Here is a 102,569-nt window from a genome sequence, read left to right as displayed (position 1 = left end):
TGGAGGAAGCCCCCGCCGCCCCCGCCGCCCCCGCGCCGAAGACGCGGGGCCGCAAGAAGGCGCCGGTGGAGTAGAAGCCCGCGCCGGTCGCGGCGGATCCGTTTGACAGGACCCGCCCGGAAGCGTGACACGGCGGACGGAGCGCTCAACCTAAGAGCGTCATCTGCCGCAGCGATACACGCCGATCATGGTCTCGAAGCGCTACCCGACGTCGATCGAGGTCGCCCGCCTCGCCGGGGTCTCGCAATCGGCGGTGTCCCGCACCTTCACGCCGGGGGCGAGCGTGTCGGCCCGGACGCGCGAGAAGGTCCTGGCCGCGGCGGAGACCCTCGGCTTCCAGCCGAGCCTGATCCCCAAGATCATGCTGACCGACCGGTCCGGCCTCGTGGCCCTGGTGGTCGGCGGCCTGGAGAATGCCTTCTACGCGCGGGTCGTCCAGAGCCTCGCGGCATGCCTGCGGGAAGCCGGCAACCAGATCGTGCTGGTCCCGGTCGACAGCGATTACACCCTCGATGCCGTTGCGGCCCGCCTCGCCCAGTACCGGGTCGACGCGATCGTCAGCGCCCTGGCGGTCCTCTCCCAGGACGCCGCCGAGACGCTCTCGGCCTCACGAATCCCGGTCGTCTCGTTCAACGCTCCGGTGACGGCCGCGCGGGTCGGCTCGGTCGGCTCCGACAACGCCCTCGGCGGGCGGCAGGCCGCCCGCCTCCTGCACGCCCGCGACGTGCGCCATCCCGCTTTCGTGGCCGGTCCCGCCATCAGCCCCGCCAGCACCGAGCGGTTGACCGGCTTCCGCGAGGCCCTGCGCGAAGCCGGTAGGCCCGAGCCGCGCGTTGCCGGATCGGCCTATACCTACGAGGGCGGCGCGGAGGCGGCGACACAGCTCTGCGCCGAAGGTCCGGTCGACGGCATCTTCTGCGCCAACGATCTCTGCGCGCTCGGCACAATCGACGCCCTGCGGCGCGCGGGTCGGCGCGTGCCCGAGGATGTCCGGGTGATCGGCTACGACGACATCCCGGCGGCGGGATGGGGCGGCTATGATCTGACCAGCTTCGACCAGGACGTCCCGGCCTTGGTCGAGGCCACCCTGGCGATGCTCGACCGGATGTCCGCGACGGATGCGGCCGCGGGCGAGCGCGTCCTGATCCCGCCGCGGCTGACCGAGCGGGGCAGCACCCGGGCCTGAGCAATCCGAACAGCTCCGCGAGGGCCTCCTTGCACGCGACGCAACCGTGCGTCGCGTCTGCATCGCTATGCAAAAGCGCGATGCGGCCCATCCTTACGGCATGCTGCGCCGCACAATGCGACGCCTGTCTCCCGTTTGTAGGAGGTCGCCGTGCCCCCCTTGCCGATCCTCGCCCTCGCCGTCGCCTCGTTCGGAATCGGCACCACCGAATTCGTCATCATGGGCCTCCTGCCCGAGGTCGCCCAAAGCTTCGGCGTGACCATCCCGCAGGCGGGTTATCTCGTGTCCGGCTACGCCATGGGCGTGGTGGTGGGCGCTCCGATCGTGGCGATCGCCACCGCGCGGCTGCCCCGCAAGACGGCGCTGCTCGCCCTGATGGCGGTGTTCCTCATCGGCAATATCGGCTGCGCCCTGGCGCCGACCTACGGCCTGCTGATGGTGGCCCGCGTCGTCACCGCCTTCGCGCACGGGGCGTTCTTCGGCATCGGCGCCGTGGTGGCGCGGGATCTTGTGCCGCGCGAGAAGCGGACCCAGGCGGTCTCCCTGATGTTCGCCGGCCTGACCCTCGCCAACGTGCTCGGCGTCCCGCTCGGCACCGCCCTGGGCCAGGTCGCCGGATGGCGCTCGACCTTCTGGGCGGTGGTCGCGATCGGGGTCGCCGCCGGCCTGGCGATCCAGACCTTCGTGCCCTCCGGCCTGCCCGGCACACGCGGCGGCCTCGTGAAGGAGTTCCGGGCGCTCGGGCGCTGGCCCGTGCTCCGGCCGATGCTGATCTCCACCCTATCGTCGGTCAGCTTCTTCACGGTGTTCACCTACATCACGCCGTTTCTCACCGGCGTGACCGGGTTCTCGCCGCAGGGCGTGACCGGCGTGCTGTTCGCCGCGGGAATCGGCCTGACCGTGGGCAACCTCGCGGGCGGCCACTTCGCCGACCGAGGCCTGATGGCGACGATCATCGGCGGGTTCATCGGCATCGTGGCGGTGCTGCTGGTCCTGGCGGGGGTCGCCCATCACGCGATCCCGACCGTGGCCGTGCTGGTCCTCTGGGCAGGCCTCGCCTTCGCGCTGGTCTCGCCGCTGCAGATCTGGGTGGTCGAGGCCGCGAGCGACGCCCCGAACCTCGCCTCGACGCTGAACCAGGGCGCGTTCAACCTCGGCAACGCCACCGGCGCCTGGCTCGGCGGCACGGCCCTGACGCTGGGTGCCGGTTACGGCCAGCTGCCGCTGATCGCCGCCGCCGTCTCGATCCTCGGCCTCGGCCTGACCGTCACCGCCGTCAGTCGGACCGGCAGCCGGCTGTTCTCGGCCTCTGCGCCAGGCGCGTAGCGAACGATTCCGCGAGTCGGGCGCCCGAATCGCGGTGTCCGATCCAGCCTCTGACGCATCGTGGCCTGCAGGGTGCGCGCCCCCGGCCCGCACCGCTGTGAGGGGTCCACATCGTTATCTGTGGGATCCGCCCGGCTCCCTCACCCGTGCGGGAGAGGGGGACCCGTGCCTCATTCGGAATGAGGGTAAGGCCGGCCGCTTCGGCAGGGGCGCATTCGCCTAATCCGCCCGCACCAAGTCGCCGAGCAGGCTCGCCGCCACGGTCGCCTTCGAGACCGTCAGGCCCGAGGCGCTGATCGCGTCCACCGCGTCGCGGATGCGGACCAGCGGCGCGCCGCGGGCCTTGGTCCAAGCCTCGACCGCCTCCGGGCCGGCCCCGAGATCGGCCACCACCTCGGCGGTGAGCTTGCGGTGGGCGGCGGCGATGCCGGCGACCGCCCGCTCCAACGCGACCCGGTCGAACGTGTCGGCCACCGGCACGGTCCGGGCCGCGGCGGCGAGCTCGTCCAGCCGGAACGCGTGTTCCAGGGCGAAATGGGTCGCCGCCACCTCCTCGACCGGGCGGCCGCTGGCCTCGGCGACGCGCACGATATCCGGCGCGGAGATCAGGGCGTTGAGCGAGGCGAGCCGCCGGGCCTGCTCCCGGGCCATGCCGTGACCTTCGAGTTCCGTCGCCCGGTCGCCGATGGCGGTGAGCGCCTCGGCATCGAGCACCTTCGGCAAAGCCGCCTCGACCGCCGCGACGCCGTCGCGGTAGCGCGCCACCAGCGGGGCGAGGCCGCCGGTCAGGTCGAGGTTGCGGATGAACCAAACGATCCGGTTGGTCAGCAGGCCCTGCACCTCGGCGTAGAGGCCCAGCTGGTCCTGCCCGGACAGGCCGCCGCCCAGCCCGTCGATGGCGATGTTGAGCTCCATCAGCCCGAAGGCGTCCCGGGTGATGGCGTAGGCCTTGGCGATGGTCGCGGCATCCGCCCCGGTCCCGTCGACGAGCCGCGTGACCAGAGACGGGCCGCCCCGGTTGACGATGATGTTGGCCAGAGCCGTGGAGATGATCTCGCGGCGCAGCCTGTGGCCCTTCACGGCGTCCGGGAACTGCTCGCGCAGGGCTTTCGGGAAGTAGCGCTGCAATTCGCGGTCGAAATACGGGTCGTTCGGCACGGTGCTCGCGAGGATCGCGTCGTGGAGCGACAGCTTCGCGTAGGCGAGCAGCACCGCGTATTCCGGCCGGGTCAGCCCTTCGCCGCGGCGCATCCGCTCGGTGATCGCGGCATCGTCCGGCAGGTACTCCACCGCCCGGTCGAGCCGCCCCTCGGCCTCCAGCGCCTGCATGGTGCGCATGGCGAAGCCGGTCTCGCCGAGGCCGCCGCGCTGGGCGAGCGACAGTGCCAGGGTCTGAAGCTCGTTGTTGCGCAGGACCAGCCGCCCGACCTCGTCGGTCATGGCGGCCAGCAGCCGGTTGCGCGCATCGTAATCGAGCCGCCCGTCGCGCTCGGGGACCATCAGGGCGATCTTGATATTCACCTCGACGTCGGAGGTGTTGACGCCGGCGGAATTGTCGATCGCGTCGGTGTTGAGCCGGATGCCGGCCCGCGCCGCCTCGATGCGTCCGCGCTGGGTCAGGCCGAGATTGGCGCCCTCGCCGATCGCCTTCACCCGCAATTCCGGGCCGGTGATCCGCACGGCGTCGTTGGCGCGGTCGCCCGCATCCTCGTCGGTCTCGGTGGTGGCGCGGATATAGGTACCGATACCGCCGAACCAGAGGAGGTCGGCCGGCGCCTTCAGGATCGCCTGCATCAGCTCGGTCGGCGTCGCCTCGTCACGGTCGAAGCCGAGGGCCGCCCGGGCCTGGTCCGAGAGCGGAATGGTCTTCAGGCTGCGCGAGAACACCCCGCCGCCCTCGGAGATCAGGGACCGGTCGTAATCCGCCCAGGAGGAGCGGCCCATATCGAACAGGCGCCGGCGCTCGGCGAAGCTCTTCGCCGCGTCGGGATTGGGGTCGAGGAAGATGTCGCGATGGTCGAAGGCCGCGATCAGCCGGAGGCTCTGCGAGAGCAGCATGCCGTTGCCGAACACGTCGCCCGACATGTCGCCGACGCCCACCACGGTGATCGGGTCCGTCTGGACGTCGATGTCGATCTCGCGGAAGTGGCGCCGCACCGCCTCCCATGCGCCCCGGGCGGTGATGCCCATGCCCTTGTGGTCGTAGCCGTGGCTGCCGCCGGACGCAAAGGCGTCGCCGAGCCAGTGGCCCTTCTCCAGGGAGAGGGCGTTGGCGATGTCCGAGAAGGTGGCGGTGCCCTTGTCGGCGGCCACAACCAGGTAGGCGTCGTCGGGATCGTGCCGCACCGTGTCGGGCGGCGGGACGATCGCCTGGTCGACGATGTTGTCGGTGAGCTCGAGCAGCGTGCGGATGAAGATCCGGTAGCTCTCGGTACCCTCCTGCATCCAGGCCGCCCGGTCGGAGGCGGGCGGCAGGCGCTTGGGGAAGAAGCCGCCCTTGGCGCCCACCGGCACGATGACCGCGTTCTTGACCTGCTGCGCCTTCACCAGGCCCAGGATCTCGGTGCGGAAATCCTCCGGCCGGTCGGACCAGCGCAGGCCGCCGCGGGCGACGTAGCCGAAGCGCAGATGCACGCCCTCCACCCGGGGCGAATAGACGAAGATCTCGAAGAACGGCCGCGGCAGCGGCATCGCCGTCACCTTGGCACAGGCGAACTTGAAGCTGATCGTCTCCCGGGGGCCGCCATCCGCGGCCTTCTGGAAGAAGTTGGTCCGCACCGCCGCCTCGACCAGGTTGACGAACCGGCGCAGGATCCGGTCATCGTCCAGGCTGGTGACGTCGCCCAAGGCCTCCTCGATCAGGGAGCGGGTCTCCGCTTCCTGCGCGGCCCGGTCGCCCTCGGTCTGCGGATCGAAGCGGGTCCGGAACAGGTTGACGATCGCCCGGGCGATACCGGGATGGCGGCTCAGCGTGCCGGCCATGTAATCCTGGCCGTAGCGGATCCGCAGCTGGCGCAGATAGCGCCCGAGCGCCCGGAGCAGGGCCGCATCCCGCCAGGGGAGGGCGGCTTCCAGCACGAGTCGGTTGTAGCCGTCGGATTCCGCCGCGCCGTCGGCCAATGCCAGCATCGCCTCCTCGAGAGGCTGCTCCAGCGTGGCGAGATCGATCGCGGCGCCGCTGGCGCGCTCGAGCCGCATGTCGTGCAGCCAGATCCGGGCGGACTCGTCGAGCCCCGCCGGCCGGACCCGGTAGGTCCGCTCGTCGATGACGCGGAACCCCAGATTCTCCAGCACCGGTACCCGGTCGGACAGGGCGATGGCGGTGCCGCGGGAGAAGACCTTCAGGCGGACCTGCGCGTCGGAATCACCCGCCCGGCGCCCGAGATGCACGGCGCGCGGCCGTGCGTCGCTCAGCGCCTCGAGGATGGCGATGTCGGCGACCGCCGCGTCCGGCGGGAAATTGTCCCGGTAGGCGGCCGAGAACGCCTCGGCGTAACGCGCCGCCAGCTGGCGGGCCTGGCCGCCGTCATGGGCCTCCGCCAGGGCCGCGCCCAGGGCGTCGCCCCAGGTGCGGACCAGCGCGGCGATGCCGGCCTCCAGGGCGGCGGGGTCCTGCTCCGGCGCGCCCTCGTCGGGCAGGCCGATGATGTAGTGGGTCCGGGCCAGGGGACCTTCGGGCAGCTCCGAATAGGCCGCGCTCGGCCGGCCGCCATAGGCCTCGGCCAGATAGGCGGCGATCCGGGCGCTCACGGTCGAATCGAACCGGTCCTTCGGCACGAAGACCAGCAGCGACACGAAACGGCCGAACCGGTCCGGGCGCGACAGCACCCGGATCCGCGGCCGGTCGGCGAGGTTGGCGATCGCCAGGGTGAACCGGTACAGGCGCTCGATATCGATCTGGAACAGCTCGTCCCGCGGGTAGGTCTCCAGCACCGCCAGCAGGCTGCGCCCGGCATGGCTGGTCGGGTCGAGGCCGGCCCGCTCGGCCACCGCCTCGACCTTGCGGCGCAGCACCGGCACCTCGCGCGCCGGGCTGGTATAGGCGGCGGCCGTGAACAGGCCGACGATCCGCACCTCGCCCGAGAGCTTGCCGGTGGCCGAGAACAGCTTCACGCCGATATAGTCGAGATACGACACCCGGTGGACGCGGGACTTCGCGCTCGCCTTGGTGATGATCAGCGCCTGCGGCTCCTCCAGGAAGGCGAGGATTTCCGGCGTGTAATCCACCGGCGTCCGGCCCCGCCGCAGGGGCGTGGTGCCCGGATCGCGCAGCACACCGAGGCTCGACCCCTCGATCAGCGGATGCGCGTCGCCGGCGATGCCGTGCTGGCGCATCCCCAGCACCAGGAACTGGCCGTCCCGCAGCCAGTCCAGGAAGGCGCGCGCCTCGGCGATCTCGGCCTCCGGCAGCGGGGAGGGGGCGCGGCCGAGGCTGTCGGACAGCTCGGCGATCCGGGCCAGCATGGCATCGTGATCGTCGCTCGCCAGGGCCACGTCCCGGTAGACCTGGGCGAGGGCGTCCACCAGGCGCTCGCGGGCCTCGCCGTCGAGGCGGCCGAGATGGAGATGGATGAAGCTCTCGCGCGCCAGGCTGCCATGGGCGTCGGCGGTGGTCTCGCCGACCACGCGCACCAGCGCGCCGGACGCGTCGCGCTCGACCCCGAGAATCGGGTGGGCGACGAGATCCGGCGTCAGGCCCTGCTCGGTGAGCTCGGCCAGGGTCGAATCCAGCAGAAATGGGCGGTTGTCGTTGACGATCTCGACGATCGTCATCTCCCGGGGCCGACCGTCGCGCACCAGCGCGACGTCGCTCAGATGCACCCGGGCCGGATCGCCGGGCCTGCGCGGCTCGGACAGGAGGGCGCGCGCCCGGACCGCGAGATCGGCGACCGCATCGGCCGGGTAGGGGGCCAGATCTTCGGGGGTCACGCGCCCGAACAGGTCGCGGACGAAGCCGCCGGGCCCGCCCTGCTCGGCGACGGTCTCGGCCGCGGCCTCGATGAGCCCTGTCCGGGCCGACTTCTGTTCCGAGGATGACAACGCCGTGGCGGTTTCCAATGTCATCGCGCCTCTCACGAACCGGGAGCCTGCCGGCGCAGCGATAGCAGGGTGATCCGCCGTGTCGATGACAGGCGGCCGCAATTCCCGGTTCTCGCGTGTCGAACCGGACGAACCGTCAGGCCCGGCTTGTCCGCATCGAAATACGTGCATATACACGCATCGTGACCACGGATTCTCCGACCGAGCCCTGCACCTGCGTCGCGCTTCGCCAGGCGACCCGCGCCCTCACGGCGTCCTACGACGCGGCCCTGCGTCCGGCCGGGCTCCGGGTGACGCAATTCTCGATCCTGCGCCGCCTGGAGCGGCTCGGACCGACACCGCTGACCCGGCTGGCCGTCGAGGCGGTTCTGGAGCGGACCACCATGGCCCGCAACCTCGACCCGCTGGAGCGGCGCGGCCTCGTGAGGATCGAGCCGGGCCAGGATGCGCGCGAGCGCATCGTCGTCCTGACGGATCTCGGCCGCGAGGCCGTCGCGGCGGCGACGCCGTACTGGCGGGCGGCCCAGGCCCGGATCAACGCGCAGGTCGATCCCAAGGCCGTCGCCGCCCTGGCGGAAGCCCTCATCGCCGCCTCCTGACCGATCGTCTCGCACCCCGGAGCTTAGACATGGCCGCACCCGTCGAGACACTGCCGGCGCCGCCCGTGCCGCGCCTGCACTATGCCTGGATCGTGGTCGCGGTGACCTTCCTGGTGCTGCTGATCGGGGCGGGGGTGCGGGCGACGCCGAGCATCCTGATCGTCCCCTGGGAGCGGGAATTCGGCTGGACCGCCGCCACGATCAGCGTCGGCATCGCGCTCAACATCTTCCTGTACGGCATGATCGGGCCGTTCGCGGTGGCGATCATCGAGCGGTTCGGCCTGCGCGCCTCGGTCTGCGGCTCGCTCTTCGTATTGGCCGTGGGCACGGCCGCCACCAGCCTGATGACGGCGCCGTGGCAGATGGTGCTGCTCTGGGGCATCGTGGTCGGCTCGGGCTCCGGCATGGTCGCCAACGTCCTCGGTGCCACCGTAGCGGGCCGCTGGTTCGGCAAGCGCCGCGGCCTCGTGGTCGGGCTGCTCACCGCGAGCAGCGCGACCGGGCAGCTGATCTTCCTGCCGGCTCTGGCCTCGCTCGCGGTCGGGCAGGGCTGGCGCTCGGTGTCGCTGCTGGTCGCCGCTGTGACCCTGGCCCTGATCCCGGTGGCGGCCCTGTTGCTGCGCGACCGTCCGGCGGATCTCGGCCTGCCCCGCTACGGCGAGACGACGGTGACCCCGGCGCCCACCTTCACCGAGAATCCCGCCATCCGGGCCCTGCGCGGCCTGCGGACCGGCCTGAAATCCAAGGATTTCTGGCTCTTGTCCGGCACCTTCTTCATCTGCGGCGCCTCGACCAACGGGCTGATCGGCACCCACCTGATCCCAGCCTGCATCGATCACGGCATCGCCGAGGTGACGGCGGCGGGCCTCCTCGCGGTCATGGGCATCTGCGACCTGATCGGCACCACGGCCTCGGGCTGGCTCACCGACCGGTTCGATTCGCGCAAGCTGCTCGCCTGGTATTACGGCCTGCGCGGCCTGTCGCTGATCTTCCTGCCCTACTCGTTCGACCTGAGCTTCTACGGGCTGTCGCTGTTCGCGGTGTTCTACGGGCTCGACTGGATCGCCACCGTGCCGCCCACCGTGCAGCTCGCCGGAAAATCCTTCGGTGAGGAGAACGCCGCGCTCATGTTCGGCTGGATCGCCGCGTCCCACCAGATCGGCGCCGCCTCGGCCGCCTGGCTCGCCGGCATGGTCCGGACCGATACCGGGAGCTATCTCGGCGCCTTCGTGTCGGCCGGGCTGCTCTGCCTGGTCGCCGCCCTGATGGCGGGCTTCGTCGGGCGCAATCCCCGGGCGCCGGCCCTGCACCCGGTGCCGGCCTGAGCTGCATCGCGCAGGCGCGACGGCCATAAGCGTGCCGCGAAGGGGGCGCCTCGCTCGGGCGATCCCTTCGCAGCACGAGTGCCCATTGTGACAGTCGCGATCCGGCCCAACCCGCCGGTCCACGAGGCGCGCGCCCCGCAGACGCGCTCGGGGCCGGGCTTCACCGAGTTCGTCGCCATCATCGCGCTGATGATGGCGGTCACCGCCATCTCGATCGACAACCTGCTCCCGGCCTTCCCGGCGATCGAGACGCGGTTCTCCGTGCCCGATCCGAACCGGCTGCAGCTCCTCGTCTACGTGTTCATGGCCGGGTTCGGCGTCGCCCAGCTCGCCTACGGGCCGATCTCGGACACGTTCGGGCGCCGGAAGGTGCTGCTCACCAGCCTGGCGATCTACGTGGTCGGCTGCGGGCTCGCGATGGTGGCGCCGAGCTTCGGCTGGCTGCTGGCGGCCCGGGTCATCCAGGGTATCGGCGCGGCCGGCGGGCGCGTGCTCTCCGTGGCCATCGTGCGCGACCGCTTCGCCGGGCGCGAGATGGCGAGCGTGATGTCGCTCACCATGATGGTCTTCCTGATCGTCCCGATGATCGCCCCGGCGATCGGCGGCCTGATGCTGGCGCTGGGCTCCTGGGTCTACGTGTTCGTCTCGATGCTGGCGCTGGCCTTCTGGCTGACCGTCTGGTTCTCGCTGCGGATGCCGGAGACCCTGCATCCGGAATATCGCCGCCCGCTCTCGCTCGGGGCGACCTGGGACGCGGTGCGCACCACCGTCACGACCCGGGTCTCCATCGGCTACGCCACGGCGCTCGGCCTGCTCACCGGCTGCATCATGGGCTATGTCGGCTCGGCCCAGCAGGTGTTCGACACCGGGCTCTACCATCTCGGGCCGCTCTTCCCCCTGGCCTTCGGGCTGGTGGCCGGCGCCATGGGGGCGGCGACGCTGATCAACGCCCGGATCGTGCGGCTGCTCGGGATGCGGGCGCTGTCGCATGCCGGCATCATCGCCTTCACGCTGGTGGCGATCGCCCAGGTCGGCGTCGGCCTCGCCTATCACGGCCACCCGCCCCTGGCGGCGTTCCTGACGATCCTGGCGGTGAACCAGTTCCTGATGAGCTTCGCCCTGCCGAACTTCAACGCCCTGGCGCTGGAGCCGCTCGGGGCCATCGCGGGCACGGCCTCGTCGTTCGTCGGCTTCTACACGACGATCCTGGGGGCGTTCTCCGGCTACGTAATCGGCCAGGCCTTCGACGGGACCGTGCTGCCGGTCGGGATCGGCTACGCCGCCCTCGGGGGCCTGGCCGTCCTGGTGGTGCTCTGGACCGAGCGCGGCCGGCTGTTCCGGGGCGGGGTCGCGGGCTGAGCATCGTCCCGAAAGGTGGAGGCCGGCTTTCGGACAAAGACGATGCGCCCTTGAAAACAGCGGACTTAACCCAGCCTTCAAGAGAATCCGCCACCCTCCGGTCAGCCCTCACAGCCGACCGGATTCGACCATGATCGCCCGCGCCCAGGACGGAACCCTTCTCGCCGCGCGCCTGCTCCTGGCCGCCGCGCTGCTGCCGACCGGGATCGCCCGGGCGCTCAACGTCTCGGGCTTCGCGCTGACGCTCGCTGGCAGCGGCATGCCGTTCCCGAACGGCGTCGCCACCGCGGCCGTGGTGGTGCAGGTCTTCGGCCCGCTCGCCCTGATCCTCGGCGTGCTGCCGCGCCTGACCGGGCTGGCGCTCGCCGCCTTCGCGGCGGTGACGGCGGTGATGCTGCACGCCTTCTGGCAATTCGTCGGGCCGGCGGCGGTGGCCGAGCGGACGCTGATGCTGGCCGATCTCGGCCTGGCGGGCGGCTTCCTGATCTATGCGCTCACGGGCCCGGGCGCCTGGAGCTGGCAGGGCTGGCGTGCCGGGCAGGCGGCCGAACGTCCGGCCCCGCAGCGCGCGCCGGCCAAGGCCGCCGGCACGAGCTCGGCCGCCCGCGGTGCCGGCGCCAAGAAGGCCGGCGGACGCGCCCCGGCCCGCGCCGCAGCCTGACCGTCTCAGCTCGCCCGGGGCTTCAGCTCGGGCGTGGCCGGCGGGGTCGCGGCGACCATCCGGCGGCCGGAAATTTCGGCGCCGGCATCGGGCGTCAGCTTGCGGAAGGCCAGCACGGAGAGGGCCGACAGCACGGCGACCGCGAAGAAGGCCGGCCCGAAATCGGCGGCCTCGATCCGGGTCCGGCCATGGAGGCCGGCGGTGCCCTCCAGCGCCAGGGCCCCGAGGGTGACCCCGAGGCTCAGCGACAGCTGCTGGCAGACGCTGGCGAAGCTCGTGGCCGCGCTCATCTCCCGGGATTCGAGGTCCGCATACGCGATGGCGTTGACGCAGGTGAACTGCACCGAGCGCGAGCAGCCGCCGATGAACAGCAGCGCGATCATGATCCAGTGCGGCGTGTCGGCCGTATAGAGCCCGTTCACCGCCAGGAAGGCCGAGGCGAGCACGGCGTTCGAGACCATCACTGTGCGAAAGCCGAGGCGGCGCAGGATCTTGGGCGCCAGGGCCTTCACGAACATCGCCCCGGCCGCCGCCGCGAAGGTGATCAGCCCGGAATGCAGGGCGTCGAGCCCGAACCCGACCTGCAGCATGAGGGGCAGCAGGAACGGGATCGCCCCGGTCCCGATCCGGAACAGGCTGCCGCCGAGGATCGCGACCCGGAAGGTCGCGCGGTTCATCAGGTCGAGCCGCACGATCGGGTGGGCGACCCGCCGCGCATGGACGAAGTAGAGCGGCAGCAGCACCGCGCCCGCCGCCAGGCATCCCCAGGACACCGAGGCCGGCAGGAGGTGGCGCCCCATCGAGGCCAGCCCCAGCATCAGGGCGGCGAGGCCGGTGCCGAGCAGGAAGAAGCCGGCGATGTCGAGCGGCGGCCGCTCCGGCTCGCGGATGTCCTCGAAATAGAGGCTGGCCAGCACGATCCCGGCGCAGCCGATCGGCAGGTTGATGAAGAAGATCCAGCGCCAGTCGAACCAGGTCGTGATCAGACCGCCGAGCGGCGGCCCCATCACCGGGCCGACCAGGGCCGGGAAGGTCAGGTAGGCGAGCGCGGTCACGAGCTGCGATTTCGGAACGCTGCGCAGCACCACGAGGCGGCCCACCGGCACCATCATGGCCCCGCCCATGCCCTGGAGGAACCGCGCGGCCACGAACCACGCCAGGCCGTTGGCCGCCGCGCAGGCCAGCGACCCGATCATGAACACGATTAGCGCCGCTCGGAACACCGTGCGCGACCCGTAGCGATCGGCCATCCAGCCGCTCACCGGGATGAAGATCGCGAGGCTGACGAGATACGAGGTGAGCGCCAGCTTCAGGGCGATCGGATCCTCGCCGAGGCTCGTCGCGATGCTGGGCAGCGCCGTGGCGATCACCGTGGAATCGGTGTTCTCCATGAACAGGGCGGTCGCCACCGTCAGGGGGACGATCCAGAACGGTTTTTGGGTCGGGGCGGGCATCGGACAGCAGACGCGTAGCGCGCCGGGACGGTTGCACGGCGGGGCCGCGATCTCGCACGGTCGTGTTTCGCGCCTGTATCCGCAACGCAACAGGGGTTGCATCGTGACCGAACACCACCTTTTGTGCGGGTGGTCCAATGGCTACGTTTGCGACGAGCGGTCTTCCGGCCGTCGATACCGGCGCGGTGCCGGCCACGAGACAATCGATGCAGCCCAGTCCGAGTAAGCGCCGTTCCCTGTCGCGGATCGCCGTCGCCGTCGCGCTCCTGTCGACGGTCGCGGCCTGCGGCACCGTGCTGCTGAACGATCGCGGTTCGCTCACGCGCTACGACCGGCTGAAGGCGAGCAGCGCGGTGGCCTCGGCCTCGCGGCTCTACGTGGACCGTCCGGCTCTGGCCAAGGCCCGCACCGTGCGGATCATCCCGACGGCGTTCCACGCCGATGTCGAGGGCGCGGCGCCGCTGACGCAAGTCGAGCGCCGCCTGATCGCCAACGCCGCCGACCGGGCGCTCTGTTACGACCTGTCGCTGCGCTATGACATCGTGACCGGCCGCGACGCCGACCTGACCGTGCGTGCGCAGGTCACCCGGGTGGAGCCCACCGACCTCCTCGGCGCCGGCGCCACCATCGCGGGCTCGGCCGGCGTCACCGTCGCCTCGCAGCTCGGGCTGAGCGTCGCCGAGGGCGTCGGCCGCATCCCGATCCCGCGGATCCCGATCGGCCTCGGCAGCCTGACGGTCGAGGCCGAGGCGCTGGACCGTCGCCGCGAGCAACGCGCCGCGATGGTTTGGGGCGGGGCCGCGAACTCGTTCACCAGCCAGCCGCGCTTCTCCCGCGCCAGCGACGCCTACGACCTCGCGGGCGAGTTCGGCCAGGATTTCGGCTTCATGCTCGCCACCGGCGACGATCCGTTCAACGCCCCGAACACCCTGCCGACCTGGGACCGCATCCGGGTGACCACGCTGGGCGAGGCGCCCCTGGACCCGGATTGCGAGGCCTTCGGCCGGGCGCCGGGCATCGACGGCATCCTGGGCGACTATGTCGGCCTGCCGCCGGAATATACCGACAAGGGCGCGACCCCGGCGCCGCGCTGAGCCGCGCCGCCGTCACGAAAAAGCGGGGGAGCCATGCGCGATTTCCCCCCGCGGCGCGGCGACGGCGCATTGGCGCGGCCGCGGAGCCCATGATACTGGCACTTGCCAACCCGATCCCGCTGCGCACCCCCTCACAGCGCGGCCGTCCGAGGAAAGTTGGCACATGGCCCGAGTAGATTCCGCAACGATCATCGAGGGGTTGACCTTCGACGACGTGCTCCTGCGGCCCGCCGCCTCCTCGGTGATGCCGACCGAGGTGAATGTCGCTTCGCGGCTCACCCGCACGATCCCCCTGAACCTGCCGATCCTCGCCTCCGCGATGGACACGGTCACCGAGGCGCCGATGGCCATCGCCATGGCGGCCAACGGCGGCATGGGCGTGATCCACCGCAACCTGGAGCCGCCGGAGCAGGCCGAGCAGGTCCGGCTCGTGAAGAAATACGAGTCCGGCATGGTGATGAACCCGATCACCATCCACCCGGACGAGACCCTGGCCGACGCCTTCGAGGTGATGAAGCTCAACCGGATCTCCGGCATCCCGGTGGTCGAGCGCGGCCCCAACGGCTCCCGGGGCAAGCTGGTCGGCATCCTGACCAACCGCGACGTCCGCTTCGCCACCAACTCCGCCCAGCCGGTGGCCGAGCTGATGACCCGGGACCGGCTGATCACTGTCCGCGAGGGCGTGACCCAGGACGAGGCCAAGCGCCTGCTGCACCAGTTCCGGATTGAGAAGCTTCTGGTGGTCGACGACCATTACCGCTGCATCGGCCTGATCACCGTCAAGGACATCGAGAAGCGCGTCACCTACCCGTTCGCGGTCAAGGACGAGCAGGGCCGCCTGCGGGTCGCCGCCGCCACCACCACGGGTGACAGCGGCTTCGAGCGGGCCGAGCGCCTGATCGATGCCGGCTGCGACGTGATCGTGGTCGACACCGCCCACGGCCACTCGATCAAGGTGCTCGACGCCGTCGCCCGGGTGAAGCAGCTCTCCAACGCCGTCCAGGTGATCGCCGGCAACGTCGCCACCCGCGAGGGCGCCAAGGCCCTGATCGATGCCGGCGCGGACGCCATCAAGGTCGGCATCGGCCCGGGCTCGATCTGCACGACCCGCATCGTGGCCGGCGTCGGCGTGCCCCAGCTCACCGCCCTGATGGAGGCCGTCGAGGCCGCGGGCGAGGCCGACATCCCGGTCATTGCCGATGGCGGCATCAAGTATTCCGGCGACCTCGCCAAGGCGATCGCGGCCGGCGCCTCGGTGGCGATGCTCGGCTCGCTGCTGGCGGGCACCGACGAGGCCCCCGGCGAAGTGTTCCTGTACCAGGGCCGCTCGTACAAGTCGTACCGGGGCATGGGCTCGGTGGGCGCCATGGCCCGCGGCTCGGCCGACCGCTACTTCCAGGCCGAGGTCAACGACACCCACAAGCTCGTGCCCGAGGGCATCGAGGGCCAGGTCCCCTACAAGGGCCCGGTGGGCAACGTCCTGCACCAGCTCGCCGGCGGCCTGCGCGCCGCCATGGGCTATGTCGGCGGCGCGACCATCCCGGACTTCCAGGAGCGCGCGCAGTTCATCCGCATCACCAATGCCGGCCTGCGCGAGAGCCACGTCCACGACGTGACCATCACCCGCGAGAGCCCGAACTACCCGTCGCGGACCTGACAGGAGGTCTCATGACCGAACCGAGCTGGATATCGCTCGCACGGCACAGGCCCGTTTTCGATCTGCCGCGCGACGATCTCGGCGGCCGCTCGGACGCGGGCCTGCGTCATCGGCAGGAGGACGGCCTGAAGGAGACGAACGACCTTCAGGCCTCCGACGCCGTCGCTTTGGTCCGCACGATCAGGGCGAAAGCTCTTCGCCAGCCGCTGCCCGACAGTACACCGACGATCAGGGCCGACCGAGACGGACGATGATCGTCATCGATGCCTGCGTCGCCGTGAAGTGGTTCCTGCCGGAGCCGCAGAGCGATCTGGCGGAGGCGGTGCTGATGGAGGACGAGGTCCGGATCGCGCCCGAGCATGTGCTGGTCGAGGTCGGGAACACGCTCCTGGGCGCTCACCGGGCCAACGCGATCACGCTCGACCATGCGCGCGCGGCGATCTCGGCGTTGGAGAAGCTGATTCAGCTTCGCCCCATCCATGAGATCGCGGACGCTGCGTTGCAGATCGCCAGTGTCATCGGATGCACCCACTACGATGCGCTCTATGTCGCTGCCGCGGGCCGATGGGATGCCGCGCTCGTGACGGCGGACGCCAGACTGGTACGGCAACTACAGGCCGCGCCGTGGAACGGAGCTGTCCGCCTTCTCGGAGCTTGATCTGACGCCCACGCTCCATCACGAAACCGAACGCCGATAAACATTTCCGCTCGGAGATTTGAGATGCGCACGCTGATCGTCGGAGCCGGGGCGACCGGCGGCTATTACGGGGCGCGGCTCGCGGAATCGGGGGCCGACGTGACCTTCCTGGTCCGGCCGGCCCGTGCCGAGAAGCTGGCGGCGAACGGGCTGGTGCTGCGCTCGCCGCTCGGCGACCTGCAGCTGGCCGCCCCGCCCACCGTCACGGCCGATACGTTGGCACAGGCCGGGGCGTTCGACCTCGTGCTGCTGTCGTGCAAGGCCTACGACCTCGACAGCGCCTTCGCCGACCTGGCGCCCGCGGTGGGGCCGAAGACCGCGATCCTGCCTCTGCTCAACGGGATGTCCCATCTCGACGCGCTGGATGCCACGTTCGGTCCGGAGCGGGTGCTCGGCGGCTCCTGCGCCATCGCGGCCACCCTCGCGCCGGACGGGGCGATCCGGCACATGAGCGAGCTGTGCAGCATCACCTACGGCGAGCGGGACGGATCGCGCTCGACCCGGATCGAGGCGATCGACGACCTGATGCGCGGGCTCAAGTTCCAGGCCCGCCTCAGCGACGTGATCCTTCAGGAGATGTGGGAGAAGTGGGTGTTCCTCGCCACGCTGGCGGGGGCGACCACCCTGATGCGCGCCGCCGTCGGCGACATCGTGGCGGCGCCCGGCGGCGCGGCCTTCGTCGCCGCCCTGCACACCGAATGCACGGCGGTCGCGGCGGCGAGCGGCTTCGCGCCGCGCGGCGTGGTCGCCGAGCGGGCGCGGGCGCAGCTCACGGCCGCGGGCTCGACCTTCACCGCCTCGATGCTGCGCGACATCGAGAATGGCGGCCGGATCGAGGCCGACCACGTCATCGGCGACCTGATCGACCGCGGGCGGCGGCTCGCGCCGGAGGCGGCCTTCCCGATGCTCGAGCAGGTCTATGCCGGGCTCAAGGCCTACGAGGCCCGGCGGGCGCGGGAAGCAGCCTGAGGTTCGGCGCAGCCGCCTCGAAGGAGCCCTCCGGGGATCGCACGGCTAGCCGGAGGCCTCCTTCGAGGCCTCCGCTGCGCTCCGGTGCCTCAGGCTGAGGGCACCGGGGGGATCAGCCTGAGGTCGACGCCCGATCTCAGTAGCGGCCGGGCGGCGGCGGGGGCGGGTTGCCGTATTCGAGTTGCGTCTTGGCATCCACCGGCCGGCGCGGCGGCGGGGTGAGATCGGGGGCGGCGGCCGGGGCGCTCGCACAGGCGGCGAGGCTGGCGGCGACGAGGCCGGCAAGGATGCCGGAAAGCGTGACGCGAACGACAGAAGACATGAGCTGAGGCACTCCCGGCCATGCCCCCGGGGCGGAACGCACTGGCCCGCAGCGGGAGGATGCCATACGACACGGGCGAGCCCCGCGCCGCGGGACCGCCCACGATCCGGTCTGAACCGGGATCGTGCTGGAAGCTCGGCCGTACCGTGGCGGCATCGTGGGCCAAGCGTGGCCGTTTCGCGTCGGCCTCGACGCAGTCGAAAGGATCCGGACCCTGACCCCCGCCGCCCGTTGCTCCGCCGCCATCGAAGTCCTGACCGATATCGCGGAGCGCCGCCGCCCGGCCGCCGACGCGCTGAAGGATTGGGGCCTGGCGCACCGCTTCGCCGGGTCCGGCGACCGGGCCGGGATCGCCAGCCTGGTCTACGACGCCCTGCGCCGTCGGGCCTCCGCCGCCTGGATCATGGGTTCGGACGCGCCGCGCGCCGTGCTGATCGGCTCCCTGCGGCTGCAGCAGGGCCTCGCCGCGGCGTCCGTGGCGGCCCTGTTCTCCGGCGAGCGCTTCGCCCCGGCGCCGTTGAGCGACGACGAGCGCGCCCGCCTCGAATCCGGCACCCTGGAAGAGGCCCCGCCCGAGGTCGCGGGCGACGCCCCGGCCTTCGTCCTGCCCGAGCTGACGGCCGCGCTCGGCGACGACCTCATCCCCGAATTGAAGGCGCTGGCCCGGCGCGCGCCCCTCGACATCCGCGTCAACGCCCTGCGCGGCGGCCGCGACGACCTGATGCCGGCGCTGGAGGCTCACGGGGCCGCCCCGACCCCGCATGCCCCGATGGGCGTGCGGATCCCGATCGGCGCCGACGGCCGCGGCCCGGCGCTTCATGTCGAGGCCGAGTTCCTCGACGGCTGGTACGAGATCCAGGACGAGGGCTCGCAGCTCGCAGCCTTGCTTGCGGATCCGCAGGCCGGAGAGACGATCGTCGACCTCTGCGCCGGCGGCGGCGGCAAGACCCTGGCGCTGGCCTCCCAGACCCGCAACGGCGCGCGCCTGATCGCCACCGACGGCGATCCGCGCCGGCTCGCGCCGATCCACGACCGCCTGCGCCGGTCCGGTGCCGCGGCCGAGGTGCGCACCCCGCGCAGCGGCAAGGCTCGGGCCGATGTGCTCGAGGATCTCGACGGCACGATCGACCGGGTGCTGGTCGACGCGCCCTGCACCGGATCGGGGACCTGGCGGCGCAACCCGGATGCCAAGTGGCGGCTGCGCCCCGGCAGCCTAGCTCTGCGCGTCGCCGAGCAGAGCCAAGTGCTCGACCGGGCGGCCAAGCTGGTCCGGCCCGGCGGGCGGATCGTCTACGTCACCTGCTCGCTCCTGCCTGCGGAGAACGACGCCGCCGTGGCCGGCCTGCTGTCGCGCTGGCGCGGGCGCTTCGACGCCGTCCCGGCCGAGACGGTGCTGGCGGCGGGACCGCCGGGCCTCGCCTCGGCCGTCCGCCAGACCGCGCACGGCCTGCAGATGACGCCGCTGCGCACCGGGACCGACGGGTTCTACGTGTCCGTGATCACCCGGCGCAGCTGAGAGCGCGCCGCTCCGGAACCGCCCCCGCGCCCTGCGACGTTGGGCGAGGGATGTTTCAGGAGAGCACCATGCCCGAGCCCGTCCGTCCCGCGCCCCGAGCCCGGTCCTGAGCGACGCCCGGGACCGGTTCATGCATCTCGACCGCCGCCTGCTGCTCGCCGGCCTGAGCACGCTTCTCGGCCTGCGCACCGCCAAGTCTGAAGAAAAACCACCGGAGCCGGCGCCGCACGAGGCGATCCGCGCCCTGCCGCGCTCGCTGCCGGGAGCCGATCTCCAGGTCATCGACCTGTGGCCCGGCGAGCCGCCAGGGGGCGGCAGCGGGCCCGATTCGGATGGCTACCGCTACGTCGAGGGCGTCTCGGGCGACGTCACCCGCGTCCAGAAACCCTGCCTGCTGGCGATGCGGCCGGCCAATCCCAACGGCGCGGCGATCATCGTGGCGGCCGGGGGCGGCTACCAGTTCATCGCGCTGGGCAACGAGGGTGTGCCGGTCGGGCGCGTCCTGAACGCGGCCGGCATCACGGTCTTCCTGCTGGTCTACCGCCTGCCCGCGGAGGGTTGGGGCGCGGGCCCCGACGCGCCGCGGCAGGACGCGCAGCGGGCCCTGCGGCTGGTGCGGGCGCGGGGCGCGGAATACGGCGTCGATCCGGCCCGGGTCGGCGTGCTCGGCTTCTCCGCGGGCGGGCACCTGATGGGCGAGACCGCGGTCGGCACCGCCAACGACCTCTACGCCCCGGTGGACGAGGCCGACGCGCTACCGGTGCGACCGGTGCTCGCGGGGCTGATCTACCCGGTCATCACCATGCGCAAGCCGTTCGACCGCACCGCGACGCGCCGGATCCTGGTGGGCGACGAGGTCACCCCGTTCGAGATGAAGACTTATTCGGTGGACCTCCAGGTCGGCCCGGAGACGCCCCCGACCTTCCTGGTCCAGGCGATCGACGATCCGGTGGCGGTGGCCGACCATCCGCTGCTGATGTTCACGGCGCTCCGCAAGGCGCGGGTGCCGGCGGAGCTGCACCTGTTCGAGCGTGGCGGCCACGGGTTCGGGCTGGGCGCGCCGGGCACCCCCGCCGCCGCCTGGCCGGGCCTCTTCCTGGCCTGGATCCGGCTGCACGGTTTCCTGAACCGGTGACCTGAGGATCACTCCTCGCGCAGACGATGGAGCTTTGCCACCTTCGGGCGGCTGGTGCGGAACTGGCCGCGTTCCACCGCCACGAACACCACGACGGCGATGGCGATGATGCTGAGCCACCAGATCGCCGTCAGCCCGACCCCGAGGCAGGCCACCGTGAAGGCGGCGGCGAAGCAGCCCATCGCCCCCGGGATCAGCGCCGGGATGTCCCGGCCGCCCCGGCGGATCGAGGCGTAGAGCGCGAAGGCGGCGGCCAGCGCGCCGACGATGCCGAGCTCGTACCAGAACTCGAACAGAGCCGTGGTCGGCGCGTTCACCGGCAGCAGCCCGACGAGGCGCCCGCGCAGGGCCGTCTCGAAACCGTGGCCAGTGATGAGCCGCACCGGATCGGTGGTCACGACCTTCTGCCAGCTCTTGAGCGACAATACCGCGGGCGAGAGCGGCCCGAGCAGGGCGGCGCCGATCGGGCGGGCCAGGAACGGCAGCAGCGGCGCGACGGCCAGCAGCGCGGCCGAGATCGTCGCGGTGAGCATCACGCCGAGCTTCGGACGGTAGCTCGTCACCGCGAAGGCCAGCGTGCCGACCGCCAGGGCGGCGATCTGCGTGACGTCGGGCTGGACCGTCAGCGCCAGGGCGACCAGCAGGGCGAGGCCGAGCGCCTCGCGGTCGCGCCGCCGGGACCGGAGCCAGGCCAGAGCCGGCCAGACCAGCAGGATCAGCAGGATCAGGCCGCGGTCGAGGGCGCCGTCGTCGTCGATCCCGGGGGGCGCCAAATGGGCGCCGAACAGCCCGAGCACGATCGCCACGATCGAGCCCGCGACCACCCCCAGCGGCAGCAGATAGAGGTTGGCCGAGCGCATCCGGTCGGGCAGGGCGAAATAGCCGAGCAGGGCCAGCCCGATCGTGGCCGCGAGATTCGCCAGGCGCTCCACCGCCGGCCCGAGGAACGGCGTCCAGGTCAGCGACAGGACCGACCACAGCACCACCAGCATGCCGGCGAGGAAGGCCGGCGCGGTGAGCAGCCGGGTGACGGCCGGGCGCACCGGGCGCTGGCGCCGGTCGATCGCGCTGGCGATGATCAGCAGCACAACGGCGATGGGCGCCAGGATCACGGTCGCGCGCCGGGCGACCTGCGCCAGCACCGGCAGGATCACGAACAGCCCGAAGAAGCCGATGCGCCGCAGCAGGGCGGCGGCGTCGAGCGCCGGATCGATCGTGGTGGGGTTCGACGCGCGGGGCATCTTGCGCCTTCTGCCGGACCGAGGCGGCCGGATCACGCTCGATACGCAAGCTCCGCGCAAGCCGCTGTAGACCCTGAGCAACACTCCCGGGTCCGCGCGCGCCGAACCGGCGGCGGTTCAGGCCGTCCGGGTCGTCGTGCGGGGGCGCCGGCGCACCAGCCGCAGGCCGAGATCCGACAGGACGCGCGCGCCGCCCCAGGCGGTCAGGAACCCGATCAGGCCGGCGGCGAGGCCGTCGGCGTTGGTCGGCACAGCGGGGCTGAAGTCCCGGTAGGCGGCCTGCGCCACAGGCACGTCGGGATCGCGCAGCATCGCCACCACCTTGCCGAGCGGACTCGTCGCCGAGGTCAGGGCCTGCTGCTGGGCGCTCAGCCGGGCAAGCCGGGCGATGTCGGCCTGGGCGGCCTCGCCCCGCCGGGCGACGAGCTGGTCGGGATTGGTGCGCAGCCTGTCGACCGCGCCCTCGCGGGTCGTGCCGGAGGCCTGCGCGTCCGATTCGAGCACCGCCACCTGCCGGCGCAGCTCGTCGACCGCGCCGCCGAGCCGCTGGGCGTATTGCTGCGCGAATTCAGGGGCCTGGGCGGCAACGACGCCGCCGAGCAGGCCGAGGGCGAGGCCGAAAGTGCGGAACACGCGGAACACGTCAGACCCTCCGGTTCGAGACAGGGCGCAGCCCGAACGATGGGCTGCGGCCAAAGACCAAGACGATCAGGCCGGCAGAGTCAGCAGGCCGGCCTGGCCGTCGGCGCAGCCGAACAGCATGCGGTTCCCGCGCGCGTCCCAGGCGAGCGCCGTGATCCCGCTTCCCTGGACGGCCCGCCGCACCAGCAGCTCCGAGGCGTCGGTGAAGCGCACCAGCAGGATGCAGCCGTCCTCGTAGCCCACCGCCAGCACCGGCGCCTTTGGGTGGAACGCCACCCGCGATACCCGGGCCGGCCGCACGCCGCATTCCCGCGGCGCCTTGCCGGTGGGGCCCTCCTTGGAATCGAACGGCCAGACGATCGCCGCCTCGGCACCGCCGGTGGCGAGCCAATTGCCGTCCGACGACCACGACACCGACCGGACCTTGCCGGGATAGCCCGACATCCGCATGTGGCCGCGATCCGGCTGCAGACGCCAGCCGTGCAGGGCATTCTCCTGCATGGTCGAGACGACGAACCTGCCGTCCGGCGACCAGGTGACGTCGATATGCGAGCCCTTCCAGCTCACGACCTCGGCGGGGGTCTCGAGATTCGGGTACCAGAGGCTCACGCCGTTGTAGTGGGCGACGCCGAGCCGGTAGCCCTTCGGGGCGAAGACCAGGCCCCGGGCCGTGGAGGGGGCCGTGAAGCTCTTCTCCCGGCCCTTGCCGTCCCGGGCGACGACCGCGCGACCCGCAGACCAGGCGACGGACCCGTCCGGGTGCAGCGCCAGCGCGTCGATCCAGGCGCCGCCCTTGGCGGCGCCGAGTTCCTGCGTCGCGCCATCGGCCCGGATCTCGACCACGCGGCCATCGTCGCCGCCGGTGACCAGGCGGTCCGGACTTCCGGCCGCCACCAGGATCCCGCTGTCGGGATGGGCCGCGATGCGCGTGAAGCTATCGCCCCGCATCAGGGCGACGGTGCCGTCGCCGAGCGCCAGGGCGGGAGCCTCCTTCAGGAAATGCGCCGCGACCACGTGGGCACCCGCCTCCAGCGGGGCGACGTGGTCGGTGAGGGACGGATGGCTGACGGAACTGCTCATGGAGACTCGACCTTCGGGGTCCGCGCGCCGGCGCGCAGGACCAGGAACGCGGTGATGAGCGCGAGCACCCCGGAAACCGCTGCCGGCGCGATCAGGGCGTAGAGGGCAAACGCGTCGTAGGCCAGGGCCCCCAGCAGGGCCCCCAGCAACAGGGACAACCAGACCAGCCCGTCGCCGATCCAACCGAGCGGGTCGCCCGTGCGGGTCAGCGCCTTGGCGATCTTCTGGCCGAGGCTGAACAGGGCACCGGTGACGAAGGTGGTGCCGGCGCGAAACCCCTGCACCTGCGCCAGCACGGCGTTCTGCGCCCCCATGGCGACGGCCACGAAGAACGCGGCGAGCCCCAGCTCGGGCGTGGCCAGGCCCAGCGCCAGGCCGCCGAGGATCAGCAGCGATTCGTAGGCGAGCACCACCGGGGTGCTCCAGCGCGTCGGCACCAGGATCGCGAGCCCGCTGCCCAGGACCGAGCCGGTCAGGAAGGCCGCGATCAGGATCGCCGGCAGCAGCATCTTGTGCAGGTTCGCCTCGGCGCCGAAGACCGCGAGCTGCGTGGTGTTGCCGCTCATGAACGAGGTGTAGAGGCCGCCGAGCCGCACGAAGCCCAGCGCATCGACGTATCCGGCGAGGCCCGTGAGGAGCAGGCCGGTGCCCAGCTGCCAGGACCGGTTCACGGATCCGCCCTCCCGATGCATCCCGGTAACGCACCGTTAACCATTTCGGAGCCTCCGTTCACCTGCGCCGGGGCGGGGTTAACGGGCCGTGCACCAAGTCCGAGCAATTCGATGCAATCACGGCGAACGCCGGGGCGCAGGGGCCCGTTGCTCCTTCGATCCGGCACGGGGCTACCGCGCCCCCGCCGGGTGAGTGGGAGTTGCGTCATGATGCCGTTCGCCGCCGCCTTCGCCTGCCCGTCCATGCCCGCCCTGGACCCGGCCGCCGCGACCATCCTCGTGGTCGAGGACGAGCCGACCGTCTGCGAGCTGGCCGCCGAGGCGCTTCTCGAAGAAGGTTATCGGGTGCTCACCGCCGCGGATGCCTGGGAGGCCGAGGCGATCCTGGCACGGGAGAGCGTGGACATGCTCTTCACCGATATCGACCTCGCCCGCAACACGAACGGCCTGGCGCTGGCGCGCCGCGCCCGCAGCGTCTGCCCGGACCTGCCTGTCATCTACACGTCCGGCGGCCGTGCCTGCCTGTCGGCCGCCGACGCCGTCTCCGAATCGGTGTTCGTCCCGAAGCCGTACCGGCCCAGCCAGCTCGTCGCGCTCACGAACGACATCCTGCGCACCGCGCACCACCATCACGCCTGAACCCCACCCCCAAGGATTCCCGCCATGCGGCGCCCCCTCATCGCCACCGGTCTCGCGCTCGCCCTCGCGGCCGCCACCCTGCCGGCCCGGGCCGCGTGCGACGTGAAGGGCGCCCAGATCGAGGAGGGGATCGCCGCCAAGAAGGAACTGCAGGCGGACGCCAACGCCCAGACGGTGCGCGACCTGCGCACGCTGCGCGACGCGGCGATCGTTCTGGAGACCTACAAATTCCCGGGCGAGTGCGAGGTGCTGCTCGGCATCGCGAAGTCGCTCTTGGCCAACCCCGACAAGACGATCGTGCAGGGCGGCGACACCGACGAGGACGAGGCCGAGAGCCTGGTCGAAGCCCGCAAGCCCAAGGCCAAGGCACCGGTGGACGAGAAGACGCCGGCCGCCAAAGCGCCGGCCGCGAAGCCGGATTGAGCGGGGGTAAGCCCGCGCACCGACGATCGACGTTTGTCCCGACACCCCACCTCAGAATGAGGAAGCGGCTCGGGTTTCGGGGGGCTGCCGTCGCGGTCTGAGTTCGTCGCTCCGCGACCATCGCGCGCCGGAAAGCGCCGCTACTTCTCCTCCCCGGCGCTCGCTCCGAGCTTGGCCCGGGCCAGCGCCCGGCCCAGCTTGGCGGCGATCTGGGCGCGCAGGATGCCGGCCATCTCGATATCGACCAGCCGCCAGCTCAGGCCGCGCAGCCGCAGCCGGATCCGGGTACGCTCCGCCCGGGGGGCCTCGGGCGGGATCGGGATCACCACGGCCCGGAAGCCGCGCATCTCCAACGACGTGTAGTAGGGCAAGAGCCGGCCGGCGCTGCCGATCGCCAGGCCCTCCGGCTTGAGGTCGGCGGGGCGCTCGATGTCGAGCTTGTCGGGCCAACCGTTGTCGAGCAGGTCCATGACCGTCTCGGGCGTGACCAGGGTCTCGGCCAGCGCCAGGGCGAGGCCGTAGGCGACGTCGTTGAGGCGCTGCCGGTCGCGGGGCTCGAGCTCCAGGTCGGTGTCGGAGGCGGCCCGCACCGCCCCGGTGATCTGGCGGACCAGGGACAGACGCAGCGTCCGGAAATTCACGTGGCTCTCGATATAGGCCACGTCGTGCCGGCGCACGGCCTGCGCGAGATCGTAGAGCGACCAGAGCGGGCTCACCGTGAAGGCAAGCCACGCCAGAGCGAGTGCGAGCGGGATCGCGAGCCAGCGCACCACCGTTACGATCCCGTCCGCCGCGTCACGGCCGGCTCGTCCCGGTCTCGGCCGCCCAGCCCGCGAGGCCGGCGAACGCCTCGACCACGCGCTCGTAGACCGGGCGCTTGAACGGCACGATCAGGTCCGGCAACTCGGAGAAGCGCGCCCAGCGCCAGGCATCGAACTCGGCCTTGTGGGCGCCGCCGCCGGGGCTCAGCACGTCGATCAGATCCTCGCTGCCGAGGAAGCCGTAGGCGAACCATTTCTGGGTCTGGCCGCGATAGCGTCCCTTCCAGGCCTGCTTCATCACAGCCGGGGGCAAGTCGTAGGCGAGCCAGTCCGGGATCTCGCCGAGCAGCCGCACGGCGTCCGGCGGCACGTTGGTCTCCTCATAGAGCTCCCGGCGGGCGGCCATCTCGGGATCCTCGCCGGGATCGATGCCACCCTGGGGCATCTGCCACATATACGGGCCGGCGACGTGCTCCGGGCCGGCATCCTTGGTCCGGCGCCCGACGAAGACGCCGCCCGAAGGCGCGATCAGCGCGACGCCCACGCAGGGGCGGTAGGGCAACGCGGCGCCCGGATCAGAATCTGTGGTCATCGCCGGCGACCATAGGTCAGGCGCAAGTCGCGCGGCAACGCCGCCGGCCCGGAAAGCGCGCGGTCAATTGGCGACGCTGACCCGCTTCTCCGGCGCGCCGCGCAGGGCGACGCTCGCCGGGACCAGACGGATCCCGCGGGCGTCGAGGTCCCGGGCCCAGCGGGCGATCCGGTCGACGCTGAGCGCCGCGCCGCTGGCCGAGACCAGGGCGAAGCCGCTGGCCCGGGCGCGCGCCTCGGCCTGGGCCAGCGCGGCATCGATGGCGTCGGCGCGGGGCACCGCGTCGAGGACGAGCTCCGCCCGGGCGATCGGTGTGCGGCCCTTGTTGGCCGGCGCGGGCTTCGGGCCGGTGCCGTCGTCGAGGAAGCCGAGGCCGCGGGTGCCGATCTCGCGCAGGACCGGCTCGAAGGCCGGGTCGGCCATCATCTTGGCGCCCATGAAGTTCGCCACGCCGACATAGCCGGGGAAGCGGGCGAGCGACCAGGCGAGGCGGTCGGCATTCTCCAGGCCCTTCAGGGTGGTGAGCAGGGTCTGGGGGCCGGGGTCGCTGTCGGGATAGTCGAACGGCTCCATGGGCAGCTGGAGGAAGACCTCGTGGCCGGCATCGCGGGCCCGGGCGGCCGAGCGCTCGGCCTCGGCGCCGTAGGGCAGGAAGGCGAGGCTGACGGCGGCGGGCAGGCGCACGGTCGCGCCGGCGGTGGCGGCCTGGCCGACGCCGAGGCCGGTCACTAGAATCGCGACCCGCGGGCCGGTGCCGGGCTCCTCCGCCCGGGCATAGACGTCGAGGGCGCGGATCCGGCCCTCGCCGAGCTTCGGCATGATGCCGTGGCGGCCCTGCTCGCTGATCCGCGGGTCGGGCGCGGAGGCGAGCCGTGGGGCGTTGGCCGGCGGCACGCGGATCACCACGGCCTCGCTCGGACCCGAGCCCGGGGGACGCACCACGGTCACGCCCGAGGCGGTCTCGATCTCCTCGGCGCTGCGCTGCTGCGAGCCGCCGGCATTGACCACCACCGGGCCCGAGGGCTCCGGGACGGCCGCGACCGGCGCCGGGGCAGGGCGCGCCAGCGGCTCGCGCAGGGTGATCGCGACCTCGACCCGCGGCTCGCCACCCTGCGGGTCGCCCAGAGCCAGGACCAGCCCGCAGGCCGCGAGCAGCCCGCCGGCGATCGCGCCCGCCGCGACCTTCGGCCGGCGCAGGGGCGCGACGAGGCGCGCGAACCGGCCCAGGGGCCGCTCCGGCGCTCGCGCCTCCGGCACCCCGAGGGGGCGCGTGAGGATATCGTCGGTGGGTTCGGTCAAGCGGCACTCGATGCGGATGCGCGTCCAACGCCCGATAGCAGCGGCGCGAATCCCGGCGATCATTGCCGGCCGGTATGGTTAATCTTCCGCTAACGCCCCGATCGGCCACGAAAAACCCCGCCCGGCCCAGGGGCCGGACGGGGTCGTGTCGGGATCTCACTCAGGCAGAAGGGATCAGTTCGGCACGCTCGGCTTCGCCGGCGCCTGGGTGCCGTTGGCGGCGCCCTTCTGGATGCCGTGCAGGAAGTCGATTGCCGAGAGGAGCTGCTTGTCCTTGGCCGGATCCGGCGGGATGTAGGCGGAGGAGCCGCCGCGCTCGTCGGTATCCTTCTGCTTCAGGTGGCCCTTCAGGCCGGCCTCGCCCTTGGTCTCGTCCTTGCCCTTCAGCTCGTCGGGCACGTCCTGCAGCACCTCGACGTCGGGCTCGATGCCCTTCGCCTGGATCGAGCGGCCGGACGGCGTGTAGTAGCGCGCCGTGGTGAGCCGCAGGGCGCCGGAGCCGCCGAGCGGGATGATCGACTGCACGGAGCCCTTGCCGAAGGAGCGGGTGCCCATGATGGTCGCGCGCTTGTGGTCCTGCAGGGCGCCGGCCACGATCTCGGAGGCGGAGGCCGAGCCGCCGTTGACCAGCACCACCACCGGCTTGCCCTTGGTCAGGTCGCCGGCCTTGGCCGAGAACCGCTGGGTCTCATCGGGGTTGCGACCGCGCGTCGAGACGATCTCGCCGCGGTCGAGGAAGCCGTCGGAGACCATCACGGCCTGGTCGAGCAGGCCACCCGGGTTGTTGCGCAGGTCGACGACGTAGCCCTTGAGCTTGTCGGCGCCGATCTCGCTCGAGAGCTTCTCGATCGCCGCCCGCATGCCGTCGAAGGTCTGCTCGTTGAACTGGGTCAGGCGAATATAGGCGACGTCGCCGCCCTCCACCTTCGAGCGCACCGGCTTGATCTTGATCACGTCGCGGGTGAGCGTGACGTCGATCGGGTCCTTCGACTCCTTGCGGGAGATCTTGAGCTTCACGCTCGAATTCACTGGGCCGCGCATCTTGTCGACAGCCTGGTTCAGGGTCAGGCCCTGGACCTGGTCGTCGTCGATCTGGGTGATGATGTCGTTGGCCAGCAGGCCCGCCTTGGCGGCCGGAGTGTCGTCGATCGGCGTGACGACCTTGATCAGGCCGTCTTCCATGGTGACCTCGATGCCCAGCCCGCCGAACTCGCCGCGGGTGGTGGTCTGCATGTCACGGAACGCCTTCGCGTCCATGTAGCTCGAATGCGGGTCGAGCGAGGTCAGCATGCCGTTGACGGCGGCCTCGATCATCTTCGACTCGTCGGGCTTCTCGACGTAGTCGGTGCGAACCTTCTCGAAGACGTCGCCGAACAGGCTGAGCTGGCGATAGGTCTCGGCCGAGGCGGCCACCGCCCGCGGTCCCGACAGGAAGTCGGTCTGGGTCGCCACCATGGAGGTGCCGGCACCCAGGAAGGCGCCGAGCATGATCAGGGATGTCTTGCGCATCAGCCGCGAACCTTCTCGCCAAGTATCTTATCACTGGGGCTCTTCGCCCACCACGGCTCCGGATCGACGGAGCCGCCATCCTTCTTGAACTCGACGTAGAGGGTCGGCTCACCGTCGGACCCGGGCGAGCCCGCGCTACCCTCGCCCATGCTGCCCACGGGTTCCCCCGCGAGTACGAACTGGCCGACCTCTACGCTAATCTGATCCATCCCCGCCAGCAGAAGATAGTAGCCATCGCCCGCGTCGATGATCAAGAGACGCCCATAGGACCGGAACGGCCCGGCGAATTTGACCCAGCCATCCGCCGGCGAGGAGACCAGCGCCTTCGGCCGGGTCGTGAAAGACACGCCGCGCGTGATCCCGCCATTGCCGTCCGGCTGGTTGAAGCCCCGCATCAGCCGTCCGCTGACCGGCCGCGGCACTTCGCCCCGCGCCTCGGCGAAATGCACCTTCGGGGCCAGCCGCGCCGGGTCGCGGAAGCCCGCCGCGGCGAAACGCTCCTGCGTCACCCGGGCCTCGCGCTCGGCCGCGGCCTTGGCCTCCTCGGCCGAGCGCTTGGACGCGGCGACCTCGGCCTCGGTGCGGTCGAGCAGGTCCTTCAGCGATTTGGCCTGGGCGCCGAGCTCGGCGGCGCGTCGGCGCTCCGCGGTCAGGCCGCTCTCGACCTCCGCCTGCCGGGCACGCCGGGCGGTCACGAGGGCCTGGAGCCGCTGCTGCTCGCGGGCCCAGCCGGCGAGGTCGTTGGCCAGCCCCTCTTTGTCCTGCGCGATCAGGCCGCGCAGGCGGATCATCTCGGCGAGGTCCGCGGCCAGGGTGTCGACCTCGCCGCGCAGCTCCGGAACCACGGCGCCGAGCAGCATCGAGGTGCGGATCACCGCGAGCACGTCCTCCGGGCTCACCAGCACGGCCGGGGGCGGCCGCCGGCCCATCCGCTGCAAAGCCGCCAGGATCTCGGCGACGATGCCGCGGCGGGCATGCAGCGAGCGCCGGATCGCGGCCTCGCTCTCGGTCATCGCCCTGAGCCGCTCTTCCAGGCGGCTCAACCGGTCTTCGGTGGCCTGAGCCTGGCGCCCCGCATCGAGGAGGGCGCTGTCGAGCTTGGCCCGGTCCGAGCCGATGGCGGTGATCTCGGCCTCGAACTGCGCACGCTGGCCGGCGCTGGCTGCGAGCGCGTCCTGGACTCGCTTCAGGTTCTCGGCCCGCCGCTCGCGCTCCTCGGTGGCGCGCTGGATTTTTTCCGCGTCGGCATTGGGAGCCGGGTCCTCGGCCCGCGATGGTCCGGCGGCGCAGGCGAGCGCGACCAGCACGAGCGTGCATCGGATTGAGCGCGGCAGGACGGCACGGGCGAGGCGATCGAACCGCACGATGCCTCAGCCCGGCTCGCCGCGGTGATACGGATGGCCGGCCAGGATGGTCAGGCTGCGATAGATCTGTTCCAGGGCGAGCACGCGCACGAGTCCATGGGGCAGGGTGGCGGCCCCGAACGACAGGATCAGCTCCGCCTTCGTCCGAATTGAGGCATCTAGGCCGTCCGGCCCCCCGATCGCGACCATCAGCGCCGGCCGACCGGCATCGCGCCAGCCGGCGATCCGCTCGGCGAGAGCTTCGCTGGCGATATCCGACCGTCCCCGCTCGTCATAGGCGACCAGCACCCCGCCGGGCGGCAGATGCGTCAGCAGGGCAGACGCCTCCTCGGCGCAGCGGTCCGGCGCCCGGCGGGCTCGGGATTCGACGATCTCGACGCTGTCGCAGGCGGGAAAGCCGAGCCCGCGGCCGAGCTGCGCGGCGCGGTCGCGGTATCGTGAGGCGAGCTCACGCTCCGGGCCGGCCTTCAACCGGCCGATGGCTGCCAGGACGAGGCGCACGGGGCAGGGGATCTCTCGCTGTTTCGGGACGGGTTCGATGAGGCTTGCCCCAACCCTGACCCTCATCCTGAGATGTGAGCGAAGCGAGCCGCGAAGGAGCCCTCCCGCCGGCCGCGCGATCCCTGGAGGTCTCCTTCCAGGCCTCCGCTGCGCCGCGGCACCTCAGGATGAGGGGGTGGGACAGATGTTGCCACGCCGTCATTGCGAGCGCAGCGAAGCAAACCAGGGCAGCGCGCGATCTCTCGACGTCGCGCCCCTGCCGGATTGCCTCGCTGCACTCGCAATGACGGTGTAGGTCGGGCGACCGCTAATCCGCCGCCAGGCCGACCGGGCGATCCGCGCCCCACATCTTCTCGAGATTGTAGAATCCGCGCACTTCCGGGCGGAAGATGTGGACGAGCACGTCGCCGGCATCGATCAGCACCCAGTCGCAGGCCGGCATGCCTTCCACCCGGGCATTGCCGTAGCCGCGATTCTTCATCTCCTGGATGAACTTGTCGGCGATCGAGCCGACATGGCGCTGCGACCGGCCGGAGGCGATGATCATCGTGTCGGCGAGGGAGGTCTTGCCAGCCAGGTCGATCGCGATCGTCTCCTCGGCCTTCATCTCGTCGAGGCACGAGAGGGCGAGCGCCTTCAGGTCGTCCGAGCGCGCCATTCCGGGCTCTTCCGGAACGGGGGCATGTGTGCGGATGGTCTCCGTGCGAATGGTCTCGGGCAGCGTCCTGATTCCTCGTGATGTCGCGCCGCCCTGTCAGGGTTCGCGAACCGGTATGAAATTGGCTGTATCGTGCGACGATTGCAACTGCGTCGCATTCGAGCCCTCAGCGTCCCCGTTTGCCGTTGCGGATCTGGGTCGAGGACAGGGGCGACCGCGGTCCGTGGAGGAACACCCAGGCCGGGGGTGGGCGCGTCGGCAAAGTATGGGCCGCCGCCTCGGGGATCCGGGCCCCGGCCAGCCGGTGGGCGGCCCGGGCGCTGAGCGGCGTCATGGTGAATCCCGGCCGGTCGATGATCGCGATCGGCACGAGCCGGGCGATCTCGGCGAATCCCTTCCAGCGGTGGAAATTGCCGAGCGAATCCGCCCCCATGATCCAGACGAACTGCACGCCGGGGCAGCGGCGGGTCAGGTAGCGCAGGGTCTGGACCGTGAAGCGCACACCCAGCGCCGCCTCGATGCCGGTCACCGCGATGCGCGGATGCCGGGCGATCTCCCGGGCCTGGGCGCAGCGCGCCTCCACGGAGGGCAGGGCAATCCGGCTCTTGAGCGGATTGCCGGGGCTCACCAGCCACCACACCCGGTCGAGCCCGAGCCGGCGCAGAGCCGTCACGGTGACGTGGCGGTGGCCGCGATGGGCGGGGTTGAAGGATCCGCCGTAGAGGCCGATCCGCATGCCGGGCGCGCTCGGCGGCAGGATCAGCCGCACGCCGGGACTTCGGGTCGGATCACGGGCGGATCTGCCCGCTGCCGTGGACGCGGTACTTGAACGTCGTCAGCTGCTCGACACCCACCGGGCCGCGGGCATGCATGCGCCCGGTGGCGATGCCGATTTCGGCGCCGAAACCGAACTCGCCGCCATCGGCGAACTGGGTCGAGGCGTTGTGGGTGACGATCGCCGAATCGACCTCGGCCAGGAAGCGGTTGGCCTCGGCGCGGTCGGCTGTGATGATCGCGTCGGTGTGGTGCGAGCCGTAGGTCTCGATATGCTCGATCGCCGCGTCGATCCCGTCGACCACCCGCGCCGCGATGATCGCGTCGAGATACTCGGTGTGCCAGTCCGCCTCGGAGACCGGCGTCACCCGGGGATCCACCGCCTGGGTCTCGGCGTCGCCGCGCACCGCGCAGCCGACATCGAGCAGGGTGCGGACGAGGGGGGCGAGATGCGTCGCCGCGCAGGCACGGTCCACCAACAGGGTCTCGGCGGCGCCGCAGACGCTGGTCCGGCGCATCTTGCTGTTGAGCAGCACGGCCAGCGCCATGTCGAGATCGGCGGCGGCCGCCACGTAGACGTGGTTGACGCCGTCGAGATGGGCGAAGACCGGCACCCGGGCCTCGGCCTGGACGCGCTCCACAAGGCCGCGCCCGCCCCGGGGCACGATCACGTCGATGCAGCCGTCGAGGCCGCCGAGCATCAGCCCGACCGCGGCGCGGTCCCGGGTCGGCACGAGCTGGATTGCGTCGGCGGGCAGGCCCGCCTCGGCCAGGCCCTCGCTCATCGCCTTGGCGATCGCCAGGGCGCTGCGATGGCTGTCCGAGCCCGCGCGCAGGATCGCAGCGTTTCCGGCCTTGAGGCAGAGCGCGCCGGCATCTGCGGTGACGTTCGGGCGGCTCTCGAAGATGACGCCGATGACGCCGAGCGGCACGGCGATCCGCTCGATCAGAAGGCCGTTCGGCCGCTCGATCGCGGCGAGCTGTCGCCCGACCGGGTCGGCCAGCGCCCCGACCTTCTCGACGGATTCGGCGATCGCCGCGAGGCGGCCGGCATCCAGGGCGAGCCTGTCGACCAGCGCGGCGCTCTGGCCGGCCTGGCGGGCCGCGGCCACGTCGCGGGCATTCTCGCGCAGGATCTCGTCCGCATTCGCCCGCAGCCGCTCGGCGATGAGGCGCAGCGCCCGGTCCTTGGTTTGGGCGGAGGCGAGCGCCATGCGCCGGCCGGCGACGCGCGCCCGCCGGCCGATCGCCGCCATCAGCTCCGGCAGGGCCTCGGCCTCGGCGAGATCGGATCTCAGGTTCAGGACGGGCACGCTGGCGTCCTCGGTGTTCGGGGGCCGCGAAGACCGGCCCGACAGGGGAAGAGCGGGTCTTTGCACATCGGGCGACGGGCCCACAAGTGTGCTGACTCACCGGGCGTGACAGAGATCGCACCTTCTACAACTAGACAAGAACTGATCGGAATCAGTCCAGTCTAAAACATCGCGAGATCATCGCGATGCACCATCCAGGCCCGGCCCGGATAGTTGAGCAATTCCGGTATGCGCGCGCTCGGATGGCCGATGATCAGGGCCGCCTCGGCGCTGTCATAGGCCACGAGGCCGCGGCCGAGCACGCGGCCCTCGGGATCGCGGATCATCACGGCGTCGCCCCGGGAGAAGCTGCCCTCGATCGCCCGGACGCCCACGGGCAGCAGGCTGGCGCCGCCGAGCAATGCCTTGGCGGCACCGGCATCGATGGTCAGCGTCCCGCGCGGCTCTAGGGAGCCGGCGATCCAAGTCTTGCGCGCCGCGGTCGGCGTCGAGCCGGACAGGAACCAGGTGCAACGCGCACCCTCGCGCACCGCCTTCAGGGGGTTCTTGCCCCGCCCGTCCGCGATGACGAGGTGCGTGCCCCCGGAGGCCGCGATCTTGGCCGCCTCGACCTTGGTGCGCATGCCGCCCCGGGACAGTTCCGAGGCCGGGCCGCCGGCCATCGCCTCGATCTCCGGGGTGATGCGCTCCACCACCGGCAGGTGGCGCGCATCCGGGTCCGATTGGGGCGGCGCCGTGTAGAGCCCGTCGATATCCGAGAACAGCACCAGCACGTCGGCATCGATCATCGTGGCGACCCGGGCGGCGAGCCGGTCGTTGTCGCCGTAGCGGATCTCCGAGGTCGCCACCGTGTCGTTCTCGTTGACCACCGGGACGGCGCGCATCTCCAACAGCTTCAGCACGGTCGCCCGGGCGTTGAGGTAGCGGCGGCGCTCCTCGGTGTCCTGCGGGGTCACCAGGATCTGGCCCGCCACGATGCCGTGATGGCCGAGCGCTTCCGCCCAGTGCCGGGCCAGGGTGATCTGCCCGACCGAGGCCGCCCCCTGGCTCTCCTCCAGCCGCAGGATCCCCGGCGGCAGGCCGAGCACCGTCCGCCCGAGGGCGATGCTGCCGGACGACACGACCAGCACATCGACGCCCCGCCCGTGCAACTCGGCGATGTCCTCCGCCAAAGCCGCCAACCATGCGTGGCGCAGCCGGCCGGCATTGCGATCGACCAACAGGGCCGACCCGACCTTGATGACGACGCGGCGGAATTCTTCGAGGGCCGGGATCATAATTCTTCGCAGAGACGAGGCATCGATGCGGTTTGGACGAAGTCCGCGCGAATGAACAGCGTGCGGAGGCGCGACGGCCTTCCGAAGACGCCAAGCCCGGCATTGCCGCGGGCCTGCGGGATTGGACGCCTCGGCCGATCAGGCGCGCGGGTTGTAGGCCGGCACCAGATCGGTGTGGATGAAGTCGTTCCCCTTGAAGAGGAGGGGCACCGCATGAACCTTGGCCACCGCGTAGGCCAGGCAATCGCCGAAGTTCAGGTAGGCAATGTGCCCCTGGCCCTTTCCATATCGCCTGAAGGCATCGGCAGCGGCACGGAAAGCGTCCAGGCCAAAATTCGTGGTTCGGATACTCGGCATCGCAATGAGCCGATCAAGAAACGCATCGGCGAATGTTGGCATCAGCGAACCAAGCACCATGCGTGTTTCTAAGAGCGTCGGTGCTCCGATGATCGCCCGATGACGAACAATCATCTCGGCGAAGATCCGTCCCTCGGGCTCATCGAGAGCAATGGCAACGAGCGCGGAGCTGTCCAGCGCAATCATGCCGGCAGGCCGTTCCAATCGTAGAGCCAGCCATGATCGTTTTGAGCTCCGGGAACGATGTGGGGACGTGCCTCGGCCACCAGAGCTCGAAGAGCGTCAAGTTCAGCCTGCTGCGAAAACTCGAGGCCGCGATCCGGTCCCGTACGACGGTCCAGATCGTGGAGGGCTTTCGCCACTGCATCATTCAAAGAAGTCCCGAGCCGGCCGGCAATGTCGCGGGCCAGCTCAAAATCCTCGTCGCGAATCGTCAGTTGCTGCGTCATCGGGATTTCTCCGACGGCCAGATTAGCCCGCGCGTCCCGCCCCGTCACTCACGGCTGCCAAGCCACCGCCGGCCGGGCGTCCGCCTCCGCGGCTGTGCTCGTGTCGATCTCGGTCTGGATCGCCCGGAGCGCTTCCGGCACGCCCTTGCGGCTGGCCGAGGACAGGACCAGCGGCGCCCGGCCGGCGGCGCGCTTCAGCTTGGCGACCTGGCTCTTGAGCGTCTCGGCATCGAGCGCGTCGGCCTTCGAGAGCGCCACGATCTCGGGCTTGTCGGCCAGGCCGTTGCCGTAGGCCTCGATCTCGCCGCGGACGAGCTTGTAGGTCTTGCCGGCATGCTCACTGGTGCCGTCGACGAGGTGCAGCAGCACCCGGCAGCGCTCGACATGCGCCAGGAACTTGTCGCCAAGCCCGACGCCGTCGTGGGCGCCCTCGATCAGGCCGGGAATGTCGGCGAGCACGAATTCGCGGTTGTCCGAGCGCACCACGCCGAGGCCCGGATGCAGGGTCGTGAACGGGTAATCGGCGATCTTCGGCTTGGCCGCGGTGACGCTCGCCAGGAAGGTCGATTTGCCCGCATTGGGCAACCCGACGAGGCCGGCATCGGCGATCAGCTTGAGCCGCAGCCAGATCCACATCTCCTGGCCTTCCAGGCCCGGATTGGCGTGCTTCGGGGCGCGGTTCGTGGAGGTGGTGAAGTAGGCGTTGCCGAAGCCGCCATTGCCGCCCTTGGCGAGCCGGATCTTCTGCCCGACCTCGGTGAGGTCGGCGATCAGGGTCTCGCCGTCCTCGGCGAAGATCTGCGTGCCGGCCGGCACCTTCAGCACCACGTCGGAGCCGTTGGCGCCGTGGCAGTTCGAGCCCATGCCGTGCTCGCCCTTCTTGGCCTTGAAGTGCTGCTGGTAGCGGTAGTCGATCAGGGTGTTGAGGCCCTCGACGCACTCGACCCAGACGTCGCCGCCGCGCCCGCCATCGCCGCCGTTCGGGCCGCCGAACTCGATGAACTTTTCCCGCCGGAACGAGACGCAGCCGGGACCGCCGTCACCGGAGCGGACATAGACCTTGGCTTCGTCGAGGAATTTCACAGCTCTATCCCTTGTCGAGCACCGTCCCGGATCCGCAATCCTAGCCGATGCTCTAAGTACCTAGGTGGCATCATCATTGTCCGAAAGTCCGAAACCCTTCGGCGATGACGCTCTCCGATGCGGATCAGCGACCCGCACCCTCATTCCGTCGGCGATTGCGCTCCATTGCCGATGTCGAAGGCCGCGCGCTCAAGCCGCCTCCGTCAACACCGCCTCGGCGGCGCAGGCCCGCCACCGGGCCCGATCCAGATGGAACAGGTCCACCGGCAGATCGGCGCCGCGGGCCGGGAACGGCTTCGTGCCGGTGCCGGTATGCACGAACCCGCAGGCCTCCAGCACGCGCCGGGACGCCGGGTTCACGATCCGCGCCGAGGAGGCGAGGTCGGTCCCGCCCGCATAGGCGAAGAACGCATTGCAGAGAGCCCGCACCGCCTCGCGCATCAGGCCGGCGCCCCAATAGGGTTGGCCGAGCCAATAGCCGAGCTCCGGCGTGCCGTCGCTGCCGGGGTGGATGGCGACGACACCGATCAGGCTCGCCGGCGCCGAGCGCCGCGCCAGGGCCAGCGTCAGGCCCGCGCCGGTCGCGTTCTCGGCCCGCGCCTGCAGCAGGAACGCGTCGACCACCGGGGCCGGCAGCGGGTGCGGCACCCGCGCCAGCATCTCGGCCACCGCACGGTCGCCGGCCAGCTTCAGAATGGCGTCCCTGTCCTTGGCCGTCGGCCAGCGCAGCCAGAGCCTACGCGTCTCGATCCGGAAGACATCGTCGCGGGTGAGATCGGGGAACATCGTGCCCTCGCAGGGCGGCGTTCCCGGCTCCGGGGCACCGCCTCAAGACGACGAAGGGGAGGATGGTGCCCCATCCTCCCCGGTGTTCCGTCCGATCCGTCCCGTGAGGGGCTCGGCATCGACGTCTCCGGTCCGGTGTGGGACACCGGGCGGGACGCCAGCTTCGCCGCTCGGGCGCCCGCCTGTTATTCCGCGGCCTGGGCCAGCGGGGTTACGGCCACGAAGGCGCGCCCGCGGCGCGTCTCGAAGCGGACATGGCCCGGTACCAGCGCGAACAGCGTGTGGTCCTTGCCCATGCCGACATTGCTGCCGGGATGCCATTTGGTGCCGCGCTGGCGCACGATGATGTTGCCCGGAATCACGGCTTCCGAGCCGAACTTCTTGACGCCGAGGCGCCGGCCTTCCGAGTCGCGGCCGTTGCGGGACGAGCCGCCTGCTTTCTTGTGTGCCATGGGATCTGCTCCGAATGCGTGTGGGTCGCGCGGATCGCGGGCCTCACCTGGGGCCCGCGCTCGATCACGCGGAGATGCCAGTGATGCGCACCACGGTGTGGTGCTGGCGGTGACCGCGCTTGCGGCGCGAGTTCTGGCGGCGGCGCTTCTTGAAGGCGATGACCTTCTTGTCGCGGCCGTGGCTCACGATCTCGCCCGTGACGCTGATGCCCGACAGGGTCGGCGCACCGACCTGCGTGGCGCCCGCACCGTCGGCGAACAGGAGGACCTCACCGAAGGTCACGGTTTCACCGGCCTCGCCCGGCAGGGTGGCGATGGTGATGGTGTCGTTGGCGGCGACGCGGTACTGCTTGCCGCCCGTCTTGATGACTGCGAACATCGTTGCTCTCGTGTTCTCGAACGGCCTCCGGGGCGGCTGCCCCTGGACCGGCTTCTTGTTTGAAGTCATTGCACGGGCGGACCCGGACAACGCGAAACGCGCGGACCTCGTCGAGGAGGCCGCGCGCCATGCCGGGTCAGTAGGGGCGGGGTGGCTCCGTGTCAATCCTGGACAGGGTCAGCGGATTGGTGCGCCGGTCGCCAGGATGCCCTTGGCGACGCTGCCCTGAGGACCGAAGGCGGCCAGCGCCTGCGTGCACCACGCCTCCCGGCCGTCGGCCGCGAGCTGCTGGCGGACCTGCGTCGCCCGGGTCCGCAGCTTCTCCTGGAGGATGGGTTCCTGCGCCGCGCCGACCTTGGTGGCGAGACGCAGGGTCGTCAGCTGCCCGGCCTTCACCTGGATGCCCGGGCAGGCCTGTTCGGCGATGATGGTCGTCGCCGCCGCCTCGGCATAATTATCGAGCGGGGAGGGCGTGGGCGGCGCAGGCGCTTGCGCGCAGGCCGGACCCGCCAGCACCAGAGACCAGATCAGCCAAGCACCGCGCAACGCTCAGACCTCCATGGCAACGATCGGCGCGCCGCCCGCGACGGGCGCGGCCCTCTCGGGCGACCGGTCCGGAGCAGGCGGGCGACCGGCGCTGCCTATACCGGCCCGGGCGCCAAGGCCATCTCGGCGCCGGCTCGATCGCCCGCCTTCGCGGAGCCGAGACTCAGGGCGCCGCCTTGAACTCGCCCTCGATGCGCAACGACACCTCGTCGCCCAGAGCGGGCAGGTAGGCGTTCACGCCGAAATCCGAGCGCTTCACCACGGCGCGCCCGTCGAAACCGACGGTGTAGCGCTGGTCCACCGGGTGGATGCCCGCCTGGTTGAAGGTCGCGTCGATCGCCAGCGGTCGGGTCACGCCGCGCAGGGTGAGGTCGCCGGTGATCCGCGCGGTGGTCGGGCTCGTCGGCTCGACAGCGGTCGCCGTAAAGGTCGCGCTCGGGAACTTCGCGGTGTCGAAGAAGTCCGGCGCGGCCAGGTGCTCGTTCAGGCGCGGGCTGCCGGTGACGACGCCGCCGAGCGGAACGGTGACCTCCAGGCGGCTCTTGTCCGGGGCCTTCGGGTCAAGGTCGAGCTTGCCGGACAGGCCGGTGAACTGACCGTAATAGGTCGAGTAGCCGAGATGGCTGACCGACCACGTGATCTTGCCGTGATCCGGGTCGAGGACATAGGCGCCCGCCCGGACCTGGGTCGGATCCTTGCTCGGGGCCGCTGCGGCCGGGTCGTCCGCCGCCCGGGCGGGACCGAGGCACAACAGGCCGATCAGGGCGAGTATGGGCGCGCGCATGGTCGTTTCCCCGCTCGTCCGGCCCGGCAGGATCGTCTCGAAGCCTGGCCGTTACGGCCCCCTGATTTCACGAAGTGCCCCGGGGCTCAAGCGCGTCTGGCGGACGCGCCCCGGCTTCTATAGGCATCGCCACGACAGCGGACGGGCACAGAATGATCGGCAAGCTCAAGGGCGTGGTGGATTCGTTCGGCGAGGATTTCGTGATCCTCGACGTCTCCGGCGTCGGCTACATCGCACATTGCTCGGCGCGCACGCTCCAGCGCATGCCCAAGGTCGGCGAGGCGGCGGAGCTGTCGATCGAGACCCATGTCCGCGAGGACATGATCCGGCTCTACGGCTTCCGCTCGGATGCCGAGCGGGAGTGGTTCCGCCTGCTCCAGACCGTCCAGGGCGTCGGCGCACGGGTCGCCCTGGCGATCCTGTCGGTGCTGGAACCCGACGCCCTCGCGAACGCCATCGCCACCGGCGACAAGGGCACGATCAGCCGGGCGCCCGGCGTCGGGCCGCGCCTGGCGGCCCGGCTCACCGCCGAGTTGAAGGACAAGGCCCCCGCCTTCGCCCCGGTCGATCCGGCGCTGATCGCGCTGACCGGCGCCGTCGAGGAGGGGGCCGCCCCCAGACCCGTGGCCGACGCGATCTCGGCGCTGGTGAATCTCGGCTACCCGCAGGTGCAGGCGGCTTCCGCGATCGCGGCGGCCCTGAAGGGCGCCGAGGAGGGCGCCGAGGCCAAGGTGCTGATTCGGCTGGGCCTGCGCGAACTCGCCCGCTGAGGCCGGATGTCCCGCCTGACGCCTCCGGTCTTCGAGGCCTCTGACCGGATCTGAGGAATCGCTCGCGACGCAGTGATTGGCTTCGCCTTGACCCGCCGGGGCAGCGGTGCCATCTCCCCGATGACCAGTAAGATATTGAAAAGTCTTCTACTTTTCAGTCGTTCTAATCTGGTAGGTCCGAATTGCCTGGCCCGACGCGTTCGGGTCTGGCCCGAGGAAGACGGGTTCTGCACCGCGCATGATCGTCTGTTCTTGCAACGTCCTGTCCGATGGCGCCGTTCGCAGCTGCCTGTCGCCCGGCCCAGGCTGTCCCCGCACCCCGGCGCAGGTCTATGCCTGCCTCGGCTGCAGCCCGAAATGCGGGCGCTGCGCCCGGACCATCCGGGAGATCATGCGCAATGCGCTGAGAGAAGCGGCGGCCGATCAGGGCAGCCATGAATGCTCCACGGCTTGCGCTAGCGCTTGCAGTTTGGTTTTATTCCAAACTGCGGAGGACGGGATCACGGCGTGACGCCAATGCCCCCCCGCTAGAATAGCTGTAAGGAGTACGGGGGCATGAAGGGCGACACCAAGGTCATCGAGTACCTGAATCGCGGCCTGAAGAGCGAGCTGACTGCGGTCAGCCAGTACTGGCTGCATTTCCGGATGCTCAATGACTGGGGCTATATCGATCTCGCCAAGTTCTGGCGCAAGGAATCGATCGAGGAGATGAACCACGCGGATCGGTTCATCGACCGGATCCTGTTCCTCGACGGCTTCCCGAACCTGCAGGAGCTGGAGCCTCTGCGAATCGGTCAAACCGTGCAGGAGATCATCGAGTGCGATCTCGCCGCCGAGAACGGCGCGCGCAGCCTGTACCTCGAAGCTGCCAAGTACTGCGAATCGATCAACGACCGCGTCTCCGAGCGCCTGTTCGAGGATCTCGCCGAGGACGAGGAAGGCCATATCGACTTCCTCGAGACCCAGCTGGAGCTGATCAAGCAGATCGGCCTGCCGCTCTACGCGCAGAAGCATATCGGCGGTCTCGAGGCGATCGCCCCCGAGAAGGACTGATTGTAACGCAGGCTCCCGCGCCCTTTTCATCGGAGAGAGGCTGCGGGAGCCCCCGCCCGAAACAGTCCCGGCCGGCGTCCGGCCCATTGATGGCGCGCCCGACATCGGCCAGGCTTGTCCGGGACGGAACGACGACAGGACAACATTGATGCGGCTCGTGGTGGTCGGCGCGGACGGGCGCATGGGGCGGATGCTGGTGCGGGCGGTGGCCGAGGCCGAGGGCTGCACCCTCGCGGCGGCGATCGAGCGCGAGGGCTCGCCGGTCCTCGGGCAGGATGCCGGCGTGCTGGCCGGCCTGCCGCCCCTCGACGTTCCGGTCACCGACGACCCGCTGAAGGCCTTCGCCACCGCGGACGGGGTGCTCGACTTCACCGCCCCGGCCGCCACCGTGCAATTCGCCGAGCTGGCCGCCCAGGCCCGCATCGTCCATGTGGTCGGGACCACCGGCCTGTCCGACGACGACCTCGCCAAGCTCCGGGCCGCCGCCTACCACGCGCGCATCGTCCGCTCGGGCAACATGTCGCTCGGCATCAACCTGATGGCCGAGCTCGTGCGCCGGGTCGCCAAGGCGCTGGGCGACGAGTTCGACATCGAGATCGCCGAGATGCACCATCGCATGAAGGTGGATGCGCCCTCCGGCACCGCTTTGCTCCTCGGCGAGGCCGCCGCGGAGGGCCGCGGCGTCGACCTGAAGGACGTGCGGGTCTCGACCCGGGACGGGCATACCGGCGCGCGCCGCCCCGGCGATATCGGTTTCGCCACCCTGCGGGGCGGCTCCGTGGTCGGGGACCACAGCGTGATCTTCGCCGGCGCCGGCGAGACCCTGACGATCAGCCACCATGCCGCCGATCGCGGGCTGTTCGCCGCCGGCGCCGTCAAGGCCGCGCTCTGGGCACATCCGAAGCCGCCGGGGCTCTATTCCATGGCGGATGTGCTCGGGCTCTAGACCACCAACCAGGGATACGATCTGCCGATGGAGCGACTCCTCGTCCTCGCTCGCCATGGCCAGAGCGAGTGGAATCTCAAGAACCTGTTCACCGGCTGGCGCGACCCCGGCCTCACCGAGCGCGGCGTCGACGAGGCGCGCGCGGCCGGTCGAGCCCTGAAGCAGGCGGGCTACGGGTTCGATATCGCCTTCACGTCTGAACTCATCCGGGCGCAGCGCACCTGCGCGCTGATGCTGGAGGAAATGGGCCTCCGGGATCTCGACGTGCAGCGGTCGCAGGCCCTGAACGAGCGCGATTACGGCGACCTCGCGGGGCTCAACAAGGACGATGCCCGCGCCAAATGGGGCGCGGAGCAGGTCCACCTCTGGCGGCGCTCCTACGACGTCCGGCCGCCCGGCGGCGAAAGCCTGAAGGACACCGCCGCCCGGGTCCTGCCCTATTACATCGAGACGATCCTGCCCCGGGTGATGGCCGGGCAGCGGGTCCTGGTCGCGGCCCACGGCAATTCGCTGCGCGCCCTGGTGATGGTGCTCGACCATCTCGGCCCCGACACAATCGCCGGCCTGGAGATCAAGACCGGGGTGCCGCTGGTCTACCGGTTGGCCGCCGACACCACGGTCGCCTCCAAGCAGATCCTCGCCCGCGACGGCGAAGCGGACCGCTGATTGGCGACCGAACTCGCGCCGGGCCTGATCCACCATCCGGGCTTCCTCGATCCGGCCGCCCGCGCGCGGCTCGCCGCCGAAGTCGCGGCGGTCCTGGCGGCCGCGCCGCCCGTCACCCCGTGCATGCCGCGCACCGGAAAGCCCTTCTCGGTGCGGATGTCGAATGCCGGGCCGCTCGGCTGGGTCTCCGACCGGAGCGGCTACCGCTACCAGCCGAACCATCCGGAGACCGGCCAGCCGTGGCCCGCGATCCCGCCCGGTGCGCTGGCCGCCTGGGACGCGCTGGCGGCGTTTCCGGCACCGCCCGAAGCCTGCTTGATCAACCTCTACGCCCCGGACGCCCGGATGGGCCTGCACCAGGACCGGGACGAGGCCGATTTCTCCGCCCCGGTCGTCTCCCTGTCGCTCGGCGCCACGGCCCTGTTCCGCTATGGCGGCCTGCAGCGCTCGGACCCGACCCGCTCGATCCGCCTCCATCCCGGCGACGCCCTGGTGATCGGCGGCGCCTCGCGCCTGATCCACCACGGGGTCGACCGCCTCTATGCGGTGAACGACCTGCTCGCGGAGAATCCACTGCCGGGCTTCCTGCCGGATGGCGGGCGCTGCAACCTGACCCTGCGCCGGGTCACCGCCGACGTCACCGGAAAGCCCTGACGGTGATTCGCTCTCGCGGCTGCAACCTTACGGGATCCAGCCATGCGGCCAGCCTCTTTCGCGCGACGTGACAGCGTGGCGGCGCAATGGCCGCCCATCGCGCGGTTCATCGCGGCCGAGCGCCGCCTGGGCGACGCCGCTGCCGCCCGCGGGCCCGTCGCGGCGGCGCTCTACGAGTTCCTGCGTTTCGGCGTGAAACAGGGCTGGGCCTGCCTGTTCGGCGGCCTGCTGCTCGCGCTGATGATCGGCACGCGCCTGGTCTGGCCGGCCCACGCGCCGCTCGCGCGCTACGACGCGCTGTTCCTCGCCGCGCTGGCGCTTCAGGCGATCCTGCTCGCGACCAAAATGGAGACCTGGACCGAGGCCAAGGTCATCCTCGTCTTCCACGTCATCGGTACGGTGATGGAGGTGCACAAGACGGCGATCGGCAGCTGGGTCTACCCCGAAATCAGCGCCTTCCGGATCGGCGGTGTGCCGCTCTTTACCGGCTTCATGTACGCCGCCGTCGGCAGCTACCTGGCCCGTGTTTGGCGCCTGTTCGACTTCCGGTTCACCCGGCACCCGAACCTGACTGTTCTGTCGACCCTCGCGGTGGCGATCTACGTCAATTTCCTGACCGATCACCTGGGTTACGACCTGCGCTACGGCCTCCTGGCGGTTGCGGTGGTCCTGTTCGCGCCGGCCACGATCCATTTCCAGGTCTGGCGATCCCATCGCAGAATGCCGCTTCTCCTCGGCCTGCTCCTCGTGGCGCTCTTCATCTGGTTCGCCGAGAATGTCGGGACCTTCACCGGCACGTGGCTGTACCCCAACCAGAAGCTTCATTGGTCCCCCGTCCCGCTCGCGAAACTCTCGTCCTGGTTCCTCCTGATGATCGTGTCCTACACGCTGATCGCGCGGGTGAACGGGATCAGCCGCCTGAGCGCTCGGCCCCTCGCTTTCCCGGCATCGGGGGACGTGGCCGTGCCATAAGCCGGACACGCTCCCTCGGCGCAGCCGCGGCGTTCATCGGCCTCGGGCTGCTGTTGCGGCTGCCGAAGTGGAATCTGCCCCTGGCGATCCACCATTACGGCGGCGGCATCCTCTGGGGTGCGATGCTGTTCGCGCTCGTTGCTGCCGTGCGGCCGCCCGGCTGGCGCGTGCCGGGCTGTTGGGTCGCCGCGGGCGTCATCGCGGCCATCATGGAAGGCAGCCGCCTGTTGCACGGTGCCGAGCTCGACGCGTTCCGCAGAACGCTGGCCGGCCAGCTGCTTCTCGGCAATATCTTCTCGGCCTGGAACCTGGCGGCCTACGCCTGCGGTATCAGTCTCGCCGCGTTGATGATCGTCTCTCCCCGGACCGATCGCGCGTCCGCCTCATTGTCGGCTTGACAGATAATGGCCGCGGGCAGACCCATCGCACGAAGCGAGCCCGCTCGGGTCCTCGCGCGTGGAGAACCGGTTTCCGATGCTGGTGCGTAACCTGACGCTGCGTTTCGGGCGGGTTCTGTCCCTGGCCGTCCTGATGGCCGGGCTCGGATCCGCGGCGTCTGCCGCCGATCCGGTCTATCCACCGGGCTCCCGCTTCGGATTCGAGCCGCCGGCCGATATGGCGCTGTCGCGGCGCTTCTCGGGCTTCGAGCGCAAGGAGGGCGGCGCCACCCTGTCGGTGGTCGAGCTGCCGCCGAACGCCTTCGCGGAACTGGTCAGCGGCTTCACCGACGCCAACCTCCTGAGCCAGGGTTTCGCGGTGGAGAAGCGCGAGGAGGTGAAGGTCGGCGACAACGAGGGCATGCTCTACACCGGCGAGCAGCCCGCCGATCCCAACGCCACCGCACCGGCGATCCGCAAATGGATCCTGGTAGTCGGCACGCCGACCGTGACCGGCCTGATCATCGCACAGGCTCTGCCGGATGCCGAGACCGAGGAGACGATGCGCAAGCTGGTGACCGGCGTCACCCTGCGTCCGCCGCTCACCCTCGACCAGCAGGTCGAGGCCCTGCCGTTCCGCATCGGCAACATGGCGGGCTTCCGACCGATCCGGGTGCTGGCCGGCAACTCGGTCCTGCTCACGGCGGGCCCGAAGGACCAGATGCAGAATCTGGAACAGCCGATTCTGGTGCTGGCTCAGGCGGTCCAGCAGCCGCCCGCCGCCGAGCAGCGCGACGGCTTCGCCCGGGCGGCGCTGGCCTCGAACCAGACCATGAAGGATTTCGTGATCGAGCGCGCACAGAGCTACCGCTCCAACGGCGTCGACTGGCACGAGATCGTCGCCCGAGCGGTCGACATGCCGACCAACGTTCCCGTGGTCGTCTCACAGACCATCCGATTCAATCCGGACGGGTACCTGCGCGCCCTGGGCGTCGTGCGCGAGGATCAGCGCACCGGCGTGCTGGCCAAGTTCCGTGAAGTCGTCGACAGCGTGCAGGTCAAATAAGCGACGCGGTGCCGAGGCCGCGATCGCCTGCCACGCGGAGCGATCCCACGACGGGCTCAGGTCGGCGATCGCCCGACTCTCCTGCCTCATCCTGATGAGCCCGCGTCAGCGGGTCTCGGAGGAGCGCGCCGGGGCCCACATGGGCCGCTGAAGAACTCCTTCGACGCTCGCCCCTCAGGATGCGGCGGTGCAAGACAAGGCCCCAGAAACGCGAAAAACGCGGACCCGAGGGCCCGCGCTTCTCACCGTCAGGAATAGGGCTCGGCTTAGTACGGGCGGCCGTACAGCGGCGAGGTCGGGTCCAACCGGTCGACGAACGAGAGGTCGACGTTGCGGACGGCCGTGGAGCGCGCGCCGATGAACGGGCCGTTGGTGATCGGGTCGGGCAGGATGCCGCGGCCGAAGCGGTCGTTCGGGCCGAAGGCCGGGTTCAGCTGGTTCGACGCGGCGATCAAGTAGGGGTTCAGGGCCGGGTTGCCCGAACCGCCGGCGCCCGGAACGTTCGAGGTCAGGGGCACGTTGCCGGCATCGAGCCAGCTGCGCGGACGGACGCGGATCGGGAGCGGACGGCTGACGCTGTAGACGCGACCCGGGCCGAAACCCTCCTGGGCCTGGGCGGGCGCAGACGCCAGGGCGCCGAAGCCGGTGGCGGCGATGACGCCGAGAAGAGCGATCTTAAGCGAGCGCATGGCCAACCTTGTCTGTGAGTGCCATCAGTATGGCGACCGAAGCTTAACAGTTCGCCGCCTTTGATAGAACGACGCTTGAGTGGGGCTGTGGTTCCGCGAAAATGGCCGAGCTTCGGCGATTTGCCGTATTCTGGCCTCATTTTTTCGTGTGCGATCGCCGACGACCGATCGATCCGGTCGGTTCGGAGGCATCCGCGACCGTCGTTACTGGACATCCCTGATCCGTCCGGGGGGCCATGAAGGCCGCGGTCGCGTCGGGATCCGCCGGGTCGTCGAGGCTCAGCGCATCGACCATGCAGCCCAGGGTTCGCGCCTCGGGGGGATGCCCCAGCGGAGCGCAGAGCCAGCCGTCCAGCCGGAAGACGGTCTCGCGGCTGACGAAGCCCAAGCAGGTCCGCCGTGTCGGGCCGCCGAGGGTGACTTCCAGTGTCTCCACGGCGCCGAACTTGGTGGCGACCGTGCCGCCCGGCCCGGTGCGGATCACGGCCAGCGCCGGCCCATCGGTCGCGGCCCGCCGGGCCAGCAGGATGAACAGGCCGGGTGCCCGCCCGGCCGCGTCGCCGCGGGTCAGCGTCACCCGGAGGGCCGGGGCTTCGAGCGCCTCGAAGGCACCCCGCGCCAGCGCATCCTCGCGTAGACCGGTCACCGGATCGATCCGGCCGGCCGCGACCCGGACCGGGTCGAGGCCGGGCTCCGAGAGCCCGAACCGCACCGGGGCGGCCGGAGCGGGCGCTTTCGGCGCGGGCGTCGCCGGTACGAACGCCGCCGTGACGGGCATTGCCACCTGCGGCGCCACCGGCGCCTGCCGGGCATAGAGACACAGACCGGCGATCATCGCCGAGGCGATGACGAGGCGCAGGCCGAGGCCGACCAGCGAGAGCGTGCGCCGCCCCTTGGGCGCGCCGGAAGCGCCCGCCTCATCTGTGCTCGGTCGGTCGGTCTGCATGATGCCCCGTGCGGACGGCCGCTCGTCTTGGCCGCCCGCGATCATCACCGCGCTAAGTTGATCACCACCCTCCAACCGGCCGTCATGCCCGGCATTCCCGCCACAGGGTGAATCGAGTCTTGCGGCGCCAATCCCGGCCTTGACAGCCCCACACCTTCGGCGCCTTGCTCGGACAGGCCGTCGCCCCCACTTCGTGAGGGTTCGCGGCCGCGCCCGTTCGCCGGGCGCCCCTTCGGCGCGAACGATCCTTCGGCCGAGTTTGCTGGCAAGAGCGCGGCACCCGGATCGGTCGGGGTTTTCCGCGCGGAGACGAGAGATGGGTTACAAGGTCGCCATCGTAGGCGCCACGGGCAACGTGGGCCGTGAGATGCTGGATATCCTGGCCGAGCGGGCCTTCCCCGCCGACGAGGTCGTGGCGCTGGCCTCGCGCCGCAGCCAGGGTCAGGAAGTCTCCTTCGGCGACAAAACGCTCAAGGTCAAAGCCCTCGACACCTACGATTTCTCCGACACCGACATCTGCCTGATGTCGGCGGGCGGCGAGACCTCCAAGGAATGGTCGCCCCGGATCGGCCAGCAGGGCTGCGTGGTGATCGATAACTCGTCGGCGTTCCGCTACGACGCGGACGTGCCGCTGATCGTCCCCGAAGTGAATGCCGACGCGGTGGTGGGCTTCACCAAGCGCAACATCATCGCCAACCCGAACTGCTCGACCGCGCAGCTGGTCGTCGCCCTCAAGCCGCTGCACGAGGCGGCCACGATCAAGCGCGTCGTGGTCTCGACCTACCAGTCGGTCTCCGGCGCCGGCAAGGAGGCGATGGACGAGCTGTTCAACCAGACCCGCGCCGTCTTCACCGCCGGCGACATCAAGGAAGGCGGCAAGTTCACCAAGCGCATCGCCTTCAACGTCATCCCCCACATCGACGTGTTCATGGAGGATGGCTACACGAAGGAAGAGTGGAAGATGGTCGCCGAGACCAAGAAGATGCTCGACCCGAAGATCAAGCTGACCGCCACCGCGGTCCGCGTTCCGGTCTTCATCGGGCATGCGGAGGCGGTGAACGTCGAGTTCGAGCGTCCGCTCTCGGCCGAGAAGGCCACCGAGATCCTGCGCTCGGCGCCGGGCGTCCTGGTGATCGATAAGCGCGAGAACGGCGGCTACATGACCCCGCACGAGGCGGCTGGCGAGGATGCCACCTACATCTCGCGCATCCGCGAGGACGCGACCATCGAGAACGGCCTGAACTTCTGGTGCGTGTCGGACAACCTGCGCAAGGGCGCCGCGCTTAACACGGTGCAGATCGCCGAGGTGCTGGTGAACCGCAAGCTGCTGAACCGGGCCAAGCCCAAGGCCGCGTAAGACACCGACATGAAGTGGTTGGGCGGCCGCGATCGGAGACGATCGCGGCCGTTGCCGTTTTCAGGGCTCCGGTCGGCTCAGTGGCCGCCGCCGAGATAGGCCGCCCGCACCGCCGGGTTGCTCTTGAGCTGGGCCGCCGGGCCCTGGAAGCGGATCCGGCCGTTCTCCAGCACGTAGGCGTGGTCGGCGACGCCGAGCGCCGCCATGGCGAATTGCTCGACCAGCAGCATCGTCACGCGCTCCTCCTTGAGCTGGCGGATGATGCGGAACACCTCCTCCACCAGCTTGGGCGCCAGCCCCATGGAGGGCTCGTCCAGCAGGAGGATCTCGGGGCGCAGCATCAGGGCGCGGCCCATGGCGAGCATCTGCTGCTCGCCGCCCGAGAGCGTCCCGGCAAGCTGGGTGCGCCGCTCCTTGAGGCGCGGAAACAGGCTGAAGGCGCGCTCGCGGTCGGCGGCGACATCGCCCTTCGGGCGGGACCCGGTCAGCCGCGGGAAGGCGCCGAGCGTCAGGTTGTCCTCCACCGACAGGGTCGGGAACACCCGGCGGCCCTCCGGCGAATGCGCCAGCCCCTCGCGGGCGACGTCGTGGCTGTCGAGCCCGCCGATCTCGCGGCCGTTCAGGCGGATCGTGCCGGCGCGCGGGCGGATCATCCCTGAGAGCGCACGCATGGTCGTGGTCTTGCCGGCGCCGTTGGAGCCGATCAGCGTGACCACCTGGCCCTTCGGCACCTGGAACGTGAGGCCGTGCAGGACCTCGATCTGGCCGTAGCCGGCGTGGAGATCGGAGACCTCAAGCATGGGCGTGCTCCGGGCTGCTGCCGCCCATGTCGTCGGGGGCGCCGAGATAGGCCTCGATCACCTTGGGATCCTGCTGCACTTCGCGGGCGCCGCCCTCGGCGATCTTGTGGCCGAAATCCAGGACGCTGACCCGGTCGCACAGGCCCATGACCACGTCCATGTGGTGCTCGATCAGGATCACCGTGATGCCGGCGTCGCGGATCTTGCGGATGATCGCAACGAGGTCGGCGATGTCGGGCGCGGTGAGGCCGGCGGCCGGCTCGTCGAGCAGCAGGAGCACGGGGTCGAGGGCGAGCGCCCGGCCGATCTCCAGCAGGCGCTGCTTGCCGTAGGGCAGGTTGCGCGCCTCCTCCTGGGCGAGGGCGCCGAGCCCCATGAAGTCCAGGATCGACATGGCCCGGGCGCGGGCCTCGCGCTCCTCGCGCCGGCGGCGGGGGGTGCCGAGGATCGCGTCGAAGATCGTGCCCCGGAAGGTGTGGTGCAGGCCGACCAGCACGTTCTCGAGCGCGGTCATCTCGTGGAACAGCTGCACGTTCTGGAAGGTGCGGGCTACCCCCGACAGGGCAATCTCGGAGGGCGTGCGCCCGTCGATGCGCCGGCCGCCGGCCACCGCCAGCGTCACCGAGCCGGCCGTAGGCTTATAGATCCCGGTGAGCACGTTCATCATCGTGCTCTTGCCCGAGCCGTTCGGCCCGATCAGGCCGTGGATCGTCCCCGGCTTCACGGTGAGGTCGATCCCGGCGAGCGCCTTCAGGCCGCCGAACTGCATCAGCACCTGTTCGACCTTCAGCAGCGCGTCCCCGCCGGCATCACCGCGCTGGGCGATCAGCGCCGCGCCGCCGGCGGCGAGGTCGCGGCCCTCCGCCGTATGGGCCGGCCGCAGCGCCGGGATCTTCTGGCGCAGGAAGCCGACGATGCCGTCCGGCAGGTAATAGACCACGAACAGGATCATCAGGCCGAAGACCGTCAGGCGGAAATCGGTGACCGATTGCAGCGCCAGGGTCGCCGGCAGGAACAGCACGCACAGCACCACCGGCACCAGGATCGCGTAGCGGTTCGGCTGCTTGCGGATGAAGGCGAGGGCGCCGACGATCACGGCCGCGGCCGCGATGAGGCCCGCCATGATCCGGACGAGCTCGATATCGGCCAGGATGTTGGGCATCATCACGATGATCGCGGAACCGATCAGCGGCCCGGAGCGCGACTTGCGCCCGCCCATGGTGACGGCGAGCAGGAACAGCACCGTGAGCTCAAAGCCGTAGGAGTTCGGCGCGACGTAGCGCTCGGACCAGGCGAACAGCGCCCCCGCGAGGCCGGCGAGCGCCGCCGAGACCACGAAGGCGTAGACCTTGTAGCGATAGACGCTGACGCCCATGCAGTCGCAGGCGATCGGCGAGTCGCGCAGGGCCTCGAAAGCCCGACCGAAGGGCGAGCGCACCACCCGGTTCACCACCAGGATGGTGAGCAGCAAAGCCGCGCAGACGAGATAGTAGAATTCCAGCTTGCGCCCGGCCGCGCCCCAGGGCGCCTGCATGCCGATCAGCGAGAAGTCGAGCACCCGGGCCGGCGGCAGGGTGATGCCCAGCGGCCCGTTGGTGATCGGGGTCAGCTCGTTGATGAAGATCTGGATGATCGTGCCGAAGGCCAGGGTCACCATCGCCAGGTAGGGCCCGGTCACCCGCAGGGCCGGGACCGCCAGCAGGACGCCGAAGGCTGCCGTGACGCCGATGCCGGCGAGCAGCCCCAGCCAGATGCCGATCTTGAAGTGCAGGAACAGCGTCGCGGCCGCGTAGGCTCCGATGCCGAACAGGCCGGCATGGCCGAGGGAGACCTGGCCGGTATAGCCGACCACGATGTCGAGCCCGAGGATCAGGATCGCGTAGATCGCGATCACGGTCAGCAGGTGGATGTAATAGGTGCTCGTCACCACGAGGGGGAACGCCACCAGGGCGACGACCAGCAGCACGGCGCCGATCAGGCCGAGGCCGCGGGCATTCGTGGCGGGCGGGTGCGCGGCGGCGGCGGGCGCGAGGGCGGAATGCGCCATGACGGTCAGACCTTCTTGATCACGGCCTTGCCGAACAGGCCGACCGGGCGGATCGAGAGCACAACGAGGAGGAGGATCAGGCCCGGCACGTCCTTGTAGCCGGTCGAGATGTAGAAGCCGGTCAGCGTCTCCGCGACGCCGAGGATGAGGCCGCCGACGATCACGCCGAGGCCGGATTCGAGCCCGCCGATGATCGCCACCGCGAAGGCCTTGAGCGCGAGCACCGCCCCCATCGTGGCGCCGGTCAGCGTCACAGGGGCGACGAGCACCCCCGCGAAGGCCGCCGTCATGGCGCTGATCGAGTAGGACAGGGTGATGATCCGCTTGGTGTTGATGCCCATCAGGCCGGCGGCGTCGATGTCGTTCGAGGTGGCCACGACCGCCTTCCCCCAGATCGACTTGCGGTTGAAGATCTCGACGCAGAGCATCATCAGCAGCGCGCCGGCGACGATCAGCATCTCCATCGGCAGCACGCGGATCCCGCCCATCTCCACGGCCGCGTCGGGCAGCGGGGAGGGGAATTTCAAATCGTCCCGGCCCCAGATGTTCTCCGCGAGGTTCCGGAAGATGATGCCGAGCGCGATGGTGGCCATGATCCACCCGTACTCGGACTTGATCTTGATCGCCGGGCGGACTGCGAGGCGCTCGACCACCGCCCCGAGGGCGAAGCCGAAGACCAGCACCAGCGGGATCATCAGCCAGTAGCCGGTGAACGGCGCCAGCGTCAGGCCGAACAGGGCGCCGAGCGCCAGGGCCTCGCCCTGGCCGAAATTCAGGGTCTTGGAGGTGGCAAAGGTGAGCTGATAGCCGAACGCGATGGCGGCGTAGATCATGCCGACCGCGACGCCCGAGGCGACGAGCTGAAGGAAGATGGTCATGGTGTCGAAGCCGTCCCAGGCGTCACGGGGCAGGCGGGCAGCCGGCCGTTCGGGCTCAGTTGCCCGTCGTTCGGACCCGTGCCGGGGAGCACGGGTCCGCGCGCGTCAGTTCGAGGACTTTTCCTTGACGCGGACGACGCCGGCGTTCTTCGCGTCTTCCGGCTTGGCGTAGACGATCTTGCCGTCCTGGACTTTGCCGAACACGACCATGTTGCGCGAGATCGCGTTGTGGTCCTTGGCGGTGAACGGGTGATCGTAGGTGGTCACCACGCCCTCGACCTTGGTGTTCAGGTTCTCGAGCGCTTCGCGGATCTTCGGGCCGTTGGTCGAGCCGGCCTGCTTGATCGCCGCGGCGATCAGGTAGACCGAATCGTAGCCCTGGGCGCCGGCCACCGGGGTCGGAATCTTGGTCACGCCGTAGGTCTTGTAGTAATCGTCGAGGAAGGAGGCACGCTTGGGCAGCGTCTTATCCTCGATGAACGTCTGGGGCATGATCACGCCGTTCCCATTGGTACCGGCGATATCGATGAAGCTCTGCATCGAGGCCGGCCAGGACGCGATGATCGGCACCTTCCAGCCGAGCTTGGCCATGCCGTTGGCGACCTGGGCCAGCTCCGGGCCGATGCCGTAGGCCAGGATTACGTCGGCGCCGGCCTGCTGCGACTTCAGCAGCTGGGCCGTCATGTCGACGTCCTTGATGTTGAACTTCTCCACCGCGACCGGCTTCACGCCCTTGGTCGCCAGATACTTCTCGATGTCCTCGCGGCCGAGCTGGCCGTAATTCGTCGAATCCGCCAGGATGGCGATCTTCTTGAAGTTCTGCGCCAGCGCCTCGTCGACCATCATGCCGGCCTGGAGGACGTCGTAGGCCGAGTTCCGGAAGACGTAATTGACGTCGTAATCCGGCTCCTTGAACTGATTGGTGATCACCGTGCCGGTGGCGACGTTGTTGAACACCGGGATCTCGGCTTCCTGGTAGAAGCGCTGGGCGGCCAGGGCGACGCCGGTGTTAATGAAGCCCACCGTGGCGACGACCTTCTCCTTGTTGATCAGTTCCTGCGCGACCTGGGCGCCGACCTCGTTCTTGGCCTCGTCGTCCCGCTCGATCAGCTGGATCGGGCGGCCGAGCACGCCGCCGTTCTTGTTGATCTCGGCGGCGGCCAGCTTGGCGCCGTCGCGCATCGAGACGCCCATGGACGAGGAGCCGCCCGTATAGGGGCCGGTGAGCCCGATCTTGACCGGGTCGGCGGCCTGCGCCGGCACGAGCCCCAAAGCCGTAGCGCTGAGCAGGGCGCCCATCAGGGCGCGTTTCGTCAGGATCATCGTTTCCTCTCCCAAGCGCGTCCCGGGCCGCGTTTCGATCGGCGGATCCCGTTGTGGCGTATCGATCGTGTTGGATCCGCTGTGCGCCTGCAGTCGACGCGCCGGTCAAGGCCGCGTCTCGAGAGCGTTCAAGCGTCCGCGGGCTGCCCTTCAATGTGGCATACCGGATGCGGTTACTCACTCTTTCAGCAAAGATCGCGCTAACGTCAAGGTCTCAGCGACGGCGTTACGCGACCACCGCCGTTCTCTGTGGAAGAGGCGCGGTCCTCAGCATTTAACCGCCGGCACGATCATGTGAATGGACCGGGCGAGGGCGGATTAAGACTCGGCCCGGTACGTATTTCCGCGGTTCTCCGGGGCGGCTTCAGCCGATCGCCCAGTCTTGCGCCTATCTGGCGGCTGAACCCCTGCAGGCCTGGCAGCGCTCAAACGCCGGGTCCCTGTCATGGCGCTGTAATCTTCGCCGGCCACGCCGCTGCCCGGATCGGTCGGAGATTCGTCATGCGTCGCGTCATCGTTGCCTGCCTCGTCGGATTGTGCGCCTCCGGCGCCGCCCGTGCCGAGACGCGGCCCCACAACGTCATCCTGTTCGTGGCCGACGGCCTCCGGGCCGGGATGGTGAATCCGCAGACCGCGCCGACCATGGACCGGCTGATGAAGACCGGCGTGCGCTTCACCAACACGCACTCGATGTTCCCGACCTTCACCATGCCGAACGCCACCGCGATGGCGACCGGCCACATGCTGGGCGATACCGGCCAGTTCGGGAACACGATCTACACCGCTTTCCCGGTGCCCGGCGCCGGCGACAGCCTGACCCCGTTCCTGGAGAGCGACCCGGTGCTCGGCGACGTCGACGAGCATTTCGCCGGCAACTACCTCAACGAGGAGACGATCCTGAAGGCCGCCCGGGCCAAAGGCTTCTCCACCGCCAGCATCGGCAAGCTCGGGCCGTCCCTGGTCTTCGACCACACCGAACGCACCGGCCAGTACAACATCCACATCGACGACAGCACCGGCCGGTCCGGCGGCATCCCCCTCGGCGAGGCGTTCCGCGCCCGGCTCAAGGAGGTCAACCTGCCGGATCAGGCGCCGACCCGCGGGGCGAACGGCCAGGCCGGCACCGCCGAGACGCCCGGCACGGTCGTGGCCAATGTCGAGCAGCAGGGCTATTTCGCCGCCGTCGCGACCAAGGCCGTGCTGCCCCTGTTCAAGGCCCGGCAGAAGCCGTTCGTGCTGGTGTTCTGGTCGCGCGATCCCGATGGGACGCAGCACAACCAGGGTGACAGTCTCGGGCGGCTGGTGCCCGGCATCAACGGGCCGACGAGCCTGGCCTCAATCCGCAACGCCGACGACAACCTCGCCGCGCTCCAGGCCGCCCTGCGCGAGCAGGGCTTGGCCGAGACCACGGACGTCGTCCTCACCTCGGATCACGGCTTCTCCACGATCTCGAAGGAGAGCGCGACGAGCTTCGCCGCGTCGCAGACCTACAAGGGCGTGCCGGCCAAGCAGCTGCCGCCCGGCTTCCTCGCCATCGATCTCGCCCACGACCTCGGCATGACCCTGTTCGATCCGGACGCGAAGGGCGCGAAGCTCGATGCCGGGGTTTTCCCGAGCCGGGCCAACGGCCTGATCGGTTCCGATCCGGCCAAGCCCGACGTGGTGGTCGCGGCCAATGGCGGCTCGGACCTCGTCTACGTGCCGAGCAACGACAAGGCGCTCGCCCGCAAGGTGGTCGAGGCCCTGTCGCGCCAGGATTACGTCAGCGGCCTGTTCGTCAGCGACTCCCTCGGGGCGATCCCTGGAACCCTGCCGCTCTCGTCCATCGCCCTCGACGGGTCGGCCCTGACCCCGATGCCGGCGATCGTGGTGAACTTCCGCAGCTTCTCGACCGGCTGCGCCGATCCCACCACCTGCGGCGTCGAAGTATCGGACACCACCCTGCAGCAGGGCCAGGGCATGCACGGCAGCTTCGCGCGCTCGGACACCCGCAACGTCATGGGCGCGGTCGGCCCGAGCTTCCGGGGCGGCCTGGAAAGCGACATCCCGGCGAGCAACGCCGATCTCGGCAAGACCATCGCCCGGATCCTGGATCTCGACATCCCCAACAAGGGCAAGCTGGTCGGCCGCGTCCTGACCGAGGCGATGGTCAACGGCGCCAAGCCGGCGGCCCAGAAGCATATCCGCCGCTCGGAGCCGGACGCCGCCGGCATCGTGACGGTGCTGAACTACCAGACGGTCGGCGAGACCCGATATTTCGACGCCGCCGGATATCCGGGCCGGACCCTGGGCCTCATCGAGGAGACGCACGCCGCGGGCGGGCATTGAACGCTCATCCAACCGGCCTTTGCCATCCGCCACCTCATCCTGAGGTGACGTAGCAAGGCGAAGCCCTCGAAGGAGACCTTCAGCCTGCCGCGCGATCCCTGGAGCGCTCCTTCGAGGCTCACTGCGTTCGCACCTCAGGATGAGGGCGAGAATCGGGATTTCCCGTCGCGCAATCTTTGGCGTTGAGGGCGGCGCAACCCTCAAGCTGAGACCCGAACGAGAAAGGGCCGCACCTGTTTGGGTACGGCCCTTTGCAGTCTCAACTTGATCCATCCGCCGACCGGCTATCCGGCTCGGCAGCGGCTGGGGCTACGCCATGCCGAGGGCCTGCATGTAGAGCTCGAGGATCGCCTCCTGCTCCTGGCGCTCGCTGTGATCCTGCTTGCGGATCCGGATGATCGTGCGCACCGCCTTCGCGTCGAAGCCGCGGCCCTTCAATTCGGCGAACACCTCCTTGATGTCGCCCATGATGCCGGCCTTCTCCTCCTCGAGGCGCTCCAGGCGCTCGATGAACTGCTTCAGCTCGTCGGCGGCCACGCCCTCGGCCGACGAGACGTCGCCGCCGGGCCGCTGGGCTGCTGCGGTGGGCATCGAATGGGCGTTCATGGGGCTCTCCGGGATGCGCGGCGCGGTTGCGCCCTGGACCGGTGGTTAACGGGCCGAACTTACCGGAAGCTTAGCCGATTCTCGCCGCCTCTCTCGCCCGGTCAGTGATCCTTGGCCTGGGACGCCGAAAAACCCGCCTGCTGCTCGGGACTCGCCTCCGTCTGGTGCTTCGCCTTCCAGTCGCTGTAGGGCATCCCGTAGACCGCCTCGCGGCTCTCGTCCTTGGTGAGCGGCACGCCCGTTTCGTCGGCGGCATCCTTGAGCCAGTTCGACAGGCAGTTCCGGCAGAAGCCCGCCAGGTTCATCAGGTCGATGTTCTGCACGTCGGTGCGGGTGCGCAGATGCGACACGAGCCGGCGGAACACCGCGGCTTCGAGTTCGATCTGGGTCTTCGGGTCGATCTCGGGCATCGTGGGAAAGACTTTCAGGTGAGGGCCGTCGGCACGGATCTCGGGATCGGACGCGTTCCGATCAAGCCGCGATCAGCGGGCGCAGGATGCGGGCGAAGCGCTCGGCCCATTCCTCCTGGCCTGCCGCGCCGGCGATCAGGTCCTGGCGGATCTCCACCAGGGCGTTGGGCAGGCCGCGGGCGGTGGCGTGGCGGTCGATCGTGTCGCCCGGCAGGCCGCCGCCATAGGGCTGGTTGTCGCCGACCGTGAGCCCGGCCGGATCAGCCTCGAGCGCCGCGATCAGTGGTCGGGCGAAGCGCTCATCCCGGTCGTACAGGATTCCAACCTGCCAGGGCCGGGCGATGCCGCGCCAATAGGGCGTGAAGCTGTGCATGGTCAGGATCACCGGCGGGCGCCCGACAGCCTCGGCGGCCGCCACCGCCTCGTCGATCGCCGCGTCGAACGGCGCGTAGAAGCGCGCAATCCGGGCCTGCTTGCCGGCTTCGTCGATCCGGGCGTTGCCCGGCACCACGGCGCCGTCGGAGAGGCGCATCACCAGGGTCGGGTCGGATCGGCCGCGGTTCGGGTCGATGATCAGGCGAGAAAAGTTCGTGAGGATCGCCGGCACGTTCAGCCGGGCCGCGAGCCCGCGGGTCACCGCCGCCGCGCCGATATCGTAGGCGATGTGGCGGCCGAACTCGGATTCCGGCACGCCGAGCTCGATATCCGCGGGCACGAAGTTCGACGCGTGGTCGCAGGCGATCACGAGGCCGCAGGCGGGATCACCCGGGATGATCTCGCACGGGTGCGGGGCCGGGGGGCGCGCTTCGATCTCCGGACGGGTCACGGGGCTCCGAGGGTTGGATCTGTGGGACGGCGCCGATCGCGCTTGCCGTGAGGCGGCGGCTCGGGCAGATCACCTGACAAGGCGCGATGCCTATCAAAGAACGTGCGCTCACGGCAACAAACGGGCCCGCCGCCCACCAATGAATGGGCGGGGATCGCACGCGCAAATCACAGTGAGGAGCCCGTCCGACGCCATGCCCGAGACCGTCCCGTCCATCGCCGATCCCGCCATCCTCAAGCAGCGCGCGCTCCTCGAGACCCTGTTGTATGCCGGCATTCGCGCCGCCCATCCGGATCTGTGCCTGCCCGCGCACCTGCCGGTGCCGAGCCCGGGGCGTCTGATCATCCTGGCGGCCGGCAAGGCCGCGGGCAGCATGAGCGCGGTGGCGAGCCGGTTCTACCGCCAGCAGCACGGGCTCGGCGACGACCGGATCGTCGGCCTCGCGGTCGCCCGCCATGGCTACGGCCAGGACGCCCCGGGCATCCACATGGTCGAGGCCGGCCACCCGGTCCCGGACGAGGCCGGCATCGCCGCCACCCAGGAAGCCCTGCGGCTCGCCACCGAGGCGGGGCCCGACGATGAGGTGCTGGTCCTGCTCTCGGGTGGCGGCTCGGCCAACTGGATCGCCCCGGCCGGGGACCTGACCCTCGTCGAGAAGCAGGCGATCACCCGGGCGATGCTGCGCTCCGGCGCGCCGATCGGCGAGATCAACACCGTCCGCAAGCACATCTCCCGGATCAAGGGTGGCCGGCTCGCCATGGCGGCCCGCAACGCCCGGCGGATCCTGACGCTCGCCATCTCCGACGTGCCCTTCGACGATCCGGCGGTGATCGCCTCGGGCCCGACGGTGCCCGATCCCTCGACCCTGGCGGATGCCCGGGCGATCTGCGAGCGCCGGGGCATCCCGCTGCCGGAGACGGCGATCCGTCTGCTGAACGACCCGTACAACGAGACCCCGAAGGCCGGCGACCCCGCCTTCGCGCGGGCCGAGTACCGCATCATCGCCCGGCCGATCGACGCCCTGGAGGCCGCCGCCGCGGCGGCGCGCGAGGCAGGCTACGAGCCGATCATGCTGGGAGCCGACCTCGAAGGCGAGGCACGGGAAATCGCCGCCGTGCATGCCAGCGAGGCCAAGCGCTACAAGGCCGCCGGCCAGCGCGTGGCGCTGATCTCGGGGGGCGAGCTGACCGTGACGATCCGGGGCGAGGGCCATGGCGGCCCGAACCAGGAATACGCGCTGGCGCTGGCGGTAGCGCTCGACGGCGAGCCCGGCATTTTCGGGATCAGCGCCGACACCGACGGCACCGATGGCGGGCGCGGCCTCGCCACCGACCCGGCCGGCGGCCTGGTCGACCCGACCACCCTGGACCGCGCCCGCGCCGCCGGCCTCGACCCCGCCGCGATGCTGGCGCAGAACGACTCGACCGCGTTCTTCGCGGCCCTTGGCGACCTCGTGAACCCCGGCCCGACCCGTACCAATGTCAACGATTGCCGCATCATCCTCGTCGGGTAGATTTTTTGGGAGGGGAGCCGCGTCGCCGCTCATGCTGTCGGTGGTCCTGGGGGTCGGCGTCGCTCTGCTCGGCGTCGGCCCCGCCAGGGCGGACCTGCGCCTGTGCAACCAGACCGCCAGCAAGGTCGGCATCTCGCTGGGCTACCGGGACCCGCAGGGCTGGGTCACGGAGGGCTGGTGGGATCTGGCCCCGAAGGCCTGCGAGACCCTGCTCAAGGGCGCGCTGGCGGCGCGGTTCTACTACGTGTTCGCGGTCGACTACACGCGCGGCGGCGAGTGGAGCGGGCGCTCGCTGATGTGCACCCGCGATTCCGAGTTCACGATCCGCGGCGTCGAGGATTGCCTCGCTCGCGGCTACGACCGGAACGGCTTCTTCGAGGTCGATACCGGCGAGCAGAAGAGCTGGACCATCCAGCTCACCGATCCCAACCGGGCGGACGCTCCGGCCAAGCCGTGAGGGCGCCGCCGCGCCCTTGACGCTGCCCCGGGCGGGATGCCTACACCGCCACCCAACGAACCGAACCGACGCCGTCGCGGGCCGAGCCCGCGCGGACGCGGCGGAACACCCGGAGGATCACGCTTGAAACGCTCGCGCCGCACCAAGATCGTCGCCACCCTCGGGCCGGCCTCGGACTCGCCGGAGATGATCGAACGCCTGTTCCGGGCGGGCGTGGACGTGTTCCGGCTCAACATGAGCCACCTTCCCCGCGAGAAGCTGCCCGAGAAGGTCGAGGTGATCCGGGCGATCGAGCGCGAGGCCAAGCACCCGATCGGCATCCTGGTCGACCTGCAGGGGCCGAAGCTCCGGCTCGGCACCTTCGCGGAGGGCGCCGTGATGATCGAAACCGGGGCCACCTTCGTGCTCGACGGCGACCCGACTCCCGGCGATGCGGGCCGCTGCCACCTGCCGCATCCGGAGATCCTGGAAGCCCTGGAGGCCGGCCACGCGATCCTGCTGGACGACGGCAAGCTGCGCCTCAGCGTGCTCGAGACCTCGGAGAACCGCGCCGTGACCCGCGTCGAGGTCGGCGGGAAGATCTCGAACCGCAAGGGCGTGTCGCTGCCCCACACGGTGATCCCGGTTCCGGCGATGACCGAGAAGGACCGGGCCGATCTCGATGCCGGCCTCAATGCCGGGGCCGACTGGATCGCCGTCTCCTTCGTGCAGCGGCCCGAGGACGTGGCCGAGGTCAAGAAGGTCTGCGCCGGCCGTGCCCTGGTCATGGCCAAGATCGAGAAGCCGCAGGCCCTGACCCGTCTCGACGAGATCATCGAGATCTCGGACGGGTTGATGGTCGCCCGCGGCGATCTCGGCGTGGAGATGCCGCTGGAGCAGGTGCCCGGCGTGCAGAAGCGGATCACCCGCAGCGCCCGCCGCTTCGGCAAGCCGGTGGTGGTGGCGACCCAGATGCTCGAATCGATGATCACGGCGCCGGTCCCGACCCGCGCCGAGGTCTCGGACGTGGCCACCGCCGTCTACGAGGGCGCGGATGCGGTGATGCTGTCGGCCGAGAGCGCGTCGGGCGCCTTCCCGGTCGGGGCCGTGGAAACGATGAACCGCATCGCCGAGCAGGTGGAGCGGGACGCGGTCTACTGGTCCATCATCCGGGCGCAGAGCGCGACCCCGGACGAGACCGCCGCCGACGCCATCGCGGCAGCCGCCCACCAGATGGTCGACGCCCTGAACCTCGACGCGATCATGGCCTGGACCAATTCCGGCTCGACCGCCCTGCGCCTGTCGCGCGAGCGCCCGAACGCCACGGTGATCGCCCTGACGCCCCGGCGCGAGACCGCCCGCCGCCTCGCGCTCGCCTGGGGCACGCACCCGATCGTCACCAAGGATGCCAGCGACGTGGACGACATGTCGTTCCGCGCCGCCAAATTCGCGGTCCGAGAAAAATTCGCCGCGGTGGGCGACCGGGTGATCGTGGTGGCCGGCCTGCCCTTCGGCACACCCGGGGCGACGAACCTCGTGCGGCTGACCTTCATCACCCGGGAGCACGCCGAGAAGGCGTGAGGTTCATTCCCTGACGAGGGGAGCGGCCTCGCGCCGTTCGCCGGCGAACCGGGCGATCTCGTCGGTCAGGCGCTCCGCCGCCACGAAGTGGAGCATGTGGCCGATACCCGGCAGCAGCACGAGCCGTGCGCCGGGGATCGCCTTCGCCAAGGGGACCGCCTGGGTCTCGCTGCACACGATCGGATCGGCCGCGCCCGAGATCACCAGGGTCGGGACGCGGAGGTCGCCGTAGCGCGGGCTCTGCGCCGCCAGAGCGCCGGGCAGGCCGACGAGATCCTGCACGTTGGCGAGCAGGGTTCCGGGCCGCAGCACCAGGGCGGCGCGGACGGCTTCCGCGTAGCCGGGGACTTCGGACTGAGGCTGAAAGACCCGCTTGGCCGTCTCGGGGAGATAAGACTGCGCGAGCGGCGGACCGATGGTGCGGCTCAGCAGCCAGGCTACCGGCGGCTGCAGCGCGAGACGCCAGTACCAGGGCAGCGCCAGCATCTGTGCCGGCATCGGCATCGCTACGGGCGCCGCGAGCACGAGGCTCGACACCCGCGCGGGATGGTCGAGGGCGAGCGCCAGGGCCAGCGCGCCGGCCCAGGAATGGCCGAACACCATTGCCGGCCCGACGCCCAGCTTCTCCAGACCCTCGGCGATGAGCCGCGCCTGGACGGAAGGCGCGGCCGCCTCGCTCCCGGCGATGCGGTCGCTCCAGCCGAAGCCCGGCCGGTCGAAGGCGATGACGCGGAAGCCCTTCTCGGCGAGACGGCGGCCGAAACCCTCCATCGGGTCGGAGGCGTTGGCCGAGGCCCCGTGCAGCAGGATCACCGGCGGGCCGTCGGCCGGCCCGGCCTGGATGGTCGCCAGTCGTCCGCCCGCAACCTCGACGAAAGGCCCGGCCGGCGGATTCTCCGCACCGGCCCGCAGGGCGATGACCAGGCTCGCCACCGCGCCGAGCGCGAGGACCAGACCCAGGATCGCGAAGGGGAGGGCGAGAAGCGTGATGAGAAGTGCGGTCACCCGGCTCACAGGTCGCGGCCGTCAACCTCCGGAGCAAGGCGGTCGACCGCCTCGCCGATCTTGTCCATCTTCGGATATAGCGCCTTGGCCCGGCGGAAGGCCGCCAGAGCCCGGGCCTTGTCGTCGAGGGATTCGTAGATCCGCCCCATGGCGGCCCAGGCCTCGAAGTGGCGCGGCTCCAGCACCAGGGCGCGGCGCAAATCGGCGATGGCGTCGTCCTTGTCAGTCAGGAGCCAGAACACCGTGGCGCGCCGGTTCCAGCCCTCGGACCAGTTCGGCTCCAGGGCGGTGACCCGATCCATCAGCTCGGCTGCCAGGGGAAAGTCGTGGGCCGCGATGGCCTGCCGGGCGCGGTCGGTGAGCAGGTCGGCGGTCGGGCTGCCCGAGGCGTCGAGGCGGCGCTCGATCAGCTTGGCGATGCCTTTTGCTTCCGCCGGATCCTCGCTGGCGCGCAGGCGCGCGAACAGCTCGTCGAGGCTCACGGTCTTCGGCGCCGGCTTCGCCTCGGGCGCCGGGCGACCGGACCGGCCCGTATCCGGGGCCGCGGCGGCGATCGGTGCCGCGAAGACCGGCAGGCAGACCAGGGCGGCGAGGAGACGGGTCGGCTTCATCATCCCAGAGTGTGCGCGGGTGTGGGGCTCGTCAACGTGCCGCGGTGCCGCGCACGCGAAAGCAGCCGCAACCCGGACGGGCGCGGCTGCTTTCGCGTTGACTGACCCGACCGAGGCCGGGGGCAGGCTTCAGCCCTGGCGGGCCTTGAAGCGCTTCTGGGTCTTGTTGATCACGTAGACCCGGCCCTTGCGGCGCACGAGCTGGTTGTCGCGGTGACGGCCGCGCAGGGACTTGAGGGAATTACGGATCTTCATCGGTCTCTCGAGCCCGGGTGGGCCGTCCATTCACGGGGGATCGGGAACGTGGTCGCGAGGCAGGACGCGAGGTCGCGTCCAGCGATCACGGCACACGCATCGCGGGATGGCGCCGCCATATCAGGATTCGCCACCGCAAGGCAAGGCGTCGCAGGCGCGGCGGCTCAATGCACGCTGTCGGAGGCCGGCACCGCGGCGGTGACGACCAGCTGCCGGCCGATCTCATGCAGCAGCGCATCGATCAGCGGCTTCAGCCGCTCGAAATCGTCGATCGCCAGGCTTTCAGCCACGGTGAACAGCGCCAGCGCCAGCTCGGCAACCCGGTCGATCCCGCCGCCCGGGGCGTCGATCGCGCAGAAGGTGGCTGGGTCGAGGAATCCGTCCCGGCTGCTCTCGGTCACGTCGATGACGATGCCGCGGGCCTCGCTCACGATCCCGTCCGGGCCCATGACGAAGCGTCCGCGCGCCAGAACCCAGCGTACGTCGTCGGGCGCGATCACGGCGCGGTACTGGGCGACGTACAGGCCGCCGTGACGCTGCAGGTCGCCGACGATCGCGGCGATGCGCGGCCGGTCCTGCGGATGGATCCGTTCGAAGAACATGGCGTAGGTCGTGCCCCGCCCGGTCGCCGCCCGGGGAATGCCCAGCATCGTGGCGGCGACGGGATCGCAGCGCACGACGTCGTCGGCGATCCGCCACTCCCACGTCCCGACATTCGACGCGGCGAGCGCGCGCGCGATGATCTCGCTGTCCCGCCGCTTCGGCGACGCATCGACGCCCACGGATCTCGTCTCCAGAACGGAAGGAAAGTCTCTGATCGCCAAGGCGATATTTTGTCGACACAGTAACGTGCGGCGCTCGGCCGTACAACGCGAACGGCTTTTGGCCGCCTGCCAATCCAAGCGTCGCGATACCCGGCCTCAGGTTCGCGCGTAGGTGCCGATCAGCCGTCCCTTGCCGAGCACGTGGCCGCGCATCGCGTCCAGCAGGGCGGAGCGGCCGGGGTTTCCGGGAAGGTCGAGTGCGTCGCGAAGCGCGTAGAGTTGGAAGACGTAGGCGTGGCTCCCGTGGCCGCTGGGCGGATCAGGCGGGAGCCATTCGGATCGCAGGAAGCTGTTCTGGCCGAGGCTGAAGCTGCCGGACCGCTGATCCGGGCTCGGCAACGCCCCTTTCGCGAGGCTTCCGGCGGCGATCGACAGGTTCCACACGATCAGGTGAACGAGCGGTTGCGGCGTCGGGCTGCCGGCATCCTCGACCAGGAGGACCAGGGTCGTGGCCCCGGCCGGCAATCCCTCCCAGGCGAGCGGCGGCGAGGTCCCGGCCCCGTCCGCGGTGAAGCGCGCCGGGATGTCGGCGCCGTCCGCGAAGGCCGGGCTCGTCAGCCGCAGCGTCTCCGGGATGTCGGCGAAGGCCGCGTGATAGGCGGTCTTCTCCATGCCGGCCTTGAGGCCGGACAGCGCCGCGCCCACCGCGGTGGGGATCTTCTCGAGCATGGTTCGGGTCTCCGCTGCGGTCTCAACCGGGAAAGGAGCCTCCGGTTCAGGCCCGACGCTCGGACGCGACCATGTAGTTCACCGCCTTGTCCCGGCTGGTGCGCCAGCCGTCGGTGAGCGGGTTGTAGACGACACCGATCGTATCGGTGACGTCGAGGCCGCCCGCCCGGATCGCGCGGCCGAATTCCTCCGGCGTCACGAACTTCTCCCAATCGTGCGTGCCCCGCGGCAGCCAGCCGAGCACGTATTCGGCGCCGACGATGGCCATCGCGAAGGAGCGCATCGTCCGGTTGAGGGTCGCGCCGAACAGCATGCCGCCCGGCTTCACCGCCGCGCAGGCGGTGCGCACGAAGGCGGGCATGTCCGCGACGTGCTCGATCACCTCCATGATCAGCACCGCGTCGAAGGTCTGGCCGGCGGCGACCACGGCCTCGATGGTCTCGCCGCGGTAATCCACCGGCACACCGGCGGACTCGGCGTGGGCGCGCGCCACCGCGATGTTCTGCTCCGCTGGATCGAGGCCGGTGACCTGAGCGCCGAGGCGGGCGAGGGGCTCGGACAGCACCCCGCCGCCGCAGCCGACATCGCAGATGGTCAGCCCGTCCAGCGGAAATGGCGTCTGCGGATCCCGGCCGAAGCGCCGGCACAGCGCGTCGCGGATATAGGCCAGCCGCACCGGGTTGAAGCGGTGCAGCACCCGCATCGGGCCCGCCTCGTCCCACCAGGTGGCGGCGAGGGCGTCGAATCGCGCGACCTCGCCGCGATCGACGAATCCGTCCGTCCCGGGGTTCGTGGCTGCCCTGTCCATGCGCGTTCCGTCCAGAAGATGCCGGCCGTGTCCGGACGATAGCCGAGCGCCGGGCGCTCGACGCGCGATCCGGATCGGGGCTATCGGCGGGACCTGTCGGGGTCGCCATAGCACGCCTGACCTAGGGCCGTCGCCGCGACGCCGGAGCCATGCCCGAGCGGTTGTTGACACCTCAACGAGCCGCTTGTACCCGCCGGGCACTGTCCGGGGCCCGCCAGGGCGGTCCCTCTCCCAGACGTCGGGAATCCGCGAAGAACCAACATGCCCCGTCTGGTGATGAAATTCGGCGGCACGTCCGTCGCCAACGTCGACCGAATCCGCAACGTGGCCCGCCACGTCGCCCGCGAGGTCGCGGCCGGCTACGACGTCGCCGTGATCGTGTCGGCCATGTCCGGCAAGACCAACGAGCTGGTCGACTGGGTCAAGGACGCCAACCCGCTCTACGACCCGCGCGAGTACGACGCCGTCGTGGCCTCGGGCGAGTTGGTCACCGCCGGCCTGCTGGCGGTCGCCCTGCAGAAGGACGGCCTCAAGGCCCGCTCCTGGCAGGGCTGGCAGATCCCCGTTGTCACCTCGGACGCGCATGGCTCGGCCCGCATCGCCGAGATCGACCCGAAGAACCTCGAGGCGGGCTTCGCCAAGGGCGAGGTCGCGGTGATCGCCGGCTTCCAGGGCATCCATGCCGAGACCGGCCGGGTGACCACCCTCGGGCGCGGCGGCTCGGACACCTCGGCGGTGGCCGTGGCGGCCGCGATCCAGGCCGAGCGCTGCGACATCTACACGGACGTGGACGGGGTCTACACCACCGATCCGCGGATCGTGCCGAAGGCCCGGCGCATGGAGCGCGTGACCTTCGAGGAAATGCTGGAGATGGCGTCGCTCGGCGCCAAGGTGCTGCAGGTCCGCTCGGTGGAACTCGCCATGGTCCACCGGGTGCCGACCACGGTCCGGTCCTCCTTCGATCCGCCGGACGCCGCGCGCCCTGGCACCCTCATCTGCGACGAGGACGACATCGTGGAACAGCAGATCATCACCGGGATCGCGTTCTCCCGGGACGAGGCGCAGATCACCCTGCGCCGGGTCAAGGACAGCCCCGGCGTGGCCGCCGCCATCTTCGGGCCGCTCGCCGACGCGAACATCAACGTCGACATGATCATCCAGACCGTGTCGGGCGACCAGTCGACCACCGACATGACCTTTACGGTCCCGGCCGCCGAGTACGAGCGCACCCGCGCGATCCTCGACCAGGCCAGCCCGCAGATCGGCTATGCGCAGATCGAAGGCGCCACCGATGTGGTCAAGGTCTCGGCGATCGGGGTCGGGATGCGCAGCCATGCCGGCGTCGCCGCCAAGGCGTTCCGGGCTCTGGCCGAGAAGGGCATCAACATCCGCGCGATCACCACCTCGGAGATCAAGTTCTCCGTGCTGATCGACGCGGCCTATACGGAGCTTGCCGTGCGCACGCTTCACTCGCTATACGGCCTGGATCAGGCCTGAGCCTGAGAGGGTCTAGATTAGCGCGCCCTGGGGCCGGAACGGATGCTGGTTCGGTGACGGGCGCGCGCTGAAACAAGGACTTGGACTAAAGCCTGGAATCGTGTCCCATCGGGCGGGATCCAGGAGCGGATCGGGTGTCTTGAACTAGAACAGTCACGGGCCGGTCCGCCGATCCCAGAGGTGCTCTGGGGTATGCGGCACGGTCCATCGGGCGCCTTCCGTTTCGATGGTGGCGCCAAGGTTGCAGGGTGGTCGACGCCAAGGCCACTCGCCACGTTGGAACGACGAACCGATGCCCGCTGCGCCCGGAGGCCCGCGCCTGCTGCTGCGCCGCCTCCGCGAAGCGATGGCGGAGCCGGTCAGCCCCCAGGCGCGCCTCGACCGCATCGTCGTCCTGATCGCCGCCAACGTGGTCGCCGAGGTCTGCTCGGTCTACGTCCTGCGGGACGACAACACCCTCGAATTGTTTGCCACCGAAGGCCTCAACCGTGAGGCGGTGCACCTGACGCGGATGCACGCCGACGAGGGCCTCGTCGGCCTGATCGCCCGCACCGCCGAGCCGCTCTCCCTCTCGGACGCCCAGAACCACCCGGCCTTCTCGTACCGGCCGGAGACCGGGGAAGAGGCCTACCACGCCTTCCTGGGCGTGCCGCTGCTGCGGGCCGGCAACACGCTCGGCGTGCTCACCGTCCAGAACAAGACCTACCGGGTCTATTCCGAGGAGGAGATCGAGGCGCTCCAGACCACCGCGATGGTGCTCTCGGAGATGATCGCCTCCGGCGAGCTGGAGGGCCTGGCGCCGGATGCCGGCACCGCCGCCCGCCGGCCGGTGGTCGCGCGCGGCATCGCGCTGGCCGACGGGATCGGCCTCGGGCACGTGGTACTTCACGAGCCTCGCGTCGTGGTGAAGACGCTGATCGCCGAGAATGTCGAGCGCGAGGTCGCGCGGCTCGACGCGGCAATCGAGGAGGTCCGCTCGGCCATCGACGCGCTCGTGGAGCGCGGCGACCGGATCGGTACCGCCGAATCGCGCGAGGTGCTGGAGACCGTCCGGATGTTCGCCCACGACAAGGGCTGGCTCCGGCGCATGCGCGAGGCGGTGGCCTCGGGCCTGACCGCCGAGGCCGCGGTCGAGCGGGTGCAATCGGACAATCGCGCCAGGATGATGCGCCAGTCGGACCCGTATCTACGCGAGCGCCTGCACGATCTCGACGACCTTGCCAACCGGTTGCTGCGGGCCCTGATCGGCCCCGAGGCGGCCGGGATCGTGGTCCTGCCCGAGAACGCCATCCTGGTGGCGCGCACCATGGGCCCGGCGGCGCTACTCGACTACGATTCCTCGACCCTGCGCGGCATCGTGCTGGAGGAGGGCGGGCCGACCAGCCACGTCGCCATCGTCGCCCGGGCGCTCGGCATCCCGGCGGTGGGCGAGGTCGAGAACGCCTCGGCCCTGTGCGACGCGGGCGACGCCATCATCGTCGACGGTGTGGCCGGCGAGGTTCATGTCCGGCCGGGCCCGGAGGTCGAGGCCGCCTATGCCGAGATGGTGCGGCTGCGCGCCCGCCGGCAGGAACAGTATCGCGCGCTGCGCGACGTGCCGGCCCAGACCCGGGACGGGGTGCGGGTGGCCCTGCAGCTCAATGCCGGCCTGCTGGTCGATTTCAGCCACCTGCACGAGACCGGAGCCGAGGGCGTCGGCCTGTTCCGCACCGAATTGCAGTTCATGGTCGCCCAGCGGATGCCATCGGCCGCGGAGCAGCAGGAGCTGTACCGCAAGGTGTTCGTCGCCTCGGCCGGCAAGCCCGTGACGGTCCGGACCCTCGATATCGGCGGCGACAAGATCCTGCCCTACATGGCCAAGCTCGAGGAGGAGAACCCGGCGCTCGGCTGGCGGGCGATCCGGATCGGCCTCGACCGGCCAGCCCTCCTGCGGATGCAGTTGCGGGCGCTCCTGAAGGCCGCCGACGGCGACCCGCTCAAGATCATGTTCCCGATGGTCGCCACCGTGGACGAGTTCGTCCGCGCCCGCGGCATCGTGGAGCGCGAGAAGGCCTATCTGCGCCGCCACGGCTACCAGCTGCCCACCGAGTGCCGCCTCGGCGCGATGGTCGAGGTGCCCTCGCTCCTGTTCCAGATCGACGAGATCGCCCGGGAGGCCGACTTCCTCTCCGTCGGCTCGAACGACCTGATGCAGTTCCTGTTCGCGGTCGACCGCGAGAACCGCCGGGTCGCCGACCGGTTCGATCCGCTCTGCGTCGCGGCCCTGCGCGCGTTCCGGCTGATCGCCGAACGGGCCAATGCCGCTGGCTGCCCGGTGACGGTCTGCGGCGAGATCGGTGGACGGCCGCTCGACGCCATGGCGCTGATCGGCCTCGGCTACCGCAGCCTGTCGATGTCGCCGGCCGCCATCGGCCCGGTCAAGGCGATGGTGCTGAGCCTCCATGCGGGTGCGGTCTCGGAGCTGATCGAGACCGAGATGGCCCGGATGCAGGACGGCGATTCCCTGCGCCCGGCGCTCACCGCCTTCGCGCATGCCCACGGCGTACCTATCTAACCCGTCATGCGACCCTTGCCGAAGGTTCGGCCGGGGTTGTACGGCAAAGCCACGACGATTTCGGTCGATGCGCGGCGGCCTCCGCTCTCGAAGGGAAGCGGTGTCGGGTAGGGGACCTGTCTCGCCGCGTCGGTCAGCTCCCTGATCCCGCGCTCGCCCCCTGAGACGAGACCCCGCCCGGCCCGGAACGCCGGACGTCAAAACCTGCAGAAACACGGGCGATGATCCCCTTTCCCACCGAGCGCCTCGACGCCATCCTGGCGCGGCACGAATTCGTCACCGCGCAACTCGCCACGGGCGAGGGTGAATCCGAGACCGTGATCCAGCTGTCGCGGGAACTGTCGGACCTCGATCCCGTGGTGGACGCGATCCGCACGTACCGGGCTGCGCTCGCGAACCTGGCGGATCTCGAGGCGATGATCGACGAGCCGGGCACCGATCCGGAGATGCGCGCCCTGGCTGCCGACGAGAAGCCTGAGGCCCAGGAGCGGCTCGAGGAGACCCACCGGGCGCTCCAGCTCATGCTGCTGCCCAAGGACGCGGCCGACGAGAAGAGCGCGATCCTGGAAGTCCGGGCCGGCACCGGCGGCGACGAGGCAGCCCTGTTCGCCGGCGACCTGTTCCGGATGTACGCGAAATACGCCGAGTCGAAGGGCTGGCGGGTCGAGGTGATCTCCGAGAGCGAGGGCACGGTCGGCGGCTTCCGCGAGGTCGTGGCCGAGGTGAAGGGCAAGGGCGTGTTCGCGCGCCTGAAGTTCGAGAGCGGCGCCCACCGGGTGCAGCGGGTGCCCAACACCGAGACGCAGGGGCGCATCCATACCTCGGCGGCCACCGTGGCGGTGCTGCCGGAAGCCGAGGAGGTCGATATCGTCGTCAACGACGCCGACCTGAAGATCGACACGATGCGCGCCCAGGGTGCCGGCGGACAGCACGTCAACAAGACCGAGTCGGCGATCCGCATCACCCATCTGCCCACGGGCATCGTGGTGTTCGTCCAGGAAGAGCGCTCGCAGCACAAGAACCGCGCCCGCGCCATGGCCCTGCTGCGCGCCCGGCTCTACGACGCCGAGCGGACCGCCAAGGATTCGGCCCGGGCCGCCGACCGGCGCGCGCAGGTTGGGTCCGGCGACCGCAGCGAGCGGATCCGTACCTACAACTTCCCGCAGGGGCGGGTGACCGACCACCGCATCAACCTGACCCTCTACAAGCTGGAGGAGGTGATGGCCGGCACGGCGCTCGACGAGGTGGTCGACGCCCTGATCACCGAGCACCAGGCCGAATTGCTGGCCTCCGAGGGCATGGCCTGAGCGGCGCCGTGACGGGCGATACCAGCCTGGGCCTGACGCGCCGGGCGGCCCTGCGCCGGGGCACGGCCCTGCTGAGCGAGGGCGGCATCGCGGAGGCCGCGGGCGACGCGCGCTTCCTGATGCTGGGCCTTCTCGGCCTCGAGACCCGCGACCTCCTGCTCGACGGCGACGAAAGCCTCGGCGCGGACGAGGCGAGACGCCTCGACGCCGCCCTCGCGCGGCGGCTCACCGGCGAGCCTGTGGCGCGCATCCTCGGCGCCTGGGAATTCTGGGGCCTCCCGTTCCAGCTGGCGCCCGAGACGCTGGTCCCGCGCCCCGATACCGAGATCCTCGTCGAGACGGCGCTGGCATCCGTACCGGACCGGACGGCGCCCCTGCGCTGCCTCGACCTCGGCACCGGCTCGGGCTGCATCCTGGTGGCGCTCCTGAGCGAATTGCGGAACGCATTCGGGATCGGCCTCGACCGCTCGCCGGGCGCCTTGCGCGCGGCACATCACAATGCCGTGGCGAACGGGGTCGGCAGCCGGGCTGCGTTCGTGGCGGGAGATTGGTGCGATGCCCTTCTGGGCGGTTTCGACCTCGTGGTGTCGAACCCGCCCTACATCGCGCAGGATCTCATCGCGCATCTCGACCGGGACGTCCGCCAGCACGATCCCCGCGCGGCCCTCGATGGCGGCCCGGACGGGCTCGACGCCTACCGGCGTATCCTGGAGGGCGTGCGGGCGCGCGCGCTGCTGGCACCGGGCGGGACGCTTCTGTTCGAGATCGGCTACGACCAGGCCGACGCCGTCCGCGCCCTCGCGCGCGGGTCCGGCTTCGCCGATCGCGGGCTCAGCCGGGACCTCGCGGGCCACGACCGGGTGCTGGCATTCAGCCTCTCACCGGGTCTTTCTTCCGGCCACACGGATGCCTAACTCGGCAACGACGATCGGTGCGTTGAGAAAATGCTTGTTGCATCTCCTTGGGAACGCTAGACTCCGCTTGAAGATCGCGAACGGTTCGTTAAGACGGACGACTGTAAGGTCGGTGACGATCTCTGGTCGCCGCTTGGTTCGCTGATCCCCCGTACCGTTGGACTTGAGCGCGCGTGCGACTGCGCGGCGGTTCGACAGCACTCGAACCTGACAATCGACTGGTTTCTGGCGTCTGTGCCCGGGCGCGCGGTGCTGAGGGATGGTCAGGCAGACGCGCGGACCGCGGAGCGGTCATACGTGCGGCTCCACCGGGTGCATTTGGCCGGAGCGCGTCTGAAGATCGACGCCGGGCGCCCCGAAGAACGTCGTTTGCGTGAACGAGGGTCACTGAAGACCGATGAGACCAAACCAGAATCGACGGATGCGCGGCCGCAACCGGCCGAAAGGTCCGAATCCGCTGACGCGCTCGTACGAATCCAACGGCCCAGACGTCAAAATTCGCGGCACGGCGCAGCACATCGCCGACAAGTACGCGCAGCTCGCCCGCGACGCGCAGGCGGCCGGCGACCCCGTCGCGGCCGAAAACTATTTCCAGCACGGCGAACACTATTTCCGGATCGTCTCCGGCGCCCAGGAGCAGACTCGCCCGGCCAATACCGGCGGCTATGCCAGTCGCGCCTACGACGACGAGATGGACGAGGGTGACGACGAGGGCCAGGGCAACGGCTCGGGCCCGAACGGCCACGCCTATAACGGCTACGACGACAACGATCCCGGCCAGCAGCCTCAGCCCTACGAGATGCGCCAGGAGCCGAACCAGGACGGCCGCCAGCAGGGCCGAGACCGGTTCCAGAACCGGGACCAGCGCCGGTTCGACAACAACGGCCGGCAGGATTACCGGCGGCAGGATCAGCCCCGGCAGGACTACCAGCGCCAGGATTCGCCGCGGCAGGATTACCAGCGCCCGGACTACCGGCAGGATCGCCAAGACAATCGGCAGGACAATCGGCAGGACGGTCGGCAAGAGAACCGGCAGGACGCGCGCCAGGATTACGGCCGGCAGGATTACCGCCAGGACCGCCAGGACAACCGTCAGGATTCCCGCGGCGACCAGAACCGCTACGAGTCCGGGCGCTCCGAGACCGCGCGGCCGGAGGCTCGCCAGCCCGAGAACCGATCGCAGGAGAGCCGGGCCGAGGCTCGCTCGGAGGAGCGTCCGCCGCGCCGGTCCGCCGAGCCCCGGGGCGAGGCTGCCCCCCGCGCCGAGACGCCGCGTCAGGCCGAGCCCGCGCCCCGCCGCGAGCGCCGTCGCGAGGCAGCCCCGGCTCCGGTCACCGCAGAGGATCCGGCGAGCCTGCCGGCTTTCCTGATGACGCCGCCGCGCCCCGTGGCCGCGACGACGCCGGTCGAGCAGCCGGCTTCCACCCCGGCCCCCGAGGCCGCGGCCGAAGAGGCGCCCGTGAAGCCGCGTCGCCGCCGCCGGCCGCGCTTCGAGGGGATCGCCCCGGAGGAGGGTGAGGCGCGCACGCCCACCGAGGACGCGCCGACCGAGTAAATCGGAGCGCCGTCGCCGTCAGACAAAGCCGCCCCGGGCAACCGGGGCGGCTTTTTTCCTTTTCGATGCACCGCTCCCATTCATTGCGCGCGTCCGCGAAGCGAACCAGCGATGCGCTGCATTTCGGGACCGCGCGCCGCCCTGGGCCGCGTCGCACCGCTCGCAATGACCCTGTCGGCCCACAACCCGAAAGCCGATCAGCCCCGGGCGGCGCGCCAATCCGGATAGGCGTGGACGCGATGGATCAGCCGGCGGCGCCGGCTGACCTCGCCGAACGGCGCGAGCTCCCAATCCCAGGCCTCGACCGGCGGCGGCAGCATCACGCCGAACATCACGTCGAGACTGTCGGTCACCCGCCCGGCCCGGTCCTCCGCACGCTGGACCGTGTCGGTGATGAGGCAGATCCGCTCCACATGGCCCGCCAGCCAGTTGAGGGCGGCGAGATGGGTCTCGACGATCTGCGTGCCGAGCCGCGGCGGTGCCTCCAGGCCCCTTGCCTCGTAGGCCTCGATTGGGACGATCGGCAGCTGCGACAGGAGGTTGGCCGAGACGATCAGGTCGGCGGCCGCGCAGAGTTTTGCGAGGTCCGGATCCGTCAGCCCGGCGCTGATCTCGGCGGTCATGAGGGCGACGTTGCCGTGCCGCCGGGCGGCGAGCCGCGCCGGCCAGGGATGCACCGCGTCCACCAGGGTCACCCGGTCGAACAGCTTTGCCAGCGCATCGAGCGGCACGTCGTCGAGGAGCCCGGAGCCCAGCACCACCGCCGAACCCCGGCCCACCGTCGCCTCCGCGGCGGCGAGGATGACACCGCGCGCCCGCGCGAGGTGCGGCGCCCAGGCGGCGCGGCAGCGGCGGGACCGGGCGTGGAGCAGGCCGCTTTGTCGGACGTAGCCGCGCCGGCGCAGGCGCAGCGGCGCGGGATTGACCAGCGACAGCGCCCAAGCGAGCAGCATCGGGGCGGGGTCAGGCCTCGTCGGCCGTCGCGGCTCGGGCGGCGACGCTGCGATAGCCGGTGGCCAGCACGTAGAGCTCGCTCGAGTCGGAGCGGCTGGCTGCCGGCTTCACGTGGCGCACGGCGGTGAAATCGCGCTTCAGGTCGGCCAGCAGGGCGTTCTCGGTGCCGCCCTGCAGCACCTTGGCCAGGTAGGCCCCCCCCGGGGCCAGGATCTCCCGGGCGAACTCGGCGGCGGTCTCGGCCAGGCCGATGATCCGCAGGTGGTCGGTCTTCTTGTGGCCGGTGGCGTTGGCGGCCATGTCGGACAGGACGAGGTCGGCCGGGCCGCCGAGCAGCGTCGTCAGCTTTTCCGGCGCCTCGGGATCGAGGAAGTCGAGGGTGATGAACTCGACGCCCGCCATCGGCTCGATCTCGAGCAAATCGATGCCCACGACCCGCCCCGTCGCCCCGACGATCCGCGCCGCGACCTGCGACCAGCCGCCGGGCGCGGCGCCGAGATCGACCACGCGTTGGCCCGGCCGCAACAGCTTGTAGCGCTCGTCGATCTCGATCAGCTTGTAGGCCGCGCGTGAGCGATAGCCCTCGCGCTTGGCCCGGGCGACGTAGGGATCGTTGAGCTGACGCTCCAGCCAGCGCTTCTGCGACAGGGTCCGGCCGCGGCCGGTCTTCACCCGTTGCTTGAGGTCGCCGCGCACGCCCCCGGTGGAGCCCGCGCCCCCGCGCCGGTCCGTCATCGCCGAATCCTCATCGAACGGCCTTCCGGTTCCAGACGCCGTCCTCCCGCATCATGTTCATCAGCAATCCCTCGCGCAGGCCCCGGTCGGCGATGCGCAGGCGGTCCGACGGGAAGGCCCGCCGGATCGCTTCCAGGATCGCGCAGCCCGCCAGTACCAGATCCGCCCGGTCCCGTCCGATGCAGGGATTGTCGGCCCGCTGCTCCAGGCGGGTGTCGAGCAGGTCGTCGATCGCCGTCGAGACCTCGTGGTCGCTCATCCACAACCCGTCGACGCGCCGCCGCTCGTAGCGCGCCAGGCGCAGGTGCATGGCGGCGATGGTGGTCACGGTGCCGGAGGTGCCGAGCAGGTGGAAATGCGGCGCCGTGGCCGCGGCCGCCGCGCGGATCGCGAAGGCGGACAGCTTTTCCGCCACCTCCTCGACCATGCCCTCGAACATCCGCCGGGTCACCTCGGCCCCGCCATGGCGCTCGGCCAGGGTCACCACGCCCACCGGCAGGGAATCCCAGGCGCGGATCCGCAGCGTCGGGTCGGTGGATGGGTTGGCGGCCTCGCCGTCGAGCCAGGCGATCTCGGTGGAGCCGCCGCCGATGTCGAAAATGACCACGGATTCGGCCGCCGGGTCGGCGAGCGCCGCGCAACCGGTGACCGCCAGATACGCCTCGGTCTGCCGGTCGACGATCTCGAGATCGAGCCCGACGCCGCGGCGGACACGGTCGACGAAGGCCGCGCCGTTCACCGCGAGGCGACAGGCCTCGGTGGCGATCACCTTGGCGCGCCGGACGCCCCGGGTCTGCATCTTGGTTCGGCAGATGCGCAGGGCCTCGACGGTCCGCTCGATCGCCGCCTCGTTCAGCCGGTCCGAGGTGCCCAGCCCCTCGCCGAGCCGGACGATGCGCGAGAACGCGTCGATCACCCGGAAGCCGCTGAAGGTCGGCTCGGCGATCAGCAGGCGGCAATTGTTGGTGCCGAGATCCAGCGCCGCGTAGGCAACGCGACGCCGGTCGCGGCCCGGCAGCGGGGCCGAAGTCTGGAGCGGCGCTGCGCCGGTCGATGGGCGGGACGGCGCGGCCGCGGCGGTCTCGTCCCTCATCGGCGCGGCCGTCGGTCCTTCGGGTCGGCCATGAGCGTCGCGCTCGGCCATTCTTGGTGAAAGACCCTACAGGGTCGGTCGGGAACTGCAACGTCCGATCGAGACCGTACTCAGGCGACCGCCTTCATGGCGCTGGTCCGGCGCGGGATCGGCCGCAGCAGGCTCTTCACCTGCGAATAGGGGCGGGGCCGGTTGATGACCTCATCGAGCCGGGACCACAGGGTCTTGGGCGAGAACGGCTTCGCGATGATCTCGTTGACCCCCAGCGCCACCGCGCGGTCGACCACGTTCCGGCGCGGCTGGGCGAGCATCAGGATGATCGGGATGGTCGGGCAGGGGGAGGTGGTCGGGGTACGGGCCAGACGGATGAACTCTTCCCCCGACAGAATCGACAGGTCCCAATCGATGATGCTGATATCGGGCTTGCTCTCGGCCAGCACCCCGAGGGCCTCAGCGCCGTCCGGCGCCTCGAGCACGCGCTTGATGCCGACCCGCATGAGCATGTCGCGCACGATTCGCCGGATGTAGAGGCTCTCGTCCACGACGAGGGCCGAGAGATCGGGGAATGTCGGGGTCGCGATCATGGCCGGGTGCCGTTACGGGGCGCGACGCGAGTCTAGCCCAACAGCCTTTGCGTTTCGCTAACGCCCTCGTCGGCAAGGCGAACGCCACGACGAGCCGTCCCGTCGCCCTGCGTTGTTTGCCGCAAGAAAGTAACGAAACCGGCGCGTCTTGGCCAAGAAGGTCCTTGCGGTCAAGGCCCGATTGCGTCAGGACTGGGGCGTTATTCTTGGTTACCGCGACCGGGGGTAATGATAGTGCGGGGCGTGGGCTGTCTGGGATGGCGCGCACGCGGTATTCGAGACCAGGGCGGCGGACGGTTTTTGCGAGCTTTCGATGGGACGTGGTCGTGATTTCAGGGGGCCGCAGAAGCGCGGCTTCGACGAGGCTGGCGAGCCGAGATGGCCTGATCAGGCTCCCCCCAGCGGCGGATACGGCGGTGGTGGTTTCGGTGGTGGCGGCGGCGGTGGCGGTTTCGGCGGTGGCGGTTTCGACCGTGGCCCGGCCCGCGGCGGCGCGGCACCGGTGGCAACCGGGCCGGAGCGTGATGCGACGGTCAAGTGGTTCAACAAGGAGAAGGGCTTCGGCTTCGTCGAACTCGGCGACGGTTCGGGCGATGCCTTCCTCCACATCCGCGCCGTCGAGGCTGCTGGCCACGCCGACCTGATGCCGGGCACCCGGCTGACGGTCACCACGGCGCAGGGTCAGAAGGGTCCGCAGGTCACGAGCGTCACCAGCGTCGACACGTCCACGGCCGAGGCGCCCGCGCCCCGGCGTGAGATGCGCCCGCGCACCGGCGGCTTCGGCGGCGAGCGCTTCGGCGGTGGCGGCGGCTACGGTGGTGGCGGCGGCGGTTACGGCGGCGGTGGCGGCTACGGCGGTGGTGCCGGCGGCGGCTTCAGCGGCGGTGGCCGTGCAGCCTCCGGCCCGTCGGTCGAGATGAGCGGCACCGTGAAGTGGTACGATCCCGCCAAGGGCTTCGGCTTCGTCTCGGTCAATGACGGCGGCAAGGACGTGTTCGTCCACCGTTCGGCTCTGTCCCGCGCCGGCCTCGAATCGCTGGCCGAAGGTCAGCAGGTCACCCTCGGCGTCGTCGAGGGCCAGAAGGGTCGCGAAGCTTCGAGCATCAACGTCGAAGATTGATCGGTTTCGCGGCCGTCTTGCTGCCGCGATCCGTGAGAATGCTGGAAGGCGGCGTCCCCGAACCGGGGGCGCCGCCTTCTGCGTTTCGGGACCGCCATGCGTACTGTGTTGATGCCCGCGATCCTCCTCATCCTGGGTAACGCGGCCGCGCGGGCTGAGGATTTCAGCGGCTTCTATGCCGGGGTGAATGCCGGCTATTCCTGGGGCAAGGGGTGCGACCGCAGCTTCGTCGCCCCCGCGACCGGACCGGGCGCCGAATCCGGCCGCAACGAGAGCGGCCCGGATCTGCCGCCGAGCGCGCGTGACGCGGCGGCCGCGCTGCAGCGATCGAGCCGGAGCGGCGTCGGCGGAACACGCTGAGGTCGGGCAAAGGGCGGATGGGCGCGAACCGATTCGCCGTTGAAAGCACAAATCCAGCGCGCGGCGGGATGAACCGGTAGCCGGCGGTCGCGGCTATCGGCCGGCCGCCTAAGCGGCTCTCGCCACACTGGAATCGTTCCCAAACATAGCCGTTGCGAGTCCCGGTCGGCCGCTGCTAGGCCGCGATATGGGATCACGAAATCGGGAGACCGTGCGATGAGCGCCCGCTCGATGCCGGGGCTGACCTACCGTCTGGCGGTGGCCGGGCGCGTGGTGCTGGCCGCTGTCGGCGGTTACGGCGTTGCGGCCTTGTCGGCTGCTCTGCTGGCTTTGATCCTGCCGATGGCGCGATCCGAGGCGGTCTCGACGGGCACGCTGGCGAGCTTCGCGATCATGGCCGGCGCGGTCGTCTGGGTCTTCGCCGCGCGGAATCTGGCGCGTGCGGCTTTGGTCCTCGGAGGCATTGCGGCCTTGCTGGCCGGGGGCCTGTGGCTCGCCGGGGCGTTCTCGGCGGCGGTGGCCTCATGAGCCGGCCCGGAAAGAGCGTCCGCCAGTCGATGGCGTGGCTGCACACCTGGTCCGGCCTCGTGGTCGGCTGGGTGCTGTTCGCGATCTTCGTCACCGGTACCGCGAGCTACTACCGCGCTGAGATCTCGCACTGGATGCGGCCGGAGCTCAGCGAGCCGACGGCCGATCCGGCGACGGCGGCGACCCGCGCCGCGGCCTATCTGAAGCGGCAGATGCCCGATGCGCTGGCCTGGTCCGTGAAGCTTCCGACCACGGAGCACCCGTCGACCGAGGTCTATTGGTGGAACCATCCGGCCGGACCGTATCACCACGCGCTGCTCGATCCCGCCACCGGCGAGGCATCTCAGGCGCGCGACACCCGGGGCGGCGATTTCCTCTACCGCTTCCATTTCGAGCTGAGCCTGCCGCCGATCTGGGGACGCTGGATCGTCGGGACCTGCGCGATGATCCTGCTGATCTCGTTGATCACCGGGATCATCACCCATCGGCGCATCTTCGCGGACTTCTTCACCTTCCGGCGGGACAAGTCGGCTCAGCGCGGCTGGCTCGATGCCCACAACGTCGTCGGCGTGCTGGCGCTGCCGTTCCACCTGATGATCGTCTATACCGGCCTCATCGAGCTGGGGCCGATGCTGATGCCCTGGGGCGTGAAGGTGGCCTACCAGCACGATATCCGGGCCTATTACGCCGAATCCGGAATCATGGCGGCGACGCGCAAGCCCGCGGGCCAGCCCGGCAGCCTGATGCCGCTCGGCGACATCGTCACCCGGGCGATGGCGGCCCACGGCGAGGCGCCCGAGCTCGTGATGGTCACGATGCCGGGCGATGCGGCCGCGAGCGTCACCGCGTTCTTCGAGGAGCCCCCCGGCCTGGCACATCTGCATCCGCAGATCGTCTATGCCGGCGATACCGGCGCCGAGTTGTCGCGCACCGGCGAGGTCGGCGCGGCGACCCGCACCGGCGCCGTGATGGTCGGCCTGCACGAGGCGCATTTCGCCGCCGCGCCGCTGCGGGCGCTGTTCTTCCTCTGCGGAATCATGGGTGCGGCGACCATCGCGTCCGGCCTCGTACTCTGGACCGTCGCGCGGGCGCCGAAGGGCGCGAATCCGGCGGGCTTCGGCCTGCGCCTGGTGCGGGTCCTCAACCTCGGCACCATCGCCGGCCTGCCCACGGGTCTGGCCGCCTATTTCATGGCCAATCGCCTGCTGCCCCTCGACCTCGCCGAGCGCGCCGGCTGGGAGGTGCGCGCCTTCTTCGCCGCCTGGATCCTCGCCGCCCTGGTGGCGTCCCTATACCCGAAGGCCAAGGCCTGGCCGTTCGCCTTGGGGATCGCGGCGCTCGCCTTCCTGGCCATCCCGATCGCCGACGCGATCACGGTGGGCCAGGCGCGGTTCCTCGGCTTCGACGCAGCGATGCTGGCGGTCGCCATCCTGCTCGCCGTCGGCGCGCGGCTGGCGGCCAAGCGGCCTGAACGGTCGCGGGTCGCCCGGCCGACCCTGTCCAGGGCGGTGGAAGCGTGACCGCTTCCGCGCTCGCCCTGAGCCTCTGCCTCAGCTTCTCGAGCTTCGCCGCCCTGGCGCTCAGCCTCGACCGGCACCACCGCGCCGCATTCCGGGTCCCCGCGCCGCGGGCGCGCATCCGGAGCCTGCGGGCAGCCGGATGGTCTGGACTCGCGGTGGCCTTCGCCGCAGCGGTCGCCTGCAGCGGTTGGAATTTCGGGCCGGTGCAGTGGATCGGCGGGCTGACCGGGGGGGCGCTGCTGGTCGTGGCGGTGATGTCCTATCGGCCGGCCTGGCTGCGAGCCGCCGCGGTCGCGGCGTTGCCCGTGGCGATGCTCGCTCTGCCGTTCGCCCTGGGCCCCTGAGAACCGTCTCAAGCGTCGGCCAAGCTAACGCTCAAGGTCAGCATACCGTCTTTTCGGGAATGCGACAGTGTTGGCCGAGCAATCGTCGGCCGGGCGCCGCGGCGGGCCGGTCTTCGCATGGCTGCCGTGCACTTCAGAACCGGTCCAAAATTGTCCCCTCGCGATCCTGAACAGGAGGGCGTAGACTCGCCCCACTCGCGCACTGGCCAAAAGTCCACCTTGATTCGGCAGGCCAAAAGCCATTGGCTGCCATCCGAGCCGAACCGGACCGACCTGAGATAAGCGGCGGTCCGCGTACCAGCTTCAGCCCAAGAGCCGCGGTTCGCGAGGCCGGGGCTTATGGAGGGAACAGAGCCATGAACAAGCCGGAATTCCTCGGCGACGCCCGGACGAAGTCACCCTTCTCGGCCCGCTACGACAATTTCATCGGCGGCCAATGGGTCGCCCCGACCGCCGGTCGCTATTTCGAGAACACCTCGCCGATTACCGGCAAGGTCATCTGCGAGGTGGCCCGCTCCGATGCCGCCGACGTGGACAAGGCGTTGGACGCCGCCCACGCGGCCAAGGAAGCCTGGGGCCGCACCGCCCCGGCCGAGCGCGCCCGCATCCTCAACAAGATGGCCGACCGGATGGAGGAGAACCTCGATCTGATCGCGCTCGCTGAGACCTGGGACAACGGCAAGCCGATCCGCGAGACGACCAACGCCGACATCCCCCTGGCGATCGACCATTTCCGCTACTTCGCCGGTTGCGTCCGCGCGCAGGAGGGCTCGATCTCCGAGATCGACCACGACACGGTGGCCTACCATTTCCACGAGCCGCTCGGCGTCGTCGGCCAGATCATCCCGTGGAACTTCCCAATCCTGATGGCCGTCTGGAAGCTCGCCCCGGCGATCGCGGCCGGCAATTGCGTCGTGCTCAAGCCCGCCGAGCAGACCCCCGCCTCGATCCTCGTGGTGATGGAGCTGCTGGCCGACCTGCTGCCCCCGGGTGTGATCAACATCGTCAACGGCTTCGGCCTCGAGGCCGGCAAGCCGCTGGCCTCCTCGCCGCGCATCGCCAAGATCGCGTTCACCGGTGAGACCACCACCGGCCGCCTGATCATGCAATACGCCTCGCAGAACCTGATCCCGGTGACCCTGGAGCTGGGCGGCAAGTCGCCGAACATCTTCTTCGCCGACGTGGCCAACGAGGACGACGACTTCTTCGACAAGGCCCTCGAAGGCTTCACCATGTTCGCCCTCAACCAGGGCGAGGTCTGTACCTGCCCGAGCCGCGCGCTCGTGCACGAGTCGATCTACGACCGCTTCATGGAGCGGGCGATCAAGCGGGTCGAGGCGATCACCCAGGGCTCGCCGCTGGATCCCGCCACGATGATCGGCGCCCAGGCCTCGGGCGAGCAGATGGAGAAGATCCTCAGCTACATCGATATCGGCCGCCAGGAAGGCGCGCAGCTGCTCACCGGCGGTGAGCGCAACGTCAAGGACGGCGAGCTGGCCGAGGGCTTCTACGTGAAGCCGACGGTGTTCCGCGGCCACAACAAGATGCGGATCTTCCAGGAGGAGATTTTCGGCCCGGTCCTGTCGGTCACGACCTTCAAGGACGATGCCGACGCGCTGTCGATCGCCAACGACACCCTCTACGGCCTCGGCGCCGGCATCTGGACCCGCGACGGCACCCGCGCCTACCGCTTCGGCCGGGCGATCCAGGCCGGCCGCGTCTGGACGAACTGCTACCACGCCTATCCGGCCCATGCGGCCTTCGGCGGCTACAAGCAGTCCGGCATCGGCCGCGAGACCCACAAGATGATGCTCGATCACTACCAGCAGACCAAGAACATGCTGGTCAGCTACTCGGCCAAGAAACTCGGCTTCTTCTGAGTTCCGGTCCGGGTCATTCCCCGAGCTGACTTCACCCCGGCCTCACGGCCGGGGTTTTTTGTTCGGGGGAGGGGGCGCCATCCCGACGCGAGGGTTATCCAATTCTAAACCCCTCATCCTGAGGCGGCGACGCTTCGCTTCGGCACCTCAGGATGAGGGCGGGGGTGGGAATGTCCGCTTTCGCAGCAGGTCAAATCCTGCGCGTCGTGGAAATTCGAATTCCAGCACGCATATCCAACACTCAGCACGGGAGGGCAGTATGAGCGCGGTCTCGACGCAAGAAGCCACCACCGCGGAGCAAACCGGGGCCGACGGGACGCCGCTGCGGGTGACCGCCACCCCCGCGGCTCTGGCGCTGATCGACGAGCTTCGCTCCGAATACGGACCGGTCATGTTCCACCAGTCCGGCGGCTGCTGCGACGGGTCCTCGCCGATGTGCTACCCGGTCGGCGACTTCATCATCAGCGACGGCGACGTCCATCTCGGCACCGTCGGCGGCGCGGACTTCTACATCTCGCGCTCGCAATTCGAGGTCTGGAAGCACACCCACATCCTGCTCGACGTGGTCCCGGGGCGCGGCGGCATGTTCTCGCTGGAAAACGGCCGGGAAAAGCGCTTCCATATCCGCTCGCGGCTGTTCACCGAGGCCGAGAACCGGGCGCTCGAGGGCGCGTGCAAGCTCTGAGGCGGGGAGGGGATCAATGGCCACCGTGAAGCTGTTGAGCGACGCCGAGGCGGAGGCCGATCCGCGGGTGCGGGCGGTGTTCGCCGACATCCGGGCGACCCGCGGCTCGGATTTCGTCAACAACTTCTGGCGCGGCCTCGCCAACGATCCGGGCCTGCTGGAGCGGACCTGGGCCAGCCTCAAGACCGTGATGGGACCGGGCAGCCTCGACCCGCTGACCAAGGAGCTGGTCTATATCGCGGTCTCGATCGCCAATGGCTGCCCCTATTGCATCCACTCGCACACCGCGGCGGCGGGCGCGAAGGGCCTGACCCCGGAGCAGCACGGCGAGTTCCTGGCGGTGGTCGGCATGGCGAACCAGACCAATGCCCTGGTCAACGGCATGCAGATCCCCGTGGATGCCGCATTCAAGGTGGGGGAATGATGAGCGACGAATTCGAGACCCGGAAGCCGGGCCTGGTGGTGCTGCGCGAGAGCGCGCCGTTCCGCGGCAAGCAGGGCCATATCTACCGCCCGGCCATCTCGGCGGAGGCGGTGGGCGCCAAGGCCTTGCATCTCCAGCTCCTGGAGATCCCGCCCGGCGAGCGCGCTCACGCCCACAAGCACGAATCGCACGAGACCGCGATCCACGTCCTGTCCGGCATCTCGGGCTGCTTCTGGGGCGAGCGCCTGGAGCACCACGTGATCGCTGGCGCCGGCGAGTTCGTCTACATCGCCGCCGACGTTCCGCACCTGCCTTACAACCGCAGCCAGACCGAACCGGTGACCGCGGTGATCGCCCGGACCGACCCGAACGAGCAGGAGAGCGTGGTCCTGCTTCCGGAGCTCGAAGCCGGCGTCGATTGGTCAAAGGCGGAGGGGTAGGCTGCCGGTCTGTTCGCCTGGCGAACGCCTTTCAAACAGAACACCTCATCCTGAGGTGCCGAAGCGTAGCGGAGGCCTCCTTCGAGGCCCCGCGATCTTCGATCGCCGGGCACCTCAGGATGAGGGCGTGGGTGGGAGAGGTCCAACCCGTACGGTCCGGCTCTTCCCGCCCCAGCGCTACCGTTGCTCTATGCGCTCGTTCGCCAGCCGCTCGGCGCGGGTGCGCTCGTCGCTGGAGAGGCCCGACAGGGTCTGGTCCAGCCAGGCGTCGGACAAGCCCTGCGCGGCGGCGGCAAGATTCCAGGCCGCGGCCTCGATCGGGTTCTTGGCGACGCCGCGGCCGACCGCGTAGAGCCGGGCGACGCGGTTCTGCGCGATGGCGTTGCCGCGGGAGGCCGCGTGCAGGAAGTAGCGGGCGGCCGAGCGCTCGTCCTTGGTCACGCCGTTGCCGTTGAACAGCAGGATCGCGTACTCGACCTCGCTGGCGAGATCGCCGTTATCGGCGCCGCGCCGGAACCACTGGGCCGCCTGGCTGGCATCCTTGGGGACGCCGCGGCCCTGGAGATAAAGCACGCCCAGATCGTGCTGGGCCGGGCCGATCTCGGCCTCCGCGGCCTTGCGGAACTGCGCGGCGGCCGCCGCCTCGTCGGCGGTGGCGCCGGTGCCGATCAGGATCAGGCCGAGATTGTAGGCCGCCGTGGCCGAGCCGTTGGCGGTGGCCTGTTCCAGCCAGCGCCGGCCGGCCTTCGGGTCCTTGGGCATGCCGCGCCCGTCGAGCGCCATCAAACCGAGCGAGGACATCGCGGCGGCGTCGTTCTGGGCGGCGGCGAGGCGATACCATTCGGCCGCCTTCACGGGGTTCTGCTTGACGCCGAGACCTTGGTTGTAGAGCTCGCCCAGCAGCGTCATCGCCGCCGCATCCTTGGGATTCGCCTCAATGCGCTTGGTCGCCTCCCGGAATGCGGTGACGTACTGGCCGCGCTGGTACGCGCCGTAGGCGAGGTCGGCCGGCTGGCCGCTATTGGGCGGCACGGCGCCCCGGGAATAGTTCGGCGTATAGGGGCTCGGAAGTTCCGGCGTCGTCTTCTTGTCGGACGGGGCGGCGGTCTTGGCCGGATCGAGGGGACCCGGGGCGGCGAGCGCCGGCACAGGCAGCGCCGCGACCAGGAGCACCGCGAAACGCAGGACGCGAAGGCTCACGCGGCCTGCCCCGCGAGCACGGCCTGCGCCCGGGCCACGGCGTCGGGCTCGTTCAGCCATAGGCCGCTCTCCAGGCCGACGAACTCGGCACCGGTGGCCGCGAGCGGGCCGATCTCGTCCGGTGCCGCGGCAACCGCGACGCAGGGCGTCTCGAAGATCTCGGCCCACCATTCGGCCCGGGCCAGCACGGTCTCGGCCTCGGGGGCGACACCGTCCGGATAGAGGCCCCCGAACATCAGGTAATCGATGCCGGCCTCGCCCGCCTCCATGGCGCCGTGCTTGGTCTCGAGGCCGCCCGCCCCGAGGATGCGGCCGTCCCGGAGACGGTCGCGCAGGTCCTTCAGGTCGCGCGGCTTGTCGACATGCACCCCGTCGGCGCCGCCACGGGTCGCCACCGAGACGAGGTCGCCGGTGAAGCCCGGGCAGGCCACCACCAGCGCCGCGCCGCAGCCCTGGGTGATCGGCGCGATCTGCTTCACCCGGGCGGTGAGCCCGCGCTCGTCGGTGGCGGCCAGCCGCAGGATCACGGCCGCGACATCGCCCGCCTTGCAGGCCGCGTCGAGCGCGGCCGCGAAGGCGTCGATGCCGTCGGCATCCAGGTTGTGGGGCCCGAGCAGGGCGAGGCGCTGTTGGCTGCTCATCGAACCGGCCGGCCGGCGCGTTACTGCGCGCCGATCTTCGGATCCAGCGCGCCGCTGGCGTAGCGCTTGGCCATCTCGGAGACGGAGATCGGCCGGATCTTCGAGCCCTTGCCGGCGGTACCGAACTCCTCGAAGCGCTGCTTGCACAGCTTGGTCATCGCCTCCATGGCGGGCTTCAGGTACTTGCGCGGGTCGAACTCGGACGGGTTCTCGGTGAGCACCTTCCGGATCTGGCCGGTCATCGCCATGCGGTTGTCGGTGTCGATGTTGATCTTGCGCACGCCGTGCTTGATGCCGCGCTGGATCTCCTCGACCGGCACGCCCCAGGTCGGCTTCATCTGGCCGCCATACTGGTTGATGATGTCCTGCAGCTCCTGCGGCACCGACGAGGAGCCGTGCATCACCAGGTGGGTGGTCGGCAGGCGGCGGTGGATCTCCTCGATCACGTTCATCGCCAGCACGTCGCCGTCCGGCTTGCGGGTGAACTTGTAGGCGCCGTGGCTGGTGCCCATGGCGACCGCGAGAGCGTCGACCTTGGTGGCCTCCACGAACTTCACCGCCTCGTCCGGGTCGGTCAGCAGCTGGTCGTGGCTGAGCGTGCCCTCGGCGCCGTGACCGTCCTCGGCCTCGCCCTGGCCGCTCTCCAGCGAGCCGAGCACGCCGAGCTCGCCCTCCACCGAGACGCCGGCCCAATGGGCCATCTTGGTGACGTTGCGGGTTATCTCGACATTGTAGTTGTAGTCGGCCGGGGTCTTGCCGTCGGCCTTGAGCGACCCGTCCATCATCACCGAGGTGAAGCCGTACTGGATCGCGGTGGCGCAGGTCGCCTCGTTGTTCCCGTGGTCCAGATGCATGCAGACCGGGATGTGCGGGTAGATCTCGACCAGGCCGTCGATCAGCTTGGCCAGCACCACGTCGTTGGCATAGGCGCGGGCACCGCGGCTCGCCTGCAGGATCACCGGCGAGTCGGTGGCATCGGCCGCCGCCATGATCGCCAGGCCCTGTTCCATGTTGTTCAGGTTGAACGCCGGCACACCGTATTCGTGCTCAGCGGCGTGGTCGAGAAGCTGCCTGAGGGTGATCCGTGCCATCGTCGTCTGTCTTCCCGCTTACCGTCTGGTGGTCCGCCCGATCGCCCACGGCGACGGAAATCTAGTGTGCCTCGTGGTCCAGGCCGGCGATCAGGTTGTCGATGTCTTTGACACAGGCATCGAACTCGCTGGCCGAGGCGCGCATGGTCGCGAGCAAGGCGATCGCCTTGCTCTGATCCGCCGGTATGGTGGCTTCGAGGCTGTCGAGTCGAGCCAAGGTCTCGGTCCGCGATTGCACGATCTTCGCCTGCATGTCCCTCAGGATCTCGATCGTGACGGTTTCCAGAGTCTCGCTCATCGACACGCCCCTGGCCGGTGGAGGCCAAGCTTTAGATAGGTGCGCGGCGTTGTCGGGCCAGCACCCGATGCCGCCGCGCGGTTCTCAACCCTTGGCCCGCAGCGCCTCGACGCCCGGCAGGGCCTTGCCCTCGAGCCACTCGAGGAAGGCGCCACCCGCGGTGGAGACGTAGGTGAAGTCGGCCGCCACGCCCGCGTGGTTCAGGGCGGCCACCGTGTCGCCGCCGCCCGCCACCGAGACGAGCTGGCCGGCCTTGGTGCGCGCGGCCGCATGCTTGGCAGCGGCCACCGTGGCCGCGTCGAAGGGCGCGAGCTCGAAGGCGCCGAGCGGGCCGTTCCAGACCAAAGTCTTGGCGCCGTCGATGGCGGCGTTGATCTCGGCGACCGAGCGCGGGCCGGCATCGAGGATCATGCTGCCCTCGGGCACCGAATCCACCGGCACGGTCTCGTGCGGGGCCTGGGCCTTGAACTCCGTGGCCGCCACCGCGTCCACCGGCAGGATGATCCGGCAGCCGGCCTTCTCGGCCGCCGCCAGGATCCGGGTGGCGGTCTCGGCGAGGTCCTTCTCACACAGGGACTTGCCGACCGCCTTGCCCTGCGCGTGCAGGAAGGTGTTGGCCATGCCGCCGCCGATCACCAGCATGTCGACCTTGGCGACAAGGTTCTCCAGCAGGTTGATCTTCGACGACACCTTGGCGCCGCCGACGAGCGCGATGACCGGGCGCTGCGGCGCCTCCAAGCCCTTGGTCAGGGCTTCGAGCTCGGCCTGCATCTCGCGGCCCGCATAGGCCGGCAGGCGGTGGGCCAGGCCCTCGGTGGAGGCGTGGGCGCGGTGGGCGGCCGAGAAGGCCTCGTTGACGTAGACGTCGCCGTTGGCCGCCAGCGCGTCGGCGAAGGCCGCGTCGTTCTTCTCCTCGCCGGCGTGGTAGCGGGTGTTTTCCAAAAGCAGGATGTCGCCGTCCTTCAGCGCCGCTACCGCCCGAGCCGCGTCGTCACCGACGCAGTCGGCCGCGAAGGCGACCGGGCGGCCGAGCGCCTGGCTCAGCGCCGGCACCACCGGCTCCAGGGAATCCTTCTTATCCCGCTTGCCCTTCGGCCGGCCGAAATGGGCCAGCAGGATCACCCTGGCGCCCTTGTCGGCGACTTCCCGGATGGTCGGGGCGACGCGTTCGATGCGGGTCGCGTCGGTGACGCGGCCGTTCTCCATCGGCACGTTGAGATCGACGCGCATCAGCACGCGCTTGCCCGTGAGGGAACCGGCGTCGTCGAGGGTGCGGAAGGCGCTCATGCGGTCCTGTGCGGGTCGGGATTACTGGACGGTGGTGCCGATGGTGGCGGCCGGCGCCGAGATCAGGCGGTCGAGATTCAGGCGCTGCACCGCGACCATCAGCACGACGGTCAGGATCGCGGTGATCACCGCGGTCAGAACCAGCGCCCCGGTGCCGGGCAGGCGCCGGGTGCGGTCTGCCAATCCGCGCATCTCCGTGCGCAGGGCGGCGAGGTCGGATTGCCGGGCGGATTCGTTCATCCGGTTGGCGGCGTTCTCGACCTTGTCCTCGACCCGGGACAGCAGCGCCTCGGAGCGGGCGTACTTGTCCTCGATCCGCGAGCACTTGTCCTCAATGCGCGCGAGCTGGTCGAGGAGATGGCTGGCCGGCAGCCCCTGCGACGGCGTCGTGGCGACCGGCGTCGCGGCCGGCGGGGGGGCTACGGGTTTCGGCGCGGGCGTCACGACGGCGCCCTGTCCGCTCGACGTACCCTGCGAAACGTCGGTCATCCCGGGATGATCCCTGGTTCGAGGTTGGGCCGTTCGGTCCGAAAGACGCCCGCCGTCCCTCTCCGGGTCGGCGGGCGGCGCGCGTCAGATGAGCTTGGCCATCGCCACGGCCGTGTCGGCCATGCGGTTCGAGAAGCCCCACTCGTTGTCGTACCACGACAGGATCCGCACGAAGGTGCCGTCCATGACCTTGGTCTGGTCGAGGTGGAAGGTCGAGGAGTGCGGGTCGTGGTTGAAGTCGATCGAGACGTTCGGCCGGTCGGTCACGCCGAGCACGCCCTTGAGCGGGCCGGCGGCGGCCGCCTTGATCGCGTCGTTGATCTCCTGGACCGAGGTCGCGCGCTTGGCCGTGAACACCAGGTCCACCGCCGAGACGTTCGGGGTCGGCACCCGGATCGCGGTGCCGTCGAGCTTGCCCTTCAGCTCCGGCAGGACCAGGCCGACGGCCTTGGCGGCGCCCGTGGAGGTCGGGATCATCGAGAGCGCGGCGGCGCGGCCCCGGTAAAGATCCTTGTGCATCTGGTCCAGCGACGGCTGGTCGTTGGTGTAGGAGTGGATCGTGGTCATGAAGCCGCGCTCGATGCCCACGGCCGCGTCCAGCACCTGGGCGACCGGCGCCAGGCAGTTGGTGGTGCAGGAGGCGTTCGAGACCACGAGGTGCTCGGCGGTCAGCTTGTCGTGGTTGACGCCGTAGACCACGGTCAGGTCGGCGCCGTCGGCCGGGGCCGAGACCAGGACGCGCTTGGCGCCGGCGTCGAGATGGGCCTTGGCCTTGTCCTTCGAGGTGAAGATGCCGGTGCATTCGAGGGCGATGTCGACGCCGAGATCGCGGTGCGGCAGCTCGGCCGGGTTGCGCACGGCCGTGACCTTGATGCGCTTGCCGTTGACCACCAGGAACTCGCCGTCCACCGCGACCTCGCCGGGGAACCGGCCGTGCACGGAATCGAAGCGGAGCAGGTGGGCGTTGGTCTCCACCGGGCCGAGATCGTTGATCGCCACGACCTCGATGTCGGTGCGGCCCGCTTCCGCGATCGCGCGCAGGACGTTGCGGCCGATGCGTCCGAACCCGTTGATGGCAACCTTCGTCACGGCGTCACTCCTTCCTGATGCGGCTCACCGCGCGCCGGACCGGCGGGGACGATCCTCGGCGCGGTCTCGGCAGCCCGGGACCAGGCCGACCGGGCGGGGCGGATCTGGGCGGGCGGATTTGAACCTGCGATGAACCGGGCCGGGAGAGGCCGGGCTCCGCTTCCCTCACGCGTCGGCTCCGACGGTGGCGGCAGGGGTCTCGGGACTGTCACGGACCGGCCATCCGGCATGTCTCTTGCGGTCTCTTCCGAGAGCGCGCGGCTGTCTAACATGGCGCCTCGACCTGTCAAACGCGAGCCTGTGACAAACACGGGCGTATCCCACATCCAATAAACAGCCTTCGGCGCGGGCGATTGCTGAGACGTGACGGATCAAGGCCTCCGCGATCACGGCGCGATCGCGGAGGGCCGCTCGGCGAGACCTGTCGCGCGCCGAACCGGTCGCGCCCCGCGGGCGTCGCGCCTGGGCGCGACCGACAATTCGGGCTGGCATTCTCCGGGCATCCGGTCGAAACTTGCCTCCCTGACGCATCGTCCTTCCCGAAGCCGGTGCCCCCGTTTCGGGGCGATGCGCGCGGTACGCGGAGCCCCATGGCCGACGACACCCCAGACCCGAGCCCCATCGACGCCGCCTTCGCCCGGCTGGAGGCCGCGCTGACCCGCCTCGACGCGGTCGTGGCCCGCCGCCTGGAGGCCGAGGCCGAGCCGGACGACCGGGATGCCGAGCTGGCGCTGATGGACGAGGACCGGGCCCGGCTCGCCGCCGCCCTGGACGCGGCGAGCGCGCAGCTCGCCGCGGTCGAGGCGACCACCGGCGTGGTCGGCCAGAGGCTCGACCGCGCGATCCAGACGGTCCAGGGCGTGCTCGGACGCGCCTGACCGGTATCCTCGACGCGCCGCCCACCGGAGCGATCCTTGCCCCAGATCAACGTGACCATCGACGGAAAGCTCTACCGCATGGCCTGCGGCGCCGGCGAGGAGGAGCATCTCACCGGGCTGGCCGAGAGCCTTGGCACGCGCATCGGCGAGATGCGCAAGAGTTTCGGCGAGATCGGCGACATGCGCCTGCAGGTGATGGCCGCCCTCACCATCGCCGACGAGCTGGCCGAGCTGCGCGCCCGCCACACCGCCCTGGAGGCCGCGACGGCCGAGCTGCGCAAGGCCGCCGAGGCCGCCGAGCGCAACCGCGCCGAAGACGCCGCCCGCGCCGCCGACGGGATCGGGCGTGCCGCCGAGCGGATCGGCCAGCTGGCAGATGCGCTGGGCGGGAGCGGCGTGGGGAAAGGTGGGGTGGCGCGGGAGGTGGTATGAGGGGAGGGCGGGATGTCGCCGTGGGCCCTCAGCAGGGGGGAGGCGTTCTTCGCACAGGGGGCGCCGTTCCGGGCGGATCGAGATGCTAGCCCCTATCGATCAGTATCGATGAGACGTGCCTGACCGGACCGAAATGTTCACGGCCCGGGACAATCAAGGATGCCGGGTTGCGTAAGACGAGACCAGCAAAACCGGTTCCTGCTTCCAAAGAGCCCACGCCGGGTCGATCGCGTGCCGCCGTCAGATCGCCTCGCGGCGGCCGCCCGACCAAGGACGAAGCCGAACAACTCGGTTCGCGCATCCTGACGGCGGCGGCCGAGCTGTTCGCGCGACGGGGGTTCGCCGCCACGTCGATCGCGGCAATTACGTCGCGGCGCTGATCGCACCGCCAACCGCGCCCATCACCGCCCCGAATGCCTGCCAGACTTTCCCGCCCATCGTCGCGGACCAGAAGGAAGTCGGGCTGAAATACGATTTCGGTTCCTTCGGGACCAGCCTTGCATTCTTCGAGATCACCCGTGCCAACGCGTCCCAGGACCCGGCCACGCTGCAGTTTGCCGTCAACGGCCTCCAGCGTAACCGCGGGATCGAACTCAACGTCTTCGGCGAGCCGGTCCCGGGCCTCCGGCTCCTCGGCGGCGTCGCGGCGATCGATGGGCGCCTCGTCAGGACGGCCGGCCACACCTTCGACGGAAAGGCCGCCCCGGGCGTGCCCGACATCACGATCAACCTGTACGGCGAGTACGATGTCCCGGCGTGGCTTCTGCCCGGCGTGACCGCCACCGGCCGCGTCATCCATACCGCCCGGCAGTTCTACGATCAGGGCAATCGACAGGTCGTTCCGGACTGGACGCGCTTCGATACCGGACTACGCTACACATTCATCGGATCTTGGGGGAAATCCGTAACTTTGCGCGCAGACGTCGTGAACGTGTTCAACACGAACTATTACGCATCGTCTGGCTTCTCGGGGATCCTGTCGCTGGGAACACCGCGGACATACCTGCTCTCGGCACAGATGGATTTTTAGGCGCCATTCCTGGAAGCTCCGGGGTGATTCCGCAAAGGAGCTGCCTGAGACGATGACCGACGCCCCGCGTGTGCGTGCCTTCCGGATATGGTCGTTGATCCATACCTGGACCAGCCTGATCAGCATGATCTTCCTGCTGATGCTGTGCCTGACCGGCCTGCCGCTGATCTTCCACCACGAGCTCGATCACCTGCTCGGTTACGAGCCTCCCTTGCCCGAGATGCCGGCGGGGACGCCCCACGTTCCGCTCGACCGGATCGTGGCGACGGCCGCGGCGACGAGGCCGGCGCAGGTCGTGCAGTTCGTCTTCTTCGACAAGGACGAGCCCGATGCGGTGCTGATCGGGCTCGGCAAGACGCTCCAGACGGTTCCGGCCGACAGTTTCGTGGGGCTCGATCTCCGCACGGCGGAGGTGCTGATGGAGACGGCGCCCGGGGCCGGCCCGATCGGCTTCCTGCTCAAGCTGCACACCGACCTGTTCCTGGACCTGCCCGGCAAGCTGTTCCTCGGGGTGATGGCGCTGCTGTTCGTCGTCGCGATCGTCTCGGGCGTGGTGCTCTACGGTCCCTTCATGCGGAAGCTCGATTTCGGCACCGTGCGCCGGGGCCGCGCGGCACGGATCAAGTGGCTCGACTGGCACAACCTGTTGGGCGCCGCGACGATCGTCTGGGTGCTCGTTGTCGGCACGACCGGCGCCGTCAACACCTGGGCCGACCTGATGCTCAAGCTCTGGCAGATGGGCCAGCTCGCCGAGATGACCGCGCCCTACCGCGACACGCCGCGTCCTGAGACGCTCGTCTCGCTCGACCGGGCGGTGGCGACGGCCCAGGAAGCGGCGCCGGACATGCGCACGCAGTTCATCGCGTTCCCCGGGACGCCGTTCTCCAGCAACAACCACTACGCGGTATTCATGGCCGGCAACACGCCGCTGACGGCGCGGCTGCTCAAGCCGGCCCTGATCGACGCGCAGACCGGCGCCCTCACCGACATGCGCGCCATGCCCTGGTACGTGCAGGCACTGTTCCTGTCGCAGCCGCTGCATTTCGGGGATTACGGCGGCCTCCCGCTCAAGCTCGTCTGGGCCCTGTTCGACATGGCGACGATCATCGTGCTGGGGAGCGGCCTCTATCTCTGGGTCGCGCGCCGGCGGTCGCGGGCGTCCCGGGCCGCTGTTCCCCCGAGCCGGGTGAAGGCATCCGAGGGAGCGGCCCGATGACGGACCGGACGCATCGGATCTGGACGGCCCCCGGGATCATCGCCGCCGCGACTGCGGTCAGCCTCATCGGCGCCCTGTTGGCCGAGGGGATCTGGGACGCCGTCGCAGCCGGCCTGCTCTTCGCGGCGCTGGCCTATGCGGCGGGGTTGGGCCTCAGGTCGACCAAGGGTTAGGCCCCGTCCCGCACCCTCACCCCACCGTCTCCGCGATATACCGCCCCAACGCCGCCGCGGCCCGCAGCATGTGCGCCCGCATGCGCTTCGCGGCCAGCTCGCCGTCGCCCTCGGCGATGGCGGAGAGAATCTCGCCGTGCTCGTCCCGGGAGCGGCGGATCCGGTCGGCGTGGCGGAGCTGCGTCCGGCGGAAGGCGGCCAGGCGCTCGCGGATCGCCAGGGCCTGCTCGGCCATGAAGCCGTTATGGGTCGCCGCGTAGAGCGACTCGTGGAAGGCGCGGTTGAGCCGGTCGTAGGCGTCCACGTCCCCGGCCTCCACGGCGGCGGCGGAATCCTCGTGGAGGTCCATCAGCCGGCCGCGCTCCAGCGGCGTCATCCGGTAAGTCGCGAGTCGGGCGCACATCGCCTCGATCTCCGCGGTGGTCTCGAACATGTCGGCGATGCGCTCCGGCGTCAGCCGGGCCACCACCACGCCCCGCCGCGGACGGACCTCCACCAGCCCCGAGGCCGCGAGCTGGCGCAGGGCCTCCCGCACCGGGGTGCGCGAGGCGCCGTAGCGCTGGGCGAGGTTCTGCTCGTCGAGCGCCGTGCCGGCCTGGAGCTCGCCCGCGGTGATCGCGTCGGTGAGCGCGTTGCGGATCCGGTCCGAGAGCAGCCCGCTGTCGATCTTCTGGAATTCGCCGTGCATCAACTGGTCCCGCGCCCCGGGGATCCTCAACCGACCAGCGCCCGCACCGTCAAGTAGAAGATCGAGGGACCGACCAGGCAGCCGATTCCGGTGTGGAAGGTGGCGGTGAGTGCCCCGTAGGGCACGAGCTTCGGGTCGGTGGCCGCGAGCCCGCCCGCGACCCCGCTCACCGTGCCCATCAGGCCGCCATAGGCCATGGCCGAGCGCGGGTTGTCGAGGCCGATCAGCTTGGCCACCAGCGGCGTGCCGACCATCACCATCACGGCCTTGGTCACCCCGGTGGCGATGGACAGCGCCATGACGGTGGAATCCGCGCCGATCGCTGCCCCGGTTACCGGCCCGACGATGTAGGTGATCGCCCCGGCGCCGATCGTCGTGATCGAGACCGCGTCGTGGTAGCCGAAGGCGACGGCCGTGAGCGTGCCGACGAGGAACGGGATGATCGTGCCGAGCGCCAGCGCCAGCACGCCGATCAGCCCGGCCCGGCGGGCCTCGGTCACGTCGACCTCGAAGGCGGTGGCGACGATGGCGAAGTCGCGCAGCATCGCCCCGCCCATCAGGCCGATCCCGGCCAGGGCCGGGATGTCGGCGATGCCCTTCTTCCCGCCGGTATACAGGCCGCCGAGATAGGCGAGCGCCAGCCCCAGCACGATCGCGATGGCCGAGCCGTGAACGCGGCCCTTCGTGAAGCGTTTGGCTGCCAGGTTGGAGACCAGGATCAGGGCGCCCACGACCGCGAAGGCCGCCACCAGGCTCTGCTCGATAAAGACGTGCTCGATGCCGTGCCAGACGTGATGTCCGAATTCCATGGCGCTCACCCCCGTCTCGCGGCCGGGATCGCGGGCGGCGCGCCCACGATCGGATCCGCCTCGCCGCCGATCACCGACCCGCCGTGCTCGACCTCCGGGCTGCCCGGGTCGCGCCGGCCGATCCGGCTCAGCAGCGCCACGGCGCCGAAGCACAGGACGAGCGAGCCGGTAGCCGCGATGATCACGATCGGGCCGCCGCTCACCGCCGCGACCACGTTCTGCTGGGCCGCCATGGCGACCACGATCGGGATGTACATACCGGCCCAGAACTCCACGCCGAACTGCACGCCCTTGGTCAGGCTGCCCCGACGGGAGAGCCAGAGCCGGGCGACGATCAGCAGGATCATGGCGATGCCGACACCGCCGACATTGGCCTTCACCCCCAGCGCGACGCCGAGGAGATCGCCGAGATACACACCGATCAGCGTGCACGCGGCCAGGAGGGCGACACCCAGGACGATCATCGGCGTTGCCCTCCGGCAAGACCGGTCTCGGCGCAGCGCTGCGCCCGTCTCGACGCGCTCGGCATGGGGCGTTTCCTTCCCGAATCAGTCGTTTGTTGCTTGTCGATCAGTATGCAAGATATTGACACTTCGGCAATCCCGTATACGAAACCGTGATTGGAACGGGGTAGAAAATGCGCAAACCGGGACCTACCCTGGTTTGTGCATACACAAGGGGGACGCCGGATGACCCAGTGGCGCGGCGAACGAGAGGCGCGCGACGCCCGCATCGCGGCGGGGCGCGCCCATGCCGACGGCAAGGTGGTCCCGGCTGGGTCCGTGGTCGACCTGCTGGAGGCGGTGCTCCGCCCCGGTGACCGAGTCTGCCTGGAGGGCGACAACCAGAAACAGGCGGATTGCCTGGCCAGGGGGCTCGCCGCCTGCGACCCGGGCAAGGTCCACGACCTCCACATGGTCCAGTCGGGGATTGTGCTGCCGGAGCATCTCGACGTGTTCGAGACCGGCATCGCCAAGCGGCTCGACTATTCCTATTCTGGCCCGCAGGGCGCGCGCATCGCCAAGATGCTCTACGGCGGCCAGATCCAGCTCGGCGCGGTCCATACCTACCTCGAGCTGTTCGCCCGCTACTTCGTGGACCTCACGCCCCACGTGGCGCTGATCGCCGGCGTCTCGGCCGACCGGGACGGCAACCTCTATACCGGCCCCAACACCGAGGACACGCCCACCGTCGTGGAGGCCACCGCCTTCAAGAACGGCGTGGTCATCGCCCAGGTGAACCAGATCGTCGACAAAGTCCCGCGGGTCGACATCCCGGGCGACCGGGTCGACTTCGTGGTCGAGGCCGACACGCCGTTCTACGTGGAGCCGCTGTTCACCCGCGACCCGGCGGCGATGACCGAGACCCAGATCCTGATCGCCATGATGGCGATCAAGGGGATCTATGCCGAGTACGGCATCCGCCGGCTCAATCACGGGATCGGCTTCGGCACGGCGGCGATCGAGCTGCTCCTGCCGACCTACGGCGAGAAGCTCGGGCTCAAGGGCCAGATCTGCACCCATTGGGCGCTCAACCCGCACCCGACCCTGATTCCCGCGATCGAATCCGGCTGGGTCCAGCAGGTGCACTGCTTCGGCTCGGAAGTCGGCATGGACCGCTACATCCGGGCGCGGCCGGACATCTTCTTCACCGGGGCGGACGGGTCTCTGCGTTCCAACCGCGCCTTCTGCCAGACGGCCGGCCTCTACGCCTGCGACATGTTCATCGGCGCGACGCTGCAGATCGACCTGATGGGCCATTCCTCGACGATCACGCAGTCGCGGGTGGCGGGCTTCGGCGGCGCGCCCAACATGGGTTCGGACCCGCATGGCCGCCGCCACCCCTCCGATGCCTGGATGAAGGCCGGCCGCGAAGGTCAGGTCGTCGGCGACCCCGCGCTGATGCGCGGCCGCAAGCTGGTGGTGCAACTGGTCGAGACCTTCGGGGAGAAGCTGGTGCCGACCTTCGTAGAGAAGCTCGATGCCCTGGAGCTGGCGAGAAAGATCGGGCTCGAGCTGGCGCCGGTGATGATCTACGCCGACGACGTCACCCACATCGTCACCGAGGAGGGCATCGCCAACCTGCTGCTCTGCCGCGACGCGGACGAGCGCGAGCAGGCGATCCGCGGGGTGGCCGGCTACACCGATGTCGGCCGCGGCCGGGACCGGGCCAAGGTCGAGGCGCTGCGCGCCCGCGGCGTGATCCGCCGGCCCGAGGATCTGGGCATCGAGCCCCTCGATGCCGACCGGGCGCTGCTCGCCGCCAAGTCGATCAAGGATCTGGTCCACTGGTCGGGGGGCCTCTACGAGCCGCCGGCGAAGTTCCGGAATTGGTAGGGACGCGCGTTGAACCGGGCCTCTCCCACCCGCGCCCTCATCCTGAGATGCCGGGCGACCGCGGGTCGGCCGGCCACGAAGGCGGCCTCCGGGGGCCGCCGAGATCACTGGACGCCTCCTTCGAGGCCTCTGCTACGCTCCGGCACCTCAGGATGAGGTGTTCTGTTTGGATGACGGGACGTCCTGCGAGGAACCGACCATGGAATCCCTGACCTTCCGCCACACCACGAAGAAACCGCTGCCCGGCTCGGTGCCGAATGCCATCACGGGCGTGGTGGCCTCGGGCAACCTCGAGATCCTGCTGGAGCGGGTGTTGCCGCCGGATGCCTGCGAGGTCGCGATCGAGACGCCGATCGCCGGCTACGGCGCCGTCTGGGAGGCGGTGGTGGCGGATTTCGTCGCCCGCGCCCAGCCCGGCGGCCTGCGCATCAGCATCAATGACGGCGGCGCCCGTCCCGATACCGTGTCCCTGCGCCTGCTCCAGGGCGCCCGGCTGATGGAGGCCTGACCATGGCTGGCGCGCACGCCGCGAGTACCGACCCGGACGCCCTGAGCTGGTACGAGGCCACGGCCCGCCAGCGCGTGGTGGCGCTGGCCGATCCCGGCAGTTTCCAGGAGTTCCTGCCTCCGACCGAGCGGCGCATGAGCCCGCATCTGCCGCTGTTCGACCTGCCGCGCGCCTTCGACGACGGCATCGTGGTCGGCCGGGCCACGCTCGACGGCAAGACCGTGCTCGTGGCCGCCCAGGAGGGCCGGTTCATGGGCGGCGCCTTCGGGGAGATCCACGGGGCGAAGCTCGTCGGCCTGCTGCGCGCCGCGCTCACCCTGAAGCCGGCGGCCGTGCTGATCCTGTTCGACACCGGCGGCGTCCGGCTGCAGGAGGCCAATGCCGGCGAGACCGCCATCGCCGAGACCATGCGGGCGATCGTCGACGTTCGGGCGGCCGGCATCCCGGTGATCGGGCTGATCGGCGGCCGGGCGGGCTGCTATGGCGGCGGCGGCCTGATCGCCGGCACCTGCTCGCGGCTCGCCGTCTCCGAGGGCGGCCGGATCTCGGTCTCGGGCCCCGAGGTGATCGAGACCAACAAGGGCGCGGAAGAGTTCGATTCCCGCGACCGGGCGCTGGTCTGGCGGACCATGGGCGGCAAGCACCGCCGGCTGATCGGTGGGGCCGACGCGTTCTGCGCCGACAGCGTCTCGGCCTTCCGCGAAGCCGCCCTGGACCTGATCGGCCGGGCGCCCGCCTTCGACCTCGCCACGCTCGAGGCCGAGCAGGCCCGGCTCGAATCGCGCCTCGCACGCTTCGGCGATTGCCGGGACGCCACGGATGTCTGGGCCCGGCTGGGCGTCAACGACCCGGACGCGGTGCCCGCCATGGACACGCGCGCCTTCGATGAGACCGTGGCCCGCGTGCGGGAGGCCGACCATGACGCTCGCTGAGATCCTGGCCGGGCTGTTTCCGCAGGGCCATTCCGTCACCGTGCGCGACGGCCTCGTCACCGGGGGCGGCGCGTTCGCGGATGGGACCCTTCATGTCATCGGGGTCGATGGCGACACGCCCCTCGGGGTCGATGGGGCGCTCGTCCTGTCCCGCGCCGTGCTCGACGCGGTCCGGGCCGGCGACAAGGCGCCTATCCTGGTGGTGGTGGATTCGGACAGCCAGCGCATGAGCCGCCGCGACGAGCTCCTGGGGCTCAACGAGTGCCTCGCCCATCTCGCCAAGGCGCTGCTGCTCGCCGACCGCTCCGGCCACCCGACCATCGGGCTGATCTACGGTCACTCGGCCGCCGGCGCCTTCATCGCCACCGCGCTGGCGACAAGGGTGCTCGCCGCGTTGCCGGGCGCCAATCCGAGCGTGATGGACCTGCCCTCGGTGGCGAAGGTGACCAAGCTGCCCCTCGACAAGCTCCAGGAGATGGCGAGGTCGACGCCGGTCTTCGCCCCCGGGATCGACAACATGGTGGCGACCGGGGCGGTCCACGTCGTTCTCGATCCGGCCAAGCCGCTCGACGGCCAGATCCGCGACCTGATCACCAACCTCCAGCCCGGCGACGACCGCGACCGCCTCGGCGAGGAGCGCGGCGGCCGGCCGGTGGCGCGGGGGATCAGCGCGGCGGTGATCGCCCAGGCCGGGCGCGGATAGCACCCGCACCCGTCATTGCGAGGGCAGCGAAGCAACCCAGCGATGCGCTCCGTCTTGAGAGCGCGCGCTGCCCTGGGTTGCTTCGCTGCGCTCGCCATGACCGAACGGGAGGCTGAAGATCGTATGTCCCGGCGCCCCAGGAAACAATCGCGGACGGGACAGATGCCTCACCCAACCATCGAGCCCCGCCGGCCCGACACCGTCACCCGGCAGGACCTCGTCCGCGCCGATCCCGACGCCTGGGCGTCCTGGCTCCGCACCCGGGACGATCTCGCGGGCGTGCCGCATCTCGCCGGCTGGGCCGAGGCGGGCCGGCCGTTGATCGTCCGCCGCCGGGTGCCGGGGGAGGGCGCCGGGGCGGTGCCGCTCGGCTTGCCGCTGCCGCCCGCCGACGGCAAGCGCCGGATCGGGCTCGCCCTGCCGGCCGAGCACCTCGCCCGCCTCGACGGCCCGAGCCTGGCGGAGGCCGCGGCCCATGCCCCCGCCGCCTGGCAGGCGACGATCGCGGCTGTTGTTGCCCTCGGCGAGCGCTACGGCCTGATCCCGCGCCCGTTCGGCGGCCTGCTCTGGCAGGCGGTGACCGGGCTCACCTACCTGAGTGCCGCTTCCGACCTCGACCTGCTCTGGCCCTGCCGGGAACCGGTATCGACCGGCCTGCTCGACGGGCTCGCCACCATCGCGGAACAGGCCCCGATGCGTCTCGACGGCGAAGTCCTTCTGCCGGACGGGACCGGCCTGCACTGGCGCGAGCTGCGCGACGCGCCCGAGGGCGGGACCGTGCTGGCCAAGGGCCTGGACGGCCTGGCGATGCGCCCGGCCGCCGCGTTCCGAACCCGGGAGCCCGCATGAGCGTCGCGATCCTGCTCTCCGGCCAGGGCGGCCAGCATCCGGGGATGTTCGACCTCACCGCCGACCATCCCGCGGCGCAGGCGGTGTTTTCCGCCGCGACGCCGCTCCTCGGCGGCACCGATCCGCGCGACCTCGCCCGGAGCGGCGGCGACGCGCTCCACGCCAACCGGGCCGGCCAGATTCTGTGCTGCACCGCCGCGCTCGCCGCCTGGCGGGCGCTGGGCTTCACCGGCCGGGCCATCGTGGCCGGCTACAGCATCGGCGACCTCGCCGCCTGGGGCGTCGCCGGGCGGATCGCCGATGCCGACATCCTCGCCCTGGCCGCCCGCCGCGCCGAGGCCATGGACGCCGCCTCGGGGGAGGGGTTCGGCCTCGCCGGGATCCGGGGCCTCACCCGCGACGCGCTCGACGCCCTGGCCGTCCGGCACGGCTGCCACCTCGCCATCCGCAACGCCGCCGACAGCTTCGTGGTCGGGGGTCGGCGCGACGCCCTCGACGCCCTGTGCCGGGACGCCGCCGCGGCCGGAGCGCAGCGGGCAATCCTGCTGGCCGTCCATACGCCCTCGCACACGCCGCTGCTGGCGGAAGCGAGCGAGGCCTTCCGGGACGCACTCGCCACTGTCACCCTGCGCCGCCCACCTGCCGGAGCCCCCCGCCTGGTCAGCGGGCTCGACGGCACCACGATCTTCCGCCCCGAGGACGGCCTCGACAAGCTCGCCCGCCAGATCTCCCACACACTCGACTGGGCCGCCTGCCTCGACGCCTGTCGGGAATACGGCGCCGACCGGGTCCTGGAGCTCGGCCCCGGCCACGCGCTGGCGACCATGGCCCGGACGGCGCTGCCCGATGCCCGAATCCACGCGCTGGAAGAGTTCCGCTCGATCGACGGCGTCGCGGCCTGGCTCATCCAACCCTAGGGCGTGTGCGGGGGCTCGCCCGAGGCCGCGCAATTCTTCGCGGGAACGGGCAAGGCCGCGCCGGATCTCGCCGCTCCGCGAAGGCGATGCGCGTTCCGGGCCCGCCTTGACGCGCAGGCCGCCGCGGTCGTAGCAGCCGGGCAGCAACGGGACGGGACGGTTTCATGACGGGC

Annotated in this window: 109 protein-coding genes; 55 read left to right on the top strand and 54 right to left on the bottom strand. The window is 70.4% G+C overall.

Translation table 11 applies throughout. The annotated features are described in order from the left end of the window. The first annotated feature begins 187 nt into the window (after positions 1 to 187). A complete protein-coding gene (locus WYO_RS25950; protein WP_007568281.1) occupies positions 188 to 1,186 on the top strand; it encodes a LacI family DNA-binding transcriptional regulator in 999 nt (332 codons plus the stop codon). 150 nt (positions 1,187 to 1,336) lie between these two features. Next, positions 1,337 to 2,512 (top strand): MFS transporter, encoded by a 1,176-nt coding sequence (locus tag WYO_RS25945; RefSeq protein ID WP_007568279.1) that lies wholly within the window; start codon positions 1,337 to 1,339, stop codon positions 2,510 to 2,512. A 219-nt stretch (positions 2,513 to 2,731) separates the two neighbouring features. On the opposite strand, the gene WYO_RS25940 is transcribed toward WYO_RS25945, so the two are convergent. Then, positions 2,732 to 7,576, bottom strand: coding sequence for an NAD-glutamate dehydrogenase (locus WYO_RS25940; RefSeq protein ID WP_007568277.1), 4,845 nt, complete (start codon positions 7,574 to 7,576; stop codon positions 2,732 to 2,734). 158 nt (positions 7,577 to 7,734) lie between these two features. Here WYO_RS25940 and WYO_RS25935 point away from each other — a divergent pair, with 158 nt between their 5' ends. The 4 genes from WYO_RS25935 to WYO_RS25920 all read left to right on the top strand — a co-directional run bounded on the left by WYO_RS25935 (position 7,735) and on the right by WYO_RS25920 (position 11,496). Further along, the gene (locus WYO_RS25935; protein ID WP_007568276.1) at positions 7,735 to 8,151 is read left to right on the top strand and encodes a MarR family winged helix-turn-helix transcriptional regulator; all 417 of its coding nucleotides are present in this window, start codon (positions 7,735 to 7,737) and stop codon (positions 8,149 to 8,151) included. 29 nt (positions 8,152 to 8,180) lie between these two features. Further along, entirely contained in the window at positions 8,181 to 9,476 is a 1,296-nt protein-coding gene (locus WYO_RS25930; RefSeq protein ID WP_007568273.1) for an MFS transporter, read from the top strand. A 192-nt stretch (positions 9,477 to 9,668) separates the two neighbouring features. Continuing rightward, complete coding sequence (locus WYO_RS25925) at positions 9,669 to 10,835, top strand: multidrug effflux MFS transporter (RefSeq protein WP_039904255.1); 1,167 nt, start codon at positions 9,669 to 9,671, stop codon at positions 10,833 to 10,835. Positions 10,836 to 10,965: 130 nt separating this feature from the next. Then, a complete protein-coding gene (locus WYO_RS25920; protein WP_007568269.1) occupies positions 10,966 to 11,496 on the top strand; it encodes a DoxX family protein in 531 nt (176 codons plus the stop codon). Positions 11,497 to 11,501: 5 nt separating this feature from the next. Here the strand turns inward: WYO_RS25920 and WYO_RS25915 are convergent, their stop codons facing one another. Continuing rightward, positions 11,502 to 12,950 (bottom strand): MFS transporter, encoded by a 1,449-nt coding sequence (locus WYO_RS25915; protein WP_007568267.1) that lies wholly within the window; start codon positions 12,948 to 12,950, stop codon positions 11,502 to 11,504. Positions 12,951 to 13,156: 206 nt separating this feature from the next. Between WYO_RS25915 and WYO_RS25910 the strand changes: the two genes are divergently transcribed. The 5 genes from WYO_RS25910 to panE all read left to right on the top strand — a co-directional run bounded on the left by WYO_RS25910 (position 13,157) and on the right by panE (position 17,367). Then, entirely contained in the window at positions 13,157 to 14,044 is an 888-nt protein-coding gene (locus WYO_RS25910) for a DUF3313 domain-containing protein (protein WP_007568266.1), read from the top strand. Positions 14,045 to 14,207: 163 nt separating this feature from the next. Further along, positions 14,208 to 15,701 carry an IMP dehydrogenase gene (gene guaB, locus WYO_RS25905; protein WP_007568264.1) on the top strand — a complete coding sequence of 498 codons (1,494 nt, stop codon included), beginning with the start codon at positions 14,208 to 14,210 and terminating at the stop codon, positions 15,699 to 15,701. 11 nt (positions 15,702 to 15,712) lie between these two features. Continuing rightward, positions 15,713 to 15,955, top strand: coding sequence for a hypothetical protein (locus WYO_RS25900; RefSeq protein WP_007568262.1), 243 nt, complete (start codon positions 15,713 to 15,715; stop codon positions 15,953 to 15,955). Next, on the top strand, positions 15,952 to 16,359 hold the full coding sequence (locus WYO_RS25895; protein WP_007568259.1) for a type II toxin-antitoxin system VapC family toxin: 408 nt from the start codon (positions 15,952 to 15,954) through the stop codon (positions 16,357 to 16,359). The genes WYO_RS25900 and WYO_RS25895 overlap by 4 nt, the downstream gene beginning before the upstream one ends. A gap of 63 nt (positions 16,360 to 16,422) precedes the next feature. Next, positions 16,423 to 17,367, top strand: a complete 945-nt coding sequence (panE, locus tag WYO_RS25890; RefSeq protein ID WP_007568257.1) for a 2-dehydropantoate 2-reductase — start codon at positions 16,423 to 16,425, stop codon at positions 17,365 to 17,367. A 136-nt stretch (positions 17,368 to 17,503) separates the two neighbouring features. Here the strand turns inward: panE and WYO_RS25885 are convergent, their stop codons facing one another. Beyond that, entirely contained in the window at positions 17,504 to 17,689 is a 186-nt protein-coding gene (locus WYO_RS25885) for a hypothetical protein (RefSeq protein WP_007568255.1), read from the bottom strand. Between the two features lie 214 nt (positions 17,690 to 17,903). On the opposite strand from WYO_RS25885, the gene WYO_RS25880 reads away from it, so the two are divergent. Together WYO_RS25880 and WYO_RS25875 are read left to right on the top strand one after the other, a co-directional pair. Continuing rightward, positions 17,904 to 19,205, top strand: coding sequence for an RsmB/NOP family class I SAM-dependent RNA methyltransferase (locus WYO_RS25880; RefSeq protein ID WP_039904252.1), 1,302 nt, complete (start codon positions 17,904 to 17,906; stop codon positions 19,203 to 19,205). A 130-nt stretch (positions 19,206 to 19,335) separates the two neighbouring features. Further along, on the top strand, positions 19,336 to 20,340 hold the full coding sequence (locus WYO_RS25875) for an alpha/beta hydrolase (protein WP_007568251.1): 1,005 nt from the start codon (positions 19,336 to 19,338) through the stop codon (positions 20,338 to 20,340). 8 nt (positions 20,341 to 20,348) lie between these two features. Here WYO_RS25875 and WYO_RS25870 read toward each other — a convergent pair whose 3' ends face one another. The 4 genes from WYO_RS25870 to WYO_RS25855 all read right to left on the bottom strand — a co-directional run bounded on the left by WYO_RS25870 (position 20,349) and on the right by WYO_RS25855 (position 23,974). Continuing rightward, complete coding sequence (locus WYO_RS25870) at positions 20,349 to 21,581, bottom strand: hypothetical protein (RefSeq protein ID WP_007568249.1); 1,233 nt, start codon at positions 21,579 to 21,581, stop codon at positions 20,349 to 20,351. 117 nt (positions 21,582 to 21,698) lie between these two features. Next, the gene (locus WYO_RS25865) at positions 21,699 to 22,223 is read right to left on the bottom strand and encodes a DUF2937 family protein (protein WP_007568247.1); all 525 of its coding nucleotides are present in this window, start codon (positions 22,221 to 22,223) and stop codon (positions 21,699 to 21,701) included. 66 nt (positions 22,224 to 22,289) lie between these two features. Then, positions 22,290 to 23,303, bottom strand: a complete 1,014-nt coding sequence (locus WYO_RS25860; protein ID WP_007568245.1) for a hypothetical protein — start codon at positions 23,301 to 23,303, stop codon at positions 22,290 to 22,292. Beyond that, entirely contained in the window at positions 23,300 to 23,974 is a 675-nt protein-coding gene (locus WYO_RS25855; RefSeq protein ID WP_007568243.1) for a YoaK family protein, read from the bottom strand. Before WYO_RS25855 ends, WYO_RS25860 begins: the two co-directional genes overlap by 4 nt. 207 nt (positions 23,975 to 24,181) lie before the next feature. On the opposite strand from WYO_RS25855, the gene WYO_RS25850 reads away from it, so the two are divergent. Next, the gene (locus WYO_RS25850; RefSeq protein WP_007568241.1) at positions 24,182 to 24,613 is read left to right on the top strand and encodes a response regulator; all 432 of its coding nucleotides are present in this window, start codon (positions 24,182 to 24,184) and stop codon (positions 24,611 to 24,613) included. A gap of 24 nt (positions 24,614 to 24,637) precedes the next feature. Next, positions 24,638 to 25,036, top strand: coding sequence for a hypothetical protein (locus WYO_RS25845; protein WP_007568239.1), 399 nt, complete (start codon positions 24,638 to 24,640; stop codon positions 25,034 to 25,036). 140 nt (positions 25,037 to 25,176) lie between these two features. Here the strand turns inward: WYO_RS25845 and WYO_RS25840 are convergent, their stop codons facing one another. From WYO_RS25840 to WYO_RS25760, 18 genes are all read right to left on the bottom strand, one after another. Next, complete coding sequence (locus tag WYO_RS25840) at positions 25,177 to 25,809, bottom strand: DUF2939 domain-containing protein (protein WP_007568238.1); 633 nt, start codon at positions 25,807 to 25,809, stop codon at positions 25,177 to 25,179. Between the two features lie 22 nt (positions 25,810 to 25,831). Further along, positions 25,832 to 26,389 carry an RNA pyrophosphohydrolase gene (locus WYO_RS25835; RefSeq protein ID WP_007568235.1) on the bottom strand — a complete coding sequence of 186 codons (558 nt, stop codon included), beginning with the start codon at positions 26,387 to 26,389 and terminating at the stop codon, positions 25,832 to 25,834. A 63-nt stretch (positions 26,390 to 26,452) separates the two neighbouring features. Next, the gene (locus WYO_RS25830) at positions 26,453 to 27,688 is read right to left on the bottom strand and encodes a divergent polysaccharide deacetylase family protein (RefSeq protein ID WP_007568233.1); all 1,236 of its coding nucleotides are present in this window, start codon (positions 27,686 to 27,688) and stop codon (positions 26,453 to 26,455) included. Positions 27,689 to 27,862: 174 nt separating this feature from the next. Next, complete coding sequence (locus WYO_RS25825; RefSeq protein ID WP_007568231.1) at positions 27,863 to 29,197, bottom strand: S41 family peptidase; 1,335 nt, start codon at positions 29,195 to 29,197, stop codon at positions 27,863 to 27,865. Continuing rightward, the gene (locus WYO_RS25820) at positions 29,197 to 30,519 is read right to left on the bottom strand and encodes a peptidoglycan DD-metalloendopeptidase family protein (RefSeq protein ID WP_193375367.1); all 1,323 of its coding nucleotides are present in this window, start codon (positions 30,517 to 30,519) and stop codon (positions 29,197 to 29,199) included. Before WYO_RS25820 ends, WYO_RS25825 begins: the two co-directional genes overlap by 1 nt. 48 nt (positions 30,520 to 30,567) lie before the next feature. Then, positions 30,568 to 31,062, bottom strand: a complete 495-nt coding sequence (gene rlmH, locus WYO_RS25815; RefSeq protein ID WP_007568227.1) for a 23S rRNA (pseudouridine(1915)-N(3))-methyltransferase RlmH — start codon at positions 31,060 to 31,062, stop codon at positions 30,568 to 30,570. Positions 31,063 to 31,369: 307 nt separating this feature from the next. Then, positions 31,370 to 31,720: a ribosome silencing factor gene (rsfS, locus tag WYO_RS25810; RefSeq protein ID WP_007568224.1), complete on the bottom strand. Its 351-nt coding sequence runs from the start codon at positions 31,718 to 31,720 to the stop codon at positions 31,370 to 31,372. A 166-nt stretch (positions 31,721 to 31,886) separates the two neighbouring features. Then, positions 31,887 to 32,456 carry a nicotinate-nucleotide adenylyltransferase gene (locus WYO_RS25805; protein ID WP_007568222.1) on the bottom strand — a complete coding sequence of 190 codons (570 nt, stop codon included), beginning with the start codon at positions 32,454 to 32,456 and terminating at the stop codon, positions 31,887 to 31,889. Between the two features lie 52 nt (positions 32,457 to 32,508). Further along, positions 32,509 to 33,807, bottom strand: a complete 1,299-nt coding sequence (locus WYO_RS25800) for a glutamate-5-semialdehyde dehydrogenase (protein ID WP_007568220.1) — start codon at positions 33,805 to 33,807, stop codon at positions 32,509 to 32,511. Between the two features lie 161 nt (positions 33,808 to 33,968). Continuing rightward, the gene (proB, locus tag WYO_RS25795; protein ID WP_007568218.1) at positions 33,969 to 35,084 is read right to left on the bottom strand and encodes a glutamate 5-kinase; all 1,116 of its coding nucleotides are present in this window, start codon (positions 35,082 to 35,084) and stop codon (positions 33,969 to 33,971) included. A 138-nt stretch (positions 35,085 to 35,222) separates the two neighbouring features. Beyond that, entirely contained in the window at positions 35,223 to 35,627 is a 405-nt protein-coding gene (locus WYO_RS25790) for a type II toxin-antitoxin system VapC family toxin (protein WP_007568216.1), read from the bottom strand. Then, positions 35,624 to 35,890: a type II toxin-antitoxin system VapB family antitoxin gene (locus tag WYO_RS31195; RefSeq protein WP_007568214.1), complete on the bottom strand. Its 267-nt coding sequence runs from the start codon at positions 35,888 to 35,890 to the stop codon at positions 35,624 to 35,626. Before WYO_RS31195 ends, WYO_RS25790 begins: the two co-directional genes overlap by 4 nt. A gap of 48 nt (positions 35,891 to 35,938) precedes the next feature. After that, positions 35,939 to 36,973 carry a GTPase ObgE gene (gene obgE / locus WYO_RS25785; protein ID WP_007568212.1) on the bottom strand — a complete coding sequence of 345 codons (1,035 nt, stop codon included), beginning with the start codon at positions 36,971 to 36,973 and terminating at the stop codon, positions 35,939 to 35,941. A 189-nt stretch (positions 36,974 to 37,162) separates the two neighbouring features. Further along, positions 37,163 to 37,759 (bottom strand): GNAT family N-acetyltransferase, encoded by a 597-nt coding sequence (locus tag WYO_RS25780; RefSeq protein WP_007568210.1) that lies wholly within the window; start codon positions 37,757 to 37,759, stop codon positions 37,163 to 37,165. 185 nt (positions 37,760 to 37,944) lie between these two features. After that, positions 37,945 to 38,211 carry a 50S ribosomal protein L27 gene (gene rpmA, locus WYO_RS25775; RefSeq protein ID WP_007568208.1) on the bottom strand — a complete coding sequence of 89 codons (267 nt, stop codon included), beginning with the start codon at positions 38,209 to 38,211 and terminating at the stop codon, positions 37,945 to 37,947. 64 nt (positions 38,212 to 38,275) lie between these two features. Further along, positions 38,276 to 38,590: a 50S ribosomal protein L21 gene (gene rplU / locus WYO_RS25770; protein ID WP_007568206.1), complete on the bottom strand. Its 315-nt coding sequence runs from the start codon at positions 38,588 to 38,590 to the stop codon at positions 38,276 to 38,278. Between the two features lie 177 nt (positions 38,591 to 38,767). Next, positions 38,768 to 39,136 carry a hypothetical protein gene (locus WYO_RS25765; RefSeq protein WP_007568204.1) on the bottom strand — a complete coding sequence of 123 codons (369 nt, stop codon included), beginning with the start codon at positions 39,134 to 39,136 and terminating at the stop codon, positions 38,768 to 38,770. 163 nt (positions 39,137 to 39,299) lie between these two features. Beyond that, a complete protein-coding gene (locus WYO_RS25760; RefSeq protein WP_007568201.1) occupies positions 39,300 to 39,920 on the bottom strand; it encodes a YceI family protein in 621 nt (206 codons plus the stop codon). Between the two features lie 152 nt (positions 39,921 to 40,072). Between WYO_RS25760 and ruvA the strand changes: the two genes are divergently transcribed. The 9 genes from ruvA (at position 40,073) to WYO_RS25720 (ending at position 46,424) form a co-directional block, all read left to right on the top strand. Continuing rightward, positions 40,073 to 40,690 carry a Holliday junction branch migration protein RuvA gene (gene ruvA / locus WYO_RS25755; protein WP_007568199.1) on the top strand — a complete coding sequence of 206 codons (618 nt, stop codon included), beginning with the start codon at positions 40,073 to 40,075 and terminating at the stop codon, positions 40,688 to 40,690. 238 nt (positions 40,691 to 40,928) lie between these two features. Next, positions 40,929 to 41,201 (top strand): (2Fe-2S)-binding protein, encoded by a 273-nt coding sequence (locus WYO_RS32270; RefSeq protein WP_081497045.1) that lies wholly within the window; start codon positions 40,929 to 40,931, stop codon positions 41,199 to 41,201. A gap of 44 nt (positions 41,202 to 41,245) precedes the next feature. After that, positions 41,246 to 41,743, top strand: coding sequence for a bacterioferritin (bfr, locus tag WYO_RS25750; RefSeq protein WP_007568197.1), 498 nt, complete (start codon positions 41,246 to 41,248; stop codon positions 41,741 to 41,743). Positions 41,744 to 41,891: 148 nt separating this feature from the next. Further along, the gene (gene dapB, locus WYO_RS25745) at positions 41,892 to 42,689 is read left to right on the top strand and encodes a 4-hydroxy-tetrahydrodipicolinate reductase (protein ID WP_007568195.1); all 798 of its coding nucleotides are present in this window, start codon (positions 41,892 to 41,894) and stop codon (positions 42,687 to 42,689) included. A 27-nt stretch (positions 42,690 to 42,716) separates the two neighbouring features. After that, complete coding sequence (locus WYO_RS25740; protein ID WP_007568193.1) at positions 42,717 to 43,355, top strand: 2,3-bisphosphoglycerate-dependent phosphoglycerate mutase; 639 nt, start codon at positions 42,717 to 42,719, stop codon at positions 43,353 to 43,355. Then, on the top strand, positions 43,356 to 44,009 hold the full coding sequence (locus tag WYO_RS25735) for an alpha-ketoglutarate-dependent dioxygenase AlkB (protein WP_007568191.1): 654 nt from the start codon (positions 43,356 to 43,358) through the stop codon (positions 44,007 to 44,009). Between the two features lie 42 nt (positions 44,010 to 44,051). Further along, positions 44,052 to 44,981 carry a DUF817 domain-containing protein gene (locus WYO_RS25730; RefSeq protein ID WP_007568189.1) on the top strand — a complete coding sequence of 310 codons (930 nt, stop codon included), beginning with the start codon at positions 44,052 to 44,054 and terminating at the stop codon, positions 44,979 to 44,981. A 53-nt stretch (positions 44,982 to 45,034) separates the two neighbouring features. Continuing rightward, positions 45,035 to 45,379 (top strand): DUF2809 domain-containing protein, encoded by a 345-nt coding sequence (locus tag WYO_RS31945; RefSeq protein ID WP_007568187.1) that lies wholly within the window; start codon positions 45,035 to 45,037, stop codon positions 45,377 to 45,379. Positions 45,380 to 45,455: 76 nt separating this feature from the next. Next, positions 45,456 to 46,424, top strand: coding sequence for a hypothetical protein (locus tag WYO_RS25720; protein WP_007568186.1), 969 nt, complete (start codon positions 45,456 to 45,458; stop codon positions 46,422 to 46,424). A 266-nt stretch (positions 46,425 to 46,690) separates the two neighbouring features. On the opposite strand, the gene WYO_RS25715 is transcribed toward WYO_RS25720, so the two are convergent. Both WYO_RS25715 and WYO_RS25710 read right to left on the bottom strand, forming a co-directional pair. Continuing rightward, positions 46,691 to 47,113 carry a hypothetical protein gene (locus tag WYO_RS25715; protein ID WP_007568184.1) on the bottom strand — a complete coding sequence of 141 codons (423 nt, stop codon included), beginning with the start codon at positions 47,111 to 47,113 and terminating at the stop codon, positions 46,691 to 46,693. 136 nt (positions 47,114 to 47,249) lie between these two features. Then, positions 47,250 to 48,059 carry a hypothetical protein gene (locus WYO_RS25710; RefSeq protein WP_244424303.1) on the bottom strand — a complete coding sequence of 270 codons (810 nt, stop codon included), beginning with the start codon at positions 48,057 to 48,059 and terminating at the stop codon, positions 47,250 to 47,252. Between the two features lie 316 nt (positions 48,060 to 48,375). Here WYO_RS25710 and WYO_RS25705 point away from each other — a divergent pair, with 316 nt between their 5' ends. Continuing rightward, positions 48,376 to 49,416, top strand: coding sequence for an aspartate-semialdehyde dehydrogenase (locus WYO_RS25705; RefSeq protein ID WP_007568179.1), 1,041 nt, complete (start codon positions 48,376 to 48,378; stop codon positions 49,414 to 49,416). Positions 49,417 to 49,493: 77 nt separating this feature from the next. On the opposite strand, the gene WYO_RS25700 is transcribed toward WYO_RS25705, so the two are convergent. The 4 genes from WYO_RS25700 to WYO_RS25685 all read right to left on the bottom strand — a co-directional run bounded on the left by WYO_RS25700 (position 49,494) and on the right by WYO_RS25685 (position 54,440). After that, complete coding sequence (locus tag WYO_RS25700) at positions 49,494 to 50,216, bottom strand: ABC transporter ATP-binding protein (RefSeq protein ID WP_007568178.1); 723 nt, start codon at positions 50,214 to 50,216, stop codon at positions 49,494 to 49,496. After that, positions 50,209 to 52,263, bottom strand: coding sequence for a branched-chain amino acid ABC transporter ATP-binding protein/permease (locus tag WYO_RS25695; RefSeq protein WP_007568177.1), 2,055 nt, complete (start codon positions 52,261 to 52,263; stop codon positions 50,209 to 50,211). Before WYO_RS25695 ends, WYO_RS25700 begins: the two co-directional genes overlap by 8 nt. 5 nt (positions 52,264 to 52,268) lie before the next feature. Continuing rightward, entirely contained in the window at positions 52,269 to 53,141 is an 873-nt protein-coding gene (locus WYO_RS25690) for a branched-chain amino acid ABC transporter permease (RefSeq protein WP_007568176.1), read from the bottom strand. A gap of 105 nt (positions 53,142 to 53,246) precedes the next feature. Further along, a complete protein-coding gene (locus WYO_RS25685) occupies positions 53,247 to 54,440 on the bottom strand; it encodes an ABC transporter substrate-binding protein (RefSeq protein ID WP_085985820.1) in 1,194 nt (397 codons plus the stop codon). Between the two features lie 525 nt (positions 54,441 to 54,965). Between WYO_RS25685 and WYO_RS25680 the strand changes: the two genes are divergently transcribed. Further along, on the top strand, positions 54,966 to 56,792 hold the full coding sequence (locus WYO_RS25680; RefSeq protein WP_007568174.1) for a nucleotide pyrophosphatase/phosphodiesterase family protein: 1,827 nt from the start codon (positions 54,966 to 54,968) through the stop codon (positions 56,790 to 56,792). Between the two features lie 309 nt (positions 56,793 to 57,101). Here the strand turns inward: WYO_RS25680 and WYO_RS25675 are convergent, their stop codons facing one another. The 3 genes from WYO_RS25675 to WYO_RS25665 form a co-directional block, all read right to left on the bottom strand. Beyond that, on the bottom strand, positions 57,102 to 57,383 hold the full coding sequence (locus tag WYO_RS25675; RefSeq protein ID WP_039904239.1) for a DUF2312 domain-containing protein: 282 nt from the start codon (positions 57,381 to 57,383) through the stop codon (positions 57,102 to 57,104). Positions 57,384 to 57,499: 116 nt separating this feature from the next. After that, positions 57,500 to 57,808 carry a DUF1244 domain-containing protein gene (locus tag WYO_RS25670; RefSeq protein WP_007568171.1) on the bottom strand — a complete coding sequence of 103 codons (309 nt, stop codon included), beginning with the start codon at positions 57,806 to 57,808 and terminating at the stop codon, positions 57,500 to 57,502. 61 nt (positions 57,809 to 57,869) lie between these two features. Continuing rightward, entirely contained in the window at positions 57,870 to 58,634 is a 765-nt protein-coding gene (locus tag WYO_RS25665) for an N-formylglutamate amidohydrolase (protein ID WP_007568169.1), read from the bottom strand. Between the two features lie 193 nt (positions 58,635 to 58,827). On the opposite strand from WYO_RS25665, the gene WYO_RS25660 reads away from it, so the two are divergent. The 3 genes from WYO_RS25660 (at position 58,828) to pyk (ending at position 62,164) form a co-directional block, all read left to right on the top strand. Next, entirely contained in the window at positions 58,828 to 60,147 is a 1,320-nt protein-coding gene (locus WYO_RS25660; protein ID WP_007568167.1) for a glycerate kinase, read from the top strand. 31 nt (positions 60,148 to 60,178) lie between these two features. After that, positions 60,179 to 60,604, top strand: a complete 426-nt coding sequence (locus WYO_RS25655; protein WP_007568165.1) for a DUF1036 domain-containing protein — start codon at positions 60,179 to 60,181, stop codon at positions 60,602 to 60,604. A gap of 123 nt (positions 60,605 to 60,727) precedes the next feature. Beyond that, positions 60,728 to 62,164 (top strand): pyruvate kinase, encoded by a 1,437-nt coding sequence (gene pyk / locus WYO_RS25650; protein ID WP_007568163.1) that lies wholly within the window; start codon positions 60,728 to 60,730, stop codon positions 62,162 to 62,164. Positions 62,165 to 62,167: 3 nt separating this feature from the next. Here the strand turns inward: pyk and WYO_RS25645 are convergent, their stop codons facing one another. From WYO_RS25645 to ubiG, 6 genes are all read right to left on the bottom strand, one after another. Next, on the bottom strand, positions 62,168 to 63,178 hold the full coding sequence (locus WYO_RS25645; protein WP_007568161.1) for an alpha/beta hydrolase: 1,011 nt from the start codon (positions 63,176 to 63,178) through the stop codon (positions 62,168 to 62,170). Next, the gene (locus WYO_RS25640) at positions 63,175 to 63,780 is read right to left on the bottom strand and encodes a tetratricopeptide repeat protein (protein ID WP_081497048.1); all 606 of its coding nucleotides are present in this window, start codon (positions 63,778 to 63,780) and stop codon (positions 63,175 to 63,177) included. Before WYO_RS25640 ends, WYO_RS25645 begins: the two co-directional genes overlap by 4 nt. A 129-nt stretch (positions 63,781 to 63,909) precedes the next feature. Continuing rightward, positions 63,910 to 64,035 (bottom strand): type B 50S ribosomal protein L36, encoded by a 126-nt coding sequence (gene ykgO, locus WYO_RS25635; protein WP_003601867.1) that lies wholly within the window; start codon positions 64,033 to 64,035, stop codon positions 63,910 to 63,912. A 164-nt stretch (positions 64,036 to 64,199) separates the two neighbouring features. Next, on the bottom strand, positions 64,200 to 64,937 hold the full coding sequence (locus WYO_RS25630) for a PAS domain-containing protein (protein ID WP_244424301.1): 738 nt from the start codon (positions 64,935 to 64,937) through the stop codon (positions 64,200 to 64,202). A gap of 18 nt (positions 64,938 to 64,955) precedes the next feature. Further along, positions 64,956 to 65,528 (bottom strand): YbhB/YbcL family Raf kinase inhibitor-like protein, encoded by a 573-nt coding sequence (locus WYO_RS25625; protein WP_007568140.1) that lies wholly within the window; start codon positions 65,526 to 65,528, stop codon positions 64,956 to 64,958. A gap of 46 nt (positions 65,529 to 65,574) precedes the next feature. Beyond that, a complete protein-coding gene (ubiG, locus tag WYO_RS25620; protein ID WP_007568137.1) occupies positions 65,575 to 66,336 on the bottom strand; it encodes a bifunctional 2-polyprenyl-6-hydroxyphenol methylase/3-demethylubiquinol 3-O-methyltransferase UbiG in 762 nt (253 codons plus the stop codon). A gap of 261 nt (positions 66,337 to 66,597) precedes the next feature. Between ubiG and WYO_RS25615 the strand changes: the two genes are divergently transcribed. The 5 genes from WYO_RS25615 to WYO_RS25595 all read left to right on the top strand — a co-directional run bounded on the left by WYO_RS25615 (position 66,598) and on the right by WYO_RS25595 (position 74,163). Further along, positions 66,598 to 67,833: an aspartate kinase gene (locus tag WYO_RS25615; RefSeq protein ID WP_007568135.1), complete on the top strand. Its 1,236-nt coding sequence runs from the start codon at positions 66,598 to 66,600 to the stop codon at positions 67,831 to 67,833. A gap of 292 nt (positions 67,834 to 68,125) precedes the next feature. Next, on the top strand, positions 68,126 to 70,387 hold the full coding sequence (gene ptsP / locus WYO_RS25610) for a phosphoenolpyruvate--protein phosphotransferase (RefSeq protein WP_007568133.1): 2,262 nt from the start codon (positions 68,126 to 68,128) through the stop codon (positions 70,385 to 70,387). 221 nt (positions 70,388 to 70,608) lie between these two features. Next, the gene (prfA, locus tag WYO_RS25605; protein ID WP_007568131.1) at positions 70,609 to 71,694 is read left to right on the top strand and encodes a peptide chain release factor 1; all 1,086 of its coding nucleotides are present in this window, start codon (positions 70,609 to 70,611) and stop codon (positions 71,692 to 71,694) included. A gap of 8 nt (positions 71,695 to 71,702) precedes the next feature. Then, entirely contained in the window at positions 71,703 to 72,608 is a 906-nt protein-coding gene (gene prmC, locus WYO_RS25600) for a peptide chain release factor N(5)-glutamine methyltransferase (protein WP_007568129.1), read from the top strand. 421 nt (positions 72,609 to 73,029) lie between these two features. Beyond that, a complete protein-coding gene (locus tag WYO_RS25595; protein WP_007568127.1) occupies positions 73,030 to 74,163 on the top strand; it encodes a DUF4167 domain-containing protein in 1,134 nt (377 codons plus the stop codon). Between the two features lie 197 nt (positions 74,164 to 74,360). Here the strand turns inward: WYO_RS25595 and WYO_RS25590 are convergent, their stop codons facing one another. The 4 genes from WYO_RS25590 to WYO_RS25575 all read right to left on the bottom strand — a co-directional run bounded on the left by WYO_RS25590 (position 74,361) and on the right by WYO_RS25575 (position 77,529). After that, positions 74,361 to 75,116 carry a hypothetical protein gene (locus tag WYO_RS25590; RefSeq protein ID WP_007568125.1) on the bottom strand — a complete coding sequence of 252 codons (756 nt, stop codon included), beginning with the start codon at positions 75,114 to 75,116 and terminating at the stop codon, positions 74,361 to 74,363. 10 nt (positions 75,117 to 75,126) lie between these two features. After that, positions 75,127 to 75,852: an RlmE family RNA methyltransferase gene (locus WYO_RS25585; protein WP_007568123.1), complete on the bottom strand. Its 726-nt coding sequence runs from the start codon at positions 75,850 to 75,852 to the stop codon at positions 75,127 to 75,129. A gap of 10 nt (positions 75,853 to 75,862) precedes the next feature. After that, complete coding sequence (locus WYO_RS25580) at positions 75,863 to 76,945, bottom strand: Ppx/GppA phosphatase family protein (protein ID WP_007568121.1); 1,083 nt, start codon at positions 76,943 to 76,945, stop codon at positions 75,863 to 75,865. Positions 76,946 to 77,055: 110 nt separating this feature from the next. Continuing rightward, complete coding sequence (locus tag WYO_RS25575; RefSeq protein WP_007568119.1) at positions 77,056 to 77,529, bottom strand: response regulator; 474 nt, start codon at positions 77,527 to 77,529, stop codon at positions 77,056 to 77,058. Positions 77,530 to 77,842: 313 nt separating this feature from the next. Between WYO_RS25575 and WYO_RS32440 the strand changes: the two genes are divergently transcribed. The 9 genes from WYO_RS32440 (at position 77,843) to WYO_RS25530 (ending at position 84,830) form a co-directional block, all read left to right on the top strand. Then, positions 77,843 to 78,649 (top strand): cold shock domain-containing protein, encoded by an 807-nt coding sequence (locus WYO_RS32440; protein ID WP_039904215.1) that lies wholly within the window; start codon positions 77,843 to 77,845, stop codon positions 78,647 to 78,649. A gap of 96 nt (positions 78,650 to 78,745) precedes the next feature. Further along, positions 78,746 to 79,009 (top strand): hypothetical protein, encoded by a 264-nt coding sequence (locus tag WYO_RS25565; RefSeq protein ID WP_007568114.1) that lies wholly within the window; start codon positions 78,746 to 78,748, stop codon positions 79,007 to 79,009. Between the two features lie 216 nt (positions 79,010 to 79,225). Next, the gene (locus WYO_RS25560; protein WP_007568112.1) at positions 79,226 to 79,537 is read left to right on the top strand and encodes a hypothetical protein; all 312 of its coding nucleotides are present in this window, start codon (positions 79,226 to 79,228) and stop codon (positions 79,535 to 79,537) included. After that, entirely contained in the window at positions 79,534 to 81,057 is a 1,524-nt protein-coding gene (locus WYO_RS29160) for a PepSY-associated TM helix domain-containing protein (protein ID WP_007568110.1), read from the top strand. Before WYO_RS25560 ends, WYO_RS29160 begins: the two co-directional genes overlap by 4 nt. Continuing rightward, positions 81,054 to 81,401, top strand: coding sequence for a DUF3325 domain-containing protein (locus WYO_RS25550; protein ID WP_007568109.1), 348 nt, complete (start codon positions 81,054 to 81,056; stop codon positions 81,399 to 81,401). Before WYO_RS29160 ends, WYO_RS25550 begins: the two co-directional genes overlap by 4 nt. Before the next feature lie 356 nt (positions 81,402 to 81,757). Further along, positions 81,758 to 83,281 (top strand): aldehyde dehydrogenase, encoded by a 1,524-nt coding sequence (gene adh / locus WYO_RS25545; protein WP_007568107.1) that lies wholly within the window; start codon positions 81,758 to 81,760, stop codon positions 83,279 to 83,281. A gap of 259 nt (positions 83,282 to 83,540) precedes the next feature. After that, on the top strand, positions 83,541 to 83,966 hold the full coding sequence (locus WYO_RS25540; protein ID WP_007568104.1) for a DUF779 domain-containing protein: 426 nt from the start codon (positions 83,541 to 83,543) through the stop codon (positions 83,964 to 83,966). Positions 83,967 to 83,982: 16 nt separating this feature from the next. Then, positions 83,983 to 84,390: a carboxymuconolactone decarboxylase family protein gene (locus tag WYO_RS25535; RefSeq protein ID WP_007568103.1), complete on the top strand. Its 408-nt coding sequence runs from the start codon at positions 83,983 to 83,985 to the stop codon at positions 84,388 to 84,390. Then, positions 84,390 to 84,830 (top strand): cupin domain-containing protein, encoded by a 441-nt coding sequence (locus WYO_RS25530; RefSeq protein ID WP_039904238.1) that lies wholly within the window; start codon positions 84,390 to 84,392, stop codon positions 84,828 to 84,830. Before WYO_RS25535 ends, WYO_RS25530 begins: the two co-directional genes overlap by 1 nt. A 177-nt stretch (positions 84,831 to 85,007) precedes the next feature. Here the strand turns inward: WYO_RS25530 and WYO_RS25525 are convergent, their stop codons facing one another. The 7 genes from WYO_RS25525 to gap all read right to left on the bottom strand — a co-directional run bounded on the left by WYO_RS25525 (position 85,008) and on the right by gap (position 90,925). After that, the gene (locus WYO_RS25525; RefSeq protein ID WP_244424307.1) at positions 85,008 to 86,003 is read right to left on the bottom strand and encodes a tetratricopeptide repeat protein; all 996 of its coding nucleotides are present in this window, start codon (positions 86,001 to 86,003) and stop codon (positions 85,008 to 85,010) included. Positions 86,004 to 86,026: 23 nt separating this feature from the next. Then, positions 86,027 to 86,671 carry a thiamine phosphate synthase gene (locus WYO_RS25520; RefSeq protein ID WP_007568095.1) on the bottom strand — a complete coding sequence of 215 codons (645 nt, stop codon included), beginning with the start codon at positions 86,669 to 86,671 and terminating at the stop codon, positions 86,027 to 86,029. Between the two features lie 20 nt (positions 86,672 to 86,691). Next, positions 86,692 to 87,762 (bottom strand): class II fructose-bisphosphate aldolase, encoded by a 1,071-nt coding sequence (gene fba / locus WYO_RS25515; RefSeq protein ID WP_007568093.1) that lies wholly within the window; start codon positions 87,760 to 87,762, stop codon positions 86,692 to 86,694. 61 nt (positions 87,763 to 87,823) lie between these two features. Next, positions 87,824 to 88,060, bottom strand: a complete 237-nt coding sequence (locus tag WYO_RS25510) for a hypothetical protein (protein WP_007568092.1) — start codon at positions 88,058 to 88,060, stop codon at positions 87,824 to 87,826. Positions 88,061 to 88,144: 84 nt separating this feature from the next. Then, positions 88,145 to 89,347: a phosphoglycerate kinase gene (locus tag WYO_RS25505; RefSeq protein WP_007568091.1), complete on the bottom strand. Its 1,203-nt coding sequence runs from the start codon at positions 89,345 to 89,347 to the stop codon at positions 88,145 to 88,147. Between the two features lie 21 nt (positions 89,348 to 89,368). After that, a complete protein-coding gene (locus tag WYO_RS25500; protein WP_007568090.1) occupies positions 89,369 to 89,836 on the bottom strand; it encodes a hypothetical protein in 468 nt (155 codons plus the stop codon). 84 nt (positions 89,837 to 89,920) lie between these two features. Continuing rightward, positions 89,921 to 90,925: a type I glyceraldehyde-3-phosphate dehydrogenase gene (gap, locus tag WYO_RS25495; RefSeq protein ID WP_007568089.1), complete on the bottom strand. Its 1,005-nt coding sequence runs from the start codon at positions 90,923 to 90,925 to the stop codon at positions 89,921 to 89,923. A 590-nt stretch (positions 90,926 to 91,515) separates the two neighbouring features. On the opposite strand from gap, the gene WYO_RS25490 reads away from it, so the two are divergent. The 6 genes from WYO_RS25490 to WYO_RS31795 all read left to right on the top strand — a co-directional run bounded on the left by WYO_RS25490 (position 91,516) and on the right by WYO_RS31795 (position 94,654). Beyond that, on the top strand, positions 91,516 to 91,803 hold the full coding sequence (locus tag WYO_RS25490) for a DUF4164 family protein (protein WP_007568088.1): 288 nt from the start codon (positions 91,516 to 91,518) through the stop codon (positions 91,801 to 91,803). A 36-nt stretch (positions 91,804 to 91,839) separates the two neighbouring features. Continuing rightward, positions 91,840 to 92,235, top strand: coding sequence for a cell division protein ZapA (zapA, locus tag WYO_RS25485; protein WP_007568087.1), 396 nt, complete (start codon positions 91,840 to 91,842; stop codon positions 92,233 to 92,235). Between the two features lie 167 nt (positions 92,236 to 92,402). After that, a complete protein-coding gene (locus WYO_RS30255) occupies positions 92,403 to 92,615 on the top strand; it encodes a TetR family transcriptional regulator (RefSeq protein WP_128755092.1) in 213 nt (70 codons plus the stop codon). After that, on the top strand, positions 92,612 to 93,265 hold the full coding sequence (locus WYO_RS30250; protein ID WP_081497043.1) for a TonB-dependent receptor: 654 nt from the start codon (positions 92,612 to 92,614) through the stop codon (positions 93,263 to 93,265). The genes WYO_RS30255 and WYO_RS30250 overlap by 4 nt, the downstream gene beginning before the upstream one ends. Positions 93,266 to 93,359: 94 nt before the next feature. Beyond that, on the top strand, positions 93,360 to 94,481 hold the full coding sequence (locus tag WYO_RS25470; protein WP_348270300.1) for a PepSY domain-containing protein: 1,122 nt from the start codon (positions 93,360 to 93,362) through the stop codon (positions 94,479 to 94,481). Then, complete coding sequence (locus WYO_RS31795; RefSeq protein WP_007568083.1) at positions 94,478 to 94,654, top strand: hypothetical protein; 177 nt, start codon at positions 94,478 to 94,480, stop codon at positions 94,652 to 94,654. Before WYO_RS25470 ends, WYO_RS31795 begins: the two co-directional genes overlap by 4 nt. Before the next feature lie 16 nt (positions 94,655 to 94,670). Here WYO_RS31795 and WYO_RS25465 read toward each other — a convergent pair whose 3' ends face one another. The 3 genes from WYO_RS25465 to madL are packed head-to-tail and all read right to left on the bottom strand — an operon-like array spanning position 94,671 to position 96,615. Beyond that, on the bottom strand, positions 94,671 to 95,342 hold the full coding sequence (locus WYO_RS25465; protein ID WP_007568081.1) for a GntR family transcriptional regulator: 672 nt from the start codon (positions 95,340 to 95,342) through the stop codon (positions 94,671 to 94,673). 26 nt (positions 95,343 to 95,368) lie between these two features. Beyond that, positions 95,369 to 96,151: a malonate transporter subunit MadM gene (gene madM, locus WYO_RS25460; protein ID WP_007568079.1), complete on the bottom strand. Its 783-nt coding sequence runs from the start codon at positions 96,149 to 96,151 to the stop codon at positions 95,369 to 95,371. Between the two features lie 5 nt (positions 96,152 to 96,156). Continuing rightward, the gene (gene madL, locus WYO_RS25455; protein ID WP_007568078.1) at positions 96,157 to 96,615 is read right to left on the bottom strand and encodes a malonate transporter subunit MadL; all 459 of its coding nucleotides are present in this window, start codon (positions 96,613 to 96,615) and stop codon (positions 96,157 to 96,159) included. A gap of 225 nt (positions 96,616 to 96,840) precedes the next feature. Between madL and mdcA the strand changes: the two genes are divergently transcribed. The 6 genes from mdcA (at position 96,841) to WYO_RS25425 (ending at position 102,396) form a co-directional block, all read left to right on the top strand. Then, positions 96,841 to 98,487: a malonate decarboxylase subunit alpha gene (gene mdcA, locus WYO_RS25450; protein ID WP_007568077.1), complete on the top strand. Its 1,647-nt coding sequence runs from the start codon at positions 96,841 to 96,843 to the stop codon at positions 98,485 to 98,487. 199 nt (positions 98,488 to 98,686) lie between these two features. After that, positions 98,687 to 98,995, top strand: a complete 309-nt coding sequence (gene mdcC, locus WYO_RS25445; RefSeq protein WP_007568076.1) for a malonate decarboxylase acyl carrier protein — start codon at positions 98,687 to 98,689, stop codon at positions 98,993 to 98,995. Positions 98,996 to 98,997: 2 nt separating this feature from the next. Continuing rightward, positions 98,998 to 99,927, top strand: a complete 930-nt coding sequence (locus tag WYO_RS25440; RefSeq protein ID WP_007568075.1) for a biotin-independent malonate decarboxylase subunit beta — start codon at positions 98,998 to 99,000, stop codon at positions 99,925 to 99,927. Continuing rightward, positions 99,914 to 100,630, top strand: a complete 717-nt coding sequence (gene mdcE, locus WYO_RS25435; protein ID WP_007568074.1) for a biotin-independent malonate decarboxylase subunit gamma — start codon at positions 99,914 to 99,916, stop codon at positions 100,628 to 100,630. Before WYO_RS25440 ends, mdcE begins: the two co-directional genes overlap by 14 nt. Positions 100,631 to 100,792: 162 nt before the next feature. Then, entirely contained in the window at positions 100,793 to 101,479 is a 687-nt protein-coding gene (mdcG, locus tag WYO_RS25430) for a malonate decarboxylase holo-[acyl-carrier-protein] synthase (RefSeq protein WP_007568072.1), read from the top strand. Then, positions 101,476 to 102,396 (top strand): acyltransferase domain-containing protein, encoded by a 921-nt coding sequence (locus tag WYO_RS25425; RefSeq protein WP_007568070.1) that lies wholly within the window; start codon positions 101,476 to 101,478, stop codon positions 102,394 to 102,396. The genes mdcG and WYO_RS25425 overlap by 4 nt, the downstream gene beginning before the upstream one ends. Positions 102,397 to 102,569: the final 173 nt, after the last annotated feature.

The sequence above is a fragment of the Methylobacterium sp. GXF4 genome (assembly GCF_000272495.1).
GTDB lineage: Bacteria > Pseudomonadota > Alphaproteobacteria > Rhizobiales > Beijerinckiaceae > Methylobacterium > Methylobacterium brachiatum.
This window is presented reverse-complemented; position numbering and strand designations above follow the sequence as displayed.

Excerpts from the sequence above, each read along its gene's own strand:
- fba (WP_007568093.1), bottom strand. The coding sequence starts at position 87,762 with ATGGCACGGATCACCCTCAGGCAGCTTCTCGACCACGCCGCTGAGCAC.
- ptsP (WP_007568133.1), top strand. The coding sequence starts at position 68,126 with ATGCCCGCTGCGCCCGGAGGCCCGCGCCTGCTGCTGCGCCGCCTCCGC.
- WYO_RS25730 (WP_007568189.1), top strand. The coding sequence starts at position 44,052 with ATGCGGCCAGCCTCTTTCGCGCGACGTGACAGCGTGGCGGCGCAATGG.
- rplU (WP_007568206.1), bottom strand. The coding sequence starts at position 38,590 with ATGTTCGCAGTCATCAAGACGGGCGGCAAGCAGTACCGCGTCGCCGCC.
- WYO_RS25590 (WP_007568125.1), bottom strand. The coding sequence starts at position 75,116 with ATGCTGCTCGCTTGGGCGCTGTCGCTGGTCAATCCCGCGCCGCTGCGC.
- WYO_RS25870 (WP_007568249.1), bottom strand. The coding sequence starts at position 21,581 with ATGCCCCGCGCGTCGAACCCCACCACGATCGATCCGGCGCTCGACGCC.
- WYO_RS25580 (WP_007568121.1), bottom strand. The coding sequence starts at position 76,945 with ATGAGGGACGAGACCGCCGCGGCCGCGCCGTCCCGCCCATCGACCGGC.
- WYO_RS25950 (WP_007568281.1), top strand. The coding sequence starts at position 188 with ATGGTCTCGAAGCGCTACCCGACGTCGATCGAGGTCGCCCGCCTCGCC.
- WYO_RS25675 (WP_039904239.1), bottom strand. The coding sequence starts at position 57,383 with ATGCCCACCGCAGCAGCCCAGCGGCCCGGCGGCGACGTCTCGTCGGCC.
- madM (WP_007568079.1), bottom strand. The coding sequence starts at position 96,151 with ATGGAATTCGGACATCACGTCTGGCACGGCATCGAGCACGTCTTTATC.
- mdcE (WP_007568074.1), top strand. The coding sequence starts at position 99,914 with ATGACGCTCGCTGAGATCCTGGCCGGGCTGTTTCCGCAGGGCCATTCC.
- WYO_RS25760 (WP_007568201.1), bottom strand. The coding sequence starts at position 39,920 with ATGCGCGCGCCCATACTCGCCCTGATCGGCCTGTTGTGCCTCGGTCCC.
- WYO_RS25720 (WP_007568186.1), top strand. The coding sequence starts at position 45,456 with ATGCTGGTGCGTAACCTGACGCTGCGTTTCGGGCGGGTTCTGTCCCTG.
- WYO_RS25715 (WP_007568184.1), bottom strand. The coding sequence starts at position 47,113 with ATGCGCTCGCTTAAGATCGCTCTTCTCGGCGTCATCGCCGCCACCGGC.
- WYO_RS25740 (WP_007568193.1), top strand. The coding sequence starts at position 42,717 with ATGGAGCGACTCCTCGTCCTCGCTCGCCATGGCCAGAGCGAGTGGAAT.
- WYO_RS25695 (WP_007568177.1), bottom strand. The coding sequence starts at position 52,263 with ATGGCGCATTCCGCCCTCGCGCCCGCCGCCGCCGCGCACCCGCCCGCC.
- WYO_RS25910 (WP_007568266.1), top strand. The coding sequence starts at position 13,157 with ATGCAGCCCAGTCCGAGTAAGCGCCGTTCCCTGTCGCGGATCGCCGTC.
- mdcG (WP_007568072.1), top strand. The coding sequence starts at position 100,793 with ATGCCTCACCCAACCATCGAGCCCCGCCGGCCCGACACCGTCACCCGG.
- WYO_RS25440 (WP_007568075.1), top strand. The coding sequence starts at position 98,998 with ATGGCTGGCGCGCACGCCGCGAGTACCGACCCGGACGCCCTGAGCTGG.
- WYO_RS25805 (WP_007568222.1), bottom strand. The coding sequence starts at position 32,456 with ATGCGGATCGGCCTCTACGGCGGATCCTTCAACCCCGCCCATCGCGGC.
- WYO_RS25585 (WP_007568123.1), bottom strand. The coding sequence starts at position 75,852 with ATGACGGACCGGCGCGGGGGCGCGGGCTCCACCGGGGGCGTGCGCGGC.
- WYO_RS25560 (WP_007568112.1), top strand. The coding sequence starts at position 79,226 with ATGAGCGCCCGCTCGATGCCGGGGCTGACCTACCGTCTGGCGGTGGCC.
- WYO_RS25685 (WP_085985820.1), bottom strand. The coding sequence starts at position 54,440 with ATGGGCGCCCTGCTCAGCGCTACGGCTTTGGGGCTCGTGCCGGCGCAG.
- WYO_RS25505 (WP_007568091.1), bottom strand. The coding sequence starts at position 89,347 with ATGAGCGCCTTCCGCACCCTCGACGACGCCGGTTCCCTCACGGGCAAG.
- WYO_RS25660 (WP_007568167.1), top strand. The coding sequence starts at position 58,828 with ATGCCCGAGACCGTCCCGTCCATCGCCGATCCCGCCATCCTCAAGCAG.
- WYO_RS25510 (WP_007568092.1), bottom strand. The coding sequence starts at position 88,060 with ATGAGCGAGACTCTGGAAACCGTCACGATCGAGATCCTGAGGGACATG.
- WYO_RS32440 (WP_039904215.1), top strand. The coding sequence starts at position 77,843 with ATGGGACGTGGTCGTGATTTCAGGGGGCCGCAGAAGCGCGGCTTCGAC.
- WYO_RS25565 (WP_007568114.1), top strand. The coding sequence starts at position 78,746 with ATGCGTACTGTGTTGATGCCCGCGATCCTCCTCATCCTGGGTAACGCG.
- bfr (WP_007568197.1), top strand. The coding sequence starts at position 41,246 with ATGAAGGGCGACACCAAGGTCATCGAGTACCTGAATCGCGGCCTGAAG.
- WYO_RS25595 (WP_007568127.1), top strand. The coding sequence starts at position 73,030 with ATGCGCGGCCGCAACCGGCCGAAAGGTCCGAATCCGCTGACGCGCTCG.
- ruvA (WP_007568199.1), top strand. The coding sequence starts at position 40,073 with ATGATCGGCAAGCTCAAGGGCGTGGTGGATTCGTTCGGCGAGGATTTC.
- WYO_RS25845 (WP_007568239.1), top strand. The coding sequence starts at position 24,638 with ATGCGGCGCCCCCTCATCGCCACCGGTCTCGCGCTCGCCCTCGCGGCC.
- WYO_RS25575 (WP_007568119.1), bottom strand. The coding sequence starts at position 77,529 with ATGATCGCGACCCCGACATTCCCCGATCTCTCGGCCCTCGTCGTGGAC.
- WYO_RS25920 (WP_007568269.1), top strand. The coding sequence starts at position 10,966 with ATGATCGCCCGCGCCCAGGACGGAACCCTTCTCGCCGCGCGCCTGCTC.
- WYO_RS25670 (WP_007568171.1), bottom strand. The coding sequence starts at position 57,808 with ATGCCCGAGATCGACCCGAAGACCCAGATCGAACTCGAAGCCGCGGTG.
- WYO_RS25535 (WP_007568103.1), top strand. The coding sequence starts at position 83,983 with ATGGCCACCGTGAAGCTGTTGAGCGACGCCGAGGCGGAGGCCGATCCG.
- WYO_RS25860 (WP_007568245.1), bottom strand. The coding sequence starts at position 23,303 with ATGAGCAGTTCCGTCAGCCATCCGTCCCTCACCGACCACGTCGCCCCG.
- WYO_RS31795 (WP_007568083.1), top strand. The coding sequence starts at position 94,478 with ATGACGGACCGGACGCATCGGATCTGGACGGCCCCCGGGATCATCGCC.
- WYO_RS25825 (WP_007568231.1), bottom strand. The coding sequence starts at position 29,197 with ATGCGCAAGACATCCCTGATCATGCTCGGCGCCTTCCTGGGTGCCGGC.
- WYO_RS25850 (WP_007568241.1), top strand. The coding sequence starts at position 24,182 with ATGATGCCGTTCGCCGCCGCCTTCGCCTGCCCGTCCATGCCCGCCCTG.
- panE (WP_007568257.1), top strand. The coding sequence starts at position 16,423 with ATGCGCACGCTGATCGTCGGAGCCGGGGCGACCGGCGGCTATTACGGG.
- WYO_RS25940 (WP_007568277.1), bottom strand. The coding sequence starts at position 7,576 with ATGACATTGGAAACCGCCACGGCGTTGTCATCCTCGGAACAGAAGTCG.
- WYO_RS32270 (WP_081497045.1), top strand. The coding sequence starts at position 40,929 with ATGATCGTCTGTTCTTGCAACGTCCTGTCCGATGGCGCCGTTCGCAGC.
- WYO_RS25500 (WP_007568090.1), bottom strand. The coding sequence starts at position 89,836 with ATGACCGACGTTTCGCAGGGTACGTCGAGCGGACAGGGCGCCGTCGTG.
- WYO_RS25705 (WP_007568179.1), top strand. The coding sequence starts at position 48,376 with ATGGGTTACAAGGTCGCCATCGTAGGCGCCACGGGCAACGTGGGCCGT.
- proB (WP_007568218.1), bottom strand. The coding sequence starts at position 35,084 with ATGATCCCGGCCCTCGAAGAATTCCGCCGCGTCGTCATCAAGGTCGGG.
- WYO_RS25465 (WP_007568081.1), bottom strand. The coding sequence starts at position 95,342 with ATGCACGGCGAATTCCAGAAGATCGACAGCGGGCTGCTCTCGGACCGG.
- WYO_RS25490 (WP_007568088.1), top strand. The coding sequence starts at position 91,516 with ATGGCCGACGACACCCCAGACCCGAGCCCCATCGACGCCGCCTTCGCC.
- WYO_RS25835 (WP_007568235.1), bottom strand. The coding sequence starts at position 26,389 with ATGACCACAGATTCTGATCCGGGCGCCGCGTTGCCCTACCGCCCCTGC.
- WYO_RS25680 (WP_007568174.1), top strand. The coding sequence starts at position 54,966 with ATGCGTCGCGTCATCGTTGCCTGCCTCGTCGGATTGTGCGCCTCCGGC.
- ubiG (WP_007568137.1), bottom strand. The coding sequence starts at position 66,336 with ATGGACAGGGCAGCCACGAACCCCGGGACGGACGGATTCGTCGATCGC.
- WYO_RS25640 (WP_081497048.1), bottom strand. The coding sequence starts at position 63,780 with ATGAAGCCGACCCGTCTCCTCGCCGCCCTGGTCTGCCTGCCGGTCTTC.
- WYO_RS25655 (WP_007568165.1), top strand. The coding sequence starts at position 60,179 with ATGCTGTCGGTGGTCCTGGGGGTCGGCGTCGCTCTGCTCGGCGTCGGC.
- WYO_RS29160 (WP_007568110.1), top strand. The coding sequence starts at position 79,534 with ATGAGCCGGCCCGGAAAGAGCGTCCGCCAGTCGATGGCGTGGCTGCAC.
- rsfS (WP_007568224.1), bottom strand. The coding sequence starts at position 31,720 with ATGGCGCGCTCGGACGACCTGAAGGCGCTCGCCCTCTCGTGCCTCGAC.
- mdcA (WP_007568077.1), top strand. The coding sequence starts at position 96,841 with ATGACCCAGTGGCGCGGCGAACGAGAGGCGCGCGACGCCCGCATCGCG.
- madL (WP_007568078.1), bottom strand. The coding sequence starts at position 96,615 with ATGATCGTCCTGGGTGTCGCCCTCCTGGCCGCGTGCACGCTGATCGGT.
- WYO_RS25690 (WP_007568176.1), bottom strand. The coding sequence starts at position 53,141 with ATGACCATCTTCCTTCAGCTCGTCGCCTCGGGCGTCGCGGTCGGCATG.
- WYO_RS25530 (WP_039904238.1), top strand. The coding sequence starts at position 84,390 with ATGAGCGACGAATTCGAGACCCGGAAGCCGGGCCTGGTGGTGCTGCGC.
- WYO_RS25520 (WP_007568095.1), bottom strand. The coding sequence starts at position 86,671 with ATGAGCAGCCAACAGCGCCTCGCCCTGCTCGGGCCCCACAACCTGGAT.
- WYO_RS25900 (WP_007568262.1), top strand. The coding sequence starts at position 15,713 with ATGACCGAACCGAGCTGGATATCGCTCGCACGGCACAGGCCCGTTTTC.
- WYO_RS25930 (WP_007568273.1), top strand. The coding sequence starts at position 8,181 with ATGGCCGCACCCGTCGAGACACTGCCGGCGCCGCCCGTGCCGCGCCTG.
- WYO_RS25790 (WP_007568216.1), bottom strand. The coding sequence starts at position 35,627 with ATGATTGCGCTGGACAGCTCCGCGCTCGTTGCCATTGCTCTCGATGAG.
- WYO_RS25615 (WP_007568135.1), top strand. The coding sequence starts at position 66,598 with ATGCCCCGTCTGGTGATGAAATTCGGCGGCACGTCCGTCGCCAACGTC.
- WYO_RS25780 (WP_007568210.1), bottom strand. The coding sequence starts at position 37,759 with ATGTTCCCCGATCTCACCCGCGACGATGTCTTCCGGATCGAGACGCGT.
- rpmA (WP_007568208.1), bottom strand. The coding sequence starts at position 38,211 with ATGGCACACAAGAAAGCAGGCGGCTCGTCCCGCAACGGCCGCGACTCG.
- WYO_RS25540 (WP_007568104.1), top strand. The coding sequence starts at position 83,541 with ATGAGCGCGGTCTCGACGCAAGAAGCCACCACCGCGGAGCAAACCGGG.
- WYO_RS25625 (WP_007568140.1), bottom strand. The coding sequence starts at position 65,528 with ATGCTCGAGAAGATCCCCACCGCGGTGGGCGCGGCGCTGTCCGGCCTC.
- dapB (WP_007568195.1), top strand. The coding sequence starts at position 41,892 with ATGCGGCTCGTGGTGGTCGGCGCGGACGGGCGCATGGGGCGGATGCTG.
- WYO_RS25925 (WP_039904255.1), top strand. The coding sequence starts at position 9,669 with ATGGCGGTCACCGCCATCTCGATCGACAACCTGCTCCCGGCCTTCCCG.
- WYO_RS25885 (WP_007568255.1), bottom strand. The coding sequence starts at position 17,689 with ATGTCTTCTGTCGTTCGCGTCACGCTTTCCGGCATCCTTGCCGGCCTC.
- WYO_RS25700 (WP_007568178.1), bottom strand. The coding sequence starts at position 50,216 with ATGCTTGAGGTCTCCGATCTCCACGCCGGCTACGGCCAGATCGAGGTC.
- ykgO (WP_003601867.1), bottom strand. The coding sequence starts at position 64,035 with ATGAAGATCCGTAATTCCCTCAAGTCCCTGCGCGGCCGTCACCGCGAC.
- WYO_RS25710 (WP_244424303.1), bottom strand. The coding sequence starts at position 48,059 with ATGCAGACCGACCGACCGAGCACAGATGAGGCGGGCGCTTCCGGCGCG.
- guaB (WP_007568264.1), top strand. The coding sequence starts at position 14,208 with ATGGCCCGAGTAGATTCCGCAACGATCATCGAGGGGTTGACCTTCGAC.
- prfA (WP_007568131.1), top strand. The coding sequence starts at position 70,609 with ATGATCCCCTTTCCCACCGAGCGCCTCGACGCCATCCTGGCGCGGCAC.
- WYO_RS25875 (WP_007568251.1), top strand. The coding sequence starts at position 19,336 with ATGCATCTCGACCGCCGCCTGCTGCTCGCCGGCCTGAGCACGCTTCTC.
- WYO_RS31195 (WP_007568214.1), bottom strand. The coding sequence starts at position 35,890 with ATGACGCAGCAACTGACGATTCGCGACGAGGATTTTGAGCTGGCCCGC.
- WYO_RS25915 (WP_007568267.1), bottom strand. The coding sequence starts at position 12,950 with ATGCCCGCCCCGACCCAAAAACCGTTCTGGATCGTCCCCCTGACGGTG.
- adh (WP_007568107.1), top strand. The coding sequence starts at position 81,758 with ATGAACAAGCCGGAATTCCTCGGCGACGCCCGGACGAAGTCACCCTTC.
- WYO_RS25425 (WP_007568070.1), top strand. The coding sequence starts at position 101,476 with ATGAGCGTCGCGATCCTGCTCTCCGGCCAGGGCGGCCAGCATCCGGGG.
- WYO_RS25895 (WP_007568259.1), top strand. The coding sequence starts at position 15,952 with ATGATCGTCATCGATGCCTGCGTCGCCGTGAAGTGGTTCCTGCCGGAG.
- mdcC (WP_007568076.1), top strand. The coding sequence starts at position 98,687 with ATGGAATCCCTGACCTTCCGCCACACCACGAAGAAACCGCTGCCCGGC.